This is a genomic window from Paucibacter sp. B51 (assembly GCF_027863535.1).
Taxonomy (GTDB): Bacteria; Pseudomonadota; Gammaproteobacteria; order Burkholderiales; family Burkholderiaceae_C; genus Paucibacter_A; species Paucibacter_A aquatilis.
The window spans coordinates 455,573-570,915 of sequence record NZ_JAPIVN010000002.1 but is presented as its reverse complement, the minus strand read 5'-3'; the positions used below and the strand labels follow the sequence as shown (position 1 = coordinate 570,915).

General features: G+C 63.8%; 93 protein-coding genes, 1 other RNA gene and 2 pseudogenes (2 of these 96 running past the window's edge). 54 read left to right on the top strand and 42 right to left on the bottom strand.

Translation table 11 applies throughout. The features are described from left to right. Nucleotides 1–31: the 5' end (the start) of an LPS translocon maturation chaperone LptM gene (gene lptM, locus OOB33_RS23365; protein ID WP_102766157.1), read on the bottom strand. 167 nt of this gene lie to the left of the window's left edge; only the first 31 of its 198 coding nucleotides appear in the window; it begins with the start codon at nucleotides 29–31; its stop codon lies beyond the left edge, outside the window. Between the two features lie 108 nt (nucleotides 32–139). Between lptM and cyaY the strand changes: the two genes are divergently transcribed. Continuing rightward, nucleotides 140–526 carry an iron donor protein CyaY gene (gene cyaY / locus OOB33_RS23360; RefSeq protein WP_271010399.1) on the top strand — a complete coding sequence of 129 codons (387 nt, stop codon included), beginning with the start codon at nucleotides 140–142 and terminating at the stop codon, nucleotides 524–526. A 49-nt stretch (nucleotides 527–575) separates the two neighbouring features. On the opposite strand, the gene OOB33_RS23355 is transcribed toward cyaY, so the two are convergent. Then, the gene (locus OOB33_RS23355) at nucleotides 576–2,969 is read right to left on the bottom strand and encodes a penicillin-binding protein 1A (RefSeq protein WP_442953062.1); all 2,394 of its coding nucleotides are present in this window, start codon (nucleotides 2,967–2,969) and stop codon (nucleotides 576–578) included. Nucleotides 2,970–3,351: 382 nt separating this feature from the next. Between OOB33_RS23355 and OOB33_RS23350 the strand changes: the two genes are divergently transcribed. The 12 genes from OOB33_RS23350 (at nucleotide 3,352) to OOB33_RS23295 (ending at nucleotide 21,425) form a co-directional block, all read left to right on the top strand. Next, the gene (locus OOB33_RS23350) at nucleotides 3,352–4,431 is read left to right on the top strand and encodes a pilus assembly protein PilM (protein ID WP_102766160.1); all 1,080 of its coding nucleotides are present in this window, start codon (nucleotides 3,352–3,354) and stop codon (nucleotides 4,429–4,431) included. Beyond that, entirely contained in the window at nucleotides 4,428–5,042 is a 615-nt protein-coding gene (locus tag OOB33_RS23345) for a PilN domain-containing protein (protein WP_102766161.1), read from the top strand. The genes OOB33_RS23350 and OOB33_RS23345 overlap by 4 nt, the downstream gene beginning before the upstream one ends. Nucleotides 5,043–5,053: 11 nt before the next feature. Next, nucleotides 5,054–5,755, top strand: a complete 702-nt coding sequence (locus tag OOB33_RS23340) for a type 4a pilus biogenesis protein PilO (protein ID WP_102766162.1) — start codon at nucleotides 5,054–5,056, stop codon at nucleotides 5,753–5,755. After that, nucleotides 5,752–6,303 (top strand): pilus assembly protein PilP, encoded by a 552-nt coding sequence (locus tag OOB33_RS23335; RefSeq protein ID WP_271010397.1) that lies wholly within the window; start codon nucleotides 5,752–5,754, stop codon nucleotides 6,301–6,303. The genes OOB33_RS23340 and OOB33_RS23335 overlap by 4 nt, the downstream gene beginning before the upstream one ends. Nucleotides 6,304–6,326: 23 nt before the next feature. Further along, on the top strand, nucleotides 6,327–8,516 hold the full coding sequence (gene pilQ / locus OOB33_RS23330; RefSeq protein ID WP_271010396.1) for a type IV pilus secretin PilQ: 2,190 nt from the start codon (nucleotides 6,327–6,329) through the stop codon (nucleotides 8,514–8,516). Between the two features lie 63 nt (nucleotides 8,517–8,579). Next, nucleotides 8,580–11,021, top strand: coding sequence for an Ig-like domain-containing protein (locus OOB33_RS23325; protein WP_271010395.1), 2,442 nt, complete (start codon nucleotides 8,580–8,582; stop codon nucleotides 11,019–11,021). 16 nt (nucleotides 11,022–11,037) lie between these two features. Beyond that, the gene (locus tag OOB33_RS23320; RefSeq protein ID WP_171827677.1) at nucleotides 11,038–11,619 is read left to right on the top strand and encodes a shikimate kinase; all 582 of its coding nucleotides are present in this window, start codon (nucleotides 11,038–11,040) and stop codon (nucleotides 11,617–11,619) included. Between the two features lie 77 nt (nucleotides 11,620–11,696). Further along, the gene (aroB, locus tag OOB33_RS23315; RefSeq protein ID WP_271010394.1) at nucleotides 11,697–12,839 is read left to right on the top strand and encodes a 3-dehydroquinate synthase; all 1,143 of its coding nucleotides are present in this window, start codon (nucleotides 11,697–11,699) and stop codon (nucleotides 12,837–12,839) included. A gap of 75 nt (nucleotides 12,840–12,914) precedes the next feature. After that, nucleotides 12,915–14,087, top strand: coding sequence for a deoxyguanosinetriphosphate triphosphohydrolase (locus tag OOB33_RS23310; protein WP_271010393.1), 1,173 nt, complete (start codon nucleotides 12,915–12,917; stop codon nucleotides 14,085–14,087). Between the two features lie 111 nt (nucleotides 14,088–14,198). Beyond that, complete coding sequence (locus OOB33_RS23305; RefSeq protein WP_271010392.1) at nucleotides 14,199–14,915, top strand: REP-associated tyrosine transposase; 717 nt, start codon at nucleotides 14,199–14,201, stop codon at nucleotides 14,913–14,915. A gap of 154 nt (nucleotides 14,916–15,069) precedes the next feature. Then, nucleotides 15,070–19,827, top strand: coding sequence for a glutamate synthase-related protein (locus OOB33_RS23300; protein WP_271010391.1), 4,758 nt, complete (start codon nucleotides 15,070–15,072; stop codon nucleotides 19,825–19,827). Between the two features lie 131 nt (nucleotides 19,828–19,958). Beyond that, nucleotides 19,959–21,425, top strand: coding sequence for a glutamate synthase subunit beta (locus OOB33_RS23295; RefSeq protein ID WP_271010390.1), 1,467 nt, complete (start codon nucleotides 19,959–19,961; stop codon nucleotides 21,423–21,425). On the opposite strand, the gene OOB33_RS23290 is transcribed toward OOB33_RS23295, so the two are convergent. From OOB33_RS23290 to OOB33_RS23260, 7 genes are all read right to left on the bottom strand, one after another. Next, nucleotides 21,414–21,794, bottom strand: coding sequence for a hypothetical protein (locus OOB33_RS23290; RefSeq protein ID WP_271010389.1), 381 nt, complete (start codon nucleotides 21,792–21,794; stop codon nucleotides 21,414–21,416). The two genes, OOB33_RS23295 and OOB33_RS23290, sit on opposite strands and share 12 nt — an antisense overlap. A gap of 433 nt (nucleotides 21,795–22,227) precedes the next feature. After that, on the bottom strand, nucleotides 22,228–26,517 hold the full coding sequence (locus tag OOB33_RS23285) for a pilus assembly protein (protein ID WP_271010388.1): 4,290 nt from the start codon (nucleotides 26,515–26,517) through the stop codon (nucleotides 22,228–22,230). Between the two features lie 53 nt (nucleotides 26,518–26,570). Next, nucleotides 26,571–27,215, bottom strand: coding sequence for a pilus assembly PilX family protein (locus OOB33_RS23280; RefSeq protein ID WP_271010387.1), 645 nt, complete (start codon nucleotides 27,213–27,215; stop codon nucleotides 26,571–26,573). After that, a complete protein-coding gene (locus OOB33_RS23275; RefSeq protein ID WP_271010386.1) occupies nucleotides 27,209–28,258 on the bottom strand; it encodes a PilW family protein in 1,050 nt (349 codons plus the stop codon). Before OOB33_RS23275 ends, OOB33_RS23280 begins: the two co-directional genes overlap by 7 nt. Nucleotides 28,259–28,269: 11 nt before the next feature. Beyond that, nucleotides 28,270–28,716 (bottom strand): type IV pilus modification PilV family protein, encoded by a 447-nt coding sequence (locus OOB33_RS23270; RefSeq protein WP_271010385.1) that lies wholly within the window; start codon nucleotides 28,714–28,716, stop codon nucleotides 28,270–28,272. 88 nt (nucleotides 28,717–28,804) lie between these two features. Beyond that, nucleotides 28,805–29,437, bottom strand: a complete 633-nt coding sequence (locus OOB33_RS23265; RefSeq protein ID WP_102766177.1) for a GspH/FimT family pseudopilin — start codon at nucleotides 29,435–29,437, stop codon at nucleotides 28,805–28,807. Continuing rightward, nucleotides 29,431–29,880: a type IV pilin protein gene (locus OOB33_RS23260; protein WP_271010384.1), complete on the bottom strand. Its 450-nt coding sequence runs from the start codon at nucleotides 29,878–29,880 to the stop codon at nucleotides 29,431–29,433. The genes OOB33_RS23265 and OOB33_RS23260 overlap by 7 nt, the downstream gene beginning before the upstream one ends. Before the next feature lie 207 nt (nucleotides 29,881–30,087). Between OOB33_RS23260 and OOB33_RS23255 the strand changes: the two genes are divergently transcribed. From OOB33_RS23255 to OOB33_RS23230, 6 genes are all read left to right on the top strand, one after another. Continuing rightward, the gene (locus OOB33_RS23255) at nucleotides 30,088–30,927 is read left to right on the top strand and encodes an ABC transporter ATP-binding protein (protein WP_271010383.1); all 840 of its coding nucleotides are present in this window, start codon (nucleotides 30,088–30,090) and stop codon (nucleotides 30,925–30,927) included. Beyond that, nucleotides 30,924–31,715 carry a lipid asymmetry maintenance ABC transporter permease subunit MlaE gene (gene mlaE, locus OOB33_RS23250; RefSeq protein WP_223696752.1) on the top strand — a complete coding sequence of 264 codons (792 nt, stop codon included), beginning with the start codon at nucleotides 30,924–30,926 and terminating at the stop codon, nucleotides 31,713–31,715. Before OOB33_RS23255 ends, mlaE begins: the two co-directional genes overlap by 4 nt. 16 nt (nucleotides 31,716–31,731) lie before the next feature. Next, entirely contained in the window at nucleotides 31,732–32,217 is a 486-nt protein-coding gene (mlaD, locus tag OOB33_RS23245; RefSeq protein ID WP_102766180.1) for an outer membrane lipid asymmetry maintenance protein MlaD, read from the top strand. A gap of 8 nt (nucleotides 32,218–32,225) precedes the next feature. After that, nucleotides 32,226–32,984 (top strand): MlaA family lipoprotein, encoded by a 759-nt coding sequence (locus OOB33_RS23240; protein ID WP_223696751.1) that lies wholly within the window; start codon nucleotides 32,226–32,228, stop codon nucleotides 32,982–32,984. A 114-nt stretch (nucleotides 32,985–33,098) separates the two neighbouring features. After that, nucleotides 33,099–33,749 (top strand): MlaC/ttg2D family ABC transporter substrate-binding protein, encoded by a 651-nt coding sequence (locus tag OOB33_RS23235; protein ID WP_271010382.1) that lies wholly within the window; start codon nucleotides 33,099–33,101, stop codon nucleotides 33,747–33,749. 20 nt (nucleotides 33,750–33,769) lie between these two features. Next, the gene (locus tag OOB33_RS23230; RefSeq protein WP_271010381.1) at nucleotides 33,770–34,090 is read left to right on the top strand and encodes an STAS domain-containing protein; all 321 of its coding nucleotides are present in this window, start codon (nucleotides 33,770–33,772) and stop codon (nucleotides 34,088–34,090) included. Nucleotides 34,091–34,135: 45 nt separating this feature from the next. Here the strand turns inward: OOB33_RS23230 and OOB33_RS23225 are convergent, their stop codons facing one another. Together OOB33_RS23225 and zwf are read right to left on the bottom strand one after the other, a co-directional pair. Beyond that, nucleotides 34,136–34,996, bottom strand: coding sequence for a MurR/RpiR family transcriptional regulator (locus OOB33_RS23225; RefSeq protein WP_102766586.1), 861 nt, complete (start codon nucleotides 34,994–34,996; stop codon nucleotides 34,136–34,138). Nucleotides 34,997–34,998: 2 nt separating this feature from the next. After that, a complete protein-coding gene (gene zwf / locus OOB33_RS23220) occupies nucleotides 34,999–36,444 on the bottom strand; it encodes a glucose-6-phosphate dehydrogenase (RefSeq protein WP_271010380.1) in 1,446 nt (481 codons plus the stop codon). Between the two features lie 228 nt (nucleotides 36,445–36,672). Here zwf and tal point away from each other — a divergent pair, with 228 nt between their 5' ends. Genes tal through OOB33_RS23205 form a run of 3 tightly spaced genes read left to right on the top strand, consistent with a single transcriptional unit; the run spans nucleotide 36,673 to nucleotide 39,903 of the window. After that, on the top strand, nucleotides 36,673–37,617 hold the full coding sequence (tal, locus tag OOB33_RS23215; protein ID WP_102766184.1) for a transaldolase: 945 nt from the start codon (nucleotides 36,673–36,675) through the stop codon (nucleotides 37,615–37,617). Nucleotides 37,618–37,619: 2 nt separating this feature from the next. Next, nucleotides 37,620–39,257 carry a glucose-6-phosphate isomerase gene (gene pgi, locus OOB33_RS23210; RefSeq protein WP_102766588.1) on the top strand — a complete coding sequence of 546 codons (1,638 nt, stop codon included), beginning with the start codon at nucleotides 37,620–37,622 and terminating at the stop codon, nucleotides 39,255–39,257. A 4-nt stretch (nucleotides 39,258–39,261) separates the two neighbouring features. Next, nucleotides 39,262–39,903: an HAD family hydrolase gene (locus OOB33_RS23205; protein WP_271010379.1), complete on the top strand. Its 642-nt coding sequence runs from the start codon at nucleotides 39,262–39,264 to the stop codon at nucleotides 39,901–39,903. On the opposite strand, the gene OOB33_RS23200 is transcribed toward OOB33_RS23205, so the two are convergent. From OOB33_RS23200 to OOB33_RS23160, 9 genes are all read right to left on the bottom strand, one after another. Then, nucleotides 39,889–40,080 (bottom strand): DNA gyrase inhibitor YacG, encoded by a 192-nt coding sequence (locus OOB33_RS23200; protein ID WP_102766186.1) that lies wholly within the window; start codon nucleotides 40,078–40,080, stop codon nucleotides 39,889–39,891. The two genes, OOB33_RS23205 and OOB33_RS23200, sit on opposite strands and share 15 nt — an antisense overlap. A gap of 40 nt (nucleotides 40,081–40,120) precedes the next feature. After that, nucleotides 40,121–40,876: a cell division protein ZapD gene (gene zapD, locus OOB33_RS23195; RefSeq protein ID WP_271010531.1), complete on the bottom strand. Its 756-nt coding sequence runs from the start codon at nucleotides 40,874–40,876 to the stop codon at nucleotides 40,121–40,123. Nucleotides 40,877–40,991: 115 nt separating this feature from the next. Continuing rightward, complete coding sequence (gene coaE, locus OOB33_RS23190) at nucleotides 40,992–41,606, bottom strand: dephospho-CoA kinase (protein ID WP_271010378.1); 615 nt, start codon at nucleotides 41,604–41,606, stop codon at nucleotides 40,992–40,994. Continuing rightward, nucleotides 41,603–42,535 carry a prepilin peptidase gene (locus tag OOB33_RS23185; protein ID WP_271010377.1) on the bottom strand — a complete coding sequence of 311 codons (933 nt, stop codon included), beginning with the start codon at nucleotides 42,533–42,535 and terminating at the stop codon, nucleotides 41,603–41,605. Before OOB33_RS23185 ends, coaE begins: the two co-directional genes overlap by 4 nt. 12 nt (nucleotides 42,536–42,547) lie before the next feature. Next, nucleotides 42,548–43,768 carry a type II secretion system F family protein gene (locus OOB33_RS23180; protein ID WP_271010376.1) on the bottom strand — a complete coding sequence of 407 codons (1,221 nt, stop codon included), beginning with the start codon at nucleotides 43,766–43,768 and terminating at the stop codon, nucleotides 42,548–42,550. A gap of 56 nt (nucleotides 43,769–43,824) precedes the next feature. Then, on the bottom strand, nucleotides 43,825–45,492 hold the full coding sequence (gene pilB / locus OOB33_RS23175) for a type IV-A pilus assembly ATPase PilB (protein ID WP_102766590.1): 1,668 nt from the start codon (nucleotides 45,490–45,492) through the stop codon (nucleotides 43,825–43,827). Nucleotides 45,493–45,914: 422 nt separating this feature from the next. Beyond that, the gene (locus tag OOB33_RS23170; protein ID WP_271010375.1) at nucleotides 45,915–48,140 is read right to left on the bottom strand and encodes a PAS domain-containing sensor histidine kinase; all 2,226 of its coding nucleotides are present in this window, start codon (nucleotides 48,138–48,140) and stop codon (nucleotides 45,915–45,917) included. Nucleotides 48,141–48,237: 97 nt separating this feature from the next. Beyond that, a complete protein-coding gene (locus OOB33_RS23165; protein ID WP_271010374.1) occupies nucleotides 48,238–49,107 on the bottom strand; it encodes a phosphate/phosphite/phosphonate ABC transporter substrate-binding protein in 870 nt (289 codons plus the stop codon). 34 nt (nucleotides 49,108–49,141) lie between these two features. Then, nucleotides 49,142–50,680 carry a methyl-accepting chemotaxis protein gene (locus tag OOB33_RS23160; RefSeq protein WP_271010373.1) on the bottom strand — a complete coding sequence of 513 codons (1,539 nt, stop codon included), beginning with the start codon at nucleotides 50,678–50,680 and terminating at the stop codon, nucleotides 49,142–49,144. Nucleotides 50,681–50,863: 183 nt separating this feature from the next. On the opposite strand from OOB33_RS23160, the gene OOB33_RS23155 reads away from it, so the two are divergent. After that, nucleotides 50,864–51,229: a response regulator transcription factor gene (locus OOB33_RS23155; protein WP_271010372.1), complete on the top strand. Its 366-nt coding sequence runs from the start codon at nucleotides 50,864–50,866 to the stop codon at nucleotides 51,227–51,229. 135 nt (nucleotides 51,230–51,364) lie between these two features. Here OOB33_RS23155 and OOB33_RS23150 read toward each other — a convergent pair whose 3' ends face one another. The 13 genes and pseudogenes from OOB33_RS23150 to OOB33_RS23085 form a co-directional block, all read right to left on the bottom strand. After that, nucleotides 51,365–52,513 carry a protein-glutamate methylesterase/protein-glutamine glutaminase gene (locus OOB33_RS23150; protein ID WP_263299989.1) on the bottom strand — a complete coding sequence of 383 codons (1,149 nt, stop codon included), beginning with the start codon at nucleotides 52,511–52,513 and terminating at the stop codon, nucleotides 51,365–51,367. 8 nt (nucleotides 52,514–52,521) lie between these two features. Next, entirely contained in the window at nucleotides 52,522–52,884 is a 363-nt protein-coding gene (locus OOB33_RS23145; protein WP_263299988.1) for a chemotaxis protein CheD, read from the bottom strand. 184 nt (nucleotides 52,885–53,068) lie between these two features. After that, a complete protein-coding gene (locus tag OOB33_RS23140) occupies nucleotides 53,069–53,881 on the bottom strand; it encodes a CheR family methyltransferase (RefSeq protein ID WP_102766196.1) in 813 nt (270 codons plus the stop codon). 28 nt (nucleotides 53,882–53,909) lie between these two features. Beyond that, nucleotides 53,910–54,455: a chemotaxis protein CheW gene (locus OOB33_RS23135; RefSeq protein ID WP_102766197.1), complete on the bottom strand. Its 546-nt coding sequence runs from the start codon at nucleotides 54,453–54,455 to the stop codon at nucleotides 53,910–53,912. 276 nt (nucleotides 54,456–54,731) lie between these two features. Continuing rightward, nucleotides 54,732–55,418: pseudogene (locus OOB33_RS23130) on the bottom strand (methyl-accepting chemotaxis protein); the annotation flags it as partial. A gap of 759 nt (nucleotides 55,419–56,177) precedes the next feature. Beyond that, nucleotides 56,178–57,110: pseudogene (locus OOB33_RS24470) on the bottom strand (PAS domain-containing protein); the annotation flags it as partial. Between the two features lie 116 nt (nucleotides 57,111–57,226). After that, nucleotides 57,227–59,692 (bottom strand): methyl-accepting chemotaxis protein, encoded by a 2,466-nt coding sequence (locus OOB33_RS24465; RefSeq protein WP_333780350.1) that lies wholly within the window; start codon nucleotides 59,690–59,692, stop codon nucleotides 57,227–57,229. Between the two features lie 54 nt (nucleotides 59,693–59,746). Further along, nucleotides 59,747–62,368: a methyl-accepting chemotaxis protein gene (locus OOB33_RS23110; protein ID WP_271010371.1), complete on the bottom strand. Its 2,622-nt coding sequence runs from the start codon at nucleotides 62,366–62,368 to the stop codon at nucleotides 59,747–59,749. Between the two features lie 296 nt (nucleotides 62,369–62,664). Further along, the gene (locus OOB33_RS23105; protein ID WP_102766200.1) at nucleotides 62,665–64,944 is read right to left on the bottom strand and encodes a chemotaxis protein CheA; all 2,280 of its coding nucleotides are present in this window, start codon (nucleotides 64,942–64,944) and stop codon (nucleotides 62,665–62,667) included. A 19-nt stretch (nucleotides 64,945–64,963) separates the two neighbouring features. Next, entirely contained in the window at nucleotides 64,964–65,332 is a 369-nt protein-coding gene (locus tag OOB33_RS23100) for an STAS domain-containing protein (protein ID WP_271010370.1), read from the bottom strand. 65 nt (nucleotides 65,333–65,397) lie between these two features. Then, on the bottom strand, nucleotides 65,398–65,763 hold the full coding sequence (locus OOB33_RS23095) for a response regulator (RefSeq protein WP_102766202.1): 366 nt from the start codon (nucleotides 65,761–65,763) through the stop codon (nucleotides 65,398–65,400). Between the two features lie 51 nt (nucleotides 65,764–65,814). After that, nucleotides 65,815–66,549: a hypothetical protein gene (locus OOB33_RS23090; RefSeq protein ID WP_271010369.1), complete on the bottom strand. Its 735-nt coding sequence runs from the start codon at nucleotides 66,547–66,549 to the stop codon at nucleotides 65,815–65,817. 320 nt (nucleotides 66,550–66,869) lie between these two features. After that, entirely contained in the window at nucleotides 66,870–67,352 is a 483-nt protein-coding gene (locus OOB33_RS23085) for a glycine zipper 2TM domain-containing protein (protein ID WP_271010368.1), read from the bottom strand. Between the two features lie 411 nt (nucleotides 67,353–67,763). Between OOB33_RS23085 and imuA the strand changes: the two genes are divergently transcribed. The 3 genes from imuA to OOB33_RS23070 are packed head-to-tail and all read left to right on the top strand — an operon-like array spanning nucleotide 67,764 to nucleotide 72,867. Beyond that, nucleotides 67,764–68,492, top strand: coding sequence for a translesion DNA synthesis-associated protein ImuA (imuA, locus tag OOB33_RS23080; RefSeq protein ID WP_171827646.1), 729 nt, complete (start codon nucleotides 67,764–67,766; stop codon nucleotides 68,490–68,492). Continuing rightward, nucleotides 68,467–69,741, top strand: a complete 1,275-nt coding sequence (locus OOB33_RS23075) for a Y-family DNA polymerase (protein WP_223696745.1) — start codon at nucleotides 68,467–68,469, stop codon at nucleotides 69,739–69,741. Before imuA ends, OOB33_RS23075 begins: the two co-directional genes overlap by 26 nt. A 9-nt stretch (nucleotides 69,742–69,750) precedes the next feature. Next, the gene (locus OOB33_RS23070; protein ID WP_271010367.1) at nucleotides 69,751–72,867 is read left to right on the top strand and encodes an error-prone DNA polymerase; all 3,117 of its coding nucleotides are present in this window, start codon (nucleotides 69,751–69,753) and stop codon (nucleotides 72,865–72,867) included. Nucleotides 72,868–72,965: 98 nt separating this feature from the next. Here OOB33_RS23070 and OOB33_RS23065 read toward each other — a convergent pair whose 3' ends face one another. Then, nucleotides 72,966–73,535, bottom strand: coding sequence for an HNH endonuclease (locus OOB33_RS23065; RefSeq protein ID WP_271010366.1), 570 nt, complete (start codon nucleotides 73,533–73,535; stop codon nucleotides 72,966–72,968). A gap of 386 nt (nucleotides 73,536–73,921) precedes the next feature. Between OOB33_RS23065 and OOB33_RS23060 the strand changes: the two genes are divergently transcribed. The 8 genes from OOB33_RS23060 to OOB33_RS23025 all read left to right on the top strand — a co-directional run bounded on the left by OOB33_RS23060 (nucleotide 73,922) and on the right by OOB33_RS23025 (nucleotide 82,788). Next, a complete protein-coding gene (locus OOB33_RS23060; protein WP_442953061.1) occupies nucleotides 73,922–74,671 on the top strand; it encodes a TetR/AcrR family transcriptional regulator in 750 nt (249 codons plus the stop codon). Between the two features lie 41 nt (nucleotides 74,672–74,712). Continuing rightward, nucleotides 74,713–76,503 (top strand): acyl-CoA dehydrogenase C-terminal domain-containing protein, encoded by a 1,791-nt coding sequence (locus tag OOB33_RS23055; protein WP_171827643.1) that lies wholly within the window; start codon nucleotides 74,713–74,715, stop codon nucleotides 76,501–76,503. Between the two features lie 73 nt (nucleotides 76,504–76,576). Then, a complete protein-coding gene (locus OOB33_RS23050) occupies nucleotides 76,577–77,011 on the top strand; it encodes a DUF2147 domain-containing protein (RefSeq protein ID WP_271010365.1) in 435 nt (144 codons plus the stop codon). Nucleotides 77,012–77,143: 132 nt separating this feature from the next. After that, nucleotides 77,144–79,540 carry a 3-hydroxyacyl-CoA dehydrogenase/enoyl-CoA hydratase family protein gene (locus tag OOB33_RS23045; RefSeq protein WP_271010364.1) on the top strand — a complete coding sequence of 799 codons (2,397 nt, stop codon included), beginning with the start codon at nucleotides 77,144–77,146 and terminating at the stop codon, nucleotides 79,538–79,540. Between the two features lie 144 nt (nucleotides 79,541–79,684). Continuing rightward, complete coding sequence (locus tag OOB33_RS23040) at nucleotides 79,685–80,185, top strand: DUF4442 domain-containing protein (protein ID WP_271010363.1); 501 nt, start codon at nucleotides 79,685–79,687, stop codon at nucleotides 80,183–80,185. 17 nt (nucleotides 80,186–80,202) lie between these two features. Continuing rightward, complete coding sequence (locus OOB33_RS23035) at nucleotides 80,203–81,417, top strand: acetyl-CoA C-acyltransferase (RefSeq protein WP_271010362.1); 1,215 nt, start codon at nucleotides 80,203–80,205, stop codon at nucleotides 81,415–81,417. Beyond that, the gene (locus tag OOB33_RS23030) at nucleotides 81,417–81,962 is read left to right on the top strand and encodes a DUF1569 domain-containing protein (protein WP_271010361.1); all 546 of its coding nucleotides are present in this window, start codon (nucleotides 81,417–81,419) and stop codon (nucleotides 81,960–81,962) included. The genes OOB33_RS23035 and OOB33_RS23030 overlap by 1 nt, the downstream gene beginning before the upstream one ends. 61 nt (nucleotides 81,963–82,023) lie before the next feature. Continuing rightward, nucleotides 82,024–82,788, top strand: a complete 765-nt coding sequence (locus tag OOB33_RS23025; RefSeq protein WP_102766211.1) for an enoyl-CoA hydratase — start codon at nucleotides 82,024–82,026, stop codon at nucleotides 82,786–82,788. Nucleotides 82,789–82,805: 17 nt separating this feature from the next. Here OOB33_RS23025 and OOB33_RS23020 read toward each other — a convergent pair whose 3' ends face one another. Next, nucleotides 82,806–83,948, bottom strand: coding sequence for an NAD(P)/FAD-dependent oxidoreductase (locus OOB33_RS23020; RefSeq protein WP_271010360.1), 1,143 nt, complete (start codon nucleotides 83,946–83,948; stop codon nucleotides 82,806–82,808). A gap of 25 nt (nucleotides 83,949–83,973) precedes the next feature. Next, nucleotides 83,974–84,414: an acyl-CoA thioesterase gene (locus OOB33_RS23015; RefSeq protein WP_442953060.1), complete on the bottom strand. Its 441-nt coding sequence runs from the start codon at nucleotides 84,412–84,414 to the stop codon at nucleotides 83,974–83,976. A gap of 210 nt (nucleotides 84,415–84,624) precedes the next feature. Here OOB33_RS23015 and OOB33_RS23010 point away from each other — a divergent pair, with 210 nt between their 5' ends. Next, entirely contained in the window at nucleotides 84,625–86,445 is a 1,821-nt protein-coding gene (locus OOB33_RS23010) for an ABCB family ABC transporter ATP-binding protein/permease (RefSeq protein WP_271010359.1), read from the top strand. Between the two features lie 109 nt (nucleotides 86,446–86,554). Here the strand turns inward: OOB33_RS23010 and OOB33_RS23005 are convergent, their stop codons facing one another. After that, nucleotides 86,555–87,274: a PEP-CTERM sorting domain-containing protein gene (locus OOB33_RS23005; protein WP_271010358.1), complete on the bottom strand. Its 720-nt coding sequence runs from the start codon at nucleotides 87,272–87,274 to the stop codon at nucleotides 86,555–86,557. A gap of 242 nt (nucleotides 87,275–87,516) precedes the next feature. On the opposite strand from OOB33_RS23005, the gene OOB33_RS23000 reads away from it, so the two are divergent. From OOB33_RS23000 to OOB33_RS22980, 5 genes are all read left to right on the top strand, one after another. Further along, nucleotides 87,517–88,443, top strand: coding sequence for a LysR family transcriptional regulator (locus OOB33_RS23000; protein WP_102766594.1), 927 nt, complete (start codon nucleotides 87,517–87,519; stop codon nucleotides 88,441–88,443). Nucleotides 88,444–88,689: 246 nt separating this feature from the next. Next, nucleotides 88,690–89,592 carry an amino acid ABC transporter substrate-binding protein gene (locus tag OOB33_RS22995; protein ID WP_271010357.1) on the top strand — a complete coding sequence of 301 codons (903 nt, stop codon included), beginning with the start codon at nucleotides 88,690–88,692 and terminating at the stop codon, nucleotides 89,590–89,592. 169 nt (nucleotides 89,593–89,761) lie between these two features. Continuing rightward, nucleotides 89,762–90,451, top strand: coding sequence for an amino acid ABC transporter permease (locus OOB33_RS22990; protein WP_271010529.1), 690 nt, complete (start codon nucleotides 89,762–89,764; stop codon nucleotides 90,449–90,451). After that, a complete protein-coding gene (locus OOB33_RS22985) occupies nucleotides 90,448–91,113 on the top strand; it encodes an amino acid ABC transporter permease (protein ID WP_271010356.1) in 666 nt (221 codons plus the stop codon). Before OOB33_RS22990 ends, OOB33_RS22985 begins: the two co-directional genes overlap by 4 nt. A 118-nt stretch (nucleotides 91,114–91,231) precedes the next feature. Continuing rightward, nucleotides 91,232–91,966, top strand: coding sequence for an amino acid ABC transporter ATP-binding protein (locus OOB33_RS22980; protein ID WP_271010355.1), 735 nt, complete (start codon nucleotides 91,232–91,234; stop codon nucleotides 91,964–91,966). A gap of 107 nt (nucleotides 91,967–92,073) precedes the next feature. Here the strand turns inward: OOB33_RS22980 and OOB33_RS22975 are convergent, their stop codons facing one another. Both OOB33_RS22975 and OOB33_RS22970 read right to left on the bottom strand, forming a co-directional pair. After that, nucleotides 92,074–92,976, bottom strand: coding sequence for a DUF4394 domain-containing protein (locus OOB33_RS22975; protein ID WP_271010354.1), 903 nt, complete (start codon nucleotides 92,974–92,976; stop codon nucleotides 92,074–92,076). A 140-nt stretch (nucleotides 92,977–93,116) separates the two neighbouring features. Beyond that, nucleotides 93,117–94,769, bottom strand: a complete 1,653-nt coding sequence (locus OOB33_RS22970; protein WP_271010353.1) for a GGDEF domain-containing protein — start codon at nucleotides 94,767–94,769, stop codon at nucleotides 93,117–93,119. A gap of 70 nt (nucleotides 94,770–94,839) precedes the next feature. Between OOB33_RS22970 and pyrC the strand changes: the two genes are divergently transcribed. The 4 genes from pyrC to OOB33_RS22950 are packed head-to-tail and all read left to right on the top strand — an operon-like array spanning nucleotide 94,840 to nucleotide 99,143. Beyond that, nucleotides 94,840–95,934: a dihydroorotase gene (gene pyrC, locus OOB33_RS22965; RefSeq protein ID WP_271010352.1), complete on the top strand. Its 1,095-nt coding sequence runs from the start codon at nucleotides 94,840–94,842 to the stop codon at nucleotides 95,932–95,934. Continuing rightward, nucleotides 95,919–96,704 carry a DUF3025 domain-containing protein gene (locus OOB33_RS22960; protein ID WP_442953065.1) on the top strand — a complete coding sequence of 262 codons (786 nt, stop codon included), beginning with the start codon at nucleotides 95,919–95,921 and terminating at the stop codon, nucleotides 96,702–96,704. The genes pyrC and OOB33_RS22960 overlap by 16 nt, the downstream gene beginning before the upstream one ends. Nucleotides 96,705–96,738: 34 nt before the next feature. Next, nucleotides 96,739–98,172 (top strand): S1 family peptidase, encoded by a 1,434-nt coding sequence (locus OOB33_RS22955; protein WP_271010350.1) that lies wholly within the window; start codon nucleotides 96,739–96,741, stop codon nucleotides 98,170–98,172. Next, complete coding sequence (locus OOB33_RS22950; protein ID WP_271010349.1) at nucleotides 98,109–99,143, top strand: FHA domain-containing protein; 1,035 nt, start codon at nucleotides 98,109–98,111, stop codon at nucleotides 99,141–99,143. Before OOB33_RS22955 ends, OOB33_RS22950 begins: the two co-directional genes overlap by 64 nt. Before the next feature lie 94 nt (nucleotides 99,144–99,237). Here the strand turns inward: OOB33_RS22950 and cysK are convergent, their stop codons facing one another. Beyond that, the gene (gene cysK, locus OOB33_RS22945) at nucleotides 99,238–100,155 is read right to left on the bottom strand and encodes a cysteine synthase A (RefSeq protein ID WP_271010348.1); all 918 of its coding nucleotides are present in this window, start codon (nucleotides 100,153–100,155) and stop codon (nucleotides 99,238–99,240) included. A gap of 113 nt (nucleotides 100,156–100,268) precedes the next feature. Between cysK and rnpB the strand changes: the two genes are divergently transcribed. Next, nucleotides 100,269–100,641, top strand: an RNA gene (gene rnpB / locus OOB33_RS22940) — RNase P RNA component class A. Between the two features lie 401 nt (nucleotides 100,642–101,042). Here the strand turns inward: rnpB and OOB33_RS22935 are convergent. Continuing rightward, a complete protein-coding gene (locus tag OOB33_RS22935) occupies nucleotides 101,043–102,041 on the bottom strand; it encodes a Gfo/Idh/MocA family protein (RefSeq protein WP_271010347.1) in 999 nt (332 codons plus the stop codon). A gap of 128 nt (nucleotides 102,042–102,169) precedes the next feature. Between OOB33_RS22935 and OOB33_RS22930 the strand changes: the two genes are divergently transcribed. Continuing rightward, nucleotides 102,170–103,378 carry a multidrug effflux MFS transporter gene (locus OOB33_RS22930; RefSeq protein WP_271010346.1) on the top strand — a complete coding sequence of 403 codons (1,209 nt, stop codon included), beginning with the start codon at nucleotides 102,170–102,172 and terminating at the stop codon, nucleotides 103,376–103,378. Between the two features lie 90 nt (nucleotides 103,379–103,468). After that, nucleotides 103,469–104,440, top strand: a complete 972-nt coding sequence (locus tag OOB33_RS22925; RefSeq protein ID WP_271010345.1) for a carbonic anhydrase — start codon at nucleotides 103,469–103,471, stop codon at nucleotides 104,438–104,440. Between the two features lie 80 nt (nucleotides 104,441–104,520). On the opposite strand, the gene OOB33_RS22920 is transcribed toward OOB33_RS22925, so the two are convergent. Continuing rightward, entirely contained in the window at nucleotides 104,521–106,863 is a 2,343-nt protein-coding gene (locus OOB33_RS22920) for an ATP-binding protein (RefSeq protein ID WP_102766227.1), read from the bottom strand. 364 nt (nucleotides 106,864–107,227) lie between these two features. Between OOB33_RS22920 and mraZ the strand changes: the two genes are divergently transcribed. The 7 genes in view from mraZ to OOB33_RS22885 are tightly spaced (at most 14 nt apart) and all read left to right on the top strand, a layout consistent with a single transcriptional unit that may run on beyond the window. Beyond that, nucleotides 107,228–107,656, top strand: a complete 429-nt coding sequence (gene mraZ / locus OOB33_RS22915; RefSeq protein WP_271010528.1) for a division/cell wall cluster transcriptional repressor MraZ — start codon at nucleotides 107,228–107,230, stop codon at nucleotides 107,654–107,656. Next, complete coding sequence (gene rsmH, locus OOB33_RS22910; protein ID WP_171827620.1) at nucleotides 107,656–108,660, top strand: 16S rRNA (cytosine(1402)-N(4))-methyltransferase RsmH; 1,005 nt, start codon at nucleotides 107,656–107,658, stop codon at nucleotides 108,658–108,660. Before mraZ ends, rsmH begins: the two co-directional genes overlap by 1 nt. 4 nt (nucleotides 108,661–108,664) lie before the next feature. After that, nucleotides 108,665–108,982: a cell division protein FtsL gene (gene ftsL / locus OOB33_RS22905; protein WP_102766229.1), complete on the top strand. Its 318-nt coding sequence runs from the start codon at nucleotides 108,665–108,667 to the stop codon at nucleotides 108,980–108,982. Continuing rightward, nucleotides 108,979–110,856 (top strand): peptidoglycan D,D-transpeptidase FtsI family protein, encoded by a 1,878-nt coding sequence (locus OOB33_RS22900; RefSeq protein WP_271010344.1) that lies wholly within the window; start codon nucleotides 108,979–108,981, stop codon nucleotides 110,854–110,856. Before ftsL ends, OOB33_RS22900 begins: the two co-directional genes overlap by 4 nt. A gap of 2 nt (nucleotides 110,857–110,858) precedes the next feature. Then, nucleotides 110,859–112,658: a peptidoglycan D,D-transpeptidase FtsI family protein gene (locus tag OOB33_RS22895; protein WP_271010343.1), complete on the top strand. Its 1,800-nt coding sequence runs from the start codon at nucleotides 110,859–110,861 to the stop codon at nucleotides 112,656–112,658. Nucleotides 112,659–112,662: 4 nt separating this feature from the next. Continuing rightward, nucleotides 112,663–114,162 (top strand): UDP-N-acetylmuramoyl-L-alanyl-D-glutamate--2,6-diaminopimelate ligase, encoded by a 1,500-nt coding sequence (locus OOB33_RS22890; protein WP_271010342.1) that lies wholly within the window; start codon nucleotides 112,663–112,665, stop codon nucleotides 114,160–114,162. Nucleotides 114,163–114,176: 14 nt separating this feature from the next. After that, nucleotides 114,177–115,343 carry the 5' portion of a UDP-N-acetylmuramoyl-tripeptide--D-alanyl-D-alanine ligase gene (locus tag OOB33_RS22885; protein ID WP_271010527.1) on the top strand. Its footprint extends 237 nt past the window's final position, so the window shows 1,167 of its 1,404 coding nt (coding positions 1–1,167); its start codon is at nucleotides 114,177–114,179; the stop codon falls past the right edge of the window.

Genomic DNA, 115,343 nt, shown 5'->3' with positions numbered 1-115,343 from the left:
TTGCACCCGCGCGGCGCAAAGACCCTGGCATCTGCGGGCCCGCGGCCCGCGGGCCTACACTGCGAAGCTGTTCGTTGTTTGCTTTCATGGCCGCAGTTTATCGCTGCCTGCCTGGAGCGCTTTCCCCTTCCGCATCACCATGTCCCAGCCTGCCGAATCCTCCAGCCCGTCTGCCGTTCCTGCCGCCACGCCGCTCAGCGATGTCGACTACCAGGCGCGCACCCGCGCCGTGTTGGACCGGATCGAGGCGACGGTGGACGCCTGGCTCGATGGTGATGTGATCGACATCGACAGCCACCGCAGTGGCGGGTTGCTGGAACTGAGCTTTCCCGGTGGCAGCAAGATCATCCTGAACACGCAGGCGCCGCTGCAAGAAATCTGGCTGGCGGCGCGTGCCGGCGGCTACCACTTCCGGTTTGTGGACGGCCACTGGCTGGACACGCGCAGCGGTGTCGAGTTGCACCAGCTGCTGTCCGAGCAGGCCAGTGCTCAGGGCGGCAAGGCCTTGCAGTTCACGCCGAACTGAGTGGTGCCTTGAAGCGCAGGCGCAAAAGGGCGTGTAGTGCGCCCGCGCTTCAGCGCTTGAACAGGTCGAGGATGCTCTTCTTCTCGTCCTCGCTGGCAGCGCCCGGCAGCTTGCCTTCGGACTGACTCAGCTCGCGCACGCCGGCAGTGCCGGTGTACTCGTCGTAGTACCACTCACCGTTGCGATTGACCACGCCCTCGGGCACCGCCATTTCACTGACCGGCACGCCCTTGAGGGCCTGGCTCATGTACTCGATCCAGATCGGTAGCGACAGCCCGCCGCCGGTTTCACGGTCGCCCAGCTTCTTGGGCTGGTCGTAACCCATCCAGACAACGGCCACCACCTCTTGCTGGTAGCCGGCGAACCAGGCGTCCATCGAGTCGTTGGTGGTGCCGGTCTTGCCGTAGATGTCAGGTCGCTTGAGCTGGGCTTGAGCTCGGGCGGCCGTGCCGCTGCGCGTCACCTCTTGCAAGAGGCTGGTCATCAGGAAGGCATTGCGCGCTTCGATCACACGGCTGTCTTCGCCCACTTCCAGCTGCGGAGCTTCGTACAGCAGGCGGCCCTTGTTGTCGGTCAGCTTGGCGATCAGCTGGGGCGTGACGCGGTGACCGCCGTTGGCGAAGACGGCATAGCCCTGTGCCATCTGCATGGGCGTCACCGAGCCGGCGCCGAGCGCCATGGTCAGGTAGGCCGGGTGCTTCTCGGCCTCGAAGCCAAAGCGGGTGATCCACTCCTGTGCGTAATGGACGCCGATGGAGTTGAGCACGCGGATGGACACCATGTTCTTGGACTTGGCCAGCGCCCTGCGCAAGGGCAGGGGGCCGTCGAAGGTGCCGTCGTAGTTCTTGGGCTCCCAGGGCTGGCTGCCGGTGGTGGAGGCGTCGAAGAACAGTGGCGCGTCGTTGACGATGGTGCTGGGGGTGAAGCCTTTTTCCAGCGCGGCCGAGTAGATGAAGGGCTTGAAGCTGGAGCCGGGCTGGCGCCAGGCCTGGGTCACATGGTTGAACTTGCTCTTGGCGTAGTCAAAGCCGCCCACCATGGCGCGCACACGGCCATTGCGCGGGTCGAGCGAGACGAACGCGCCTTCCACCACGGGCAGTTGCGTGATGGTCCACTCTTCCTGGCTGGGTTTGGCGGCCAGCGGCGCCTTCACCACGCGGATGATGGCGCCGCGGCGCACGCGGGTCTTGGGGTTGCCGTTTTCGGCCAAGCCCGAGGTGGCCGGCTTCAGGCCTTCGCCGGTGATGGTCACGGTTTCGCCGCTTTGCAGGGCCGCCACCACCTTTTTCGGGCTGGCTTCCAGCACCACGGCGGCCAGCAACTCGTCGTTGGCGGGATGGTCGTTCAGCGCCTCTGCGATGCGGCTGTCCAGGTCGGCCGGGTTGCCCGGCAGGTCGGCATAGGCTTCGGGGCCGCGGTAGACCTGGCGGCGCTCGAAGTTGAGGATGCCGCGGCGCAGGGCGCGGTAGGCCACGTTCTGTTCTTCGGCCTTGAGGGTCAGGTAGACATTCAGGCCTCGGGTGTAGGCCTCATCGCCGTACTGGTTGTAAATCAGCTGCCGTGCCGCTTCGGTTACGAACTCGGCGTGGCTGGGCGTTTCGTTCACCGGGCGCAGGCGCAGCTTTTGGGCCTTGGCCGCGTCGCGTTGTTCCTCGGTGATGTAGCCGTTTTCCAACATGCGCTCGATGATGTACTGCTGGCGGATGGTGGCCCGGCGCGGGTTGTTGATCGGGTTGTAAGCGGAGGGCGCCTTGGGCAGGCCGGCCAACATGGCCGCTTCGGCGATGGTGATTTCCTGGATGGGTTTGCCGAAATACACCTCGCAGGCGGCGGCAAAACCATAGGCGCGGTGGCCCAGGAAAATCTGGTTCATATAGATCTCGAGGATTTGCTCCTTGCTCAGCGCGTTTTCAATCTTCAGCGCGAGCAGGATCTCGTAGATCTTGCGGGTCAGGGTCTTCTCGGTCGAGAGGTAGAAGTTGCGCGCCACCTGCATGGTGATGGTGGAGGCGCCCTGGCTGCGGGACTCGCCCACATTCGCCAGGCCGGCGCGGATCACGCCCAGATAGTCCACGCCGCCATGCTGGTAGAAGCGGGCGTCTTCGATCGCCAGCACCGCGTCCTGCATGACCTTCGGAATTTCCCTGATCGGCAGAAAATTTCGTCTTTCATCGCCAAATTCAGCCAAAAGTTGGCCTTCGGCCGACAAGACCCGCAAAGGCAGCTTGGGGCGGTAGTCGGTCAAGCCGCTGATGTCCGGCAAGTTTGGGTAGGCCATGGCCAGCGCCAAGGCCACCAGCATGAGTATGGCAACGCCACCCGCCGCGGCCAGGCCCAACAGCCAAGCCAGCATTCGAACGAGGCCTTGCATGGCGCCGGAGGGGGGGGCGTTTCGGGACTCAGACGCTGCGGACTGAGAGGTGTTCTTTTTGGCGTCGCTCATGGGCCTCCGGATGGGTCGGCGCATTATAGGAATGGCTTCTTGGCCGTGAAGCCTGCTCCAAGACGGGCGCTGACGCGCGCCAGGAGAGAGGCGCACCGGGCTTCGCCGATGCCGGATGGTTTAACTCGCCTTGTTTCGGCTTTGCCCCGTTCCGTATTTCGGGAAAATTAGGTCTGGCTTTGAATCAAAGGCCTCAGCGATGATTTGAATGCGACGTCTTCTCGGTGTTTTTCGGGGCATCCGCGGCCTTCTTGCTCGTGTATGTTACGCAACGAGCTGTTACCAGCTGTGACCGCTTTTCCTTGGGCGGTCAAGGCCTTTGCTGCTAGCATTCAAGTAACTTATTAACAGTCCGGCGCAAAAACGTTGGGGGATTCGCGTCATGGGCATACTTGACGTTTTGTTGGGGCGCAAGCACCCGCCGATGATTGGGCTTGATATCAGTTCTTCGAGCGTCAAGCTGGTCGAGCTGGGTCAGACCGCCAGTGGTGAATTTGTGTTGGAGCGTTTTGCCACCGAGTCCTTCGAAAAGGGCTGGATCACCGACGGCCAAATCGAGAAATTCGACGAAGTGGCTGATGCCGTGCGCCGTGTGGTGGCGCGCAGCGGCAGCCGCACCCGCGACGCCGTGCTGGCCATGCCGCAATCGGCCGTCATCACCAAGAAGATCATGCTGCCCGCCGGCCTGCGCGAGGAAGAGTTGGAGATCCAGGTCGAAGCCGAGGCCAACCAGTACATTCCCTTCTCCCTCGACGAGGTGAGCCTCGATTTCTGCGTGATCGGTCCCAGTCCGACCTCGGTCGGCGATGTGGAAGTGCTGATTGCAGCTTCGCGCAAGGACCGCGTTCAAGACCGTCAAGGTCTGGCTGAAGCGGCCGGCTTGCGGCCAGTGGTGCTGGACATTGAATCGCATGCCTCGCGCATGGCCATGGGTCGCCTGATTGCCAACCTGCCCAATGCCGGCAAGGATGCGCTGGTCGCGCTGTTTGAGATCGGGGCCGACACCACCAGCCTCAAGGTGCTGCGCGACGACGAGATGCTTTACGACCGCGACCAGGCGTTTGGCGGTTCGCAACTGACCCAGTTGATTTCGCGCCAATACGGCTTCTCTTTCGAAGAGGCGGAGCAGAAGAAGCTCTCCAATGACCTGCCCGAAGATTTCGAAGTGGCGGTGCTGAACCCCTTTGTGGACAGCCTGTCCCAGGAGATCGGCCGCGCGCTGCAGTACTTCTTCACCAGCACACCCCACCACAAGGTGCACTACGTGATGCTGGCCGGGGGTACGGCCACCTTGCCGGGACTGAAGGAGCGCGTGACCGAGCTGACGGGCTTTGCCTGCATGGTGGTGAACCCCTTCGAGAACATGGAGCTGGGTTCGGCCGTGCGTGAGCAGAAGCTGCGCCGCGAAGCTCCGGCCTACCTGACCGCTTGCGGCCTGGCGATGCGGAGGTTCTACCAGTGATTTTGATCAATCTGCTTCCCCACCGGGAAGAGAAGCGCAAGCGCCGCAAGAACGCGTTCTTCGCCGGCCTGGGCTTGGCAGCCCTGATTGGGGTGGGCGCCGTCATGGCAGGCTACGCCTTGATCCAGCACATGACCAACGATCAGCGGACGCGCAACCAATTTTTGAGCGACCAGATCGCCAAGCTGGATGAGCAGATCAAGGACATTGCCAACCTCAAGGCTGAGATTGAGTCCTTGAAGTCGCGCCAGCGTGCGGTGGAAGACCTGCAAAGCGATCGCAACACGCCTGTGCAACTGCTCAACGAGCTGGCACGTCACACGCCAGAAGGGGTTTACCTGACCGCCATCCGTCAGGCCGACAAGGTGGTGACCATCAGCGGCATTGCACAGACCAACGAGCGGGTGTCGGAGTTCATCCGCAACACCTCGCGCAGCTCGGATTGGCTGGAGCGGCCCGATCTGGTGGAAATCAAGGTGGCCAATCTGACCACCAGCAGCCGTGACCAGAAGCGTTTGTTCGACTTCTCCATGCGGGTGTCGATCAAGGAGCCCGTGCGGGAAGCCGCACCCGGTGCACCGGCCAAGCCGGCCTCGGCACCCAAGTCTTGATGAAGGCAAGCATGGCCAGCACGTCTTTGAATCTGAAATTCGACCTCAACGCCTGGGGCGCCCAGGTGGCGGACCAGTTCCGAGGTCTCAATCCCAATGAGCCGGGTCAGTGGCCGGTGTTGCCCAAGCTGGCGGCCTCGCTGGCCGTCACGCTGATTGTGATGGTGTTGGGCTGGTTTTTACTTCTGTCCGACGAGCAGGCCTTGCTCGACGCCGAAGTGGCGCGCGAACCGAATCTGCGCCAGGACTACACCGCCAAGTTGGCGCAGGCGGTCAACCTGCCTGAACTGCGCAAGCAAAAGAGCCAGGTCGAGGAATACGTGACCCAGCTGGAAAAGCAGCTGCCGGGCAAGGCTGAGATGGACGCCCTGCTGTCCGACATCACCCAAGCCGGCGTGGGTCGCAGCCTGCAGTTCGAGCTGTTCCGCCCCGGCCAGGTGGTCGTCAAGGACTATTACGCCGAGTTGCCGATTTCATTGCGGGTGTCAGGGCGCTACCATGACATCGGCTCGTTTGCGGCGGATGTGTCCAACCTGTCCCGCATCGTGACATTGCACAACCTCAATGTGCTGGCATCGACTGGCAAAGACGCGGGCAGCGGCACGCTGAGCATGGAGGCCACCGCCCGCACGTACCGGTACCTGGATGCCATTGAAGTGGCCGAGCAGAAAAAGGCTGCGGCCAAGGCGGCTGCAGGAGCGAAGAAGCCATGAACGCGGCGATGAATCTGAACCCGTGGTTGCTGCGTGCTGCGGCACTGGCCGTCTGCGCTAGCTTGGCTGCCTGCTCAACCAATATGGACGAGCTGCAGCAATGGATGGAGCAGCAGCGCAAAGAAGCGCGTGCGACCATTGCGCCCCTGGTGCCACCCAAGAAATTCCAGCCCCAGCCCTATGAAGCGAGCCTGGGCGTCGAGCCTTTCAGCCCCCAGAAGTTGAGCGTGGCCGTCAAGCAGGAGGCGTCCTTGCCCAATTCCTTGCTGGCCAAGGAAATGAGCCGGCGCCGCGAGCCGCTGGAGGCCTACCCGCTGGACAGCATGACCATGGTCGGCAGCCTGACCCGGCAGAACCAGCGTTATGCCTTGCTGCGGGTGGACAACCTGCTCTATCAGGTCAAGAGCGGGGACTACCTCGGTTTGAACTTTGGACGGGTGATGAAAATCAGCGAAACCGAAATCGGATTGCGAGAAGTCGTCCAGGACGCTGCGGGCGAGTGGATTGAACGCACCAGTACCCTCCAGCTGCAGGAGAAGGGACGATGAAAAATTTCCAGGAGACATCGAGGATGACGAGCCATTGGCGCAAGTGGGCGACGGCCTCGGCCCTAGTTCTGGCCACGGTGGCCACGGCCGCGCCGGCCTGGGCGCAGACCGCCATCCGTTCCATCAACAGCACGCAGCAAGCGGGCGTGGAAGTGGTGCGCATCGAGTTGAGCCAGCCGCTGACGGAGATCCCGCGCGGCTTCACCGTGCAGACGCCGCCGCGCATCGCTATCGACCTGCCCGGCGTGGTGAACGGCATTGGCCGTTCGATGGTGGAGATCAACCAGGGCAATCTGCGCTCGGCCAATGTGGCCCAGGCGGGTGAACGTTCGCGCGTGGTGCTGAACCTGCGCACGCCCTCGGGTTACCGGGCCGAGCTGCAAGACAGCGCGCTGCTCTTGATTCTTGAGTCCACCTCCGCGCAGGCACCGGCGCCCAATGAACCGGTGCACTTTGCCCAGAGTCTCAACGCCGAGGCACAGTCCATTCGTGATATTGACTTCCGCCGCGGACAGGACAACTCCGGCCGCGTGATCGTCAACCTGCCGAGCAACCAGGTCGGCGTGGACATTCAGCAGCAGGGCCAGAACCTGGTGGTGGAGTTCCTGCGCTCGACCGTGCCCGAGGGCCTGCGTCGCAAGCTCGACGTGGCTGACTTTGGCAGCCCGGTGCAGTCGGTGGTGACCACACAGAACGGCGACCGCGTGCGCATGGTCATCGAGCCCAAGGGAGCGTGGGAGCACAGCGCCTACCAGAGCGACAACCAGTTTGTGCTGGAAGTGCGCCACCAGAAGCAGGATCCCAACAAGCTGACCACAGGCCCCGGCTATGCGGGCGACAAACTGTCGCTGAACTTCCAGAACATCGAAGTTCGTGCGTTGCTGCAGGTGATTGCGGATTTCACCAACTTCAATGTGGTGACCAGCGATACCGTGACCGGCAATGTGACCTTGCGCCTCAAGGATGTGCCTTGGGACCAAGCCCTGGACATCATCATGCAGGCCAAGGGCCTGGGCCTGAAGAAGTCCGGCAATGTGCTGTGGATCGCACCCAAGGATGAACTCTCGGCCAAGGAAAAGCTGGATCTGGAGTCCAAGGCACAAATTGCCAACCTCGAGCCCCTGCGCACACAGTCTTTTCAGCTCAATTACACCAAGGCCGAAGAAGTCTTCAAAGGCTTGACGGGGCAGAACAACTCCGGCGGCAGCGGTGGCTCAGGCGGTCAGAACGCTTCTCGCATCTTGACCCCGCGAGGCAGTGCGATCTCGGAGAGCCGTACCAACCAGCTCTTCGTCACCGACATTCCTTCCAAGCTGGAAGAAATTCAAGCGTTGATCGCCAAGATCGACGTTCCGGTGCGCCAGGTCCTGATCGAGGCCCGCATTGTGGAAGCGGACGACAAGTTCGGCCGCGCGCTCGGTGTGAAGCTGGGCAGTGCCGATTTGCGCGGCACCCGCGGTGGCATTCCGGGCTACTCGGTCGGTGGCAACAACTACCTGACCCTGGGCGGCAACCTCAACGGCATCGCAGGCCAGACCTTGCAGCCCGGCGGCAGTGTTGGCGCTGGTGGCACCGGCCCGGATGGCAAGCCCGTCTTCAATACGCAGTTCGTCAATCTGCCGGCCAATGTGTCTTCGGACAGTTTCGGTGGATCCAATGTGGCGAACTTCGCGCTGTCCTTGTTCAATGCCACGGCCAACCGATTCCTGAACCTGGAACTTTCGGCCCTGGAAGCCGATGGCAAGGGCAAGATTGTGTCCAGCCCGCGCGTCATCACGGCCGACCAGGTCAAGGCCTTGATCGAGCAAGGTGAAGAACTGCCTTACCAGGTCGCCACCTCCAGCGGCGCCACGTCCATCCAGTTCAAGAAGGCCGTTCTGAAGCTGGAAGTGACGCCGCAAATCACGCCCGAGGGCAATGTGATCCTGGACGTGGATGTCAACAAGGACAGCCGCGGCACGCTGACGCCCCAGGGCTACGCCATCAACAACAAGCATGTGAAAACCATGGTCTTGGTGGAGAACGGTGGCACCGTGGTGATCGGCGGCATCTTCACTCAGGATGAACGTGAAGACGAATCCAAGGTCCCGGTGCTGGGTGACATTCCCTACCTGGGCAATTTGTTCAAGAACAAGAGCCGCACCACGAGCAAGACCGAACTCTTGATCTTCCTGACCCCTAAAGTGGTCAGCGAGCGTGCGCCGGTCCGGTGATGGACATGTTGGTGGGAACTTAATCAATCGGGAGAAGGTAGTGTCCGCCGTGGCGGCGCTGCCATGCAGGAGTTTGCAGAGATGAGTACATCCATGGTGTGGGCGCGACCTTCCTGGCGCCAAGCGTGGCGAGCGGCGGGTGCGATGGTGCTGGGCGTGGCCTTGGCTGCCTGCGGCGGCGGCGGCGGTGGTGCCGGCACGTCGGTTTTCGATCCGGGCACGGGCACCAACCCGAATACACCCAGCACCTTGGCTGATCTGGCCGTGGTGGCGGACAAGACCTCGGTTCCCAACTCCGGTGCTGAAGTGGTCACTTTCACCATCACCGCCCTGACTTCGGGCAACGCCGCTTTGACGGGCGTGGAAACACCCGTCACCGTGGAAGTCGAAAGTGGTGCCATCGTCACGCCCTCGGCCAAGGTGACCAGCAAGGACACCGGCAAGATCACGGCGGTGGTGCAGATCACCGACAAGACCAGCCGCACCGTGAAGCTGAATGTCAGTTCGGGTTCAGTCAAGAAAACGGCCAGCTTCGAAGTGGTGGACAGTGTGAACGGCAGCAAGGTGGCTGATTTACGCCTGGTTGTGGACAAGGTCACCCTGCCCAATGACGGCACTCAAGTCGCCAAGTTGAGCGTGACTTCGGTGGATGCGTTCAACAGCGCCATCGGCGGTTCGCCGGTTTCCCTGGCTTTGATCGACCCGGTCGCCGGGGGATCCATCATCAACGCTTTTGGCAAAACGTCGACCGATGACACCTCAGGCGTGCTGGCGGCTGACATCAGCCTGGTGACCAGCAAGGGCAAGACCAATCGTTCCATCACGGTTCAGGCCACCAGCGGCACGGTGGTGCGAACCATCAGCTTTGACGTGGTCGAGGCGGTGTCCATCGTGCCCAAGGCCAGCGATCTGACCATGACCTTGAGCGCGAGCTCGGTAGGTAATTCTGGCAGCGAGTCAGTTGATGTCAGCTTGCGGGCAGTTGACGCGCTCAGAAATGCAGTTCCCGGCATCAAGGTGACCTTTGCCGTTGACAGCAGCGCTGTGTTGGTCCCTGGAAATTTGGTGACGGACTCTGAAGGTCTGGCAAAGGCCAAGGTCTTTGTGGGCTCTGATCGTTCCAATCGTACGGTCACGGTTACCGCGACAAGCGATTCGATTGTCTTGCGGAAGACTTTTAAGGTGACCGGCGCCAAGTTGCAGGCCCAATTGCTTCCGGCAACGTTGCGAAACGGAGATATCGGTGCGGTGGAGTACACGTTGACCGATGTGAACGTCAACCCGATGGACAAGGTTGCGGTTTCGGTTGGGGGGAGTCAAGGTGCTGCCGTCGCCTGCCCGGGGCAGGCCGCACCGAGCGAAGCCCTGACGGATAACAAAGGCAAGTACACGTATTGCTACCGCGCTTCGGGAAATGGGCCCAGTCAAATTGCAGCAACGGCTGGCGGCGCATCAGTGACAAGCACTGTGCAGATCGATGCAACAGTGTCTGATGTGCCTGCGGCTACCACGATTGGTTCTGCCACATTCACGGCTGCCCCGGCTGTCGTAGCGGTCAATTTGGTGGGTAGCAGCGAGAACCGTTCTGAGTTGCGCCTGCTGTTCCGCAGCGACAAGAATGAGCCCGTTCCAAATGTTCGCGCGCGAATTGGGTTTGGCGCAAACAACTCAGGCACGGACGGCGTGATCAGCTCCGGCAATGACAAGGTCATCATCTCGGATGCAACCGGTGTGGCGGTGACCAGTTTTGTGGCGGGACAGCGGCCGAGCCCGACGGACCAGGTCAAGGTGTATGCCTGCTTCTCCAAGACCGACACGGTGGAGACCATTGCTGCCTGCCCTGCAGACCGCCTGCGTGCGGTGTCTTTGACGGTCGTGGAACAACCTGTGTCGGTGTCGATCGGTACCAATGCCTTGATCGGCACGGGGACGAACAAGCTGACTTACTTCCTGGAGTTCACCGTTCTGGTGGTCGACTCCGCGGGTAATCCCAAATCGGATGTGCAAGTGGCTCCGTTGATCGATCTGCCGAGCTATCAGAAGGGCTTTTACCTCTATGACTCTGGACTGAAGAGGTGGATCCAGTACGTGACCCAAAAGTGTCTTTCTGAGGACAGCTCGGCTGGTAAGGGTTTCCGAAATGGAACCATTGAGACCGGTGAGGATCTGAACGGCAATGGGCAGTTGGATCCGCGGAAGTCGGATGTGTCCATCACCATGGTCGGCAGCACCCGGACCGACTCCAGTGGCTTGGCTGTGATGCGAATCGAGTATCCGCAGAGCTACGGCAGCTGGACGGAGTTTGCGATCCGCGTCAGCGCGTCAGGTGTGGTCAGCCCGCCGGCTTTCTTCGGTCGGATTGCGTCCGAGGGTGATACCTTGTTCACGCTCAAAGGTACCGAGCAGTACACCGGTGTGCCTGTCGAGGTGATCAAGGCGGAAGGAACCCCTCCGTTTGTCATCAGCCCCTACGGTCAGGCTGCAAGCTGCTCCAGCCCGAACTGATGCGCGACTTGTTGGCATGAGCGCAGCTCGCCTTGTGATCTCCCTCGTCGGCATGCCCGGCGGTGGCAAATCCACCGTCGGCCGTCAGCTGGCGCGGCAGCTGGGCGTGCGCTTTGTTGACAGCGACACGGAAATCGAAGCGCGAATCGGGGAGCCGATTCGCGCTTTTTTTGATCGCTCGGGTGAAGCGGCTTTTCGAGACATCGAGTCGCAGGTGCTGAACGAGTTGCTGGCACGTGAGGGAGAGTTCGTGCTGGCCACCGGCGGTGGCATCGTGCTGCGAGAGGCCAATCGCCAGCTTTTGCATCAAGCCAGCACCGTGCTCTACCTCCGCTCCACGCCGGAAGAGCTGTTCCGACGTTTGCGCCACGACACGCAGCGCCCACTGCTCCAGGTGCGAGATCCTCTGCAAAAGCTGCGCGAGCTGTATTTGCAGCGCAATCCGCTGTATCGAAGCGTGGCGCACTACGTGCTCGAGACGGGGCGGCCGTCCGTGCACGGCCTGGTCAATATGGCGCTGATGCAGCTGGAGCTGGCGGGCATCATCGATCCGGCCCGGGTTGCGGCCACCGTTGGTGCTGAGCCCGCCGCTTGTTGATCCGGTGCGGATCGTCTCGGCGGCTCAAGCCCTTGCGTGAGGCTGAGCCGGGCGCGAGCGGCCCTTACACTTGACGCATGACTTCCTCGACGGCCCCGACTTCCGCCTCCATCGCCTCGTCTGCCACTGCCGCACCGGCCTTGCATTGCGTGCCGATCGCCCTCGATCAGCGCAGCTACGACATCCACATCGGTCCCGGTCTGCTGGACTCGGCCCAGAGCTGGCAGGGCTTGCCCAAGGCTGCGTGCGCACTGATCGTCAGCAACGAAGTTGTGGCGCCGCTCCATCTCGAACGCCTGCGTTCGCAACTGGCCGCGCATTACCGACGGGTCGAGTTCGTTCAGCTTCCCGATGGCGAGAGCCACAAGGATTGGGCCAGTCTCAACCTCGTGTTTGATCACCTGCTGGCCCATGCGGCCGATCGCAAGACCGTGCTGTTCGCGCTGGGCGGCGGTGTCATTGGTGACATGACAGGTTTTGCAGCGGCGATCTATATGCGCGGTGTGCCCTTTGTCCAGGTGCCGACGACCTTGTTGGCCCAGGTCGACTCCTCCGTGGGTGGCAAGACGGCCATCAACCACCCTCTGGGCAAGAACATGATCGGCGCGTTCTACCAGCCCGAGCGGGTGGTTGCCGACCTCGACACGCTGGATACCTTGCCGCAGCGCGAGCTGGCGGCCGGTTTGGCCGAGGTCATCAAATACGGCCCGATCGCAGATGCTGAATTTCTCGCCTGGATCGAGGCCAATCTGGATGCCTTGCTTGCGCGCGACAAGCAGGCCTTGGCCCATGCCGTGAAGCGCTGCTGCGAGATCAAGGCCTGGGTGGTGGGCCAGGATGAACGTGAACAAGGCTTGCGAGCCATCTTGAATTTCGGCCACACCTTCGGACACGCCATCGAAACCGGCATGGGCTATGGCGCCTGGCTTCACGGCGAAGCGGTGGGCTGCGGCATGGTCTTGGCAGCCGATTTGTCGGTCCGCAAGGGTTTGATGCCGCCCGAGTTCTTGCCGCGCCTGCGCCGTCTGATTGAGCGTGCGGGCCTGCCCGTGCAAGCGCCGCGTTTGGGTGCCGAGCGCTATCTGGAATTGATGCGGGTGGACAAAAAGGCCGAGGCGGGCGAGATCCGCTTCGTGCTGATCGAAAGCCTGGGCCGCGCCGGCATGCACGGGGCCCCCGATGAATTGGTCGCCGCTGTGTTGAGCGATCACTGCGGCTGAGTCGCAATAACTCGGTCACGGTCTCCTCAGTGCAGCAGCCCCAGCTTTTCTTCTGAACCCGGACGGTGTCGCGATATGGCCGTTGAGTTTTTGGCAGGGCTGCACCCGGTGACCTCTTCGGAGCTGGCACCTTACGCTTGCCACCCGAATCAAACGCGGGGCCGGCGTTTCCCCGAGCCATCAGCGCCCACGCGAAGCGAGTACCAACGCGACCGCGACCGCATCATCCACAGCAGCGCCTTTCGCCGCCTGGTCTACAAGACCCAGGTCTTCATGAACCATGAGGGCGATCTTTTTCGAACCCGGCTGACGCACTCGCTGGAGGTGGCCCAGCTGGGCCGTTCCATCGGCCGCAGCCTCGGCTTGAACGAGGACTTGATCGAGGCCGTCGCACTGGCTCATGACCTCGGTCACACGCCTTTCGGTCACGCGGGGCAGGATGTGCTTGATGAATGCATGAAGTCCCATGGCGGCTTCGAGCACAACCTGCAGTCCTTGCGGGTGGTCGACAAGCTGGAGCTGCGTTACCCCGCGTTCGACGGCCTCAATCTGTGCTTCGAAACCCGTGAAGGCATCCTCAAGCACTGTGCGCGTCGCAATGCCGAGTTGCTGGAGGCTGCAGAGCCCGATGGCGTGGCTCGCCGCTTTCTTCATGGCGGTCAGCCCAGCCTGGAAGCGCAGCTCTGCAATCTGGCGGACGAGGTGGCCTACAACGCCCATGACATCGACGATGGCGTGCGCTCGGGGCTGCTCGCCCTGGAGCAGTTGGAAGAAGTGCCCCTGGTGCACCGCTATCTGCGAGAGGCGCTGAGCGAGTTTCCCCAGCTGGACAGCAAACGGCTTTTGTTCGAGACCATTCGGCGCATGCTTTCGGCCCAGGTCTACGACATCATCGACGCGACCCGCGCTGCCTTGCAGCAGGGGCAGGGCGTGCAGGACCTGGCTGCCGTGCGGGCGGCGCCGGCCCTGGTGCGTTTCAGCCCCGAGATGCGCGCCGCCAGCACCGAGCTCAAACGCTTTCTGTTCGCCAAACTCTACCGTCACCCGCAGGTCCAGCAGACACGTCAGCGCGCCGAACAGGTGCTGCGCGACCTGTTCCGGATCTACACCAGCGAGCCGGCTCAACTTCCGCCAGATTTCGCTGGTGCTGCCGATGCACCGCGTGCCTGCGCCGATTACATCGCCGGCATGACCGACCGATTTGCCCTGCGCGAGCATCAGCGACTGACAGGCTTCAGCTTGTTCTGAGAATCACGCGCGGCTCGGCAGGTCCGTGGGCGATCTGGCGCTCCCGGACTTGCCTCGCGCCTGAATCACTCTCAAACTAGGGTCAGTGTCATTTTGAGAGTGGATTCCTGTATGGCTCGCCTTCCTCGCTTGGTTCTGCCAGGCCAAGCCCACCACCTGATGTTGCGCGGCAACAACCGCCAACCCATCGTCCATGAGGATGCGGACCGTCGCCAGTTCTTGGATCTGCTGCGTGACTGCGCCCGCACCCACCGCGTTGCCGTGCATGCCTACGTCTTGATGGACAACCACCTCCATGTGCTGGCCACGCCCGAGGACGAGCCCGGCCTCGGCAAACTGGTGCAGTCCCTCGGGCGGCGCTACGTGGCCTGGTTCAATCACAAGTACGGCCGCAGCGGCACGCTCTGGGAAGGGCGCTATCGCGCGACCGTGATCGACAGCGAGCGCTACTTCCTTGCCTGCATGCGCTATATCGAGCTGAATCCGGTCCGTGCCGGGCTATGCAGCTCGCCCGAAGAGTTCCCTTGGTCCAGCTGCGCCAGTCACTTGGGCCGCCGAAGCGACAGCCTTCTCAGCGAACACCTGCTGTATTGGACCCTGGGCAACACGCCTTTCGAGCGCGAGGCGGCGTACCGCGAGTTGTTGGCGGAAGGTTGTGCAGATGCGGAGCGCCAACGCTTCACCGAAGCCACTTTGAAGGGCTGGCCTCTGGGTTCCGAGGGCTTTTTGCGGACCTTGGCAGACCAGACCCAGCGCAGACTGGTGCCATTGCCGCGAGGGCGTCCTCGCAGAAAACTGGAGGCGTCCGATCCTTCAGGCGATTCTTGATTTGGCAAGCGAAAACTCACTCTGACCCTATTTAAATCATATTGAAGCTACAGGTGTTTGATTAATAGGCTCTGACCCTATTTAGTTTTTCTTGAGCGTTTTGCTGCGCCGCAGTAACCTCCGTCTCCGTAACTGAATTACGTCGGAGAGCGCCATGAGCCACAACGCAGCAGAACATCAGGCCGAGATCCAGGATTTGGCCGCCCACGGGCTCTACCGTCCGCAAAACGAGAAGGACGCCTGCGGCCTGGGTTTTGTGGCGCACATCAAGGGTCAGAAGGCGCATTCCATCGTTCAGCAGGGTCTGAAGATCCTTGAGAACCTCGACCATCGCGGTGCCGTCGGTGCCGACAAGCTGATGGGCGACGGCGCCGGCATCCTGATCCAGATTCCCGACGAATACTTCCGGGCCGAGATGGCCAAGCAGGGCGTGGAACTGCCCCCGCCCGGCGAATACGGCGTGGGCATGATCTTCATGCCCAAGGAGCATGCTTCGCGTCTGGCTTGCGAGCAGGAACTGGCCCGTGCGATCAAGGCCGAGGGTCAGGTCTTGCTGGGTTGGCGCGATGTGCCGGTGGATTCGGAGATGCCCATGTCGCCCACGGTGCGCGACAAAGAGCCCATCATTCGCCAGATCTTCATCGGCCGCGGCCCGGACATCATCGTGCCCGATGCCCTGGAGCGAAAGCTCTACGTCATCCGCAAGACCGCGTCGAGCGCCATCCAGGCGCTCAAGCTGACTCACGGCCGCGAGTACTACGTGCCCAGCATGAGCTGCCGCACCATCATCTACAAAGGCCTGCTGCTGGCCGACCAAGTGGGCAGTTACTACAAGGATCTGGCCGATCCGCGTGTGGTGTCCGCCATCGCCCTGGTGCACCAGCGTTTCTCGACCAACACCTTCCCCGAGTGGCCGCTGGCCCACCCCTACCGCATGGTCGCCCACAACGGCGAGATCAACACGGTCAAGGGCAACTTCAACTGGATGCGCGCCCGCGAAGGCGTGATGAAGTCGCCGGTGCTGGGCGATGACCTGAACAAGCTCTATCCGATCAGCTTCGAGCACCAGTCCGACACGGCCACCTTCGATAACGCCATCGAACTGCTGACCATGGCCGGCTATCCCTTGGCGCACGCCGCCATGATGATGATCCCGGAAGCCTGGGAGCAGCACGAGCAGATGGACACGCGTCGCCGGGCGTTCTACGAGTACCACGCCGCCATGATGGAGCCCTGGGATGGCCCGGCCGCCATGGTCTTCACCGACGGCCGCCAGGTCTGTGCCGCGCTGGACCGCAACGGTCTGCGCCCGGCGCGCTACTGCGTCACCGACGACGACCTCGTCATCCTCGCCTCCGAGTCCGGCGTGCTGCCGGTGCCGGAAAACAAGATCGTCAAGAAGTGGCGCCTGCAGCCCGGCAAGATGTTCCTGATCGACCTGGAGCAGGGCCGCATCATCGATGACGAAGAGCTCAAGAACCAGTACGCCAACGCCCGCCCTTATCGCCAGTGGATCGAGAATGTGCGCGTCAAGCTCGACGACATCGAGGTGGCCGACACCCCGGCCGCCAGCTTCAGCGCCAGCCTGCTCGATCGCCAGCAAGCTTTTGGCTTCACGCAGGAAGACATCAAGTTCCTGATGTCGCCCATGGCCGCCACCGGCGAGGAGGCCCTGGGTTCCATGGGCAATGACTCGCCCCTGGCCGTGCTGTCCAGCAAGGACAAGCCGCTGTTCAACTATTTCAAGCAGCTGTTCGCCCAGGTGACCAACCCGCCGATCGACCCGATCCGCGAGGCCATCGTGATGTCGCTCAACAGCTTCATCGGCCCCAAGCCCAATCTGCTGGACATCAACGCGGTCAATCCGCCCATGCGCCTGGAAGTCTCGCAGCCGGTGCTGGACTTCAAGGACATGGCCCGTCTGCGCCAGATCGAGGCCCACACTCACGGCAAGTTCAAGCCCTACGAGCTGGACATCACCTATCCGCTGGCCTGGGGTCATGAAGGTGTGGAGGCGCAGCTGGCCTCGCTGTGCGCCGAATCGGTGGATGCGATCAAGAGCGGCCACAACATCCTCATCATCACCGACCGCGGCCTGAGCGACAGCCGCGTGGCCATCCCTGCCTTGCTGGCGCTGTCCGCCATCCACCACCATCTGGTGCGCGAGGGCCGCCGCACCACCGCCGGTCTGGTGGTGGAAACCGGCAGCGCCCGTGAGGTGCACCACTTCGCCGTGCTGGCCGGCTTTGGCGCCGAGGCGGTGCACCCCTATCTGGCCCTGGAAACCCTGACGGACATCGCAGCCGGCCTGCCAGGCCAGCTGTCTGCCGACAAGGCCATCTACAACTACATCAAGGGCATCGGCAAAGGCCTGTCCAAGATCATGTCCAAGATGGGCATCTCCACTTATATGTCCTACTGCGGCGCGCAGATCTTCGAGGCCATCGGCCTGAAGACGGACTTTGTGGAGAAGTACTTCCGCGGCACGCCCACGCAGGTCGGTGGCATCGGTGTCTTTGAGGTGGCCGAAGAGGCCATCCGCCTGCACCGCGCGGCCTTTGGCGACGATCCGGTGCTGCACACCATGCTGGATGCCGGCGGCGAGTACGCCTGGCGCGCCCGCGGTGAAGAGCATATGTGGACGCCGGACGCGATTGCCAAGCTGCAGCACAGCGCGCGCAGCGGCAAGTTCGACAGCTACAAGGAATACGCGCAAATCATCAACGACCAGAGCAAGCGCCACATGACGCTGCGTGGTCTGTTCGAGTTCAAGTTCGATCCCAGCAAGGCGATCCCGCTCGATGAGGTCGAGCCCGCGGCAGAGATCGTCAAGCGTTTCGCCACCGGCGCCATGTCGCTCGGCTCCATCTCGACCGAGGCCCATGCCACCCTGGCCGTGGCCATGAACCGCATCGGCGGCAAGAGCAACACCGGCGAAGGTGGCGAGGATCCCGCGCGTTATCGCAACGAGCTCAAGGGCATCAAGATCACGGCAGGCACCAAGGTGTCTGATGTGATTGGCAACAAGGTCATCGCCGTCGACTACGAGCTCAAGGAAGGCGACTCCCTGCGTTCTAAGATCAAGCAGGTGGCCTCGGGCCGCTTCGGCGTCACCACCGAGTACCTGGTCAGCGCCGATCAGATCCAGATCAAGATGGCCCAGGGCGCCAAGCCCGGTGAAGGCGGCCAGCTGCCCGGCGGCAAGGTCAGCGAGTACATCGGTTTCCTGCGTTACTCGGTGCCGGGTGTGGGCTTGATCTCGCCGCCGCCGCACCATGACATCTACTCCATCGAAGACCTGGCCCAGCTGATCCACGACCTCAAGAACGTGAATCCCAAGGCCGATGTGTCGGTCAAGCTGGTCTCGGAAGTCGGCGTGGGCACCATCGCTGCGGGCGTCACCAAGGCCAAGGCCGACCACCTGGTCATCGCCGGCCATGATGGTGGCACGGGCGCCTCACCCTGGAGCTCGATCAAGCATGCCGGCACACCCTGGGAGCTGGGCCTGGCCGAGGCGCAGCAGACCTTGGTGCTGAACCGCCTGCGCGGCCGCGTGCGCGTTCAGGCCGACGGCCAGATGAAGACCGGTCGCGATGTGGTCATCGGTGCGCTGCTGGGCGCGGATGAATTCGGCTTCGCCACGGCGCCCCTGGTGGCCGAGGGCTGCATCATGATGCGCAAGTGCCACCTCAACACCTGCCCGGTGGGCGTGGCCACGCAAGACCCGCTACTCCGCGCCAAGTTCACCGGCAAGCCCGAGCATGTGGTGAATTACTTCTTCTTCGTGGCCGAGGAGGCGCGCCAGATCATGGCCCAGCTGGGCATTCGCAAGTTCGAGGATCTGGTCGGCCGCAGCGATCTGCTGGACACCAAGAAAGGCATCACCCACTGGAAAGCCAAGGGCCTGGATTTCAGTCGTGTCTTCCACCGCCCGGCCTTGCCCGCCGAAGTGGCCCGCAACCATGTCGATGTGCAAGACCATGGCCTGGATCGCGCACTCGATGTGAAGCTGGTCGAGAAGTGCCTGCCCGCTTTTGAGAAGGGCGAGAAGGTGCAGTTCATGCAGGAAGTCAGCAATGTGCGCCGCACCGTGGGCGCCATGCTGTCCGGTGAGCTGATCCGCCGCCGCCCCGAGGGCTTGCCCGACCACACCATCTTCATCCAGATGGAGGGCACGGGCGGCCAGAGCTTCGGTGCCTTTCTGGCCCAGGGCATCACTTTCTACCTGATCGGAGACGCCAACGACTACACCGGCAAGGGCCTGTCCGGCGGCCGCGTGGTGGTGCGCCCCAGCATCGATTTCCGTGGCGACGCGACGCAGAACATCATCGTCGGCAACACCGTGCTTTACGGTGCCACGCGCGGCGAGGCCTTCTTCCGCGGCGTGGCCGGTGAGCGCTTTGCGGTGCGGCTCTCGGGCGCCTCGGCCGTGGTCGAGGGCACGGGTGACCATGGTTGCGAATACATGACCGGCGGCACCGTGGCCGTGCTGGGCAAGACCGGACGCAATTTCGCGGCCGGCATGAGCGGCGGCATCGCCTACGTCTACGACGAGGACGGTCAGTTCGCCAAGCGCTGCAACACAAGCATGGTTGCGCTGGACAAGCTGCTGCCCGTACACGAGCAGGAAGCCACCGTGGACCGCGCCATCTGGCACCACCTCGGTGACGCCGAGGCGCAGACCGACGAAGCCATCCTCAAGAAGATGCTGGAAGACCACCACCGCTGGACCGGCAGTGCCCGTGCCCGCCACATCCTGGACCATTGGGCCGACTCGCGCGCCAAGTTCGTCAAGGTCTTCCCGCACGAATACCGCCGCGCACTCGGCGAGATCCATGCGGCCAAGGAAGCGGCCTCGACCATCGAGCAGGCCAAGGCTCCCGCTGCGCCCAAAGCGGCGCTCAAGGCCTGAGCGGCACGAGCACGGAAACCGTGATCACCGGGTCAGAAGAATGAATTCGAATCTGACCCTATTAAATGAATTTCTTCGGGTTGAGTTTGCAAAATGACTCTGACCCCAATAAAGAGTTTTAGGAGCGAAGCATGGGCAAGGTAACGGGCTTCATGGAGTACCAGCGGCTGGAAGAGGGCTACGAGCCCGTGGGCACGCGGGTCAAGAATTACAAGGAATTCGTGATCGGTTTGAACGCCGAACAGTCCAAGCAGCAGGCCGCCCGCTGCATGGACTGCGGCACGCCGTTCTGCAACAACGGCTGCCCGGTCAACAACATCATTCCGGATTTCAACGATCTGGTGTACCGCGGGGATTGGGCCAATGCCATCACCATCCTGCACAGCACCAATAACTTCCCGGAATTCACCGGCCGCATCTGCCCCGCGCCTTGCGAGGCGGCCTGCACGCTGAACGTCAACGATGACGCCGTGGGCATCAAGTCCATCGAGCACGCCATCATCGACCGCGCCTGGTCCGAGGGCTGGGTCCAGCCGCAAGTCGCCAAGCGCAAGACCGACAAGACCGTGGCCGTCGTCGGCTCGGGCCCGGCCGGCTTGGCGGCTGCGCAGCAACTCGCCCGCGCGGGCCACAGCGTGACCGTGTTCGAAAAGAACGACCGTGTCGGCGGCCTGCTGCGTTACGGCATCCCCGACTTCAAGATGGAGAAGTCGCACATCGACCGCCGCGTGGCGCAGATGGAAGCCGAGGGCGTGGTCTTCCGCACGGGCGTGCTGGTCGCCTCCATGCCAGAAGGTTCCAAGGTCACCAACTGGGCCAAGGACAGCATCAGCCCGGACGAGCTCAAGGCACAGTTCGACGCCGTCTTGCTCAGCGGTGGCGCCGAATCCAGCCGTGACCTGCCGGTGCCGGGCCGTGATCTGGCCGGCATCCATTTCGCGATGGAATTCCTGCCGCAGCAGAACAAGGTCAACGCCGGGGACAAGCTCAAGGGCCAGATCCGTGCCGACGGCAAGCATGTGGTCGTCATCGGCGGCGGCGACACCGGCAGCGATTGCGTCGGTACCAGCAACCGCCACGGTGCCAAGAGCGTCACCCAATTCGAGCTCATGCCCCAGCCGCCCGAGGTGGAAGACCGCCCGCTGACCTGGCCTTACTGGCCGCTCAAGCTGCGCACCTCCAGCAGCCACGAGGAAGGCTGCGAGCGCGAGTTCGCCATCTCGACCAAGGAATTCCTCGGCGAAAAGGGCAAGCTGACAGGAGTGAAAACCGTGCGCGTGGAATGGCAGGGCGGCAAGATGGTCGAGGTGCCGGGTTCCGAGCAGATCATCAAGGCCGATCTGGTCTTCCTGGCCATGGGCTTTGTGGCGCCCGTCGCCACCGTGCTCGACGCCTTCGGTGTAGCCAAGGATGCGCGCGGCAACGCCAAGGCCAGCACCGATTTCAACGGTGGTTACAAGACCAATGTCGACAAGGTCTTTGCTGCCGGTGATATGCGCCGCGGCCAGTCGCTCGTCGTCTGGGCCATCCGTGAAGGCCGCCAGGCGGCGCGCGCGGTGGATGAATTCCTGATGGGCAGCAGCGACCTACCGCGCTGAAGCTGAGGGTGTGCAGCTGGCCAGGGCGTTCTCCGCAGTCACGACCCGGTCCGCCCAGCCGGCTGGGCTGGGGCGAAACTCCCAACGGGGCGGCTCGCCTTCCTGAAACTGAACCGTAAGGCACAGCCGTGCGGCCTGCTCCTGCCCGCCCATCCGTCCCGGCTGGAAGCTCTGGGCCTCAAACGCCTTCTGGATCGCCCGAACAAAACGGCGAGGCAGTTGCTCGGCCGAAACCAGCACGGCATCCACGTTTCCTTGTGCATTGATCAGCAAGGCTGCTGTCGCTTGGCCTTGCCCATCCGGCAGGCTGTCATCGGGGTGTTGGATGACGGCGCTGCTGGCGGTTCGGAAGCTGGGTGCTTCATCCAACGGTTCGTTCGGAGCGTAACGCCCAGGTCCGGTGAAATCGTGGGCCAGGCCCTCAGCCGGCGCGGCCTCCTTTGCAGCCGGCTTGGCGAGCTCCCGTGTTTCATGTGTTGCATCTGGCCTCACCACCTGCGGGTGATCTGGCTGCGAGCTCGGCCCGTTGAGCGGTCCCGACTCGGGCCATGCTTCCGTTTGTGAGGGCTGGGGCGGGCTTGCTGGCTCGAGAGGCCTCTGCGGCGCCACGACGACGCGAACCATCAAAGCTTGTCCCGGAGTTGGTGGCCCCGAGGGGCGATCAGGGCTGAAACGGTACATCAATCCCAATGCATGCAGGCCTAGCGCCGACACCAGACACAGGGTCAAGCGCCGGGCGTCGCGCGAGACGCGGCGAGGCCGGTCCGGACGTGGCCAGCGTGATACCGGCGTCGGCAGTGTTTCAGTCACTCAGCTCGCGCCAGGACAGGCGACGGGTGTTGGTGTTGCTTGTGCCTTGAGGACGTTCTTGGTTCGCCATGGAGCCGTCCGTCTTCTGGATCAGGTCGATCACCTTGTTGTTGGGCAATTGGATGGTTTCCGGGGTGGTGGCCAAGGCATTGCCGAGCGAGATGCTGACAATGTTCTGTGCGCTATTGACCGGGCCGCCCGTGCGGTAGTCGAAATAGTTGATCCAGCTCGAGCCACCGACGGAGCAAATGCCAGAGGAATTGATGACGTTGGAAGTCACACCCAGCACGCCGCCTACCAGCACGGCGCCGGTGGTGACCCGTTCGCGTGTGCCCGGCAGATCAACATACCAGCCGTTCTTGTCGTTGAGGTCAACCGCCACAGGGTTGCCATTCGTTCGAATGGGTGTGCCGGGCGTGCAAATGGTGGATCCATCTGGGCAGGTGCCATTGCTCAAGGTCTGTTGCACGAAGTTGTTGGTTTGCAGGCGAGGATTGCCAAAGTCTGCATCCGACAGCCGGTCCTTGATCGCATAGATGGTTTGCTGAGTCGCGTCGCTGAGATCGCTGACGCCCAGATAGCGACCGGTGCCCAGGTACACCATCACATGACTGCCGACCTGACCCAATTCGGGGCGCGAGGTGATGGGCTGGGCCACGCCGAGCGAGGTCTTGAGCGTGGCCAGGCGCTGCGCTTCATAGCCTGCGGTGCCGACATTGTTGTTGATGTCAAAGCGCCAGAGGTTGCCCAGGTTGTCGCCACCGTAGATGCGCAAGGCGGTGTTGTCCTTGTCGGAGTTGTCGGTCCAGGCGCTGATGTGGCCAAGGCCGCTTGGCGTGCTGCTGCTGCCCACGGCCAGGCCACTGACCAGGGTCGGAATGCCGTTGGGCAGAGTGGACACGGGCTGGCCCGTGGCGATGTCCAATACGAAGAGGCGGCCGTTGCCATCGCCGGGCGAGATGTTGTTGTAGCCCGAGGGCAGGATGGCCACCCAAGTGCCGTCGGCCAGCTTGCTGATCTCGGCCTTGCCAAAGGTATAGCCCAAGTTGTCGTGCGTGAATTCCCACAGCGGCTTCGGATCTGTGGGCGAGGTGATGTCGATGGCGAAGTAAGCCCGGCCACCTGCGCCCAGTCCGCTGACCAGCACGGTGCGCCACTCGCTGCCGATCTTGACTTCCTGAACAACGGGGCTGCCGTCGACGTAGTACTCGTGCTTGTTGCCGTAGCTCTTGTCGGCCAGTTTGTGAAGGCGCGGGATCACGGCAGTCGGTACATAGGCCCAGACTTCAGCGCCACTGCTGGCGTTGAACGCGTGCAGCATGCCGTCGTTCGCGCCGACGTAGACCATGCCGACCCGTGTGGCCGTCGTGGCCTTGTGGTCGTTGAAGCCTGCATCGTTGTAGTTGGCGAGCGGTTTCTTCACGTAGACCGCTTCAGAGTTGACGATATCGCCCAGCAAGAGCGTACGTTGCCGGAAGAACTTGCTCGGATCGGACAAGGGTCCCTCGTCGCTTCGTACGCCTCGCAGATAGTCAACCAGGCGTTGGCCCGCTGCAGTGCTTTGATCGCTGGCGCTGAGGCAATAGTCACCCGAGGTGCAGAACTGAATCAGGTTGTTGCCAGAGGCGGTCAGTGTCGCCAGGTTGAAGTAGGCCTTCTGGCTGGCGCTGAGGTTGCTCCAGTTGAACTCGGCGCGGCGATTGTCATTGCTTGCGCTGTACATGTAGATACTGCGGCTGCTGTTGCTGTCGAGCAGGGTGCCGGCAGACCAGTCGGTGCTGGACAGGGAGCCGCCGCTCAAGTCGATGCGCTTGGATTTGAGCTGTCCCGTCCATTCCCCGGACATGAAGTTGGAAACAAACACCTGGTTGTCACCGGAGGTGACATTGGGGTTGCTGGCGGTTGCGGCGGCCGAAGCGCCTTCTTGGGCCGCAATATTGTTGAGTGCTGATTGCAAGCCGCTGTATAGGCTTTGCGGGTTGCTGGCGCTGAAGTAGGTACCGCCTCCATTGACTGCGGCGTGCCAGAGGTCATCGATGGTGGTCAGGGTGTTGCTGACCGGAGTCGGCCATGTGCATTCACCACTGGACTGCCAGGTGCACACGCCACCGGCGGCATTGGGGCTGCTGCCTTGGGCCACCGAGAAATAGTCGCCACTGGTGGCGCGCAGATAGTCGGGCTGGTACTGCATATAGCCCGAAGCACCTAGGCCGAGGGTGAATGTCACCATGCGTTGCAGTGCGCTGACGGTGCCATTGCCACAGACATCGGCGTTCGTGCCCGAGCCGCTGGTGCACTCGCTCGAGCCGTCGGTTCCTGTGCGAAGGTCGGTCTTGTAATAATAGGACGCGACATCGGCCAAGGTGTTGGAGACGGCGTTGCCATCTTTTTGTGGGCGCGACAGGCTGCCGTCCTGGTCGCCCAGCGCTGTACCGTCCAACTGTGTCAGGCTGACAGACTCGTTCCAGAAGCCATCGGTGGACAGCACTGTGTAGTTGCGTTGGCAGGAGTACTGAATGGGGTCCACCACCGTGGTGCCGTTCAAGCTGCCCGTTTGCTTGCCGGCATAGAGGCGCCCGACCGTGTTCAGGGCTCGACGTAGCGGTGTGGAGTGGTAGGGGTAGGCATTGAACAGGCGTGAGTACCAGTCGGACTTGGCTGTGCCGCTGAACGTGGCTTGGTTCAGATAGGCATTGCCCTGGCTGTTGTTGATGCTCAGATAGCCAACGCGGAAATTGCTTGACACAGCAGAGAAGGCTTGGCTGGTCGAGGACTTCATCATTTGCATGCGGGTGCGGTAGTAGGTCCACCAGTTGGCGAAGTTGGTCATCTCTTCGGCATAGCTGCAGCTCGTGGCACCCGCGCAGTCGCTGCGACTGTTGGACAGCTTGGGGTAGCTGGTACGCCCTGACACGATGTCTACGCGCTCGAAGCTCCCGGGGTAGCCGCCAGGCACGCCGGCAGTGCCATCTACTGCAGCCTGATAGCCCGAGAAAGTAGGTGTGCTCGGGTTGATGATCAGATTGCAGGTGCTCGGTGTCTTGCTCCAGCTGAGGGCTCCGGGGGCAGCGACACCGGCCGGTGCTGTGATGGTGACCGTGCGATTGGTTTGGCTGGCATAGAAGCCGGAGCTGCCCGCGTTGATGCGCGCAGTCAGAGACGCCGCAAGGTTGCCTCGGTTGGATTCAGAACTGGTGGCTGCAGACAAGAGCTGGGTTGTTCCCGAGCGCAAGGAAGTGATCGACACAAAACAACCGTAGCCTCGGTTGTCCGAGATGGAGCTGATGGTCAGGCTGGTGCTTGCGCGCACTTCAGGCGTGGCTGGAATGCCGTTGGTACCTGCGGTGAAGTATTTGGTCGGGTATCGAGCTTCAGAGTAGATGTTGCTGCGTACAGCTTGGCAGGAGCCGCTATCGGGCGTCGCCGCGCGCGCGTTGGCATCGCTGTTGCACCAGCGAACCGGAGCTGGGTACTTGAACACGGCACTCGCCGTGCTTTGGCAGTTGCGCAAATTGATGTTGTCGCAATATTCCGCGGCGTTGATCAAATAGTAGTGCGGCCCCCAGGTCTGTGCTGTCGTGCCGGCATTGTCCGGCGCGCCGGTGGCTTTGTAGCCGTTTCCTGAGGCTGTGGTGGCGTTGAAAACGGTATAGCTCTTGTTGTTGACAGTGCCCGGCAGCACGTAGTTGCCATTGCGCAAGCAGTCGGAATAGCTGGTGTCTGTGCACCACTCGGTGTCGGGGAACTGCGTGAGCAGATTGATGTTGTAGCTGTTCTGGATGCCAAAACCATCGTTGGCCACTGATGTCCAACCTGATGTGTTGGCCGAGGTCATGCTGGCCCAGCTGACGCCATTGGCGCCCATGGGCGGCGTGTAGCGTATCGCCGGGTTGTAGGCCATGCTGTTGAAGCTGGCGCTCAGAAAGGGAGGATGCCCGCGGCGAGATCCAAAAGGCGGGGCATCCCGCCAGCAGGCTTCACCGCTGTCGCCATTGTGGCAACAGGTGTTGGTGAATTCGCCGCTGTTGGCGGGCAGGGCGCCGCTGGAACGACACAGTTGCGGATTTGAGCTGCCATCGCCGTTGACGTGGTCGGGCATGAAGTCAAAGCCCATGGAGCCCGAATCATCAAGCACAAACATGAGATTGGGCTGCACCGCGTTGGGCGAAGCCACGACCAAGGGCGTGCTGGAAATGTCGGTCACTCCAGCCTGGGCGGCGGAAGACAGCTGCAGTGCGGCCATGCCGAGGCAAAGGGCGAGAAGGCGTTGCTTGCTGTTCATGGGGAACTCCAGATCTGATCTCAGGTGAGGTGCCGGCGCGGGCCGGATCAGCCTCAAAGGGCCACAACGGCCTGGACGAAGCCAATGGTGTTGCGAGGGCCGACAACGCGGGCTGTGATGCGGTAATAACGTTGATTTGGGATGCCGATGGGCGTGCCGCTGTTGGCGCGTTTGCTGCTGTCAGCCCCGGGGTTGGTGGTCGGCGGAGCTTCGCAACCAATGCCCGATGTTGGTGAGCCCTGGCCGTTGCACAGTCGCTGGATCACAAAGGACACGGTGTTGCCGGCGGCGTCCGGCGCCAAGGTGGTGACCGTATTGCTCGGGACGAGCACGGCATTCCAGAAGATCTCCCAGCTCTGGTTGGCGGCCGGGTCCTGGCGCAGAGCCAGATAGCCGACGGGGCGGCCCGCAGCGATGGTGATGTTGTTGTGCAGATTGGTGCCGAAGTTGTTTTGCTCCAACCAGGCCACGGCGCTTTCGATGCCGATGTCTGCCGATTGGATGGCTGACTGTTGAAAAGCCAGGTTGCCGGCGACCTTGTTGCTGCTCAGCATGGAGCGCATCAAACCGACCGCAGCCAGGGACATGATGACCAGGACCACGATGGCCAGCATCAGGACAATGCCTTGCTGGTGCCTGCCGCGCCCTGGCGCGTAGCGCGGGGCAGGGGCAGCAAAGAGGCGGCGAGGCTTCAACATGTTGCGACCGCTCCTTGCCAGGCCAGATTGCGCAGCGGCACGATGGCCTCGAACACCTTGTAGCGGTAGTACTGCCACAGGTTCTCGGCGGAAAGGTCGATGGGCGCCTCTTCAGTTCCCGCCCAGCGGGGGGAGTTGCCACTGTCGGTCACGATGGTCTTTTCACGTTGACCGCTGACTGTGGTGATGGCCAGGCGGACCGCTGACATCCGGGCCCATTGGCAAGCCGTGGCTGGCGTGGTTTGATCGAAAAGATCCACGATCCCGTCCATGGGCGCCGCGGAAGTGTCGCGACCATACTGGGCGCGCAGATTGACCACGTTGTCGATGATCTCCACCCAGACTTGGGCGGCCTCGCTGCTGCAGTCGTTGACCATGTAGTCGCACTGGGTCAGCCGACCGTTGCGCACGGCATAGGCCAATACCTTGGGCGCCAAGCCCCAGTTGAACAAGGTGTCTTGCAAGCCGACTGCGCCTGCGGCGACGCTGACGTTGGCGCCAACCGGCGCAACATTGACCCGGTCGAGCAGCAGATTGCAAGGAGCGGGGCGAACCTGGTTCGCCGCGATGACATAGTCGTTGGTGTTGAAGGCCGTGGCTGTGGTCATGGTGTAGGTCACGGCACTGGGCTCTGCGATGATGCGGTCGCCTTCAGGTGCCCCGTTGCCATTGCTGAAGACCACGAGCAGGGTGTCACTGCCACTGTCGCCCGCAGGGATGCTGGCGTGGTTGATGGTGACCGGGCCCAGTCCAGAGAGCACCCGTCCGCCTGGCAAGGTCAGGCTGCATCCGGCCAGCAACAGATTGGCGGCGCCGTGCCCGCTCTGGCGAATATTGCGTTGAAGCTCGGTGGCCGCGATGGCGCCATTGGTCTGCGCTTCGTCGCCGCTGGTGGCGCTGCGCTGGCCCCGCTCCGACAGGGAGAACACCTGCATCACCACAATCACGGCGATCATGCCCAGCACCACGCCCACCAAGAGCTCGATGAGGCTGAAGCCGTTCTGCGGATGGCCCACCGGGCGTTGAAGGTTTGTCGATTTCATGAGGGTTCCGATCACTTCAGCTGGCTGATCATGACCAGGTTGTGGGGGGTGCTGCCCAGGTTCTCGCCGGGCGCCGCCCACTTGACGGTGATGGTGACCCGCAGGCTGGGTGTCAGGACCGGGCCACCGGCCGGCCGGCCGGCCAAGGCCGGCAGAGGATTGACTTGCGTGAAGGTGACGGTCGGCGGGTGGTCAGCCACACCGGGCAGGGTGGCGCTGACCTTTTCCAGCCAGAGCTTGTAGCCGGCGCCTTCGTCGGCGCTACTGAACTCGGCCTGCAGCTCGGCCAAATTGCGATTGCCCACCCACATGCTGCCGATCAGCTGATTGGCCAGCAGGGCAGCATCCGAGCGGTACTTGGCCTGCCCGGCCTGTTTGACCGCCGTGGCTTGCAGGCCGACCAAGCCCAGGACTCCGAGCGCGAACACGAGCAAGGCTACCAGCACCTCCAGCATCATGAAGCCTCGGAGCCCATGAGGGCGGCCCGGACTGCGTGCTCTGGACTTTGGGCTCGGGGTCTGGAAGACAGTCATGGGGGACTCCCGTTCAGCAGGCCTGAACATCGCCGCTGGGAAGGCTGGGGTTGCACATGCGTACCTGTCCCGAAGGCGTGATCACGATGCGCAGGCAAACGGCGTCACCGTCTGTGCCGCAGGAGCCCGCAGCGCTGTTGCTGACGTCCAGAACGATGGCAGCGTTGGGCGTGGGGGTGGGCTTGCCCAGGCTGTTGAAGGTGACCGAACTCGCGTTGGCGGCAATCTGAACGGTGCCATTGCCATCGTTGCTCGGCTTGGTGTGCAGGATGCGGGGCTGGACCGTGTCCGAAGGCGCTGAAGCGCAGCGGTTGGCCACCGAGTCGGCCGCCGTGTTGGCGCCGATCACGTTGATCACCCAGTTGGTGCCGCTGGTGCTCAGGGCGCAGGTATTGGTCAAGCTGGTGGTGAGCTGGAAGCGCACCGCCGTGTTGCGTGCCACCGCTTCGGCTTTGGCCAGTTGAATGCCTGTGCTCAAGGAGGTGGCGGTGTTGCGAATCCGACTGTTCTGCAGCCAGGTGGAGAAGCTCGGCGCTGCCATGGCCAGAAAGATACCGACCAAGACCAAGCTCACGATCAGTTCGATCAGCGTCACGCCGGCCTGCAGCGAGGCTCGGTCCCCGAGCGCCGAAGGCTTTGTCAGCATGATCCGTCCTTCTTGGTCGCCCAGCAGGTGTTGGGGCTGGGTGTGGTCCAGCCTGTGGGCAGGGCCGCACTGGTCTTCACTCCGGCTTCGTTGATGGTGTAGGTGAAGCCGGCCATGCTGTCTTTGCCCACGGCGCGCAGAGTGAAGGCCGTGGCACTGGACGCAGAGCAAGAGAAGGTGAAGTACTTGCTGCTGGTGGCGTCGGAGTTGCAATCCGGTGCGCCCACATAGCTGCGGCGGTCCAGAAAGAACTGCTCCAGACGCACCTGCCGCGTGGCCAGGCCGGCGGTGGCTTCGGGGATCTTGCCGCGCACCACATAGGCCTGGTAGGACGGCAGGGCCACGGCCGCAAGGATGCCGATGATGGCCACGGTCACCATCACTTCAATCAGGGTGAAGCCCTGAGCTGGACGTGATTGGGAAGGGGTGACGCGTGCTGGCATGGTGGGGTGCTCCTGGTTGGAATGAATTCTCGGCCGCTGGTTTTCGCTTGTGTAGCCGCCTATCAGACTGTCCCTCGCGCTGGTCGGGCTCAGGCCCGGAAATGTGAAGTATTTGGGGCTCTTCTCGGCGGCTCGGTGCGCGATCGGTGTTTCCCCTATGATGTGATCTTTGTCAAAAACGGGCCCTGGCCCGCCCTGCCAAGGCTCATGGCCCCATATTCATCCACTTCCATTACCGCGTCCGAAACGCCTCTGATTGAATTGCGCGATGTCAGCTGCGGTTATGGCGACCGGGTGATCCTGGAGCGCGTGAATCTGCGCATCCCGCGCGGCAAGGTGCTGGCCCTGATCGGCACCAGCGGCGGTGGCAAGACCACGGTCTTGCGCTTGCTGGGCCGGCAGATCAAGCCGATTTCGGGCCAGGTGCTGTTTGACGGCGTTGATCTCGCCGGCCTGGATCTCGATGGGCTCTACGCCGTGCGGCGTCGCATGGGCATGCTCTTCCAGTTCGGCGCCTTGTTCACCGATCTGAGTGTGTTCGAGAACGTGGCCTTCCCGCTGCGCGAGCACACCAAGCTGCCCGAAGCCATGATCCGCGATCTGGTGCTGATGAAGCTCAACGCGGTGGGCCTGCGTGGCGCACGCGACCTGCTGCCCTCCGAGATCTCTGGCGGCATGGCGCGCCGGGTGGCCCTGGCGCGCGCCATCGCGCTGGACCCGGACCTGGTGTTGTACGACGAGCCCTTTGCCGGCCTGGACCCCATTTCGCTCGGTGTGGCGGCGCGCTTGATCCGCGACCTGAACGATGCGCTCGGATTGAGCAGCATCATCGTGTCCCATGATCTGCATGAAACCTTTGCCATCGCCGACGAGGTGGCCATGATTGCCAATGGCCGCGTGGTCGCCCAGGGCACGCCGGACGACTTGCGCCACAGCAGCGACCCGCTGGTGCAGCAGTTCGTCGGTGCCCATGCTGATGGTCCCGTGCGTTTCCATCAGCCTGCCTGCCCGGTGAACCAGGATTTCGGTCTGGGGGTGTCGGCATGATGGCGACCCTGACGCAGTTCTCCGCCCGACTGGGCCGCACATTGCGACAGCAGTTGGTGGATTTGGGTTCCAGCACCCGGCTGTTTTTCCAGCTTCTGGCCCGCACGCCGGCCGCCCTGCTGCGTTTCTCGCTGGTGCGCGAGCAAATCTATTTCCTGGGCAATCGATCCTTGTCGCTGATCGGCGTCTCGGGCCTATTCGTTGGCTTTGTGCTGGCGCTCCAGGGCTATTACACCTTGCAACGCTATGGTTCGGCCGAGGCCGTGGGCTTGCTGGTGGCGCTGAGCCTGGTGCGCGAGTTGGGTCCGGTGGTTTCCGCCCTCTTGTTTGCGGGCCGTGCCGGTACCTCTTTGACGGCAGAGATCGGCCTGATGAAGGCCGGCGAGCAACTGACCGCGATGGAAATGATGGCGGTCGATCCGCTGACCCGGGTGCTGGCGCCGCGTTTCTGGGGAGGCTTCATCGCCATGCCGCTGCTGGCGGCGCTGTTCTCGGCCATTGGCATCATTGGCGGCTGGCTGGTGGCCGTGCCCCTGATCGGCATTGATGCGGGCGCTTTCTGGTCGCAGATGCAGGGCGGCGTGGACGTCTGGGCCGATGTCGGCAATGGCGTCATCAAGAGTTTGGTCTTTGGTATCACCGTGACCTTTGTGGCTTTGCTGCAAGGCTATGCCTGTAAGCCCACGCCCGATGGCGTGGCGCAGGCGACCACGCGCACGGTGGTGATGTCGTCGTTGGCGGTGCTGGCACTGGACTTTGTGCTGACCGCGATGATGTTCTCGATTTGATTTGTAGGGGTAGAGGATGCAAGCCTCAAGGCATGACGCATGGGTGGGTTTCTTTGTGCTGCTGGGTGGCGCCGCGCTGCTGTTCCTGGCCCTCAAAGCCGGCAACCTGCTGAGCCTGAACTTTGACGAGACCTACCAGGTCACGGCCAAGTTCGACAATATCGGCGGCCTCAAGGCCCGCGCCGCGGTCAAGAGTGCGGGCGTGGTGATCGGCCGGGTGGAATCCATCACCTTCGATGACAAGAGCTTCCAGGCCAAGGTGGTGATGAAGCTCTACAAGAACGTGGCCTTCCCCAAGGACAGCTCCGCCAAGATTCTGACCGCCGGCCTGCTGGGTGAGCAGTACATCGGTCTTGAGGCCGGTGCGGACGAGAAGAACCTGGCTGCAGGCGACAACATCAGCCAGACGCAATCGGCCGTGGTGCTGGAAAACCTGATTGGTCAGTTCCTCTACAACAAGGCCGCCGATTCCGGCACGCCGGCCGGCGGGGCCAAACCATGAGTGCCCGAATGGACTGCTCCTGGCGGCGTGTCGCGCTGGTGCTGAGCATCCTCGTGCTGAGCGGATGCGCCAGCCTGCGTGGCCCGGGTGCACCGGGCCAGAAACTCGACCCCTGGGAAAACTGGAACCGCAAGGTCTTCAACTTCAACGAGTCCTTGGACACCCATGTGCTCAAGCCCGTGGCCACCGTGTACAGCGACATCGTGCCCGCACCGGTGCGCCTGGCCGCGGACAATTTTTTTAGCAATGTGGCGGACGCCTGGTCGGCGGTGAATCTCTTGCTGCAGGGCCGCTTCAAGGCCAGCGTGGAGCAGGGCATGCGCTTTGCGGTGAACTCCACCCTGGGTTTCGGTGGCTTGATCGACATCTCCACCGAAGTGGGCCTGGAGCGCAAGAGCGAAGACCTGGGCAAGACCTTTGGTGTCTGGGGCACGGGTACGGGCGCCTACATCGTTTGGCCCCTGTTTGGCCCATCGTCCGTGCGTGACACCTTGGCGCTGCCCTTCGACCGCATCGCCACATCGCCTTCGCTCGTTGTCAAGGATGGCTACAGCAAGACGGCGCTGTCGGCCTTGCAACTGGTCAACGCTCGAGCCAACTTCTTGCGTGCAGGGGAGATGCTGGATGGCATTGCACTGGACAAGTACACCTTCATCCGTGATGCCTATCTGCAGCGCCGCGGCAGCTTTGGCAGCGATGACGAGTACGAAGTGCTGACGCCCGAAGCGCCTGCCGTTCCCGCGTCCAGCCCGCAAGCCGGGCCCTGAACGGGCTTGCGCTTGCTCGCCCCGAACGTTGACGCGCCTTGGGGTGGTGAACCGAATTTCGGCTCGCGCGTTGTGTATGACTGAGCCCCTCCGAGATTGAAAGGAACCGCAAGAATGATCGCCACCAAACGCCTGGTTCTGCGCAGCCTGCTGGCTGCCGTTTGTGCTTTTTCCGCCGCCCTGCCGCTGCAAACCGCCTGGGCGGCCGATGCCAGCGCGCCGGACACCTTGATCCGCCAGCTCTCGCTGGAGACTCTGGAGACGGTCAAGAGCGACAAGGCCATCCAGGCCGGCGATCTGCAGAAGATCATCAATCTGGTCGACGGCAAGGTCATGCCGCATGTCAATTTCCAGCGCATGACCTCGTCGGCCGTGGGTCGCTTCTGGCGCCAGGCCACGCCCGAGCAGCAGCAGCGCCTGCAGGATGAATTCAAGACTTTGCTGGTGCGCACCTACGCCGGCGCGCTGACCCAGGTCAAGGACCAGACCATCGCCCTGCGTCCGCTGCGCGCTTCGCCCAGCGACACCGAGGTGGTGGTCAAGACCGAGATCCGCGGCAAGGGCGATCCGATCCAGCTCGACTACCGCCTGGAAAAATCCGGCGCCGTCTGGAAGATCTACGACGTCAACGTGCTCGGCATCTGGCTGGCCGATCAATACCGCAACAGCTTCTCGCAAGAGATTGGCGCCAACGGCATCGACGGCCTGATCAAGGCCTTGACCGAGCGCAACCAGAAGGCTGCGGCCGCTGGCGGCAAGGCCTGAGGCGCGGAACGGTGAGCTCCATGCCCTCCATGCTCAAGCTGTCCGCTTCGGTGGGTTTGAGCGAAGCGGGTTCGCTGTGGCCCGGCCTGCAGCAGAGCCTGCGCGCCGAGTGCGCGCAGCTGCGCAGCGCGGCGGCCCGCGAGCTGAACCTCAGCCTCGCCGACTTGCAACATTTCGATTCGGCCGTGCTGACTCTGCTGATCAGCGCCGCACGCCTGTGCCAGGCTGAAGGCCTGAAGTTGCGCCTGCATGAGGTGCCGGCCAAGCTGCAGGAGCTGGCCCGGGTCTACGGCGTGGCCGAGCTGCTCTGGCCTGAGTTGGTGCCCGCCACCGCCGCTTGACGATGCCCAATGGCGCGCCGGGCTCCCTTCCGGCGTCTCTCTCGTTCAGCTGATGTAGCGTTTGCCGCGCAGATTGCGCTTGATCTCCTGCAGCATGGGCCGCAGGTCGGCGCCCAGGCGCAGGGCCACGCCGGTGGTCAGGATGTCCACCGCCGTCAGGTGCAGCAGGCGCGACACCATGGGGCTGTAACGGTCATAGTCCTCGGGGTGGTCCACCGCCAGCAAGACCTGGCCCGGGCTCAGGCCCAGCTGCGCCAGGGGCGAGCCACTGGCGGTGATGATGATGGTGGTCGCGCCTTTTTTGCGCGCGATCTCGGCCGCGTCCAGCAGGTCACGGCTGCGGCCGGAGTTGCTGATGATCACGGCGCAATCGCCCGGCTGCAGCATGGTGGCACTCATCAGCTGCACATGGCCGTCGCTGCAGGCAGCGGTGTTGATGCCCAGGCGGAAGAACTTGTGCTGGGCATCCTGGGCCACGATGCCGGAGTTGCCCACGCCGTAGAACTCGATGCGGCGTTGGTTGCGCGCCGCTTCGGCCAAGGCATTGATGGCGCATTCAAACGCATGGCTGGCCGCGTCATTGCGGTAGTGCAGCAAGGCAGCGACCGCGTTGTCCACCACCTTGACGATCAGGTCACCGGGCTTCTCGTCCTCGTCCACCGCGCGGTGCACAAAGGGCACGCCTTCGTTGACGCTGCCGGCCAGCTTGCGCTTGAAATCGGTCAGGCCGTCATAGCCCACGCTGCGGCAAAAGCGCACCACGGTGGGCTTTGACACATGGGCCCGGTCCGCCAGCTCGCTGACGGGCAGATTGGCAAAAGCCCGCGCATCGCCGAGCAAGAGCTTGGCCACCCGCTGCTCGGCCGGCGGCAGGGCCGGCAGCGCAGCCTTGACGCGTTCAAGAATGCTCATGTTTCTTCTGACCAGGCAAAGCCGTCGCGCGCCACCAGGGCACTGGCGGCGGCCGGGCCCCAGGAGCCCGCGGTGTAGGGGCGGGGGCCGTTGCTGTCGTGCTTCCAGGCGTCGAGGATGGGCTCGACCCAGCGCCAGGCTTGCTCTTGCTCATCGCTGCGCACGAACAGGTTCAGGCGGCCGGCGATGGCGTCCAGCAGCAGGCGCTCGTAGGCGCCGACCCGGTTGGTGGCGAAGGCCTTGTCGAAATCCAGGTCCAGGGACACCGGCGACAGCGCCTCGCCATGCGCGCCGCCCTTGGCGGCCAGCAGTTGCAGCTCCAGGCCGTCTTCCGGTTGCAGCTTGATCACCAGACGGTTGGCCTGGTTGGTGCCCGGGAAGATGGGGTGTGGCACGGGGCGGAAGTTGATGACGATTTGCGCGTCACGGGCCGCCAGGCGCTTGCCGGTGCGCAGGTAGAAGGGCACGCCGGCCCAGCGCCAGTTCTGCACCTCGGTGCGCAGGGCGACAAAGGTTTCGCAGTGGCTGTCGGCCGGCACCTTGGCTTCGTCCAGATAACCGGGTACGGCCACGCCGCCCACCGTGCCGGCGCGGTACTGGCCGCGCACCACATCGCGGGCCACGCTCTCCGGCGTGAAGGGCTTGAGCGAGCGCAGCACCTTGAGCTTTTCGTCGCGGATGGCGTCGGCATCGTTGGTCGAGGGCGGCTCCATGGCAATCATGGTCAGCAGCTGCAGGGCATGGTTCTGAATCATGTCGCGCAGCGCGCCGGTGCCGTCGTAGAAGGCGCCCCGCGTACCCACGCCCAGCTCTTCGGCCAGTGTGATCTGGATGTTGGCGATGCTCTCGCGGCGCCACAGCGGCTCGAACAGCGCGTTGCCGAAGCGCAGGGCCGAGAGGTTCTGCACCGAGGGCTTGCCCAGGTAATGGTCAATGCGGAAGGCCTGGCTTTCCTTGAAGACCGAGCGCACCACGGCGTTGATCTCTTGGGCGCTGGCCAGGTCGTGGCCCAGGGGTTTTTCGAGCACCACGCGCACGCGCTCGTGGTTCAGGCCGGCTTCGCCGAGCTGCTGGCAGATCTGGGTGAAGAGATGCGGGCTGGTGGCCAGGTAAAGCATCACGGTGTCGGCGCTGCGCTCGTCCAGCCAGTCCTTGAGGCGCTGGTAGTGCTCGGGCTGGGACAGGTCCATGCGGCGGTAGTGCAGCAGGGCAGCGAAGCGTTCGAACTCTTCCTCGTTCGGGCGCTTGGAGCCGTCCACCTCGCGGAAGCGCTCCTTCAGCCATTCGCGGTAACGCTCGTCGCTCATCTCGTCACGGGCCACGGCCAGAATGCGGCCGCCGGCCGGCAGTTTGCCGTGGCGGAAGGCCTGGAACAGGGCGGGCATGAGCTTGCGCCAAGTCAGGTCGCCAGTGCCGCCGAAGAAAACGAGATCGAAAGACATGAAGTGGGCCCTGTTGCGGTTCATCGAAAAAATGAACCCTTGATGTAACAAAGTTTCTGGAATTATGATGCATGAGTTTCGTAATTCGGTCAATGCGGCCGGCCTTTTTTACGGCGCTCATGGGGGTTTGCTCTCAAGTGCGGCTGTAACCGAGGCTCAGGCTTGCGGCGACAGGGACTGCGCAAGAGCGGTTCTAATGGAGGTTTGAACCGCTTTTTGGAGTGCCCCGTGAACCAGCTCGATCAACTCAAGTCCCTGACCACCGTCGTCGCCGACACCGGCAACTTTCTGCAGCTGGCCCAGTTCGCGCCGCGCGATGCGACCACCAACCCCTCGCTGATCCTGAAAGCGGTGCAGTCGGCCGATTACGCGCCCCTGCTCAAGGACACCGTGGCCGCCCATCAAGGCAAGCCGCTGGACGAGATCGTCGACCAGGTGCTGGTGCGTTTCGGTCTGGAGATCCTCAAGGTCGTGCCGGGCCGTGTGTCGACCGAAGTCGATGCCCGCCTGAGCTTTGACCGCGCCGCCACCGTGGCCCGCGCGCGCCGCATCATGGCCTTGTACGAAGCCGCCGGCATCGGCCGTGAGCGCGTGCTGATCAAGATCGCCGCCACCTGGGAAGGCATCCAGGCCGCCGCTGAACTTGAGCGCGAAGGCATCCACTGCAATCTGACCCTGCTGTTCTCCTTCTGCCAGGCCGTGGCCTGCGGCGCCGCTGGCATCCAGCTGATCTCGCCCTTCGTCGGCCGCATTTACGACTGGTACAAGAAGAGCGCCGGTGCCGCCTGGGACGAAGCCGCCCAGGCCGGTGCCAACGATCCGGGCGTCAAGTCGGTCGCTCAGATCTACAACTACTTCAAGAAGCACGGCATCCAGACCGAGGTCATGGGTGCGAGCTTCCGCAATGTGGGCCAGATCCAGGCCCTGGCCGGCTGCGATCTGCTGACCATCAGCCCCGATCTGTTGAGCCAGCTGCAGGCCCTGGACGCGCCGCTGCCGCGCGCCTTGGATGCCGAGGCCGCGCGCGCCGCCGACATTGCTGCTGTTTCCTACGACGAAGCGGGTTTCCGCTTTGCCCTCAACCAGGATGCCATGGCCACCGAGAAGCTGGCCGAAGGCATCCGCCTGTTTGCCATTGACTCGGCCAAACTGGATCAGATGATCGCGAGTTGAAGATGTCCCCAGCACCGCATCTGCGTTGTGACCAAAGCCCGGCCTGGGCCGCTCTGACTGAGCGTTATCAGGCGAGCGGCCAGCATTTCGATCTGCGCCAGGCCTTTGCGGCCGAGCCGGCGCGTTTCGAGACCTGGTCGCTGCAAGCACCCGAGGTGTTTGCCGATCTGTCCAAGAACCGCATCGACACGCCGACTTTGCAGCTGCTGCTGCAGCTGGCGCGCGATTGCGGTCTGGAGGCTCAACGCGATGCGCTGCTGGCCGGCGCTCCGGTCAATCTGACCGAAGGCCGCGCGGTGCTGCACACGGCCCTGCGTGCGCCTGCGGGCCAGGGCTTGCACAGCGAGGACGTGCAGTCCTCGCTGAACCGCATGCTGGCTTTTGCCGAAGGCGTGCGTGACACGGCCACCAGCGGCATCCGCGATGTGGTGCACATCGGCATCGGCGGCAGCGACCTCGGCCCGGCCATGGTGGTGGGCGCCTTGCAGGCCTACACCCAGCCGGGGCTGAAGCTGCATTTTGTCTCCAATGTCGACGGCCATGATCTCGCGCCGCTGCTGCCCCAGCTGAACCCGGCGACCACGCTGTTCGTGATCGCCTCCAAGACCTTCACCACCCAAGAGACTCTGGCCAATGCCCTGGCGGCGCGGACCTGGTTCCTGGCCGCCGGTGGCACGGACGTGGCGCGCCACTTCGTTGCCACCAGCAGCAACACCGCGGCCGCTGCGGCTTTCGGCATCACCACGGCCTTCGGCTTCTGGGATTGGGTCGGCGGCCGCTATTCGCTGTGGTCGGTGATCGGCCTGCCGATCGCCATCGCCATCGGCGCGGAGAACTTCCGCGCCCTGCTGGCTGGTGCCCATGCCATGGACCGCCACTTCGCCGAGGCGCCGCTGGAGCGCAATCTGCCAGTGCTGCTCGGTGTGCTGGATCTTTGGTACCGCAATTTCCACGGCTTCAGCAGCCGCAGCGTGGCGCCCTATCACCAGGGCCTGCGCCGCCTGCCGGCGTACCTGCAGCAGCTGGAGATGGAGAGCAATGGCAAGGGCGTGGACCTGCAGGGTCAGGCCTTGCCCTACGGCACCAGCCCGGTGGTCTGGGGCGAGGCGGGCACCAATGGCCAGCACGCCTACTTCCAGATGCTGCACCAGGGCACGGATGTGATTCCGGTCGAGTTCATTGCGGTGAAGCACCCGAACTTCGGCGCCCATGTGGCGGGTGATCTGGAGGCCTGCCTGCAAGACCAGCACCGCAAGCTGCTGGCCAACTGCCTGGCCCAGTCCCAGGCCCTGATGCAGGGCAAGCGCTTTGAGGAAGCCCTGGGCGAGAAGGCGCCCACCGCCTCGGCCGAGCTCGACCCCGGCACCGTGGCCCGCCACCGCAGCTTCCCCGGCAACCGTCCCAGCACCACCCTGGTATTGGATCGCCTGACGCCGTCATCGCTGGGCGCCTTGATCGCCCTCTACGAGCACCGCGTCTTCGTCAGCGGTGCGCTCTGGGGCATCAACAGCTTCGATCAGTGGGGCGTGGAACTGGGCAAGGCTCTGTGCAACAGCCTGCTGCCGCGCCTGAGCAGCGGCGACGCGGCCGGGCTGGATGGCTCGACCGCCGGCCTGCTGAACCATCTCTTGTCCGAGTGAACGCGTGAATATTGTTTTTGACTTCGGCGGTGTCCTGTTCCGCTGGCACCCGCCGAGCCTGCTGGCCCGCGTCTGGCCCCACCGCGTGGCCGACGCGGCCCAAGGCGAGGCCCTGGCGGCCGAGTTTTTTGAGAACTACGCTGGCGCCTGGGGCGCCTTCGACCAAGGCCTGATCGACGCGGCGACCGTGATCGAACGCATTTCGGCGCGCACCGGCTGGCCGCTTGAAGAGGTGGCCCAGGTCGTGGCCGCCGTGCCCGATGAGTTGCAGCTTCAGCCCGGTACCGTGGCCTTGATCGAGGGCTTGAAGCAGGCGGGCCACCGCCTGTTCTTTCTCTCGAACATGCCCGCACCACTGGCCGATCATCTGGAGCGCTGCCACCCTCTGCATCAATGGTTCGAGCAGGGCGTGTTTTCGGGCCGGGTCCAGGTGGTCAAGCCTGGGGTGGAGATTTTTGAGCTGGCCTGCCGTCAGTTTGGCGTCGAGCCCGAGAGCTGCCTGTTCCTCGATGACCATCCGGTCAATATCGCCGCGGCCCAGGCCCTGGGTTGGCAAACCTTGTTGTTCCGTTCGGCCGAACAGGCCAGTCAGGAATTGCGGGCGCGAGGCCTGCTGAGCGCGGCGCCTCAGTCAGTGAGGCAGTGAGTCGTCCTCGACGGGCGGGCTGGCTTCGACCCGGAAGTCTTCATTGGCCCAGGCCCCCAGATCGATCTGTCGGCAACGCTGGCTGCAAAACGGCCGCCAGCTGTTGCTGGGGGCGAAGATCGAATCGCCGCCACAAGTAGGGCAGGGCACGATGCGGGGCTGAGCGGGGGAGTCCATGGCGGATCAATCAGAAAACAAGTGGGGTGTCGCGGCCTGATCAGGCGCAGAGCGTCAGCTCGAAGCTGGCGTCCTGGTGGGCGGGCTTGAGCCGGCCTTCCTCGTCCTGACGCATCAGGCGGATGGACACCATCAGGCGGTGGCCGGTGATCTCGGGCACCAGGCCCAGGCTGGGGTCCAGGCGCATGCGCAGCAGCTGGTAGCTGCGGCCGGCGCCCAGGCTTTGTTGGAACTGGCCGGCCACGGCCGCCACCTTGTGCGGCGAGCCGCTGTCGCGCAGCAGGCCCAGCAGCACCTGCAGGGCCTCGGCCAGGGGCATCAGGCTTTGCGTCCACTGCATCAGGTCGTTACGGCGCCGGGCGGGCAGGAACTGCTGCCAGGTGTAGTAGGCGGGCAGGTCGAATTCGCAGGTGCCGCCCGGGATGCTGATGCGGCTGCGGATGCTCATCAGCCATTCATTGCTGGTCAGCACATGGCCAGCCTTGCCGGAGAGCTTGTTGAGGCCGTCGAAGGCATGGTCGATGCGCGCAATGACTTCATCGAGCACGCTCTCGGCAATCGCCGGATTGCCGCGGTAGCTGTTGAGCTGCACCTTGTGGCGCTCCAGCTCCTTGAGCAGGTCGGATTTGAGATCGGCCCGAGAGGCCACGTCCATGATCTCGAAAATGGTGACCAGGGCGAAATGGTGATCGAGCGGGGTGTCGCGCGCCATCAGCTGTCCGAGCCGGTCGAACAGATGCTCCAGGCGCAGCATCGTGCGGATGCTCTCGTTGAATGGGTACTCGTAAAGGACCAAGGCGGCCATCCCTGTCGGTCAGCGTTGCTCGCAAGCGGGGCGCGGCTGCGCACCCGAGGCCGTGATTGTTTCACAGCCCATTGCTGCTCGCCGCTTCATCGCGCCTGCAAGCGTCCTATTTTGTGCGGCGCCACCGGGCCGCGAGGGTCAGGACTTGCGCCCGCAGCTCGCTCAAGCCGAGATCCTGGTTGTGGATCACGGCATCGGCACAGGCGCGGCGCTGGGACCTGCTGGCCTGGGCGTTCAGCACGGCCCGCACGGCTTCGCGGCTCAAGCCCGAGCGCTGCATGACACGTTCGATTTGCAGAGCCTCGGCGCAATCCACCACCAGCACCCGGTCGACGCGTTGACGCCAGCGGCCCGACTCCACGAGCAGGGGCACATCAAAGACGATCAGATCACTGGCGGCCGCAGCAGCGGCACGCGCGGTCTCAGCGCTGATCATGGGATGAAGAATGGCTTCCAGGCGCTGGCGCGCGGCCGGGTCGGCGAACACCCGCTCGCGCATGACGCTGCGCACCAGGCCTTCATCGGCATTCACCACATGCGGGCCAAAGGCGGCGGCAATGGCGGGCAGGGCCGCACCACCGGGCGCGGTCAAGGCGCGCGAGATGGCGTCGGTGTCGATCAGTGCGGCACCGGCCTCGACCCAGAAGCCGGCCACCGTGCTCTTGCCGCTGCCAATGCCACCGGTCAGGCCGATGCGCACAGGCGGCTGCGGCGCGTTCACGCCCAGCCCAGCCAGCCCAGCACGCGCTCCTGGCCCGCAAACAGCACGACCAGGCCGCCGCCGGCCAGGAAGGGGCCGAAGGGCACGTAGCGGCCCTCACGCAACTGGGCATTGAGCTTCATGGCAATGCCGACGATGGCACCGATCAGCGAGGCGCCCAGCACGATGGGCAGAATCATCTGCCAACCCAGCCAGGCACCGAGGGCGGCCAGCAGCTTGAAGTCGCCATAGCCCATGCCCTCCTTGCCGGTGGCCAGCTTGAACAGCCAGTAGATGGACCAGAGCGAGAGGTAGCCCACCAAGGCGCCGGTCAAGGCCGAGCTCAAGGGCAGGGCGGTCAAGCCCAGCAGGGAGGCCGCCAGGCCGGCCCAGAGCAGGGGCTGGTTCAGCGAATCGGGCAGCAGGGTGGTGTCCCAGTCGATGGCCGCCAGGGCCAGCAAGGTGGCACCGAAACCGCACCAGAGCAGGGTCTCGGGCCGGGCGCCGAAGCGCCAGGACAGGGCGGCGAACAGCAGGCCGGTGGCCAGCTCGATCAGCGGGTAGCGCTTGGAGATGGCCGCCTTGCAGGCCGCGCATTTGCCGCCCAGACGCAGCCAGCCGATCAGCGGCAGGTTTTCATGCCAGGCCAGCTGATGGCCGCAATGCGGGCAGCGCGAGCGCGGCGTGGCGATGCCCAGGTGAGGCAGCTTGTCGAGCTGCTGACTCAGGGCCTGAGCGGAGCGGGCCAGCGTGTCGGCCTCGACGGACTTCCAGGCGGCGGCCTTCTTCAGCTCGGCGGCATCACTGAGCTGGGCGGCCGAATCCATCAGCCATTGGCGCTCCATCATCAGGGGCAGGCGGTGGATCGCCACGTTCAAAAAGCTGCCGATGCACAGGCCCAGCAGGCCCAGCATGGCCGGGCTCAACAACCATTCGTAATCAGGAGTCATGTCGTAGGCTGGTCAGACCACTTGGCCGAGCTTGAAGATGGGCAGGTACATGGACACGACGATGCCGCCGATGATGCCGCCCAGGATGACGATGATGAAGGGTTCCATCAGGCTGGACAGGGCAGCCACCGCCTCGTCGACCTCGTCCTCGAAGAACTCGGCGGCCTTGCCCAGCATATGGTCCAGTGAGCCGGACTCTTCGCCAATGGCGGCCATCTGGATCACCATGGTCGGGAAGATGCCGGTGGTCTGCATCGAGGTGGTCAGTGCCGTGCCGGTGGAGACATCGCGCTGGATTTTCTCGGTCGCCTCGGCAAAGACCGCATTGCCGGCCGCGCCACCGACCGAATCCAGCGCTTCCACCAAGGGCACGCCAGCGGCAAACATGGTGGACAGGGTGCGTGTCCAGCGGGCCACGGCCGATTTGTAAAGCAGATCGCCAAAGACCGGAATCTTCAGCAGCAGTCGGTCCATGGTGTGCTGCATCTTGACCGAGCGTTTCCAGCTCTGGAAGAAGAAGTACAGCCCGCCACCAATGCTGCCAAAGATCAGCCACCAGTAGGATACAAAAAACTCGGACATCGCGATCACGGCCAGCGTCGGTGCGGGCAGGTCAGCGCCGAAGCTCTGGAACACGTCCTTGAAGGCCGGTACGACGAAGATCATGATCACGGCCACCACGACAAAGGCGACCACAAACACGGCGATCGGGTAGGTCAGGGCGGACTTGATCTTGTTCTTGATGGCGACCGTTTTTTCCTGGTAGATGGCCAGGCGGTCGAGCAGGGATTCCAGGATACCGGCGGCTTCGCCGGCTTCAACCAGATTGCAGTAGAGCGCGTCGAAGTAAAGCGGCTGCTTGCGCAGGGCATTGGACAGGCTGGTACCCGTCTCAACGTCCTGCTTGATGTCGTTGAGCAAGCGGGTCAGGCGCGGGTTGGTGCTGCCGCGGCCGACGATCTCGAAGGACTGCAGCAGGGGCACGCCGGCACGCATCATGGTGGCCAGCTGGCGGGTGAAGATGGCGATGTCTTTTTGCTTGATGGCCTTGCCGCCGCTCATGCGGCGCTTCTTGACCTTGCTGACCAGGATGCCCTGGCGGCGCAGGGTGGCGCTGACCATGGCCTCGCCCCCGGCACGCAACTCACCTCGCACGATCTTGCCGTTGCGGTCCTTGCCTTCCCACTCGAACACGAACTCCGCCGTGTTCTTGGCTGCCGCACTAGTCGCCATACCACCTCCTGGCCTCAGGCCCTTGTCCTTGTTCCTGCCCTGCGGCAAACGGTTCTTTATTCATTGGTCGCCGCCAGCACTTCTTCGAGCGTGGTCACGCCCGAGCGGACCTTGACCAGGCCGAACTGGCGCAGATCGCGCACCCCCTCGGCCTGGGCCTGGGCGGCGATGTCCATGGCCGTGCCTTCGGCCAGGATGATGCGCTGGATGGCCTCGGTGATGGGCATCACCTGGTACAGGCCCACCCGGCCGCGGTAGCCGCTGTTGCAGCTGTTGCACCCCACGGCGCGGTACTGTTTCCAGCTGCCGTCCAGTTCTTCTTCCTTGAAGCCGGCGCGCAGCAGAGCTTCGCGCGGGTACTCGGCCGGTGCCTTGCAGTTTTCGCACAGGCGCCGCACCAGGCGCTGGGCCGTGATGAGCAGCACGCTGGACGCGATGTTGAACGGGGCCACGCCCATGTTCAAGAGCCGGGTCAGGGTCTTGGGCGCGTCATTGGTGTGCAGGGTGGACATCACCATATGGCCGGTCTGGGCGGCCTTGATGGCGATGTCGGCGGTTTCCAGGTCGCGGATTTCGCCGACCATGATGATGTCGGGATCCTGGCGCAGGAAAGACTTCAGCGCGGCCGAGAAGCTCAGGCCCGCCTTGTCATTGACATTGACCTGGTTGATGCCGGGCAGGTTGATTTCGGCCGGGTCTTCCACGGTCGAGATGTTGACGCCCGGCTGGTTCAGGATGTTCAGGCAGGTGTAGAGCGACACGGTCTTGCCCGAGCCGGTCGGGCCGGTCACCAGCACCATGCCGTAGGGGCGCGAGATGGCAGCCAGCAGGCGCTCTTTCTCGATCTTCTCGTAGCCCAGGGCGTCGATGCCCAGCTTGGCCGAGGACGGGTCCAGAATACGGATCACGATCTTCTCGCCGAACAGGGTCGGCAAGGTGCTGATCCGGAAGTCGATGGCCTTGGCGCCGAACTTCAGCTTCATGCGGCCGTCTTGTGGCACGCGACGTTCGGCAATGTCCAGGCGCGACAGCACCTTGATGCGCGAAGCCAGCTTGTCCTTGATCGCGATCGGCGGCTGGGTGATTTCGCGCAGCTCGCCGTCCACGCGAAAGCGCACGCGGTAATGGAACTCGTAGGGCTCGAAATGCAGGTCGGACGCGCGCAGATTGATGGCGTCGACCAGCATCTTCTGGAGAAAACGCACCACGGGTGCGTCTTCCACATCGGCCAGTTCGGCGGCAGTCTCCTGCGGCGCGCTTTCTTCTTCGGCAATGTCGAAATCGAAATCACCGCCAGTGATGGTTTCCAGGGCCTCGCTGGCACTGGAGCTGGCGCCCGCCAGCAGCTTGGTCAGCTTGTCATGCTCGACGATCACCCATTCAGGCGTCAGCTGGGTGGCAAACTTGATGCGCTCGACCACGTCCTGGTCGGTCGGGTCGGCGCCGCCGATGAAGAGCCGGCTGCCGCGCCGCCCCAGCACCACCACCTGGTACTGCTGGGCCAGCTTGTTGTCGATGATGTTCTGCGGCATGCGCTGAACATCCATGGCGTTCAGGTCCAGCAGCGGCACGGCCAGGGCTGTGGACAGGGTGTGGGCCAGATCCACCGGACTCACCAGCCCCGCCGCGATCACCGAATTGACGAAGCTGGTCTTCTTCTCGCGCGCCTGGCGCATCAGGTCTTCGGCCGCTTTGGGCTGCAGCTTGCCGGCATGCACCAGCATGCGCGCCACGCCCGAAAGGGCGGACTGAGGCGGCTCGGCCAGGGTGGGTTCCACGGTGTAGATCAGGCTCGCAGGTCGATGAGTGGGGCGTCCATCCCACAGAGGCAGGATGGACAAGGCGTATCAATCAGGACTGTAAACCGAGCGAGGCCGCAGAGCGCGCGGGCCGATGTGCCGGAGCACACGATTTCACCCCGGGGAAGCCCTTGGTGAAGCCCTGAAAAGCCGGGCGAAGCCCTGGCCGCCGTGGGCTTGTGAGGATGCGTGCGGTCGACGCGGAGCCCCTTGGCTATCGAAGCCAGCGTCTTTCAAACCGAGACCGGCGTCAGACGCCGGGCAGGCCAGGCCCGGACCCTGGCCTGCAGTCAACGGGTTTGGTGAGGATTTGTAAAAGTTCGCAAGCAAAACCTACCGGGCTGGGTTCACAGGGATTCGGCGGGTTCCGCTGCGAGCAAGGGCAGGCGCACCGTGGCCGTGGTTCCGACCCCCGGGGCGCTGGCCAGCAGCAGCTGGCCGCCGTGCAGTTCGACAATTTCCTTGACGATGCTCATGCCCAGGCCGGTGCCGAGGATGGCGCCCGACTTGTCGGCTCGATAGAAGCGCTCGGTGACGTGCGAGAGCTGCTCCTCGGTCATGCCGATGCCGTGGTCCTGCACCGCCAGCACGGCCATGGCCGATCCATCGCTGCTGGCGCCGGCCATGCTCAGGCTCAGCTCGACCGGGCCACCGGCCGGCGAGTATTTGTAGGCGTTGGACAGCAGATTGCGCAGCACCTGCTGCAGCTTCTGCCGATCGGCATGGATGCGGCAGCCTTGGCTGGGCAGGCTCAGTGCGGGCAGGGCGCGTGCGTCAGGCGGGTTGAAGTCGTCGACCACTTCCTGAACCAAGGCCTGGAGGTCCAGCACTTCGAGCTCGAAGTCCTGGCCGCGTCGGGCTTCGATGCGAGCCAGGTCCAGCAGCTGGTTGAGGATGGCGATCATGGACTGGCATTGCCGGTGGATGCGGCCCAGCATCTCCTTCTGTCGCTCGGGGGGCTGTTCACGCATCAGCAGCAGCTCGGTGAAACCGTAGATGCTGGCCATGGGGGTGCGCAGCTCGTGGGCGGCGGTGCTCAGGAACTCGCTCTTCATCTGCTCCACCTCGACCTGGTGGGTCACATCGCTGAGGTGCAGCAGCTGTGCGGCAGCGGCGCCGTCGCTGCTCACGCCTTCGTGCAAGGCCAGCTCCAGCACACGGCGTGTCGGTCGCTCCAGCTCGATGCGCAGCTTGCCGCTGCGCAGCTCCTGGAAGTTGATGGCGCGCGCGTCGGCGGCACGCAGGCTCAGCACGGCCTCCAGCAGCTCGTCCTCATGCCGGCCCAGTGCCCGCTCGGGCGGCAAGGCGGCCAGCCGTGCAAAGGCCGGGCTGACATAACGGCAGATGTGCTGGGCGTCGAAGGACACAAAGCCGTCCGGGCTGAGGGCGAAGATGGCGGCCAGTTGTTCGCCCCGTTCGCGCAGCCTTTGGATCAGCTCCTGCACCAGCTGCAAGAGGGCGGCGCTTTCCTCGCTGCTGCCACTGCCGACCAGGGCACGGCTGGCGCCGGTCTGGTCTTGCGCCGGTGTCGCCGCAAAGTCCTGCAGCATGCGGCGCATGGTCTGCATGGCCTGGGCGCGGGCCTGCAGCTCTTCCTGCAAGCGGTCGTCCAGGGCCTGTTGCTGGCTGATGTCGCGGAAGGCGTAGACCCAGCCGCCGCCTGCAATGGGCGAGCGGCTCAGGTCCAACACCACGGCGTCGCAGCCTTCAGGGTTCAGCCGCAGCCGCGCCTTCCAATGGCCTTCGCGCGCTGCATCGAGGGCCGGGTCGAGGTCGCGGCTCAGATCGGGCAGCAGCTCCTGGATGCGCTCGCCCAGCAGGCGCTCGGGCGCCCGTTCCAGCAATTGGCCAAGCACCGGATTGGCCAGCAGGATGCGGCCCTCGGCGTCGGTGCTGGCAATGCCATCACCAATGGCCGACAAGGTCACGGCGGCACGCTCACGCTCGAGCTGCAGCGAACTGGCGGCCTGGTTCAAGACCTCGAAGGTCTGGCGAAATTCCAGCGGCGCGTCTTCCGTTTGCATGGGGCTGAGCGCCCCGCCCGAAACCTGCAGTTGCTCGCCGAAGGCGCGGATCTGGCCCAGATTGCCCAACCAACGGTTGAGCGGCCACCAGACCAGACCCAGGCCGGCCAGCAAGCTCAGCAGCCCCAGACCTACCGCCACCAGGCTTTGCTGCCAGAAGCTGTTGGCAATGTGGGCGGTGTTGAAGCGCAGGCGCAGGACGCCGTAGTCCTTGCCGCCGGCTGTCACGGCCATATTGAGTTCGGGCAGTTGCTCGGCGATCGCCTTGCTGAGCCAACTGGGCGCACGCAGTTCCGGGTCCTGGTGAGCATGACGCTCAATGCGACCTCCTTTGAGATCGATGAACAGAGCGGCACTGATATCGCTGTGCTTGGAGGCGCGGGCCAGGGCGCGTTCGATGGTGTCGTAGTCGCCGATCACGGCCGATTCACTGACCACTGGGCCCAGCAGGCTGATCAAGGTGTCTGCCGAATCTTGTGCACCGTTGATGCTGTCGACATAGCTGCGCGATGCGAACCAACCGATCGCACCGCTCAAAGCCAGGAGCAAGGATGTCAGATAGAGGAGAAACACTCGCCCTATCAGGCTGGAGGGCAAAAAGCGCGAGGCGGTCATGGCAAGCATTGGGCCGCCTTAGCTTGCCAGTTCAACGCAATTGAGCCGGGGCGCTTTGATAAAAGCGTCGGTAGGGCTCGTACTCGCTTCCATCCGAGAGAATGAAATAGGCCTCCTCGGAGAGCCCGATATGCTTGGAGACCTCGGACAGAATGGCTCGACCCTTGGGATCTTTGTGCATGCCGGCGAAAGCCTTGGCCACAGCCTGTACGTCCTTGGCTGGAACTTTGGCTGAGGCCATCAGAGCAAGATCGTGCATGGGCTCCGAGCTCCAAAGCACTCGGAATTTCTTGCTTTCACGCCGACCATAGTTCTCTGCCAACTGCGAATTCACACCGGCGGCGCTGGCCTTTCCGCTGAAAAGCTGGGCCAAGGCGCCATCAGCATTGCCGGCGAACACCACCTTGGTGTCGATTTTCTTGCTCAACAAGAAGGCATACGGCAGTTTGTAGGACACCAGTGCCTCCGGGCCCGGATAGACCACATCCTTGCCGGCCAGTTGACTCAGATCGGTGACTGTGGAGTCGGCAGGAACAATGATCTGCCCGTGGATGGGGGGCGTGAGTCGTCGGCCAATGACTTTCCATCCGAGCTTCTCGCGCTCCGGGCTGAACAAATGGTTGCTGAAGACGAACTCGACCTCCTGGGCCAGAACATAACTTGTCGTGTCGGCGGATGTTCGGCCGATTTTCAGGGTCAGCTTCACACCGCTGCGTTCCGAGACGTAGGCCATGATCGGGTTCCAATAGTCCGCGGTCAACGCGATATTGGCCTGGTTGACCGGTGAGAAGCGGTACAGCGGCTCCTCCGCCTGCGCTCTGGCCGCCTGCAGACCCAGGGCCATCGTGAGAGCGATGAGGACCTGAAGGCCCTGCCTGATGAGGGCGATTGTTCGGCACATGGTGAAGGCTCCTATCTTTCTGAAAACGCGGCCATCAGAAAAAGTCAATATTGGAGTTGCCGTCGGGGTTGTTGCTTGCTTGGCTCTGAACTTGGCTGCGGCGTTGAATCAGCGAGGCTTGGGCTTGGCTGGAGAGCAAGGCAGATTGCTGAGCTGTTTTCAAGAGCTCCGCCACGGCCTTGTCATCGCCGAGCCGGAACGTACTCAGCACTTCGGCCAAGCTCACTGCCTGCTGCAGCAGTTCGTCGGCAATCTGCCCAGATCGTTCGGCCACATGGACGTTCTGTCGGGTGATGGCATCAAGCTCCTTGACCGAAGCCGCCACGACCTCAATGCCCTGGGCATGTTCAGCGTTGTCGGCGGTCAGGCTGTCGAACACCGTGCTGACGCTTTTGACCGAACTGACCAAGTCCATCATCGTGCTGCTGGCGAGGCTGGCTTGTTGCGTGCCGCGCGCCACGGTTTCGGTGGAGGCTGTGATCAGCTGCTTGATCTCCTTGGCCGCTTCGGCGGAGCGGCCCGCCAGCATGCGCACCTCGCTGGCGACGACGGCAAAGCCACGCCCTTGCTCGCCTGCCCGTGCTGCCTCCACGGCCGCATTGAGTGCCAAGATATTGGTCTGGAAAGCGATGGCATCAATCACAGCAATGATGTCGGTGATGCGGCGTGAGGACTGATCGATTTCCTGCATGGTGCTGACCATCTGCTGCACCACTTCACCGCCTTTGCTTGCCATGGCCGACGAGGCTTGCGAATGTGCCAAAGCCTCCTTCGAGGCGCGGGCACTTTCTTTCACGATCACCGTGATCTGCTCCAAGGACATGGCTGCGTCGTTCAGGCCTGTTGCAGTGCGATTGGTGCGTTCCATCAGCTCGGAGCTGCTCTCGCCGACTTCGTGTGCCGCGGCATGAACCTTGAAAATGGCGTCGCGCACCAGTCGAAGTGCCGCGGCCATGCGTTGCTGGACATGCTTGAGGCGGGAGCCGACGTTGGAGTCGGTACGCACCGCGTCCAGATTCAATCGGATCGGCCCGTCCTGTCCCATGGCCTTGACCAGGAACTCCATTTCAAAGCGCTCGTTGGCTTGTTGGCGCATCTGTCGCGCCGAGAAAATCAAGAAGGCGCTGAGGACCAGCAGGAAGCCCCAGTCTGCAACCAGTGACCACGGTCCGGTGGTCTCGTGCACATACAGCGGCATGCTGCTCGAGTTGAAGAAATGGAAGGCCAGGCTATGGACGCAGAACAAGCCGGTCATGTAGGCGATAACAATCCAGTCGCCATAGGGCAGTAGCAAACACAGGGAGATGTAAACATTGGCGTGGATGCTGTTGGCCCCCTGAGTCAGTTGCAACTGCACGGCCACGAGAATCATCAGCAGGGTGGCGAAACCCAGCCGGCCCAATTCGGTTCCGCCTCGGAAGCGGTAGATCAAGCCCGCCAGCACCAGGCAGGGCAGCGTCCATTGCAGCGCCATGCCCGAGGATTCACGGCCGAAGCCCAGGGCCACGGCAAGCAAGGCGTTGCTGGCGATGATGGCCAGCATGGTTCGATCATGGCTTGAATTCGGGTTCATGCAGTCTCCAACGCCGGCGCAGGCTCAAGTCGTGCTTTCGGCCACGTGCAGCGTAATCTTGAGGGGCCAAGCAACGCCACTGTGGGGCCGTGAAGTAGTGCCAGCAATTCCCGGGTTCTTGCACGATGGCTGCGGGTTTGAGGCATCATTCCGGAACACTTGTCATCGACCCGGAGCCGGTTCATGAAGAAGATACTGATTGTTGAAGATCAGGAAGAGATCCGTGAGTTGATTCGTGTCACGCTGGAGTTTGACGACTACGAGATCGACGAAGCCGCTGATGGCCATGAAGGACTGAGCAAGCTCAGTAGTTTCAAGCCCGATTTGATACTGCTGGACGTGATGATGCCCGGCGGAATGAGCGGTTTGGAGGTTTGCCGCCGCGTCAAAGCGGATCCTGTTTTGAAGCGCATCCGAGTGATTCTCTTGACTGCGCGAGGGCAGGAAGCCGACAAGCAAGAAGGGTTGCGGGTCGGGGCGGACGAGTATCTGATCAAGCCCTTCAGCCCGATGGAGTTGATGAAAGTCATCGACAAGGTCTTGCGCTGAGAGTCCCGGCCATGGGGCGCGTCTGCAAGCTGTCAATGAGGCGCTTCTGAGGAAGTGGCGTGGGCGTGCGTTGCTGCGACCCGCAGCCGGGCAGCGCCTTTGGGGCCGCCTGGGATCGTGTGGTCGCCATGTGGATCAGTCGGCTTGGCGATTCAGTCCGGCAACAACACCATTGAGCCGCAGCAGGGTGGGTGCAATGTCCGAGAGCGGCAGGACTTGCTGTGCCGCACCCAACTCAGCAGCCGCCTTCGGCATGCCGTACACGACACAGCTGGCTTCGTCCTGGGCCAGGGTGGCCGCGCCAGACTTGCGCATTTCCAGCAGGCCGCGCGCACCGTCGTCGCCCATGCCCGTGAAGATGACGCCAATCGCATTGCGTCCCGCGCAATGTGCAACCGACTTGAACAAGACGTCGACCGATGGTTTGTGATGATTGACCAAGGGGCCATCACGCACCTCGACCACGTACTGGGCCCCACTGCGTTTGAGCTGCATATGGCGCCCGCCCGGTGCCACCAGGACACGTCCATTGATGACCCGGTCGCCGTCCTTGGCCTCCAATACTTCCAGTTCCGTGATGCTGTTGAGGCGGGACGCAAAGGGATGGGTGAATCGTTCGGGCATGTGCTGAACCAGGACGATGCCGGGCGTGGTGCGCGGCAGCTGTTTGAGCACGGTTTCAATGGTTTGAACGCCCCCGGTGGAACTGCCGAAGGCGATCACCCGGTCGGTGGTCTCGGACATGGCGGAGGTGCTCGCGAGTGCCCCGGGCGCGAGCCGATCGCGCGGTGCAGAAGCACCCAGGGGAACTGCTGAATTGACCCGAGTCATGGGCTGGCTTGCGCCGGAACTCAAATTGGACTGCGCCGCGATCTGGCTGGGAAGCGCGTGGACGTTTGCCCGCGCAGCTGCGCGTACCGCGCCCACCAGGCCGTTGCCTGGCCCCTCCAGAAAATCACGCAAGCCGAGCTTGGGTTTGGTCACGAAACCGATGGCTCCGGCAGCCAGCGCTTGCATGGTGGTCTCGCAGCCGGCTTCGGTCAGGGTTGAGCACATCACCACCGGTGTCGGGTGTTCGGCCATCAAACGCTTGAGGAAGCTGATGCCGTCCATGCGTGGCATTTCTACATCGAGCACGATGACGTCAGGCCAGTTGGCTTCCAGCTTGGGCCAGGCAAACAGAGGATCGCTGGCGGTGATCGTGACTTGAATGCCTGCCGCCTCAAGCACTTGGCTGAGGTGCTTGCGCACGATGGCCGAGTCATCAATGATGGCCACACGCAAACGCGCATTCACTTCTTGGCTCCGATCAAGGCATGTCCGGTGCTGCGTTTGACCTCGACTCGGCCGCTGGGCAAATCGAGTGAGACCGTTCGTGGAACGCTGTCGCCGACATCGACGTCCTGCATCTGAAAGCCATACTTGTCGATCAAGCTCCACCCCATTTCGATATTGCGCTCGCCGACGTTGAACTTGATGTTGACGCCGTCGGGCATGGTGTCGGCGCCGCCATAGAGATGCGCCAGGTACTCCGAAGGCGCGGTGCCACTGCGTTTGATCGCTTGCAGCAACAGTTCCACGGCTTCATCCCCATAGCGCCCATCCAAGGGGGCTGTGCCTCGTGTGGTTCTGCTGGGCAGTAGAAAGTGACACATGCCGCCGATTTTCTTGACGGGGTGCCACAAGGTGATGGCCACGCAGGACCCCAGAAGCGTTCTCAACAACGCCCCCTGGCCAAAATGCCACTGACCAGGCATCAAGGTGATGGTGCTTGGGCTGCCCGGCGCGACTGGCTTGCTGGCCGGACTGCGCGGGGGCGGGATTCGGCTGGGATCTTGCTTATGCATGTTGGTAGATCGCCGGAGCAATCGCCTTGAGAGGAAGACCCAAAGAAGCCAGGGACTCGGCATGTCCAGGGTACAACACGCCGCCGGGCTTCAGGCGTTCCATCACGCGGCTGACGATCGCGGTTTTCGCCGGGCCATCGAAGTAAATCAAGACATTGCGAAGGAAGATCACATCAAACATCGGCAGCGGTGGTAGCGGCTGCATCAAATTGGCGCACTGGAACTGCACGCGCGAGCGGAGCTCACGATTGATCAGCAATTGACCCTCGTAGGGGCCGAAGCCTTGCAGGCAAAAACGTCTCAGATAGTCTGCCGGCACATTGCGCGCGCGGTCCATGGGGTACAAGCCTTGGCGGGCGCTCTCCACCACTGCCGTGGAGAGATCGGTGCCACGAATGGACCACGGGCGGCTCGAAGGATTCATGCCCAGCTTGTCGGCCAGAACCATGGCGATGCTGTAGGCCTCTTCCCCGGAGGACGAGGCACCACTCCAGACCAGGAACTCGCCGCCATCTCCTTGCCCCTGCGCACGTCGAACCAAGTCTTCGAAATGCTGCGGTTCACGGAAGAAGTAGGTTTCATTGGTGGTGAGTTTGTCCACCACGCTGACCAAGAGCTCCTCTGGCATCTGGCCGCGCACCATCTTTTGAACAAAGATGTTGATGTCTGTCTCGCCCGCTTCAAGGCTGAGCTTCTGCAAACGGCTTTGCACCAGCGCATGCTTGCTCTCCACCAACTTGATGCCGGAGATGCGATGAAACAATTCGGTGATGGCCTTGAAGGAGTCTGTGGTCAGTTGGCTCATGGGGCGGTGCGATCGAGGATGGAGCCACTCAATGGTGCTGTGCCGCAGCGATCAACTGAGACAAGGCCACCGGAGAAAGCACTTGGTCCAGATTCAGCAGGGCGGCATAGCCGTCGCGCACATTGACCATGCCTGCCAAGAACTCAGCGGCAATGGCGACACCCAAGGTCGGGACCGGCTCGATGCGATGGGTGTCCACGTCCAGCACTTCGTAGACCGCATCGACCAGAACCCCGGCGATCAGGCGTTCGAAATCGTCGTCGCCTTTGGCTTCCACCACAATGACGGCGGTACGTCGGCCGATGTGCGTGGGGCCAAAGCCAAAACGTGCACTCAGGTCAATCACCGGCACCACTGCACCGCGAAGATTCATCACGCCGTGGACAAAGTCGGGGGTTTGCGGCAGCGGCGTCATGCGACCCACTTCCAAGATCTCACGCACCACTTCGATAGGCACGAGCAGCGTTTCTCGAGCAACGGCCAAACGTAGAAGTTGGCGTATCGGACCCGCACCAGCCATCTCGGAGATCGCACCTCGGAGCAGATCGGCCGGAGCGTCTTTGGCTTTGTTCATCAGGGATCCTCAAAAGCGTTTGAAATAGGACTCGTCCACTTCGCCTCCACGCGAGGGCTTGACGGCACGGCCGTCTCGTGCAGACCCTGGCGCTGCCGAAGCTTCGCCGCCATATGAGGCTGTGTGGGCATTGGCGGAGGCGCTGGAAGGCGGTTCAGCCGAAACGCTGCGCATTTCATTGAGCCTGGCGCTTTGTTTGAATTGCTGCTGCCTTTGCATGGATGGACGGGGCCGCGTCGCTTTCCCGTGTTCTGGGCTGGGTGAAACGGCGTCGTCTGCCAGTTTGAAGAAGGCCATCTGCTCCTGCAACTGCGCAGCCTGCGCCGAGAGCTCCTCGGCCGTGGCTGACAACTGCTCTGAGGCCGAGGCAGTCTGTTGCGTGGTGTTGGAGAGGTGGTTCATGGCCTTGGTGATCTGCCCCACACCCGCAGACTGTTCACCAGAAGCCGCAGAAATCTCCTGAACCAACTCGGAGGTCTTCTGAATCGAAGGCACCATATCGCTGAGCAAAGAGCCTGCCTTCTCGGCCAGGCTGACGCTGGTGCTGGCCAGACTGCCGATCTCTTGGGCCGCCACCTGACTGCGCTCGGCCAACTTGCGCACTTCGGCCGCGACCACGGCGAAGCCTTTGCCGTGCTCCCCGGCGCGAGCCGCTTCGATGGCTGCGTTCAGTGCAAGCAGATTGGTCTGGTACGCAATGTCATCAATGATCGAAATCTTCTTTGCGATCTGCTTCATCGCGTCGACCGTCATGCTGACGGCTTGTCCGCCATCCATGGCCTCGCTGGCAGCTTTTGTCGCCATGCCGTCGGTGAGATTGGCGCTGTCGGCGTTCTGCTGCACCGAGGCGGCCATTTGATGCAGCGATGCAGTGGTTTGCTCCACGCTGGCGGCTTGCTCAGAGGCGGAGTGAGACAAGGACTGCGAGGTTTGCGAAACCTGTTCCGAGGCGCTGGAGAGCTGGTCGGCGGCGCTGCGCACTTCGCGGATCGTGCCGCTGACGGTTTCGACCAGCGAATTGAACTTGTCGCCGAGCATGCGGAAGAAGGGTTCCTTGCCTTCGAGGGGAACACGCTGTGTGAAGTCGCCCTGGGTCGCTCCGTCCACCATGCCGCCGATTTCGTTCTCAACACCGACTTCAAGCGTGCGATCCTTCCACTCCACCACGGTACCCAGGCGAACGCCCTTGGCATCGGTAATCGGGTTGGCAGTCAGCGCAAACCTCAAGCCACTGACGGTAATTTCGGTCTTGTACTCGCCCTTCAAGCCACCGAGCAGATTGCGTTGATGGCCGGGGTTGCGATGGAACTGGTCGAAATTGGAGCCCACGATGGTGCGGGCATTGAAGGTCGGCAAAACCTTGCGAAGCTCCGCCTCATTGCGAAGCATCATCTGCGCCACCGATTGGTTGTTGTAGATGATCTTGCCTTCCGTGTCGGCAATCATCACATTGGTCGAGCAGATGTCGAGCGCTTGCTTGACGCGTGCGTTCTCCGCTGCCAACTCGGCCTCGCGTTCCGCAGCCGCCAGCTCCGCGGTCATGTCCTTCCATTCCACCACGGTGCCGAGGCGCTTGCCGGCAGCGATGACCGGATTGACGATCAAATCAAAGCGCCTGCCTCCGATATGAAGTCGGGTTTTGTGGGGGCTGTTCAGGCGGTCCAGCATGCCGCGCTGGTGTGCCGGGTTCTTGTGAAAAACGTCGATGTTGGTGCCAACCACCGTGGCTGCGCTGAAGCGAGGAAGGTCTTTGCGTATGTCCGATTCGGCCGCGGCCAACATGGCTCGTAACGATGCATTGCCATACACAATGTTGTAGCCCGGGTCAGCCACCATCATGTTGGTGGCCGCAACATCGAGTGCCTGACGAATGCGTTCCGCGTCCTCAGCGCGTTTTCGGGTGTCGGCAAATTCGAAGCCCAGCCGGGTTTGAACGCGTTTGAGCGCCAGCATCATGGAGGCAAGCTCGTCGCTTCCCTGCACTTGAACGACGCCATCAAAACGACCTTGGCCAAACTGCTCAAATTGAGCGCCTGCCTGCCGCAGGGTCCGGCTCAGGCGCCGAGCGATGGCCCACAGGGTCCACAAGCCCAGGAAGGTCGGAAGCAGTGCCAGGCTGGCGGGCAGCCACCGGGTGGACAGCAGTGCGTGACCGAGTCCCACACCACCTGCCAGCAGCAGGACAGCGCTTGTCAGAAGCTTGGTGGGTAGACCCAGGACATTCATTCCTTGGAGGGCTCGATCCTTCAGGCCGGTGCGCACACCGCGGCCGTCGCGTATCACCCATCCTTTAGCGCTCCCTTCCCTGAACTTGCGATACAGGGCATCGGCCGCCTCGATCTGTTCCCGGCTGGGTCGCGTGCGAACTGACATATAGCCGACCACGCTCTCGCCTTCCTTGACAGGCGTGGCATTGGCAACCACCCAGTAGAAGTCACCGTTCTTGCAGCGATTCTTGACCAAGCCGGTCCACGGGCGACCGGATTTCAAGCTGTTCCACATGTCTTGGAATGCTTCTTCCGGCATGTCGGGATGGCGCACCAAGTTATGCGGCTGGCCAATCAGCTCGGTCTCGGCAAAGCCGCTCGCTTCGACGAAGTCGTCATTGATGTAGGTGATGCGCCCCTTGAGGTCGGTGCGCGACACGATGGTCATGCCGTCGCGCAAGCGGTACTCAGTCTGTGTCACCGGGAGGTTGCTTCGCATCGTGGGCCTTTCGATTGCGGCTTGTGTTGTGATCGTGTTTCCAGCGCAGCGTGGATGCTGCGTGCTCAGCGCTGCTGTCTGGCTTGACCCCGGGAGCTTTTCTCTTCGGCGAGGCGGAAGAAGGCCATTTGTTCCTGGAGCTGATTGGCCTGGGCAGACAACTCCTCGGCCGTCGCGGAAAGCTCTTCTGAAGCCGAGGCCGTTTGTTGCGTGGTGTTCGACAGGTGGTTCATCGCACCCGTGATCTGGGTCACGCCTTGAGACTGCTCACCGGATGCTGCTGAAATCTCCTGCACCAGTTCACTGGTCTTTTGAATCGAAGGCACCATATTGCTGAGCAGACTGCCGGCTCGTTCGGCCAGTTGGACGCTGTTGCTGGCCAGGTTGCCGATCTCTTGCGCTGCCACTTGGCTGCGTTCGGCCAATTTGCGGACCTCGGCGGCAACCACAGCGAAGCCCTTGCCGTGTTCGCCGGCCCGAGCGGCTTCGATGGCGGCGTTCAAGGCCAGGAGATTGGTTTGATAGGCGATGTCATCGATGATGGAAATCTTGGTGGCGATTTGCTTCATGGCGTCCACCGTCATTCCCACGGCTTGACCGCCCTCCATGGCTTCTCGAGCAGCCTTGGTGGCCATGCCGTCGGTGACGTTGGCACTCTCGGCGTTCTGTTTCACCGACGCCGCCATTTCTTGCAAAGAGGCGGTGGTCTCTTCGACGCTGGCGGCCTGCTGCGAAGCGGAATGTGACAGGCTCTGCGAGGTTTGTGAGACTTGGTCGGAAGCGCCGCTGAGTTGGTCGGCAGCGACCCGGACCTCACGGATGGTGTCGCTGATGGTGTCGATCAGGCCATTGAATTTTTCGCCGATCTGGCGAAAGAATCCCTGCTTGCCGTCCAGGCCAATGCGCTGACTGAGATCTCCGCTGGTGGCTGCGCTGGTCAGCGAATCAAATTCGCGCTCGGCGGCCAGTTGCTCGGTGCGATCCAGCCATTGGCCGACAGTTCCGATGTTCTTTCCGTTCGGGTCGCGAATCGGAGTGGTTGTGACGTCGTAAGTGCGGCCGCCCAGCACCATGGTGGAGTGGGCGGTGTCGCTCAAGTTCTTCAGGCGTTCGACGGCTGCGGCCGCGTCGCGATAGAACATGCCGATGGAGCCGCCCAGCACTTTGCTGGGATCAAAGCCTGGCAGTTCGCTGCGGAAGGCCGCCTCATCACGGCGCAAGACCGTCATCAAAGCCTCGTTGACGTAAACGATGGTGCCGTCCGCCGCTGAGATTCGAACCGGCATGGCCGCCACATCCAAGGCTTGCTTGATGCGGGCATTGGCGGCGGCCAGGGTTTGTTCGCGCTCGCGAGCGATCAGCTCCTGAGTCATGTCACGCCACTCCACCACAGTGCCAAGGCGTTGGCCGGTCGCATCGGTGATGGGGTTGGCGATCAGAGAAAAGTGCAGCTCCGCCACCTGGATCTGGGTCTTGTATTCGCTCCTCAAGTTGCCCAGCAGATTGCGTTGGTGCGCGGGGTTGCGGTGGAAGCTGTCGAAGTTGCTGCCGACGACTTGCTTGGCGTCGAAGTTGGGCAGTGACTGTCGCAGCGCTGCTTCGTTGCCCTGCAGCATGGCAGTCACGGAGCGGTTTGCGTAGACGATCTGCCCTTCAGGGTCGGCGATCATCACATTGGTCGAGCAACTGTCCAGCGCTTGCTTGACACGGGCGTTCTCGGAGGCAATTCGTCCGTCGCGCTCATTGCGTTCGCGCAAGTTGGATTGCATTTGCACCAAGCTCTTCAGTAGCTGGCTGGTTTCATCGGTGCCTTGAACTTGCACTTCATTGTCCAGTCGGCCATCGCCGATCTCTCTGGACAGTGCCACGGCCTTGGCCAAGGGCAGGGTGACACTTCGCGTCAGCATCCAAGCCATGGCGATCACCAGCAGGACGGCGAAACCGGTCACGCCGATCAACCAGAGGCGAGCAGAGACGTAGTTTGATGAGGCCTCAGTCACATCCTGTTCTGCGTCCTGGAGCTGCATGGCCACCGCTTTGTCTATCGTGGTTTGCAGCGCTTTGGCTGCAGGGCTGGCCGAGCTCAGAAGCAGTTTGGTGGCTTCTTCGTCTTTGTTGAGGTTCGCAAGTTCCATGACCTGATCATTCAGGGCGCGGGATTTTTTCGCTTGTTCTCGGGCTTGCTCGAGATCTCGCTGATCTTCCTCACGCGCCGTGTTCTTGCTGATGGACGCGAAGGACTTGTCAAACGCCTCTCGAGCCTCTGCGATCTTGCGGCGTTCACCTTCGATGGCGTCGTTGGTGTTGATCAGAATCAGGCTTCGTATGACCCGTTGTTCAACGTGTGTCTGCTCCGACAGCTCGTTCAAGTCGACCATGCGACTGAAGTTCTCATGCACCACATGTTCAAGCGCATGGTTGACGTTGGCTAGATCCTTGAGTGCCAGTACGACCACAGCGATCAACATGGTCAGAAGCAGGGCAAAGCCCAAACCCAAACGCTGCCCAACTTTCATATTCGCGAGTGTCATGGAGAAGCCTCGTCTTTCTTCGATGGAAGGTGCGGGATCGGCCCCCTGCGGCTATTAACGTCTTCGAGAACCTTTGTGATGCGATGAGGTCGTTTGCTTGTCTTCGGCCAGCTTGAAGAAGGCCATCTGGTCCTGCAGTTGCGAGGCTTGCGCCGACAGCTGTTCGGCCGTTGCTGAAAGCTCTTCCGACGCCGAGGCCGTCTGTTGGGTCGCCGTGGACAAGTGATTCATGGCACCGGTGATCTGGGCCACGCCCTGGGACTGTTCTCCCGAGGCCGCGGCAATCTCCTGCACCAGCTCGCTGGTCTTCTGGATGGAAGGCACCATATTGCCCAGCAGGCTTCCGGCCTTTTCAGCCAGCTGAACGCTGTTGCTTGCCAAATTGCCGATTTCTTGTGCGGCGACCTGGCTTCTTTCGGCCAGCTTCCGCACCTCGGCAGCGACCACTGCAAAGCCCTTGCCGTGTTCGCCGGCGCGAGCGGCTTCGATGGCAGCGTTCAAGGCCAGGAGATTGGTTTGATAGGCGATGTCATCGATGATGGAAATCTTGGTGGCGATTTGCTTCATGGCGTCCACGGTCATGCCCACGGCTTGTCCACCTTCCATGGCTTCGCGCGCGGCCTTGGTGGCCATGCCGTCAGTGAGATTGGCGCTGTCTGCGTTTTGCTTGACCGAGGACGCCATTTCTTGCAGGGACGCGGTGGTTTCTTCCACGCTGGCGGCTTGCTGGCTCGCCGAGTGCGAGAGCGACTGTGAGGTTTGCGACACCTGTTCCGAGGCGCCGCTCAATTGATCTGCAGCCAAGCGCACTTCACGAATGGTGCCGCTGACCGTTTCAACCAGTGAATTGAATTTCTCGCCCAACATGCGGAAGAAGGGCTCTTTGCCCTCCAGACCAATGCGATTGGCAAAGTCGCCTTGATTGGCCGCTTCCACCATGCCGCTGACCTCAAGCTCCGCGGCCACTTCCGCAGTACGGTCCTTCCACTCGACCACCGTGCCCAGGCGGTGTCCATTGGCCGTGTGGATGGGGTTGGCGGTCAGCGCGAAAGTCAGCGGGCCCACCTTGATTTCCGTCTTGTACTCGCTCTTCAAACCGCCCAGCAGATTGCGCTGATGGCTTGGATTGCGATGGAACTGATCAAAATTGCTGCCGACGATCCGTCGGGCATCGAACTGAGGCAAGACCTTGCGCAACTCGTTTTCGTTGCGCTGCATCATCTGCGAGACCGACTGGTTGTTGTAAATGATCAGACCGTCGCTGTCGGCGATCATCACATTGGTCGAGCAGATGTCCAGCGCTTGCTTGACGCGGGCGTTTTCCGCGGCCAGTTTGAGCTCACGCTCGCGGGCGGCCAGCTCCTGGGTGATGTCCTTCCACTCCACCACGGTGCCCTGGCGTTGGCCTGCGGCGTCGAAGATGGGGTTGGCGATCAGGGAGAAATTCAGCGCAGCCACCTGGATTTGCGTCTTGTACTCGCCCTGCAACTGTCCCAATAGATTGCGCTGATGGGCCGGGTTCTTGTGAAAGCTGTCGAAGTTGCTGCCCACCACGCGCTTGGCTTCAAAATTGGGCAGAACCTTGCGCAGCTCGGCTTCATTGCCCTGCAGCATCGCCTGGACAGATTGGTTGGTGTAGATGATCTGTCCATCGACGTCGGCAATCATCACATTGGTGGAGCATTGGTCGAGCGCTGCCTTGACCCGGCCCGTCTCCTCGGCCAGGCGCGTGTCGCGATCACGACGCTCGCGCAGATTGCTCTGCATCGTTCCCAGCGTGGTGAGCAAGGTGCCGGCCTCGTCCTTGTGCTTGTCCTGGGTGTCGAAGTCCAGGTCCCCTTTGGCCACCGCATCGGCCGCGGCCACCGCCCTTTGCAAAGGTTGCGTGATGGTGCGAACAATGGCGACACCTGTCAGCAAAGCCAGGAGCGCGAGCCCACCGAGCGCACTGGCGCCGATGTTTCTCTGCAGGCTGAGCTTGTGAATGCGCTCATCGAGAAGCCGCTCCAGGTTGTCGGTGGCAGCATTGAACAAGCCATATTGAGCTTCGGTCGCCAAAGTGCCTTGGCTGAACATGTCCGCAGCACTCAGGCTGGGCTTGCCGTTGAACAGCTGTTGATCGACCAGCTTGAGAAAGCTGTCCGCGCTCTTTTGCGCCTCCTGCGCACTGAGATTCAGTGCTTGGGCGAGCTGGGTGTCGCTTTGGAGTGCTTTGTTCAACTGGCGTTGGCCGCGCTGCCGCCAGAACTCCGACTTTTCCCGCATGTCGTGCAAAGTGGCCAGGTCCGCCGCACTCAGGTCTTTGCCATTGCCTGCCTGCTTGACCATGGCTGAGCTTTTGCCGCGTACCAGTGCAATGGATTCCGTGAGCTGCGGAACATACTCCGCCACCGCGGTCACCAGGTAGTAGGTCGATTCTTCCGGGTCGAGTGAAAGACCGGACGCATCCGCAATGTTCTCGACCAGCAGCAAGGCTTCGCTCACCAATTCGCTGTGGGCGGTAAAGCTCTTCGAGGCGTCTATCGTCTTGCCACTGACCTGGTCTTGAAGCTTCAGTACCGCAGCACTCATGGCGTTGGCTCGTGTCAGGGCATCTCGGTATCGAGGGTTGTCCTTGGGCAGGATTTGCAACAGCTTCTTGAGCTGCAGGGCGATCTCGGCTTCGCTCTCGGCCAATTTGGATTGAACCTGTGTGTCGCCATTGAGAGCAAGACTGGACAAGCCACGATGGACTTGCAGCGCTCGCATGATTTGGATGGTCGGCCTCAATGGGGCGATGCCGTCCTTTTCGGATATGGCGGCGTCCACTTGTTGACCCATATTCCGCAAGACCAGGGTCAGAGGGATGGCGCACGCCAAAGTTGAAATCAGTGCCAGCAATACAAATCTTTGCCAGAGCTGCAGTCTGCGTAGAAGCTGTTGCATTTTTTTCTCCCTTGGAACTCATTCAGGAACTCATGACAGGGTGAGATTCAGGCTGATGACTTGCCTTGAACGGACGAGGTGAGGTGGGCGGATTGATGTGTGGCTTGGGAGCCCGGCCGTGCGATGAGCCGGGCGCGCTGGCCGCCTTCGATGGCAGCGGCAAACAGGCCCGAGACATCCAGCAACAGGGCCACTTCGCCCGAGCCCAAGATGGTGGATCCCGCCAAGGCTTTGAGGTGCTGAAAGATGCTGGAGAGCGGTTTGATCACGGTTTGATGCTCGCCCATCAAACGATCCACGATCAGGCCAACACGTGTCGGGCCGTCGCGTACCACCACCACGCTGCGGCGTCGACTGAGGTCTGGCTTGACGCCATAGAAGCGTGCCAGATCCAGCCAGGGCAGCACCTCGCCGCGCAGGTTGAATGTGCCGCTGACGCGGGCTTCGTCTTGGCTGCTGCATTCGCCCGGAACATCGATGCACTCGGCCACCGCTGCGAGGGGCAGAACATAGTTGACGCCGCCCACCATGGTGAGAAATCCGTCAATCATGGCCAGCGTGAGCGGCAGGCGAATCTGGGTCAGCGTGCCCTGTCCGACTTGACTGCTCAGACTGATGGTGCCGCGCAGCGATTCGATGCTGCGCTTGACCACGTCCATCCCGACACCTCGACCCGACAGATCGGTGATCTGCTCGGCGGTTGAAAATCCCGGCTGAAAGATCAACTGCCAGACCTCGTGGTCTGACAGGATCTGGCCCTCGGCCACCAGTTCACGCTCCACGGCCTTGCGAAGGATTCGCTCGCGTGCCAAGCCTCGACCATCGTCACTGACTTCGATCACGACCGCACCAGCTTCGTGGAATGCGTTCAGAGCCAGTCGACCGCTCGGCGACTTTCCGGTCGCAAGGCGCTCCTCGCAGGTCTCAAGACCGTGGTCCATGCTGTTGCGAACCAAGTGCATCAGCGGGTCGGCGATGGCGTCGACCATGGATTTGTCCAACTCTGTGTCGCCGCCGGTGACGATCAACTCAACTTCCTTGCCCAGTTGCTTGGACACGTCGCGCACCACTCGCTGGAACCGGGCAAAGGTTTCACCGATGGGCACCATGCGGAGCGCCAGGGTGCCGTCGCGTGTTTCTTGCACCAGGTCCATCACACGCTGGGTCGCTTCTAGCAGCACTTCAGCGCCCTCTTGATGGGCAATCATCTGTGCGCCGGAGCCGGCAATCACCAACTCACCGATCAGGTCGATCAACTTGTCCAGCTTGTCGGCTCGCACCCGGACAAACCGGGTTTCGTCGCCAGCGCGGCGATCACGCCCGCCTTCGCGGCGCTCGCCGACTCCGCTGCGGCGGTCCCCGCCGCGTTTGACCTCGCCCTCTGCAGCAGGCGCGCGGCGCTCAATATGGGGAATCACGGGCGGGGCTTCGTCAGCCTTGTTCGCTTCGGGCGTTCTGAGCGGCTCCAAGCGCACCTCAAACTGAATGCCCATGGCGCGCCAACAGTCGAAAAGCGCGGTTCGGGCTTCCGCATCGCTGCCGCAACGCTGGGTTGCGAGGTCTTCAAATGCAGCGGGCGGGGACCCGGGCGGCAGGATCACGATGTCGCTGTCGTCAGCCGCAAACTCGAAGACCTGCTCAATCTCGGCGTGACTGGCCGCGCTCTCGAAGCGAATTTCAAAGCCGAGATAGCAGGCTTCTGCGTCCAGGGCATCCAAGGCCGGTACGGCGGCGGTCTGGGTGCGAATCGCGGTGACTTTTCCCAAAGTACGCAGGTAGCGAATGAAGGACAAGGGGTCCAGGCCGTTGCGCAGCGCATCGGCCAGGAAGCGCAGGGACAGATGCCAGCCGTGATCGGCCGCCGTTTCGGCCTTCGTCTCGATGGCGGCCTGCGTTGCCGGGGGCGGCTCGGCCAGGGCGGGTTTACCCAAGAGCGCGCGGAGCCGGCCGGCCAGAGCGGCGCTGCTGGCTGCGACCTGCGGGTCGCTTTCGCCGCTGCGCACTTCGCCAAGCAGCATCTCGATCTGGTCGCGGCTTTCCAGCAAGGCGCCCATCACATCGTCGTCGAGCTGGCGTTGATTGGCGCGCAAAGCTTCCAGCAGGGTTTCAGCTTCGTGGGTGAAGCTGACCACAGCATCACAGCCAAACATGCCAGCCGTGCCTTTGATGGTGTGTGCCGCCCGGAACGCCGAGTTTAGGCTTTCTGAATCTGCAGGGTCACTTTCCAGCACCAGCAGCCCTTGCTCGAACTGGCGCAGCATTTCCTGGGCTTCGTCGAGAAATCCGGCCCGTGCAACGGCCAGGATTTCGGCGTCGTCATCGCTCATAGACATAGGCTTCTTCCTGTCAGCGGGTGGCGGCAACTTGCGCAAGGGGCGTGGGCCCCGCGGCACCGAGCGTGGGCTCCAGTCCGTAGCAGCGCAGAGCCTCCAGAACGACGTCGCTGGCTTGGACAATCAGCACTTCCGCGTTCATCTCCTGGACACTGCGCTGGGTGGACAGCAGCAGCTGCACGCCCGCGCTGTCAAAGTCGCTGACGCCGCTCAAGTCCAGGCGAAGCGGGCCAGCCTCCATGCTTTGAACAGCGTCCAACAACCTTTGCCGTTGGGCTGCGGCTTGAGCGATCGTGAACTCGGGCCCCAACGTCAAGGTCGGGGGCTCAAGGGTTGAAGCGCTGCTCGCCAGTGTGGCTGGGGCATCTTCGGCATCCGGCATGGCTCACTCCCAGGGGTTGGCGGACCCCAGTCAATCGGGTTTTGTTCTGTGCAGCGGCAGCGCGCTCAAACACACAGTCGGTTGACGGCGTCCACCAGTTGCGAGGGTTGGAAGGGCTTGGTGATCCATGCCTTGGCGCCGGCGGCGCGGCCCTCTGCCTTCTTTTCTTCTTGTGACTCGGTGGTCAGCATGATGACCGGAGTGAACTTGTATGCCGCCAAGGTTTTGACATGCTTGAGAAAACTCAGGCCATCCATGTTCGGCATGTTGACGTCGCATACGATCAGATTGATCTTGGCCCCATCGAGCTTGCCGATGGCATCTTTCCCATCGACTGCTTCGATAACGCTGTAGCCCGCTTTTTGCAGCGCCAGCTTGACCACAGTGCGGAAGCTGCCCGAATCATCGACGACCAGAATTGTTTTGCTCATGTGTACCTCTTTGTGGAAGGTTTGGACCGGTTGAAGAAAGGGAGATGGACCCTAAAAGAAGTCGACCTTGCTTGGCTGTGGCGTGTGCGCTTGGTCGTGATGGATGAAACGTTGCTCATCGGTGGTGTAGCGGGCTTCTAGTGCGGCCAGCCAAGCATTGGCATCGGCTGGCGCAGCCTGTGCCATGTGGGGCAGCTGACGGGCAAATCGTTCCGTGTCTTGGCGCAGCACATCCACCATTTGCGACACACGGTCGCCAAACTGCAGTCGCTCCAGAACCTTGTCGTATTCGATCCGGGTCTGGGCGCTGATGAGTGAGAGCTGGTCTAGATGCTGACGGGTGTGGGCGTTATGGTCGTTCTGCGCGGACAGGGCTTGCAGTTGACTCGCCCATTGGTCTTGCAGCTCGAGCATGCTGGAAAAGCTACTCAGCAGTTCGGACGTCGCAGACTGCACGCTGCTTTGGATGATCGTCAGCTGGCGGCTCCATACCGGCAACACGGTTGCGGCCATCAAAGACGTCCCTTCTGCGAGCGGGGGAGCAGCGGGCGTGGATGGATTCGCCTCGTCAGCGTTGAGTGGGGCGGTCGTAGAAGGGATGGGCCACCAAAGCACGCAGGCGCCGAGCGCGCAGGCCACCAGGCCTAGCCATTGCTGCTGCACGACCAAAGCGGCGGCAAGGCCGCAAAACACCAGCAAAAGAAGCAGCTTCGAAGGCTGCTCTGCCGGCCTCAGGCGTTTCGTTCTAGGACGATTGCCCAAGTCACCCCCCGTTCGACGACTCATTCACAGCCTTTCTGAGTTCTGCCGTATGGGCGTGAACTTCAAGATGCGACTTCAGCGATGCGTGAGTGCTAGTTTTCGCATGCCTTGCGCATGGGAAAACAGAGATAAGCGGCTAATTTAGCAAGTTAGCGCGGGGAATGGTGGAGCTTTATGGCGCTTTGTGAGGTCGATCGGGGATGGTCGGCCTTGTGTTCGCCGAATTCGATCATGGGCTGTGGCGCTGAGGCGCCAAGCCGCCTAGGGAGGGGCAGGTAGTAGGGCGTGAGCAATTTCAAGGCGCACCGCGTGCCATCCGCGGCAGACGATGCGCCGATTCAGGGTCAATTCGTGGTGTCGACGCGCACGGCAGGGGCGCGGGTCACGCGGGTCTTGCCACCGGTGGTGGTCAGGATCACGGCTTCGCCCGGGTTCAGGTTCTCATTGCCCTTGGCCTGAACGATGGAGCGACGCTCGCCGTTGCGCAGCTGCACCAGCACTTCGATCGCTTCCTCGCGGGAGGCGCTGCGCTCAATGGCATTGCCGATCACCGCGCCGGCCACGGCGCCCAGCACGCCAACGATCTGGCCTTCGCGGCGGCCGCCCACCGAAGAGCCGGCCACGGCACCGACCACGCCGCCGGTGACGGCGCCGGCACCGCTTTGCGAGCCGTCCACGGTGACGCTGCGCACGCTCAGCACGGTGGCGTCCTGCACCACGGCCATGCGCTGTGCTTCATTGCGCTGAATCACATCGGGGCTGGTGGTGGAGCAGGCGCTCAGGGTGGCAAGGGCCACGAGGCTGGCGGTGATGAGGGTCTTGTTCATGGGGTGTTTCTCCTAGACACAGCACAAGGCGTGCTGCTGCAACGAGATCCATTGTGCAGCCGTTGACTGCGCCCCATGTTGCTGGATTGTGCGGCCGTGCGGGTATCGGGCCGTGCACCTTGCGGTGCAGCTTGGCTGTGGGCGAATCAAGCATGACGGCCCTTGTTGTGGATGAGGGGGGCTTTCGGGCACCGCAATGGGGGCGTGAATCTAGGCACGGGCGACTCTGGTTTGTGCCATGAGTTTTTCAAAAATTGAGTGTGATGGGTGAGATGATCAATATACTGTATAAAAATACAGTGCCAAAAAGGTTCTCACACCATCATGCGTTCTCTACCATCCGTCGAGGCAGGGCCACCCACCCCTTCCTTCGCATTCGATCGCCGGCCGCCACTCCCGGCTTTCCGCGCCTTGCCGTCGAAGGTGGAAGCGGCGGTTTGGCGTGGCGATCAGCTGGGCCAAACTGCGGAGCTCACCCTGTCTACAGGGTTCGCGGCCCTGGATGCCGAGCTTCCAGGGCATGGTTGGCCCTGCCGCGGCTTGACTGAGGTCTTGATCAATCGGGCTGCCTTGCTGGAGTGGCGTCTGGCATCTGCTGCGCTGCGCGCTGTGAGTGAAAGAGGGCGTGATATTGCCGTCATCGGCCCTCCGTACCGTCCGCACCCTCCTGGCTTGTGTTGCGATGGCATCGATTCGAATCGGTTGCTTTGGGTGGATGTTGAAAAGCCTCATGAACGCCTGTGGGCAACGGAGCAAGCTATCAAAAGCAATGCTTGCGGAGCGGTCTTGACTTGGCTGCCGCAGGTGCGTGCCGAGCAAGTTCGGCGCTTGCAGGTGTTGGCCTCGGGGTGTGATGCACCTGTTTTCGTGTTTCGCCCGGCCCTTGTGGCGGGCGAGTCTTCAGCGGCGCCGCTTCGTTTGCAGGTTCGTGTGTCGGAGGACTGGGAACTCTGTGTACGAATTTTCAAACGTCGCGGTCCGAGTTTCGATGCCGAACTGCGCTTGATGTCTGTTCCTGGCGGTCTCATGGACATCATGACCCAGCGCTTGCGTTATCCAAGCCGTCTTACCTTGCGAGTGCCTGATGTTGTGGTGCGTACTTCGACGACCGGATTTGAGCGCGACGTCGTCCCCCATTGACGCATCTCTTCAAGCGCTGGCCTTTTGGGCTTTGCAGTTCACGCCCAGAGTCAGCTTGGTCGAGGAGGCTGTGGCAATGGAGGTGGAGGCCAGTACGAGGCTGTTCAAAGGGCGGCGCGCCTTGCGTGACCGCGTTCTTGCGGAGTGTGCAGGGTTTGGTGTGAAGGCTTTGGCATGGGGGCCCAACAGTCTGGCCGCATTGGCCTTTGCTCGCGCTGGCGTTGAGAACGGATTGAAGCGTGATCTTGAAGCCATGTTGGATCCATTGCCGATGCATGTTCTGAGCGCCGTGCGACCGCATTTGCCTGTGCTGATGCGCATTGGGGCTCGCTCTCTGGGGGATGTGCGCCGCTTGCCTCGAGCAGGCATCAGTCGACGCTTTGACAAGGAGTTGCTTGGGGCGCTGGATCAGATCTACGGTCGGCAGCCCGAGGCTCACGCCTGGGTTCAATTGCCGGAGCGTTTTCAAACCAAGTTGGAGCTGCCGTTTCGGGTCGAGCATGCGTCAGCGCTTTTGGTCGGCGCTCGTCAACTCTTGCTTCAGCTCGGGGGGTGGTTGAGCGCGCGTCACGCGGGCGTGCTTGCTTTCACATTGAAGTGGGGGCACGACAGCATGCGCGCCAAAGACGCGGGCGCAGGGGGGAGTCTGGTCGTTCGCACCGCGGTGGCGACGCGAGACATCGAGCATTTGTTTCGCTTGCTTGCAGAGAACCTGGCCCAAGTGAAATTGCTGGCTCCCGTTGGTGACTTGGAATTGCAAGCCACCGAAGTTGAGCCCTTATTGGAGCGCAGTGCGTCCTTGTTGCCCGATGTGGTTTTGGCGCGAGAAAGTGTGTCGATGTTGCAAGAACGACTGGCTGCAAGGTTGGGGGCCGAACGTGTTTGTCGCCCGGTGCTTGGTGACGACAATCGTTTGGAATGGTCCTGCACTTGGCAGCCTGCGGCTGAGCCTTTGCCGCGCAGGAAAGCTCAGCCGTCACGCTACCCTGCGCCCTCTTTCATTTTGGAGCAACCGCTGAAATTGGCGGTTCGAAATGGGCGGCCGGAGTATCAGGGCGCGCTCAAGCTGCTTGCGGGCCCCCATGCTGTCGAAGATGGGTGGTGGCATCGTGACGAGGTTGCACAGCACATGTGCAATGTGGTGCGCGACTATTGGCTCGCTTGGAGTGAGCAGGCTGGCTTGTTGTGGATTTTTCAGACGCGCCTTTCTGATGATGCCGCTTGGTGGCTTCATGGTTTTTTTTCATGAGGCCGTGCAATGGACGAAGGCTTGCAGATTGCGTATGCCGAACTGCGTTGCATCAGCAATTTTTCTTTCCTGACCGGGGCAAGTCGACCCTGTGAGCTGGTTGAGCGTGCTGCTGCTCTGGGTTACACGGCAATTGCGCTGACGGACTATTGCAGTTTGGCAGGGGTGGTTCGCGCTCATGTGGCCGCGAAAGAGGCGGGTATCAAACTTCTCATTGGCAGTCAGTTTCAAGTCGAAGGTGCGACGCCGTTCGTGTTGGTGGTGCTGGCTTGCAATCTGCAAGGCTACGGAAACCTTTGCGAATTCATCACCGGGCTTCGTTGCGAAGCGACCAAGGGCAGCTATCGCTTGCTGCAAGAAGCCATCATTCCGTCACAGCTTGAGGACTGCGTGCTTATCGCTGTCCCAGCGCGCCACAGTTCTCAAACCCATTGCAACGAAATTGCCCGCTGGTTGCTGAAGAACTTCATGGGGCGTGTCTGGTTGGGTGTCGAGCAACTGAAGCTCCTGGATGACGAGATCGTGATGGAGCGACTGTCGCAAGCCAGCGAGTTGACGGCGATCCCCCTCGTGGCCACGGGTGATGTGCAGATGCATGTGCGCTCACGCAAACCGCTCTTGGATGTCATGACAGCCATTCGTTTGCGAAAGCCCTTGACAGATTGCGGGACGGAGTTGGCAGGGAATGCGGAGCGCCGTTTGCGCTCTCGCTTGAGCTTGGCCAATCGCTACGCAGGACAACCGGGTTTGCTGCGCGAATCGCTCAAGATCGCTGCGCGTTGCAATTTTTCACTCGATGAGCTCCGCTACGAATATCCCGCCGAACTGGTTCCGGAGGGGGAATCAGCGAGCTGCTATTTGCGCCGTCTGGCCTACGAGGGGGCCATTCGACGATGGCCCAGCGGTACTCCGGCGAAGGTGCGAGCTCAGATCGAGCACGAATTGAATCTTATTGGCGAGCTTGGCTATGAGCATTACTTCCTCACCGTGTACGACATCGTGGCCTTTGCGCGCAGTCGACGCATTCTCTGCCAAGGACGTGGGAGTGCCGCGAACAGCGCCGTTTGCTATTGCTTAGGAATCACCGAGGTCGATCCCGCGCGTGCCGTGGTTCTGGTCGAACGATTCATCAGTCGTGAACGCAAAGAGCCTCCTGACATTGATGTCGATTTCGAGCATGAGCGGCGAGAAGAGGTGATTCAGTATCTCTATCGAAAGTATGGGCGTACACGAGCTGCATTGACGGCGGCGGTGGCGACCTATCGCACGCGTGGTGCCATACAAGATGTAGGTAAAGCGCTGGGCTTTTCGCTCGAACAGGTCAGGGTGATGGCGCGTACTTGTCAATGGTTCGACGGGCAAGGGTTGGATGCCCAGCGCTTGGCAGAGGTGGGAGTGGATGCCAATTCCCTGGCGATACAGCAACTGATCAAACTGAGTGCTCAGCTCATAGGCATGCCTCGCCACTTAAGCCAGCACACGGGCGGTTTTGTGCTGACGCGAGGTCCGCTCAGCCGCATTGTTCCCATCGAGAACGCGTCGATGAAGAATCGCACCGTCATCGAGTGGGACAAGGATGACATCGATGCCTTGGGCTTGCTCAAGGTCGATGTGCTGGCCCTGGGCATGCTCACGGCCATTCGAAAGACGCTGGATCTGATTGGCGCGCGACAGGGTCTTGCGATGGAGATGCAGGATATTCCGGCGGAAGATCCCGCCACGTACGACATGATTTGCAAGGCTGATACGGTGGGGGTCTTCCAGATTGAATCACGTGCCCAGCGTCAGATGCTCCCTCGCTTGCAGCCGCGTTGCTTCTATGACCTCGTCGTCGAGGTGGCCTTGGTACGCCCCGGCCCTATTCAAGGGGGTGCTGTTCATCCCTATCTCAATCGTCGCCAAGGCAAAGCGCCAATCACCTACCCCAGTGAAGCCTTGAGGGAGGCCTTGGGACGCACTTTGGGCGTCCCTGTCTTTCAGGAGCAGTGCATGCAAATCGCGGTGCTGGCGGCTGGCTTCAGCCCTGATGAAGCCGATGGCTTGCGGCGAGCGATGGCGGCCTGGAAGCGCAAAGGGGGGCTGGGAAAGTATGAGGGGCGGCTCATTGGTGGGCTGCTCGCAAATGGCTACACCCTCGAGTTCGCGCAAGGGATCATTGAGCAAGTGAAGGGCTTCAGTTCCTACGGATTTCCGGAGTCGCATGCTGCATCGTTTGCTCTGTTGGTTTATGCCAGTTGCTGGTTGAAGTGCCGACATCCAGCCGAGTTTCTCTGCGCCATGCTGAACTCGCAGCCTTTGGGGTTCTATACCCCGCGCCAATTGGTTCGTGACGCAGTCGCGCATGGTGTCCAAGTCAGGCCCGTGGATGTGCTGGTGAGCTTTGGCGACTGCTCCCTGGAGGAGATTGAGGGGGCTGATCGGCCTGCGGTGCGGCTCGGCTTGCGGTTCGTGGCAGGGCTGCCCGGGGACGCTATCGAACGAATTGTTGCGGCGCGAGCTCTCGCGCCTTTCGTCAACACCGAAGACTTGGCTCGACGAGCAGGGCTGGCTCCGCATCACATGGGCCAGCTTGCGGCTGCTGACGCGTTGATGGCTTTGTCTGGCCATCGTCGCCAACAGGTCTGGGATGCAGCGGGCTGGACCGGCGCGCCGGAGCTTTTGCAGCAGGCGTGCATTGATGAGGCCACCCTCGAACTTGAGGCAGCACCTGAAGAAGAGGAGGTGCTTTGGGATCATGCAGCGCTGGGATTGTCCCTGCGTCGCCATCCGCTGGCCTTTGTGCGTCGACGGTTGTCCGAAATGCGATTCAGCACGGCAGCGGAGCTTCACGACCTGTCTGATGGCCGGCCGGTTCGTTACGCGGGCCTTGTGACGGTGAGGCAGCAGCCGGAAACAGCCAGCGGTGTGACGTTCATGTCCCTTGAAGATGAGACCGGTGATGTGCAGCTGGTGGTTTGGCGTGATGTGCTGAAGCAGCAGCGTCAAGCCATCCTGAATGCAAAGCTGCTGGGGGTGAAAGGGCGATGGCAACGCGAGGGAGAGGTGCGAAACATCATCGTGGGTCAGGTAACAGATCTGACTTCTTTGCTGGGCAGCCTGAGTCTGTCGAGCCGTGACTTTCACTAGCGGGCTATCGAGAATTACCGCAAGCGGATCGCCAGCTGGTGCTTTGGCCGCTCATCCCGGCGCTGATGTGGCGCTCGCACACCACACCGCCCGTGAGGCTAGTGGTGGTGTTCTCGCCAGAGGCGAGAGGTCTTGGGCAGACACTGACACAGAAAATCCATCTGATCGGCCAGGATGCGGCGGCCGCGCAGGATCATGTCTTCGTGCAGATTGGGCACATAGGGCAGGTAGAGCAGGCTCATATGGGCCTCCTCGGGCAGGCGGCTGCCTTTGCGGCCGTTGCAGCTGCGGCAGGCGGTGATGCAATTCATCCAGCTGTCCGGGCCGCCGCGCGAGCTGGGCTGGATGTGCTCGCGTGTCAGGTCGTCGGGATGAAAGCGATGGCCGCAGTAGGCGCAGGTGTAGCGGTCGCGCACGAACAGCTTGTTGTTCGTCAGGGCAGGGGCCTGGCGCCAGGCGCGACTGGGCACGGCGCCGCGCACGGCGATGATGGGGTGGACCTCGATGCGCGACTGCAGGCCGGTACGCCGCTGCAGACCGCCGCGCAGCACCTGGCAGGGCTGGCCCAGAGTCCAGGCAATGCCGTCGCTGGCGTAGATGACTGCGGCATCGCGCGTGGTGATCCAGGCCTGCGGCCGACCAGAGACATCCAGTTGAAGCACATCCACGGGGCTGACCTCCTGCTTGAAGCGTACTGCAAGAACGGTGCCGGACTCAAGCATGCCATGGGGGCTGACGCCTTGCTTGGGCGGCAGTCAAGGTGGGCTGTGGGCGCGGTGCGACCCGTTCATGTGTTTGTCATGGTGGTGCGCGTCCAATGCAAAGTTTGGCCTCCGGCGCGAGCAGGTGTGCCGTGTGCTCTGCCTTGCGCCGTCTCCCTCCGTCAGGCGCCGGCAGCAGGGGTTTGCTAGATGCCTGCCTCTAAAAATCCGTGACAAATCCTTGCCTGGAAGGCCGTGCTTTCTGCAAAATAGAACGATCGTTCGTTTTATTATGTCCGGCATGGTCCAGGTCGTATGACGGGGCCGTCCACCGAACCCGCAGGATTTCACCCGTGTCACTCAACCCCAGCACCCGCTCCAGCACTGGCCCGGCCGCCGAGCCCGCGGCCAAGCCTGCGCGGGTGGCGCGCTCGCTGCAAAAAGGCCAGCACACCCGGGCGGTGATTCTGGAGGCCGCCCTGGGTCTGGCCTCGCACATGGGCCTGGAAGGCCTGTCGATCGGTGCGCTGGCCGATGTGACCAAGATGAGCAAGTCGGGCGTGTTTGCCCATTTCGGTTCGCGCGAAGAGTTGCAGATCGCCGTGGTTATGGAGTACCACGCCAAGTTCGAGGAAGAGGTCTTCTACACCGCAATCCGCGAGCCGCGCGGCTTGCCGCGCCTGCGCGCCCTGTTCGAGCGCTGGGTGCGCCGGGTGTCGGTGGAGATCGACTCGGGCTGCATCTACATCAGCGGCGCGGTGGAGTTTGACGACCGGCCCGGCCCGGTGCGCGATGCCCTCGTGGCCATGGTCAAGGCCTGGCATGCCGCCCTGCACAAAGCCATTGTGCTGGCGCAGCAGGAAGGGCATCTGCATGCCGATGCCGATGTCGAGCAGATCCTGTTCGAGCTGCACGGCCTGATTTTGTCTCTGCACCACGATGCCCGTTTCATGCGCAAGCCTGGTGCGCTCGACCGCGCCGGCTTGGGCTTTGAGCGAACCATCCAGTTCTACGCCACCGAGGCCGGCCTGCAGGCCGAGGCGGCGTTGAACGCCCCGAAATCCACACCTCCCAAGTCGGCGGCCAAGAGCCGCCGAAGCTGAGTCGATTCATTTCCCTTTCCGTTCGAAACCAGGAGCACACCATGCCCCAGTACAACCCGCCGCTGCGCGACATGCAGTTTGTGATGCACGAAGTGCTGAACATCGTCGACGAGCTCAAGCAGTGCCCCAAGCACGCTGACATCGATGCCGACACCATCAATGCCGTGCTGGAAGAAGGCGGCAAGTTTGCGGCCGAGGTGCTGGCGCCTCTGAACCTGAGCGGCGATGCCGAAGGTTGCGCCCTGGACAAGACCACGCACGAGGTCACGCCGCCCAAGGGCTTCAAGGAAGCCTATGCCAAGTATGTGGAAGGCGGCTGGCCGGCCCTGGGCTGCGACCCCGAGTACGGCGGTCAAGGCCTGCCTCTGGTGGTCAACCAGAGCTTCTACGAGATGATGAATTCGGCCAACCAGGCCTGGACCATGTACCCGGGCCTGAGCCATGGCGCCTACGAGTGCCTGCATGCCCATGGCACGCCCGAGCAGCAAGCCACCTACCTGCCCAAGCTGACCAGCGGCGAGTGGACCGGCACCATGTGCCTGACCGAACCGCATTGCGGCACCGATCTGGGCATGCTGCGCACCAAGGCCGTGCCGCAAGCCGATGGCACTTACAAGATCACCGGCGCCAAGATCTTCATCTCGGCCGGTGAACACAATATGGTGGAGAACATCATCCACCTGGTGCTGGCCCGCCTGCCGGACGCACCCGAAGGCTCCAAGGGCATCTCGCTCTTCGTGGTTCCCAAGTTCCTGGTCAATGCCGATGGCAGCCTGGGTGCGCGTAACGGCATCTTCTGCGCCGGCCTCGAGCACAAGATGGGCATCCATGCCAACTCAACCTGCCAGATGGTGCTGGAAGACGCGGTCGGCACGCTGGTCGGCCAGCCGAACAAGGGCCTGGCCGCCATGTTCGTGATGATGAACGCAGCCCGCCTGGGCGTGGGCAACCAGTCTCTGGGCCTGACCGAAGTGGCCTACCAGAACGCCGCCGCCTACGCCAAGGACCGCATCCAGATGCGCGCACTGAGCGGCCCCAAGGCACCCGAGAAGGCGGCCGACCCCATCATCGTCCACCCCGATGTTCGCAAGATGCTGCTGACCGCGCGCGCCTACGCCGAAGGCGGTCGTGCCCTGTCGACCTATGTGGCCATGACCCTGGACAAGGCCCTGAGCTCGGACGACGAGGACGAGCGCAAGGCCGCCGACGACGAAGTCGCGCTGCTGACGCCCATCATCAAGGCCTTCATCACCGACAACGGCTGGATCGCTACCTCGCACTGCATGCAGGTCTTCGGCGGCCATGGCTTCATCCACGAATGGGGCATGGAGCAGTTCGTGCGTGACGCGCGCATCAACATGATCTATGAAGGCACCAACACCATCCAGTCGCTGGACCTGCTGGGCCGCAAGATCCTCGGCGACAACGGCGCCAAGCTGAAGAAGTTCGGCAAGAAGATCGCTGCCTTCGTCGAGGAAGAGGGCACCAACGAGGCCATGCAGGAGTTCATCAACCCGCTGGCCGACCTGGGCGACAAGGTCACCAAGCTGACCACCGAGATCGGCATGAAGGCCTTCCAGAACCCCGATGAAGTGGGCGCGGCGGCGGTCGACTACCTGCGTGTGGTGGGTCACCTGACCTTCGCCTACTTCTGGGCCCGCATGGCCAAGGTGGCGCTGGAGAAGCAAGCCAGCGGCGACAAGTTCTACACCGCCAAGCTCTCGACAGCCCGCTTCTATTTTGCGAAGCTGCTGCCGGAGACGGCCACCCTGATCCGCACCGCCCGTGCCGGTCTGCAGCCGCTGATGGAAATGGACGAGGCGCTGTTCTAAGCACCCGCCGTTCAAGCTTCGCCCCAGCCCGGCCGCCAGAGCCGGGCTTTTCATACCGAAACCAGGAGACGCCATGAAGAACTTGTTCGCCGCTGCCGTACTCAGCCTTGTTGCCGCAATGGCCTCGGCCCAGACCACCCCGGTGGGCCTGTGGAAGACCATCGACGACGATGGCAAGACCGAGAAGTCTTTGGTCCGCATCACCGAGAGCGGTGGTGTGCTGACCGGCACCATCGAAAAAGTCTTCGATCCGGCCAAGCAAGACGCCAAGTGCGAGAAATGCGCCGACGAACGCAAGGACAAGCCGGTGCTCGGCCTGACCATCCTGCGCAACGTCAAGCAAGACGCCAGCGACAAAGAGCACTGGACCGGTGGCGAAATCCTGGACCCCAACAGCGGCAAGACCTACAAGGCGCGCCTGACACCGATTGAAGGTGGCAAGAAGATGGAGATGCGTGGTTACATCGCTTTCTTCTACCGCACCCAGGTCTGGCAACGCGTGGAATGAACTGAAGCTGTGCCGTGGCCGGCCTGGCTGCGCCGCGGGCACTGAATCCGTGCCCAGCGCCCACGATCGGCGCTGCGCCACGAGAACAGAAAACAAACAAACAAGTCAACAAGCTCTTCCAAGGAGAAGTACGTGAGTCGATTCCAAGTTCGCAAAGTCGCCGTGCTCGGCGCTGGCGTGATGGGCGCGCAGATCGCTGCGCATCTGGTCAACGTCAAGGTGCCGGTGGTGCTGTTCGACCTGCCGGCCAAGGAAGGCCCGAAGAACGGCATCGTGTCCAAGGCCATTGACGGCCTGAAGAAGCTCAAGCCCGCGCCCCTGGGTGATGTGGCCGACGCCGTGCTGATCCAGCAGGCCAACTACGAAGAGCACCTCGAGCTGCTCAAGGACTGCGACCTCATCATCGAGGCGATTGCCGAGCGCATGGACTGGAAGCTCGATCTGTACACCAAGATCGCGCCCTTTATCGCCCCGCACGCCATCGTCGCCTCCAACACCTCGGGCCTGAGCATCACCAAGCTCAGCGAAGTGCTGCCGGAAGAAATCAAGCCGCGTTTCTGCGGCATCCATTTCTTCAACCCGCCGCGTTATATGTACCTGGTGGAGCTGATCAACACCCCGACCACCCGTCCGGAAGTGATCGATCAGCTGGAAGGCTTCGTCACCACCGCCGTCGGCAAGGGTGTGGTGCGCGCCAATGACACGCCTAACTTCGTGGCCAACCGGGTCGGTATCGCCGGCATGATGGCCACTATGATCGAGGCCGAAAAGTTCGGCCTGTCCGTGGATCTGGTCGACGACCTGACCGGCAAGAAGCTGGGCCGCGCCTCCAGCGGCACCTTCCGCACCGCGGACGTGGTCGGCCTGGACACCATGGCCCATGTGGTCAAGACCATGCAGGACAACCTGAAGGACGATCCCTTCTTTAGCACCTACGCCACGCCCAAGGTGCTGGCCGGTCTGATCGAGAAGGGCGCCCTGGGCCAGAAGGCCGGCGCGGGCTTCTACAAAAAGGTCGGCAAGGACATCCAGCGCCTGGACTTCGCCACCGGTGAATACGTCGCCGGCGGCAAGAAGGCCGACGAGATCGTCGCCCGCATGCTTAAGAAGCCGGCCGCCGATCGCATCAAGCTGCTGCGTGAATCGAGCAACCCGCAGGCCCAGTTCCTCTGGTCCATCCTGCGTGACAGCTTCCACTACGTGGCTGTGCATCTGGCGACCGTGGCCGACACCGCTCGAGAAATCGACTTCGCCATGCGTTGGGGCTTCGGCTCGCAACAAGGTCCCTTCGAGCTGTGGCAAGCCGCCGGCTGGAAGCAAGTGGCCGAGTGGATCCAGGAAGACATCGCCGCCGGCAAGACCCTGGCCAGCGCGCCGCTGCCCGCTTGGGTGTTCGAAGGCCCGGTGGCCGAGAACGGTGGCGTGCACAGCGTCAACGGTTCCTGGAGCGCCGCGGAAGGTAAGTTCAAGGCCCGTGCCGAGCTGCCGGTCTATGCCCGCCAGGCTTTCCCGGAACGCCTGGTCGGCGAAGGCGCCGTCGAGCCGCTGAAGGCCGGCACCGAGCTGTTCAAGAACGAGGAAGTGCGCGTCTGGACGCTGGACAACGAGGTGGTCATCGCCTCCATCACCGCCAAGTTGCACCTGATCAGCCCGACCGTGACCGAAGGCCTGCTCAAGGCTGTCGAGATCGCTGAAGCCGGCTACAAGGGCCTGGTGATCTGGAGCCCGGACGACGTGTTCTCGGCTGGCGCCAATCTGGAAGCGCTGATGCCGGTCTTCATGAAGTCGGGTGCCAAGGGCATCGCGCCGGAAGAGAAGAAGCTGCAGGACATGATGCTGCGCATCCGCTATGCCCAGGTGCCGGTGGTGGCCGCCATGCGTGGCCTGGCCCTGGGTGGCGGCGCTGAGCTGGCCGTGCATTGCGCGCGCCGTGTCGCGCACATGGAAAGTTATGTCGGCCTGGTGGAAGTGGGCGTGGGCCTGATCCCCGGTGGTGGCGGCCTGACCTATATCGCTCGCCGTGCGGCCGAAATGGCGGCGGCCGGCAATTCCGGCGTTGACTTGTTTGCCTTCCTGAAGGATGGTTTCACCACCGCGGCCACCGCCAAGGTGGCGACCTCGGCCCTGGAGGCCAAGAAGAACGGCTTCCTGCTCGACAGCGATGTGATCGTGCCCAACAAGGACGAGTTGCTGCACGTCGCCAGCGCCCAGGTCAAGGGCTTGTTCGAGTCGGGCTACCGCCCGCCGCTCAAGGCCAAGTTCCCGGTCGCCGGTCGTTCGGGCATCGCCACCATCAAGGGCCAGCTGGCCAATATGCGTGACGGTGGCTTCATCAGCCAGCACGATTTCCATCTGGCCGCCCTGATCGCCGATGTGGTCTGTGGTGGTGCGGTGGAAGCCGGTTCTCTGGTCGACGAGGAGTACCTGATGTCGCTGGAGCGCAAGCACTTCTGCAGCTTGCTGGAACACCCCAAGACTCAGGAACGGATCATGGGCATGCTCCAAACCGGAAAGCCTGTACGTAACTGAGGACTACTGCGCGAACGTCATGCGTCGTTGGGCGGTGCTCGGAATCCTCACGAACCTCAAGGTTGTTCCGGTTCCTGCGCTCCGTCCGCCTCGCCTGACGCTCGCTCGCTACGCCCGGCAACACTGCTTAGATTCCTCGATCCGATGAACACCGCTCCCAACCGCCTCGCCCGTACCTTGGCCAAGCTTGATGCCTGGCCGTCGGTTGTGCAGCCGTTGGCGCGCAATCTGGCGCTGCGCCGAGCCGTGCCTTTTACGGGCACGGCGAAGCTGGACTTTGTGCGCCTGGATACGGAGGTGGCGGAGATCGCCATCGCCAACCGGCGGGCGGTGCAAAACCATATTGGCGGCGTTCATGCCGCGGCGATGGGCTTGCTGGCTGAGACGGCGACGGGCATGGTGGTCGGCATGAATGTGCGCGACGACTGCCTGCCGCTGTGCAAATCCATGCATGTGGATTTCAAGAAGCGCGCCAGCGGTGCGATGCGGGCACGCGCCACGCTGAGCGCTGCCCAGCGAGCGCTGATGGTGGCGGAGCCCAAGGGTGAAGTCACCGTGTCGGTGGTGGTGACGGATGAGGCCGGTGTGAACCCGGTTGAATGTGAATTTGTCTGGGCTTGGATACCCAAGACCCCCAAGAACTGAAAGGTTGGTTGAACATCATGGCAAAGCAAGTGCAAGAAGCGTTTATCTGCGCCGCCACCCGTTTGCCCATCGGCAAGTCGGGCCGTGGTTACTACAAGAACACCCGCCCCGACGAGATGCTGGTGCGCGCCATCCAGGCCGCGTTGGCTCAAGCCCCGGGCCTGGACCCGGCGGCGATTGAAGACGCCATCGTCGGCTGCTCCTTCCCCGAAGGCGAGCAGGGCATGAACATCGCCCGCGTCGGCGCCGTGCTGGCCGGTCTGCCCAACAGCGTGGGCGGCGTCACCGTCAACCGCTACTGCGCCTCGGGCATCACCGCCCTGCAAATGGCGGCTGACCGGATCCGCGTCGGCGAAGCCGAAGTGATGATCGCCGCCGGTGTCGAATCCATGAGCATGGTGCCCATGGGCGGCAACAAGCCCTCGCTGTCGCCGCTGATTTTTGAGCGTGACGAGAACATCGGCATCGCCTACGGCATGGGCCTGACCGCCGAGAAGGTGGCGGCGCAATGGAAGATCAGCCGCGAAGACCAGGACGCCTTCGCCCTGGAATCGCACCGCCGCGCTCTGGCCGCCATCGAGGCCGGCCACTTCGCAGCCGAGACCACGCCGTTCGAAATCATCGAGCGTCTGCCCAATCTGGCCGATGGCTCGATCAGCGAGCGCCGCCGTACCGTCAGCGTCGACGAAGGCCCGCGCAAGGACACCTCGATCGAAGGCCTGGCCAAGCTCAAGCCGGTGTTCGCGGCCAAGGGCAGCGTCACCGCCGGCAACAGCTCGCAGACCTCGGACGGCGCCGGCGCCCTGATCGTGGCCTCGGAAGCCGCCGTCAAGCGCTTTGGCCTGACCCCGTTGGCCCGCTTCGTCAGCTTCGCCGTGCGCGGCGTGCCGCCGGAAATCATGGGCATCGGCCCGATCGAGGCCATCCCTGCGGCGCTCAAGCTGGCCGGTATCACGGCTGCCGATCTGGACTGGGTTGAACTGAACGAAGCCTTCGCCGCGCAGTCGCTGGCCGTGTTGAACGACCTGGACAGCAAGGGCATCGTGCTGGATCGCAGCAAGGTGAACCCGAACGGTGGCGCCATTGCCCTGGGCCACCCGCTGGGCGCCACCGGTGCCATCCGCGCCGCCAGCGTGATCCACGGACTGCGCCGCACCGGTGGCAAGTACGGCATGGTGACCATGTGCGTGGGCGCAGGTCAGGGCGCCGCAGGCATCCTCGAGCGCCTCTGATGTCGAGGCCGCACGGCGCCGCGAGGCGCCGTTTTCTGCGCGCCAGTGCGCTGCTGCTGGCGCCTACCGCTTTGGCGGGCTGCAGCGGCGAGTTGCAGTCCTTCAAGACCTGGCGTTATGCCCGGGAGGCGGTGCTGGAGTTGCTGTTCGGCGATCCGCGTCTGCACGGCAATGCGCAGTGGAATCTGGTGCAGATGCTGCAGCACACGGCGCAGAGCATCGAGTTTTCGGTGCGCGGCTTTCCCGAGCTCAAGCCCGCCTGGTTCCGCGCCACGGCGGGCGCCGTTGCATGGAGCTGGTTCAATGCGCGCGGCGCCATGTCGCACAGCCTGGATGAGCCGATTCCCGGCGCGGCTGCGCTGGACCCGGCGCTGGCCTTGAAGACGGCGGTGCAGCGCCTGCTCGACGCGATGGAGGCCTTCAGCGGCCACCAAGGCGCTTATGCCCCGCATTTCGCCTACGGCGAGCTGACGCGCGCCCAGTACGAGCGCGCCCACCTGATGCACCTGGCCAACCATTGGCAGCAGCTCAAGCCGCCGGCCTGAGTGCAGCCGCCCGCATGAGACCTCAGCCTGCACAATGGCGGGCTTGCAAGGAGAGTTTGAGATGAGCATCAAGACGGCAGTGGTCAATGGCGTAGCGACGATCGAGATCGCCCGCCCCGAAAGAAAGAATGCGCTGACCGGCGCCATGTACGAAGCCATGGCCGAGGCCCTGATCGCCGTCAACAGCGACAAGACCGTGCGTGCCGTGCTGATCCAGGGTCAGCCCAATATCTTCACCTCGGGCAATGACATTGACGACTTCATGAGCCGCCCGCCGCGTGACGAAGACGCGCCGGTGTTCCAGTTCATGCGTGCTCTGCTGGGCTGCGAGAAGCCGGTGATTGCCGCCGTCAACGGCGCCGCCATCGGCATCGGCACCACCTTGCTGCTGCACTGCGATTTCGTCTTCGTGGCCGATGACGCCCGCCTGGCCATGCCTTTTGTGGGCCTGGGTCTGGTGCCCGAGTTTGGCTCCAGCCTGGTCGTTCCGCGCCTGATGGGCCATGTCAAGGCGGCCGAGAAGCTGCTGCTGGGCGACCCCTTCACCGGCCCCGATGCGGTGGAGTGCGGCATTGCCAACGCGGTGCTGCCGGGCAGCGAGGTGGTGGCCCATGCCCGCCGCGTGGCCGAGCGCTTCAACACTTTGGCGCCCGGCGCCGTGCGCGAGAGCAAGCGCCTGATGCGCCGCCACAGCCAGGAGCAACTGAACGAGGTGATCAAGGTCGAGGCCGAGATCTTTGCCGCCAAGCTGCGCTCGCCTGAGGCGATGGAGGCCTTCCAGGCTTTCTTCCAAAAGCGCGCCCCGGATTTTTCAAAGTTTGATTGAGCACCGGTTCCGCGGGCTCAGATCACATTGAGCTCGCGGTAAGGCTGATTCGCCGCCAGCCGAGCGGGGCTCAAGGGGCTGAGGTCCAGGGTCTCGAAGCGGCCGCTGCGAATCCATTCGGCCAGGCCTCGGCCCACGCCCGGCGCATGCTGCAGGCCATGGCCCGAGAAGCCGCAGGCCAGCAGCAGATTGGCGCAGTCGGGCAGGGCACCGACCAGGCCGTTGTGGTCGAAATCGTTCATCTCGTAGTAGCCGGCCCAGGCCCGTTCCAGGCGCAGGCTCTCGAAGCCCGGCACGCGCTGGGCCATGGCGGGCCAGAGCGACTCTTCAAAGAGATCGGCCTCCGGGTCCAGCGGCAGGCCGGACGCATCGTTCAGCGGCGTGCCGCCGCAGATGAACTGGTTGGGCCCTTCCGGCCGCAGCCACAGGCCGCTCGGGTCGATCAGCAGCGGGCAGCCCGGCGCAGGCTCGGGGCTGCGAAAGACGTAAACGCTGCGCCGCCTGGCGCTGATGGGCAGGTCCAGGCCCGCTGTGGCCGCCAGCGTGCCCGACCAGGCGCCGGCGGCCAGCACATAGAGGTCCGCTTGCAAGACCTGACCCTGTCGGGTGCGCACACCGCTGAGCGCGCCGTGGCTGTCTCGCTGCAGCGCCACTGCCTCATCGGCCAGGTAGCGCACGCCCTGGTTCAAGGCTTGCGCACGCAAGGTTTGCAGCAAGGCCCAGCCGTCGAACCAGCCTTCTCCGCTGCGGCCCCAGCTGCCCAGGTGAAGGTCCTCGCAGGCCAGCCAGGGCCAGCGCTGCCTCAGTTCGGCGGGCGGCATCAGCGCGATGTCGGCGCCGGCCGCGGTTTGGATGGCATGAAGGGCCCGCAGTCCATCGGCGCGCTCGGCCGTGTCGGCCAAGTAGAGGTAACCCTGCTCACTGAGGCCGCATTCCGGATGGGCGCGCAGCCATTGCAGGCCGAACTGCGATAGGGCGATGTTCAGCGGCGTGGAGAACTGCTGGCGGATCGAGGCGGCCGACAGGGCCGATGAGGCCTGGGCATAGCTCGGGTCGCGTTCCAGCACACGGATCTCTCCGTGCAATCCGCCCGCGGACAGATACGCCGCCACGGCGCTGCCGATGGCACCGCCGCCGAGGATCAGAACCGATGAAGCCATGGTCGGCCGGATGCGGTCCTGGTGCTCAGGCTTGTTCAGCGAAGGGGCGGGGCTTGCCTTGGTCGTCGATGGCCACATAGGTCAGATTGGCCTCGGTGACTTTGACCACCTCTGGATTCATGGGGTTGCGCTCAGCCACTACTTCGACTCGCACAGTGATGGAGGTGCGGCCGATGCGGGTGATCTGCGAGTAGAACGAGAGCAAATCACCGACCGAGACGCGCTGCTTGAAGATGAACTCGTTGACGGCCACCGTGGTGACCCGGCCGCGCGACAAACGCGCCGGCTGCACGGAGCCGGCCAGGTCCACCTGGGCCATGATCCAGCCACCGAAAATGTCGCCGTTGGCATTGGCATCGGCCGGCATGGGCATGACGCGCAGCACCAGTTCGCGGGGCAGGGCGGGGGCGCCGGTGCTGGCGGGTGCGGCGGGGCTGCTGTTGGTGGGCGTACTGCTACTGCTCATGGCGTTTCCTGGTTCGAGAAGGCATGAATTGTCCGCCAATCGAATCGGCCTCGGAGGGACGAGCCTGTGGCTGCGCTGGACGGCCGTGCCTATTTGGCGACGGCTCGGCCTCTGGCGAGCAAAGCACCGAGAATCCAGCCCTGATGACACCCGATGCTGCAGAGCCGTCTCCCCTGGGGCGAGGCCTGCGCTTTTGAGCGACGACAAGCCATGCGCGATCGAACTGCTGCTTTGACAGCCCCCCCGGCTTCCGCACCCGCGGCGGCCCCCGCACGATCGGATTGGGCCACCATCCGCAAGCTGCTGCCCTATCTGTGGCGCTACCGCTGGCGTGTGGGCCTGGCCCTGGGCTTCATGCTGGCGGCCAAGTTCAGCAATGTGGGCGTGCCGCTCTTGCTCAAGTCCCTGGTCGACAGCCTGGCGATCAAGCCGGGTTCGACCGAGAGCATGCTGGTGCTGCCCCTGGGCCTCTTGCTCGCCTACGGCGGCTTGCGCCTGTCGACCTCGCTGTTCACCGAGCTGCGCGAGTTGATCTTCGCCAAGGCCACCGAGGGCACGGCACGCAGCATCTCGCTGCAGGTCTTCCGCCATCTGCACGACCTCAGCCTGCGTTTCCATCTCGAGCGCCAGACCGGCGGCATGACCCGGGACATCGAGCGTGGCACGCGCGCCGTGCATTCGCTGATCTCGTACTCGCTCTACAGCATCGTGCCCACGCTGATCGAAGTGGCCTTGGTGCTGGGCCTGCTGGCCTTCAAGTTCGACGCATCCTTTGCTTGGATCACGCTGGGCGCTCTGGTGCTCTACATCGGCTTCACCATCACGGTGACCGAGTGGCGCACCAAGTTCCGCAAGCAGCTCAATGAGCTCGATTCGGTGGCGCACAGCAAGGCCATCGACTCGCTGCTGAACTACGAGACGGTCAAGTACTTCAACAACGAGGACTTTGAGGCGCGCCGTTATGACGAAAGCCTGGAGAAGCTGCGCCGCGCCCAGCTGAAGTCGCAGTCCACCTTGTCACTGCTGAATACTGGCCAGCAGCTGATCATCGCCAGCGCCCTGGTGCTGATGCTCTGGCGCGCCACGGCCGGCGTGGTGGCGGGCACCATGAGCCTGGGCGACCTGGTCATGGTCAATGCCTTCATGATCCAGCTCTACATCCCGCTGAATTTTCTCGGCGTGATCTACCGCGAGATAAAGCAAAGCCTGACCGACCTGGACAAGATGTTCGGCCTGCTGGAGCGTGAGCGCGAGGTGGCGGACCGGCCGGGTGCCCGTGAGCTGGTGGTGCAGGGCGCCGCGGTGCGCTTCGAGGATGTGCACTTTGCCTACGAGCCGAGCCGGCCGATCTTGCAAGGCCTGAGCTTTGAGATCCCGGCGGGCAAGAAAGTGGCCGTAGTCGGCCCCAGCGGGGCGGGCAAGAGCACGCTGGCTCGGCTGCTCTATCGCTTTTACGACGTCGATTCCGGCCGCATCACCATCGATGGACAGGCGCTGTCCGCGGTGACGCAGTCGAGCCTGCGGCGTGCCATCGGCATCGTGCCGCAGGACACGGTGCTGTTCAACGACACCGTGGCTTACAACATCGCCTACGGCCGCCCCGGCGCCAGCCGCGAGCAGATCGAAGAGGCCGCGCGTGCCGCCCACATCCATGACTTCATCAGCGCCACGCCCAGGGGCTATGAAACCCTGGTGGGCGAGCGTGGGCTCAAGCTCAGCGGCGGTGAAAAACAGCGGGTGGCGATCGCCCGCACCCTGCTCAAGAATCCGCCGCTGCTGATTTTTGACGAGGCCACCTCGGCGCTGGACTCGCGCAACGAGCGCGCCATCCAGGCCGAGCTGGAGGCTGCAGCGCAGAACAAGACCGTGCTGGTCATTGCCCACCGCCTGTCCACCGTGGTCGATGCGCACGAGATCCTGGTGATGGAAGGGGGTCGCATCGCCGAACGTGGCTCGCACGCGGTCTTGATGGAGCAGGACGGCCTCTACGCCCGCATGTGGCGTCTCCAGCAGAGCGGTGCTGAGACCTGATCACCACAGGAAGACAAGACCTGCAGGGCCAGACAAACAAAAAGTCCGCACAGGGCGGACTTTTCGTGAGAACGGCAGCTCAAAGCTGCCGCAGCCGTTGGCGTGCCAATCAGGCCTGTGGCTTGCGCTTGCGCGACAAAGCCAGGGCACCCAGAGCCGCCAGGCTCAAAGCGATGGAGGCCGGTTCGGGAACGTTGCTGCCCGAGGTGCGAGTCAAAGCAATGTCATCAAAATAGTAGGACGCGTTGGCGCCTGTGATCTTGATGGAATGTGCCGAGCCTGTGAAACCCAGCTGAAGCTTCGTCCAGTTGCACAAGACGCCAGAAGGGCCCGGCGTGCCATCTTCCAAAGTGCAGACGCCGGACATCGGGCCGAGCACGCCGCTCACCAATTCCTGGCCTTCGCCGTTGGCGCCGCTGAAAATTTGAACCGTGCCGCTCACGTTCGCGAGGGAGGTATACAACATCGAGAACGCGGTATCAAAACCGTCGGCGACGTTGATGTAGATCGATGGCAGACCAGAAATCGGGTCGTTCGGGGCGCGTAGCATGGCCAGCGCGCCCTTGGTGATCGAGCCGTAAACAGACGCCTCGCGGAAGAAGTTGCCCGTGGCACCACTGGCTTCGCCGTACTCGACCACGCTACCCAGGCTGAAAGCACCGTCAGAGAAGGTGATGTTCTGAGCTTGATACGGATTGACCTCGGTCTTCAGATTGTTCCGTGTCACCGGCACGGTTTCAAAGTCCAGGGTCTGCTTCACGACGCCTGCCATCGATGGAGCAGCCACAGCGATCAAGGTCGATGCCACCAGAGTCTTCAGAGCTTTCATGAGCCGGTCCCGTTGTTTCGGTCGAAAAATGGATTGCAGTTGCTAACAAACGCATTGATGGGTTGGAACGGTGGCTCTTGTCGTCGCGACCGTGGCTTCCCTTCTCCCTGGGGTGGACTGTAAACACAGTCTCCGTCCTTGGGCATGACCTGGCCCCCTCCACTTGAGGGGGCCGCGTGCCCGAAAGTTCAAGCGGCACAGGGTTTCCCAGGGGTGGCTGTGTGCCGGGCTACACTGAAAGCGTGGAAACCAAGTGGTTTGAAGATTTCGTGAGCCTGGCCGAGACGCGCAGCTTTTCGCGCTCGGCCCAGCTTCGGCATGTCACCCAGCCGGCCTTTTCGCGCCGGATCCAGGCGCTGGAAGCCTGGGCGGGGGTGGACCTGGTCGATCGCTCGTCCTACCCGACCCGGCTGACTGGCGCGGGTGAAACCCTGCTGGCGCAAGCGGTCGAAATCCTGGGGCAGCTGCAGGCCACGCGCAATATGCTGCGCAGCCATCAGTCGGCTGGCCAGGACATGATCGAGTTCGCCGTGCCGCACTCGCTGGCCTTCAGCTTCTTCCCGCATTGGCTGATGGACCTGCGCCAGCGCTTTGGCGCCCTCAAGTGCCGGCTCAATGCGCTCAATGTGCACGATGCCATGCTGCAGCTCAGCGAAGGCAATTGCGATCTGCTGATCGTCTATCACCATGCCAGCCAGCCCTTGCAGCTGGATCCGGAGCGTTACCAGATGGCCTCACTCGGCCATGAAACCCTGGCCGCCTACGCCCGCGCCGATGCCCAAGGCGAGCCCATGTTCCGTCTGCCCGGTCATCCGGGGCAGAAAATTCCGTTCTTGAGCTACGCCTCGGGGGCTTATCTCGGCCGACTGGTCGAGCTGATCGTCAAGGCCAGCACCCTGCCCTTGAATCTCGATGCGATCTATGAAACCGACATGGCCGAGGGCCTGAAGGCCATGGCGCTGGAGGGTCATGGCTTGACCTTTCTGCCCGCGAGCTCGGTCAAGAAGGAACTGCAAGCGCAGCGTCTGGTGCAGGCGGCGCCGCCGGGGCAGTTCGAGCTGACCATGGAGTTGCGCATCTATCGTGAGCGGCCCGAGCTGTGCCGTCGCAGCAAGCCGGGTGCCCAGGCCCTCTGGGATTTCCTGACGCAGCACAAGAGCCTGGCCTGAGCGCCAGGCTTGAGAGCCGGTTCCTCGCCGACCGTCCTGCGTAAAAACACGTATTTGGCGCGCGGCCTGGCCGTGGTCTGCTCTGCATATGCTGCGCCGGGCCGCACCGAGCCGCGTTTTAGGAAATTTAATACGGCCCACCAGGACCCTTGCTTAGACTGTGCGGCTTTGTGTCGCTGACCCGGTCGGTCATTTGTGCCATCCCTTTCGCCTTCCATCCCGCCTTTGAATCTGGAGTGCATGTTCATGAACAAGAAATCTCTGCTCGCCCTCGCTTTGCTGGCCGCCGCCGGCTTGTCTCAGGCGCAAGCCCAGGACACCTTGAAGAAGATCAAGGACAGCGGCAGCGTGACCATGGGTGTGCGTGAGTCCTCGGGCGCGCTGTCCTACACCCTGGGCGACGGCAAGTACGTGGGTTACCACGTCGAGATCTGCCAGAAGGTCCTGGCCGATGTGCAAAAGACGCTGGGTCTGGCCAAGCTGGACGTGAAGTACCAACCGGTCACCTCGCAGAACCGCATCCCTCTGGTTCAGAACGGCACCGTGGACATCGAGTGCGGCTCCACCACCAACAACGCGGCGCGTCAAAAAGACGTGGCCTTTGCGGTCACCACTTTCGTGGAGGAAGTGCGCATTGCCGTGAAGGGCAGCTCCGGCATCACCAGCATCGCCCAGCTCAACGGCAAGAATGTGGCCACCACCACCGGCACCACCTCGGTGCAGCTGCTGCGCAAGCATGAGCGCGCCACCGGCGTGGACTTCAAGGAAGTGTTCGGCAAGGACCACGCCGACAGCTTCCTGCTGCTGGAATCGGGCCGTGCCGATGCCTTCGTGATGGACGGTGCCATCCTGGCCGGCAATATCGCCAAGGCCAAGACCCCGGCCGATTTCAAGATCGTCGGGGAAGTGCTGTCGGTCGAGCCGATCGCCATCATGATCCGCAAGGACGACCCGGCCTTTAAGAAGGTCGTGGACGACAGCATCATCGCCCAGATGAAGTCCGGCGATATCGCCAAGACCTGGAGCAAGTGGTTCGAACAGCCCATCCCGCCGACCAACACCAAGGTGGGCATGCCCGCCAACGAGAACACAAAGAACGCCTGGGCCCACCCGAACGACAAGCCGGCCGAGGACTACACCAAGAAGTGAGCCTGAGCAAGACAGGCTGAAATTTCCAGACGGTTTCGCACTGTCTGCATGAACGAGGCCGCCGGGAATCCTCGCCCGGTGGCCTCGCTGTTTTTCTGATCGGAGAGCTGTTGTGGCGACGACATGGGATTGGCAGGTGTTCTGCAAGAACACCATTGACCAGGAGGTGATGCCGCGTTGCATGGGCAACGCAGGCGAGATCACCTATCTGGATTGGATGATGTCGGCCTGGGGCTGGACGCTGTCGGTGTCTGGCCTGGCCTTGCTGGTGGCGCTGTTCTTCGGCCTGCTGGTGGGCATCTTGCGCACCACGCCGAGCCGGGCCCTGGTGCTGGTCGGCGATGCCTGGACCGAGCTGTTCCGCAACATTCCCGTGCTGGTCCAGGTCTTCCTTTGGTACTTCGTGGCGCCCGAGTTGGTGCCCGCGCTCAAGGCCGTGCCCAGCTTCCTGCTCGTGGTGCTGGGTTTGGGTTTCTTCACCTCGGCGCGGATTTCCGAGCAGGTCAAGGCCGGCATTCAGAGTCTGCCGCGTGGTCAGCGCAGTGCCGGCCTGGCCATGGGCCTGACCCTGCCGCAGACCTACCGCTATGTGCTGCTGCCGGTGGCCTTGCGCATCATCATCCCGCCCCTGACCAGCGAGGCGATGGGCATCGTCAAGAACTCGGCCGTGGCCTTTGCCGTCTCCGTGCCCGAGCTCATCATGTTCGCCCGCCAGGCCCAGGAAGAAACCTCCCGCGGCATCGAGGTCTATCTGGCCGTCACTGGCCTCTACTTCGTGTCCTCGATCGCCATCTTTGCCCTGGCCCGTGTCATTGAACTGCGTGCCCGCGTGCCCGGCATGGTGGGGAGCGCCCAATGAATCTTGATTTCAGCTTTCTCAACTGGTCCGTCATCGGCAGCTATGTGCTGCAGGGCTTTTACTTCTCGGTGCAGCTGACCTTGGTTGCCATGGTGGGCGGCATCGCCCTGGGCACGGTGCTGGCCCTGATGCGCCTGTCCGGCAAGCCCTGGTTGGCGCTGCCGGCCGCTGGCTACATCAACACCATGCGCAGCATTCCGCTGGTGATGGTGATTCTGTGGTTCTTCCTGCTGATCCCCTTTGTGATCGGCCGCCCGCTGGGCGCGGAGATCTCGGCGGTGCTGACCTTCACCTTGTTCGAGGCGGCCTATTACGCCGAGATCATGCGTGCCGGCATCCAGAGTGTGCCCAAGGGGCAGACCCATGCCGGCTACGCCATGGGCATGAGCTACGGCCAGACCATGCAGCTGGTGGTTTTGCCCCAGGCCTTCCGCAACATGCTGCCGGTGCTGCTGACCCAGACCATCATCCTGTTCCAGGACACCTCCCTGGTCTATGCCATTGGCGCCTACGACCTGCTCAAGGGCTTTGAAACGGCAGGGCGCAATTTCAACCGTCCGGTGGAAACTTATCTGGTAGCGACCTTGGTCTATTTCGCCATCTGCTTCGGCATGTCCATGCTGGTGCGCCGCCTGCAAAAGAAGATCGCCATCATCCGCTAGTCATGCAGCCCCCGGCGGTGCGTACACCGCCGCCCCCCGAGGGGGGGCTCAAACGGTTTGGGACGGCCCGGCACCGTTTGAGCTCTGCGCGCTCAAACAATCAATCAGGAGTTCATCCATGATCGACATCAAAAACGTCTCCAAGTGGTACGGCAGCTTCCAGGTGCTGACCGACTGTTCCACCAGCATCCAGAAGGGTGAGGTGGTGGTGGTCTGCGGCCCTTCGGGCTCCGGCAAATCCACGCTGATCAAGACCGTCAATGCACTGGAGCCTTTCCAGAAGGGCGACATCGTTGTCGACGGCATCTCCTTGGCCGACCCCAAGACCAACCTGCCCAAGCTGCGTTCGCGCGTGGGCATGGTGTTCCAACACTTCGAGCTGTTTCCGCACCTCAGCGTGACCGATAACCTGACCCTGGCCCAGATCAAGGTGCTGGGCCGCACGCCCGACGATGCCAAGACCCGCGGCCTCAAGATGCTGGACCGTGTGGGCTTGTCGGCGCACAAGGACAAATTCCCCGGTCAGCTCTCCGGCGGCCAACAGCAGCGCGTGGCCATCGCCCGTGCGCTCAGCATGGACCCCATCGTCATGCTCTTCGACGAGCCCACCTCGGCCCTGGACCCGGAAATGGTCGGTGAGGTGCTCGACGTGATGGTCAAGCTGGCCCAGGAAGGCATGACCATGATGTGCGTGACCCACGAGATGGGCTTCGCCAAAAAGGTCAGCAGCCGCGTCATCTTCATGGACGCCGGCAAGATCATCGAGGACTGCAAGCGCGAAGACTTCTTCGGCAAGCCCGAGGAGCGCTCCCCGCGCGCCAAGGACTTCCTGGCCAAGATCCTGCAGCACTGAGCCGGGACCGAGGTGGGTCCCTGCGGACCCGCCGACGCACGGCGAAGGCCAGGCCGCGTCTCGCGCGGCATGGCTGATTGAAGGATCGATTCAGTCGCGCCCAGCCCTCACGGCTCGATCGCCGCCCCCACCACCGCCGCGCCACCGCCAATCGTGCCGATGCGTGTGGCCCTGCCAGTCTCCAGATCGATGCGATACCAGGTCGAGCTGTTGCCGCGGCTGATGGCAGAGTAGGCGGCGTTGGACAGGTCCGACACATCGAGCGTGGCGCGTTCGAAGGTGCCCAGGCCCAGCGAGCCGATGGTGAACAGCCGGCCGCTGTTGGGCGAGATCATGGGCGGCACGCCCTCCTTGCTGCCCTGGTGCACCAGCAGGCCTTGCCGGCCTTCTAACGCGTAGTTGGTGGTGATCTTTTCGTCGCGCTTGTTGTAGCTGTAGCCGGCGGCGACCAGGGCCACCGGCTTGCCGGCGTTCACATCACCGGCGTCAAAAGCCAAGCGGCCATCGAACTGCAGGCCGGGCTGTTCGGCATTGCCGTCCACCACGGCGCCGGTGTCTGGATGCAGGCGCAGATTGAACCCGGCGTCGTTGACCACGCGGATGCGATCCACGGTCGGGTTGAAATCAAAGCCCCATTCCTGGGCACCTTCGCTCGGCAAGGCCGATGGTGTGCCCACGGTGCTGACGCTGCCGTCCTGCGTGTTGATGCGGTAGAGCTGACCGCTGGCGCCCAGGCCGTAGAGCTGGCCCTTGGCCACGCGGTAGTCGATGCCCAGCAGGCGATCCTGCGGCGCCAGGCCGCGCAGCGGTTTGCTGCTCAGCAGCCGCTGGGGTTGGCCGGCATTGAACTGGATCAACTGCTGGGCCGTGGTCACGGCGTAGATCATCTCCTTGGCCGGCGGCCCCGGCACTTCCTCCGGCACGCTGCTGCAGCCTCCCAGGACCAGGGCCGCGCAGGCGATCGACGCAGCGGCCAGGAGCGACGTGGGAAGGGCGGATGTTTGGGGCATGGCGGGCGGTCCTCGCAGGAGTTCAACAATTCAGCTTGCGATGCTGCCACGCGGGCGGCCGGCGTGCGCGCACGTGCCGGCCAAGACCGTGCAGCTGTTCCGGGTCTGGCCCGGCCCGCAGCCCGCCCCAGCCTCCAGACTCAGGAGGTCTCGCTGCCCGGGCTGCTGCGTACGCAGTTGCGCCCGGCGGTTTTGGCGGCATACATCAGCTGGTCGGCGCGGCGCAGCAGGGTCTCCAGGTCGTCGCCCGGCTGACGTTGGCTCAGGCCGATGCTGATGCTGACCGGCAGGTGGCTGCCGCACTGCTGCCAGTTGCCCTCGGCCACACGCTGGCGCACGCGCTCGCAGATGCGCTGGGCCTCGTCCAGCGTGCGGTCGGGCAGCACGAGCACAAACTCTTCGCCGCCCATGCGCGCCAGCACGTCGCTGGCGCGGATGTCCTGTTGCAGCAGCTGGCCCAGCTGCTTGAGCACGGCATCGCCGGTGGCGTGGCCGCAGTCGTCGTTGATGCGCTTGAAATGGTCGGCGTCGATGACGGCCAGGCTCAGCGGGCTGTCGCTCTGGCCCGGGCCCCAGAGCGTGCGGGCCTGGGCCTCCAGGCCACGGCGGTTGAGCAGGCCGGTCAGGCCGTCGCACATGGCGTCCTGCTGCAGCTGGGCGGCGCGGGCCAGCAGCTCGCTCTGGCTGCGGATCAGCTCGGCCTCGCGCTCGATGGCGGCGCGTGCCGCCAGCCGCGCTTGCTCCGCCTCGGCCCAGACCTCGGCGCTGCGCGCCACCATGCGCAGGCGGCGTTTGAAATGCTCCATCATCAGGTGGTGGCGTTCCTCAAAGCGCTGCAGCGCCGCGTGCAGATGGCCGTAGCTGCGCTCGAGATGGCTGAGCTCGAACAAGACCTGGTGCACCAGATCGGGTTCGTGGCATTCCTGGGCGATGTGCAGCGCATGTTCCAGCGCGTGGCGGGCGTCTTGCTCGCGGCCGCTTTCGGCGGCGGCCATGCCCTGGGTCAGGCTGATCTCGGCGCGCAGCACCGGGTTGTCGCTGGACAGGCCGGCCGCTCGCTGCAGCAGACCGGGCACGCCGGTCATCTGGCTTTGCAGCACCTGGGCGCGGGCCAGTTTCGCGTAGGCCTCGCCGAGGATGTTGTCCAGGCCATGGATGATGCAGGACTCGATGGCTCGCTCGTACCAATGGCCGGCATCCTGGGCGTGGCGCGCAGCGCCGGCGTCGTCGTGGCGCTCGCGGCAGCGCAGGGCCTGGCTCAGGTGGATCTCCGCCAGGTTGGACAGGCCGGCCGTGGCCGAGGGCCCGTAGCCATGGCCTTGCGCTTCCTCGATGCCGGCTCGCAGGCTCAGCTCGGCGCGCTGCCAGTCGCCCATCTGGTTGAACAGCACGGCCCGGTTCAGCTGCGCGCGCACCAACTCGCGCGAGGACTGTTGCTGCTCGGCCAGGGCCAGGGCCTTGCTGGCCCACTCCAGGCCGCGCTCCGGGTCGCCCAGCACGCCGAGCGAAAAGCCCAGCACGCTGTAAGCGCGGCACAGCTCCTTGCGGGCCTCGGTCGCCTCCAGCACCGGCACATGGGGCAGCAGCAGCTGCATGGCCTCTTCGTGGCGCGAGTCGTAGGCGGCAATCAGGCCCAGCGCAATGCTGGCGCGGCTGCTGGCGAGCTCGTCGCCAGCCTCGCGGGCCTGTTCCAGGCATTGCTGGGCCAGGCGGCGGGCTTCGCCCAGCTGGCCCTGGTCCAGCAGGGTGTAGCTGCGCTGCAGTTCAGGGTCAGGTGTGCGGAGCTGAGACATGGGGCAGGGCCTTCAAGATGCCGCGGCGGCATGCTCGGCACGCCGGACAGGATTTGGGACAATCACGGGCATGGCGCACACAACTTCCTCCTCCACTCCTTCAGCTTCCTCTTCGTCTGCCCCCGTCTCGGCGGCGGCTCAGACCCTGAGTATCACCCGGCCCGATGACTGGCATCTGCATGTTCGCGACGAGCCGGCCTTGCAAAGCGTGCTGCCCTACACAGCCCGTCAGTTCGCCCGGGCCATCATCATGCCCAATCTGCGCCCGCCGGTGACCACGGCCGCGCAAGCGATCGCCTACCGCGAGCGCATCTTGGCCGCCGTGCCGGAGGGTCTGGACTTCCAGCCCTTGATGACCATGTACCTGACCGACCTGACCCCGGTCGAGGAGATCGAGCGCGCCAAGGACGCCGGCGTCGTCGCCCTGAAGCTGTATCCGGCCGGTGCCACCACCAACAGCGATGCCGGCGTGACCGACATCCGCAAGACCTACAAGACCCTGGAGGCCATGCAGCGCGCCGGCCTGCTGCTGCTGGTGCACGGCGAGGTGACCGATCCCGAGATTGATGTCTTCGACCGCGAGGCGGTTTTCATTGACCGTGTGATGCAGCCGTTGCGCCGCGACATGCCCGAGCTCAAGGTGGTGTTCGAACACATCACCACCAAGGAGGCGGCTGACTACGTGGCCAGCGCGGACGACTTCACGGCCGCCACGCTGACGCCCCAGCACCTGCTCTACAACCGCAACGCCATCTTCACCGGCGGCCTGCGCCCGCACTACTACTGCCTGCCCGTGCTCAAGCGCGAGCTGCACCGCCGCGCCTTGATCGAGGCCGCCACCTCGGGAAGCAAGAAGTTCTTCCTCGGCACCGACAGCGCGCCGCATGCCTCGCAGATGAAGGAAAACTCGGTCTGCGGCGCCGGCTGCTTCACCGCCCTTTCGGCTCTGGAGCTGTACGCCGAGGCTTTTGAAGCCATGGGCGCGCTGGACAAGCTGGAGGCCTTCGCCAGCTTCAATGGCCCCGACTTCTACAAGCTGCCGCGCAACAGCGGTCAGGTCACCCTGGTCAAGCAGGACTGGACTCTGCCCAGCGCCGTGCCTTTTGGTGCGGCCGAACTCAAGCCCCTGCGCGGCGGCGAAACCCTGGGCTGGAAACTGCTCTGAGTTCGGCGCTCGATTTCGGCATCGATTGGTCCGCGCCCTGGCTGGCGCCCTACCGCGCACGTGGGCTGGCGCTGGCGGCTGACCTCGCCGCCGGCGCCCGCGTGGCCGAGGCGCTCAATGCCCAGCTGCGCGCGGGGCCCCCGGTCTTGCTCGAGGCCGGCCCGCTGCGCTTTGTGGCCCAGGATGAGCTGCCCGAGGGCGAGGCCTACGAGGCATTCATCCACCGCAGCGCCTGCGTGCCCACGCGCGACAACGCCCATGATTTGTTCAACGGCCTGGTCTGGCTGCACTGGCCAGGGCTCAAGACCCGGCTTAACGCCCTCCATCTGCAAGCCTTGACCGAGAGCGGTGGCGTGCAGGCGCAGCGTGGCCCGCTGCGGGATGCCCTGACCCTGCTGGACGAGAACGCCGCCTTTTTGCAGGGGCCCGAGCCGCTGTTGGTGGCCTTGCGCGATCGTGACTGGACCGCACTGTTCGGCCGCTTGCGCCCGCTCTGGGTCCAGGCGCGGCTGCAACTGGTGGGCCATGCCTTGATGGAAAAGCTGCTGCAGCCGCGCAAGCCCATCTGCGCCCATGTGCTGATCCTGCCCGAGGCGGCCGATGCGCAAGACGCGAGTGGCCCCTGGCTGGCGCCGGAGTTCCTGCGGCACAAGCCTTTCCTGCCCCTGCCGGTGCTGGGCGTGCCCGGCTGGTGGCCGGCCAATGAAAACGCGGATTTCTATGCCGACCCCGGGGTGTTCCGCCCTGGTGTGCGGGTACAAACCGGCTAGCATCGCCGCTTCTCTGAACCTTGGGAGGTTCCACTTGTTCCGATTTCTCCTTCAGCCCTCGGCGCGCCTGCTTCGGCCGCTCGTGGGGCTCATGGGCAGCCTCATGTTTGGGGGGCTGCTCGGTGTCGCCTCAGCGGCCCCGTCGCCGGCTGTGACGCCGCCGCCGGCAGCTGCTGCTCCTGCTGCTTCGGCCCCGGCCGCTGTGTCGGCCACGGCGCGCCGCGTCTACGAAGGCACGCGCGCCCAGCTGCTGCAGATCCGCACCTTGCTCAAGACCCAGGACAGCCAGGCCTCGGTGGGCTCGGGTTTTCTGGTCAGCGAAGACGGCCATGTGCTGACCAACTACCACGTGATCAGCCAGTTCGCCCTGGAGCCTGAGCGTTACCGCCTGCGCTACGCCACGACCGAGGGGCAGGAGGGACAGCTGGAGCTGCTGGACTTCGATGTGCGCCGCGATCTGGCGCTGCTGCGCGCGCCCGCCGGTGCCTTGAAAGGGCGGGGCGCTTTGAGCTTCCGCCCGGCCGACCGTCCGCTGGCCAAAGGCGACCGTATCTACTCGATGGGCAATCCGCACGATGTGGCCTTTGCCGTGGTCGAGGGCAATTTCAACGGCCTGGTCGAGCGCAGCTTCGATCCGCTGATTTATTACTCGGGCAGCATCAACTCGGGCATGAGCGGCGGCCCGGTGGTGGACGAAGACGGGCGCGTGGTCGGCGTCAATGTCTCGGCCATGTTCTTTGCCCAGCAGATGAGCTTTCTGGTGCCCGGTGAGTTTGCCCGTCAGCTGTTCGAGCGCAGCCGCACGGCCAAGCCCCTGAGTGCGCCGGCCTGGCCGCGCCTGCGCGAGCAGCTGCTGCGTTACCAGGACGAGCTGGTGACGCGTTTCGTGGCCCAGCCCTGGGCTTCGGCCGGCCACAGCCGCTATCAGCTGCCGGTGCCGCAGGAGCAGTTCATGCGCTGCTGGGGCCGCGGCACGCCGGCTGACACCAAGGGCCTGGAGTTCCAGCGCTCGCAGTGCCGCATGGAGCACGCCGTCTTTGTCAGCGATGCCATGCAGACCGGCTATCTGGACATGTCGCACGAGGCCTACGACGGCGCCAAGCTGGGCGCCATCCGCTTTGCCAAGCAGTATTCGGGCAGCTTCCGCAACGAGCGCCTGGGCCGCGATGACAAGGACCGCACCGCGCCGTTTTGCAAGGAAGAGTTTGTCGACCGCGCCGGCCTGCCGCTGCGCGCCGTGGTGTGCCTGCGTGCCTACCGCAAGCTCAGCGGTCTGCATGACCTGAGCGTGCTGGTCACCACGGTGGACGCCAGCACCGAAGGCGCGCTGGGCCGCTTCGACGCCCGCGGCGTCAGCTTCGACAATGCGCTGAAGTTGAGCGCCCATTACCTGGAAGGTTTTGCATGGACCGCCAAGAAGAACAACGACAAGAACAGCAGCAGCAACAGCCCCAGCGCACCGCGGTGATCGAGGTGCTGGGCCGCGACGGCGAAGTCCGTTCGGTCCAGCGGGTGCAGCAGTGGCCGGCCCTGATCGGCCGCTCGGTGCTCTGCGATGTGGTGCTGGAAGACGGCCATGTGGCGGCCGAACATGCCCAACTGCTCTGGGACGATCAAGGCCCGCGCCTGCGCCTGCTGCCCAGCCTCAACGGCGGCTGGTTGGGTGAGCGCCGCCTGCGCGAGGGCGAAGTGGCCGATCTGCAGCCCGCCGCGGCCTTCCAGCTGGGCGCCACGCACCTGCGCTGGCGCAGCAGCGAGGAGCGCCTGGCCGCCGAGCAGCCCATGCAGGCCCACCAGCAACGTGCCGCCAAGGTGGCGGCCGGCTGGGTGCCGGGCCTGCTGGCACTCTGGCTGGGGCTGCTGTGGTTTGACCAATGGTCGGCGCTCAATCCGGGTTCACCGTGGGTCGATTACAGCGGCGCCGTTCTCGGCCCACTGGCGGTGATCCTGGGCTGGGCGGCGCTGTGGTCCCTGGTGACGCAGCTGTTCCAGCATCGCTTTCCTTTCGCCACCCATCTGCGCCGGGCGCTGGTGGGCGTGACGGGCCTGCATCTGCTGAGCTTTGGCCTGCCGCTGCTGGCCTATGCCCTGAGCTGGCCGCGCTTGCTGGTGGTCGATGCGCTGGTCTTTCCGGCGGGCGTGGCGGCGCTGTTGTGGTGGCATGCCATCCTGGTGTGGCCGCGCGGGCGGCGTTGGCTGGCCTTGGCCATCACAGCCGGCCTGGCCACGGTGATGGTGCTGACCGTGGCGCGCCGCCTGGAGCAGCAGCATTGGTTCGGCCCCAACTACCTGAGCGCCTTGCCGCCGCCGTCCTTCCGCCTGGTCGAGCCCAAGCCGCCCGAAGCCTTGATTGACGCCCTGCGGCCGCTGGAGGCGCAACTGGCCCGCCAGGCCAGCAAGGACAACGACACGCCCAGCAGCGAGGGCGAGCAGGATTGAGCGCACAGAATTTCGCTTCTTCCAATGACAAGGCCCGGGCCCGCGTGTTGCGAGCCCGGGCCTTGTGTTTGTTGCGCGACTCAGGCGCCCACCATCAAGCCGGCAGGAAGCCCTCGATCGAGAGATACCGTTCGCCGGTGTCGTAGTTGAAGCCCAGCACGCGAGCGCCGGCGCCCAGTTCGGGCAGCTTCTGAGCGATGGCGGCCAGGGTGGCGCCGCTGGAGATGCCCACCAGCAGGCCTTCCTGCGCAGCGCTGCGGCGCGCGTACTCGCGGGCGGCTTCGGCCTCGACCTGGATCACGCCGTCCAGCAATCCGGTCTTCAGATTGACCGGGATGAAGCCCGCGCCGATGCCCTGGATCGGGTGCGGGCTCGGGGCGCCGCCGCTGATCACGGGCGAGGCCGAGGGCTCGACGGCAAAGACCTTGAGCTGCGGCCAGTGTTCCTTCAGCACCTTGGCGCAGCCGCTGATGTGGCCGCCGGTGCCCACGCCGGTGATGAGTGCATCCAGGCCTTCGGGGAAGTCGCGCAGGATTTCCTGGGCGGTGGTCCGCACATGGACATCGATATTGGCCGGGTTCTCGAACTGCTGGGGCATCCAGGCGTTCTCATGCTGGCTCAGCAGTTCCTGGGCGCGGGCGATGGCGCCCTTCATGCCTTTTTCGCGCGGGGTCAGGTCGAAGCTGGCGCCGTAGGCCAGCATCAGGCGGCGGCGTTCCACCGACATGCTGTCGGGCATCACCAGGATCAGCTTGTAGCCCTTGACCGCGGCGACCATGGCCAGGCCGACGCCGGTGTTGCCCGAGGTCGGCTCGATGATGGTGCCGCCGGGCTGCAGCAGGCCGCGCGCTTCAGCGTCTTCCACCATGGCCAGGGCGATGCGGTCCTTGATGGAGCCGCCCGGGTTGCTGCGTTCGGACTTGATCCAGACCTGGGCGTCAGCGCCGAACAGGCGCTGGACGCGGATGTGGGGCGTGTTGCCGATGGTGGCGAGGATGTTGTTGACTTTCATGGCGCGGGGCTCCTTCCGGGGGAAGCGCAAATGCTAGCCTGAGCTGGCGCCCAGCCTTCACTGTTTTCGTGATGAGCTTATGCCGTGTGCGCCATCAGGGATAATGCGTCCGTGAAGCAAGTCAGACCGCCGCTGGTGCGAGCATGGAAACATGGCACTGGAGGAAGGTCCGGACTGCATAGAGCGGCGTAGCAGCTAACGGCTGTCCGGCGTGAGCCGAGGATCAGAGCAACAGAGACGAGTCGATCAAACGTGCCGGGCGCAAGCCTGGCGGGACCGGAAGCGCAGCCTCCGGGATCGGGTGAAACGGGCAATCTCTACGCGCAGCAACACCAAGTAGGCCCGTATTGATGCGGCTCGCAGAGCGGGCGGGTAGGTGGCACCGAGCCGGGCAGCGATGTCCGGCCCAGAGGAATGGCGGTCACAGGACTGGACCCGCAAGGGTCAGGTCTTGCACAGAATCCGGCCTATCGACTTGCTTCACTCTTTCTTCCTTCTTTCCACCTCGCGTCGCCGCGTCACCAAGTCTGAGCGTGGGGCGGCTGGCGGCACGAAGCAGCCCTTGGGTTGCTTGTTGATCGGGCCGACTGGGCGCTCTGCTCCGTTCATGTCCCCCGACCCCAGCCTGCGGCTGGGGTCTCCTCCTTTACTTCACTTCGCAGAGCACCCAGCCGACCCGATCCCGCGCCTCCCTGCCCCCTCGAAGAAAACACCAATGGCGGATCTGCCAAGGGGTGTCGGGTGAGTGCTGAAGCGAAGTAAAGGGGGAGGCCTGTGCGCAGAACAGGCCGGAGGACATGAGCGGAAGCACTCGCCCGATGCCCCTTGGCACAAGCCCGACCTTTAACGGCTGCAATGTGCCGCAAGCCGCCTTTCGAACCCTGTCCTCAGGCCGGCACCTGCAGCAGCGCCTCAATGGTTTCCTGAACGGCCAGGCTTTCGGCGAAGCCGGGCAGGCCGTGGCGGCGGCCTTCGATCAGGGCCACCCATTGATCGAGCTGGTCGAGGCGGCTGCGTTCGCGTTGCAGCTCTGGGGCCAAAGCCTCGGCGGAGGTGCTCGTGTCCTGAATGCGGGTGAACCATTCGCCCAGTTCCAGCGTGCCGTGCTCGCCATGCCAGACCATGCGATTGAGGTCGGCTTGTTCGCCGCCGACACGGCCGTGGATGCGCAGGGGCACACCGCCGATCTCGAGTTCAGCGGTCAGCTGGGTTTCGGCGCCTCGGCCCTCAGAGGGGAAAAGCACTTCGCTGCGCAGCCGCCGGGCCGGGCCCAGCACGCGCTGGGCAGCAAAGATGAAGTGCGACAGCACCTCGCGGCTGAAGCCGCCTTCCTCACGCTCGGCCAGCCAGGCGCCCGCGGCGGCCTGCCAGGGGCGCGGCCAGGCGGCAAAGGCCAGCTCCAGTTCGATGTGTTGCAAGCGGCCCAGGCTGGGCGCGCTGGCCGCAGCGCCGAAGCGCTGTTGCAACAAGGCCAGGCCTGGCGAAGAGGCAAGGGCGAAGTTGACCGCCGCGCGCTGGCCCTCGGCCGCGATGCGGGCGATGCAGCGGCGCGCGCAGGGGAAGTCCACCGTCAGCGGCTTTTCGCAGAAGACGGCCAGGCCGGCGTCGAAACCCAGTTCGCTCAAGCGCAGATGGGCCGCCGGCGGCGTGGCGATGTAGAGGCTGTGCAAGCCCGGGCTCTGGATCAAGGCCTCGGCGCTGTCGGCAACGCGCAGATGGGGGTAGCGTGCCAGGGTCTGGGCCAGGGCCGCCGGGTTGGCGTCCCAGACCCAGCTGGCGCGCAGGCGGGCGTGGCCTTGCAGCCGCTCCAGCATGCGTTGGCCCATCACGCCCAGGCCGATCACGCCCAGATTCAAAAAGTCTGCCTTGGTGCCGTCCGTGCTCATGGTGTGTGTTCGCTGTGCAAAGCCTTGGAGGCGCGCAGTGTAGGGGCGGCCGCTACACTGGCGGCGCTCCGTTTCACCAGGCATCGTCGCCGCGCGTGTGAACCTCGTCTGAGCCCGCAGCCCCTTCCATGAATCCCGAAGCCAGCCGTTTGTGGCGCGCACCCCGTTGGGCCTTGGCCGTCTTGTTGGCTGGCCTGGGCATGGTGGGCCCGTTTTCCATCGACACCTATCTGCCGGCCTTTGCGGGCATTGCCGCAGCCTTGCAGGCCACGCCGGTGGAGATGCAGCAGACCCTGTCCAGCTACCTGCTGGGCTTTGCGGTGATGAATCTGTTCCACGGCGCCTTGTCCGACAGCTTCGGCCGGCGGCCAGTGGTGCTGGTGGGCATGGCGGTGTTCACGCTGGCCTCGGTCGGTTGCGCCTTGGCCGGCAGCATCGGCCAGTTGGTGTTTTGGCGCACGGTCCAGGGCATGTCGGCAGGGGCCGGCATCGTGGTGTCGCGCGCCATCATCCGCGATATGTTCCCGCCGTCCGAGGCGCAGCGGGTGATGTCGCAGGTGACCATCTTCTTCGGCGTGGCGCCGGCGATTGCGCCCATGGTGGGCGGCTTTCTGTTCGTGCATGCCGACTGGCATTCCATCTTCTGGTTCCTGGTGCTGGTGGGCGTGGCCTTGTTGGTGGCCAACTGGCGCCTGCTGCCCGAAACCCTGCATGAGAAAGACCGCCATCGTTTCCATGTCGGCGAGCTGATGCGTGGCTACCGGCAGCTGGTCATCAACCGCCGCTTCGTGCTGCTGGCCCTGGCCAGCGGCATCCCGTTCAACGGCATGTTTCTTTACGTGCTGGCGGCGCCGGTGTTCGTGGGCGAGCATCTGCAGCTGGCGCCGACGCAGTTCTTCTGGTTCTTCTGTTTTTCCATCGGCGGCATCATGGGCGGCGCGGCGCTGAGCGGCCGCCTGGCCGGGCGCATCCAGCCCAAGCGCCAGATCCGCATCGGCTTCACCATCATGGTGCTGGTGTCGCTGCTCAATGTGACGCTCAACCTGCTGCTGCCTCCCAGCCCCTTCTGGGCCCTGCCGGTGATCTCGAGCTTCTCCTTCGGCTGGGCGCTGATGGTGCCGGTGGTGACGCTGATGGTGCTCGATGTCGTGCCCGAGCGGCGCGGCATGGCGTCCTCGCTGCAGGCTTGTATCGGCAGCGCGGCCAACGGCCTGGTGGCCGGCGTGGTCGTGCCCCTGGTCATGCACTCCACGCTCGCGCTGGCCCTGGCCTCGATGGGGCTGATGAGCATCGGCCTGCTGTCCTGGCTGTGGATCAAGGGCGACGTGCCGTCCTGAACCTAGCGCAGCGTCTGCCGGATCTCAAGCCGGCGCGGTTTTGTCCGAAGACATGACGAGCAGGCCCGGTTCTCGGGCCGGGAGTTGCGCATGTCTGAATCCAAGTCTGAACTCATCACCCGGCGGCCACGGCTTCGCCCTCTCATCCTCAGTCTGTCCTTGTTGAGCCTGATGTCGCTGGCGCCAGCGCGGGCGGCCGACGAGTCGCTCGATGTGTTGCGCCAGCGTCTGGCGGAGCGACTGAGCGACAAATCCGAGTCGCCCAAGGGCATGAAAGTCACCAGCAAGGGCGGCGGCGAGGAGGGCGGCAAGAGCACCAAGGCCAAGGGCGGCAAGGCCAACAAGGCCGAGGCCGGGCATGAGACCAAGCATGGCGCCGCGGGGGGCCATGTGCACTGGGGCTATGCCGGCGAGGGTGCACCCGACAAATGGGCCGAGCTGAGCCCCGAGTTCCGCCAATGCGCGGTGGGCACGCGCCAGAGCCCGATCGACATCCGCGAGGGCATTCGTGTCGATCTGGAGAAGATCCAGTTCGAGTACCGCCCCAGCAGCTTCGCCGTGCTGGACAACGGCCACACCATCCAGGTCAATGTGGCGCCGGGCAATGCGCTGCAGGTCATGGGCCGGCGTTTCGAGCTGCTGCAGTTCCACTTCCACCGCCCCAGCGAAGAGCGCATCAACGGCCGCCAGTACGACATGGTGGCCCATCTGGTGCACAAAGATGCCGAAGGCCGCCTGGCCGTGGTGGCCGTGCTGCTGGAGCGCGGTCAGGACCAGGCCTTGGTGCAAACCATCTGGAACAACCTGCCGCTGGAAAAAGGCGAGGCCTTGCCCGCGCCGGGCTTGCTGGACTTGAACCAGCTGCTGCCCGAGAACCGGGCCTACTACACCTATATGGGCTCGCTGACCACGCCGCCCTGTTCGGAGGGCGTGCTCTGGATGGTGATGCGCACGCCGGTGCAGGTTTCGCCCAACCAGATCGCCATCTTCTCGCGCCTCTACCCGATGAATGCCCGGCCCATCCAGGCCGGTTCAGGGCGCCTGATCAAGGAAAGCAATTGAGGGGCCGCGCCCATTTTTCTGGCTGGGAATGAAGAACGGGGCCGCAAGGCCCCGTTTCTTTGGGTGGCGCAGGCGCTGCGTCAGAGCTCGGTCGGCAGCTGCAACTGCTGCTGGGCCTGCAGGCGGCGCTGCTCGGCGCGGCGGCTCAGCCAGCTGGCCAGGGTGGCGAAGAGCTGCTCGGCCACCACCGGCTTGGCCACATGGTCGTTCATGCCGGCGTCCAGGCAGCGCTGGCGCTCCTCGGCAAAGGCATTGGCCGTCATGGCCAGAATCGGCACGTCGCGCCCCAGGGGCAGGCCGCGGATGGCGCGGGTGGCGTCCAGGCCGTCCATCAGCGGCATCTGCACATCCATGAGGATGAGGGCGTAGTCGAACTCGCCGGCCATGCGCAAGGCCTCCTGGCCATCGCCGGCCACATCGACCTGCAGGCCGGCGCTGCCCAGCAGGGCCACGGCCACCTCCTGGTTCACCGCGTTGTCTTCAGCCAGCAGGATGCGGGTGCCGCTGAACTGCTTAAGCTGCTCGCGCGCCGCGGTGCCGCGCGGCGGGCCGGGCAGCACCGGCAGCTCGGCCTCGCTCTTGTCCACCTGCAGCGAGAACCAGAAGCGGCTGCCCTGGCCCGGCGCGCTGTGCACCCCCACCTCGCCCTGCATCAGCTCGGCCAGGCGCCGGCAGATTGCCAGGCCCAGGCCGGTGCCGCCGTAGCGGCGGGTGGTGGAGCTGTCGGCCTGCTCGAAATCCTGGAACAGGCGGGCCTGGGCTTCCTCGGCGATGCCGATGCCGCTGTCCTGCACCTCGAAACGCAGGCGCAGGGCCGAGCCCAGATCCTCCTGCACCCGTGCGCTCAGGCGCACGAAGCCGGCCTCGGTGAACTTGACGGCATTGCCGGCAAAGTTCAGCAGCACCTCGGTGATGCGCTGGGCGTCGCCCAGCAGCACCTGGGTGGACAGCAGGTCGTCCAGATCCAGCTGGACGCGCAGCTGCTTTTCGTGGGCGCGCTGGGCCAGCATGCTGGAGATGTTGTCCAGCACCTGGATGACGGTGAACTCGGTGTGCTCCAGCTGCAGCTTGCCGGCCTCGATCTTGGAGAAGTCGAGCACATTGTTGATGACGCTGAGCAGGTGCTCGGCGGCGTCGGCCACCTTCTGCAAGCGCTCTTGCTGCTCGGGCTCGGTGGTGTCGCTTTGCACCAGATAGGTCAGGCCGATGATGGCGTTCATCGGCGTGCGGATCTCGTGGCTCATATTGGCCAGGAAGGCGCTCTTGGCCAGGCTGGCCGCCTGCGCCGCGTGGGTGGCCTCGGCCAGCTCGGCGGTGCGGGCCTCGACCAGCTCTTCGAGATGGTGGCGGTAGCGCAGCAGCTCCAGCGCGTCGCGGCGCTGGCGCGAGATGTCGGTCAGAAAGCCGTGCCAGAGCACGCTGCCGCCTTCTTCCAGCTGGGCAATCGCGTTGCCGAAGATCCAGCGCTCGCTGCCGTCGCCGAAATGGGTGCGGAACTCCTGCTGCCAGGGCGCCAGATGGCGGGCCGAGGCCAGCAGCGATTCGCGCACGCTGGCGCGGTCGGCCGGGTCGATCTGGGCGAACCAGGGCTCGGCGTCCTGGCTCAGGGCCGCTGCACTCAGGTGGAAATAGTCCTTCACCGCCTCGCTGACGTAGGCAAAGCTGAAGCGCCCGTCGGTGCCCAGGCGCAGCTGGTAGACCACACCGGGCACGGTCTCGGCCATGCCGCGCAGGCGTTCGATCAGGGCCCGCTGGGCCTCGAACTGCTGCTGCAGCGCATCGCGCATATGGCCCAGATGACCGCCCAGCAGGCCGATCTCATCGGGCCGGCCGGGTTTGAGCTCGGCGCTGAAGCGGCCTTCGGCCAGGTCGTTGGCGAAGTCGCCCAGCTCGCGCAGCGGCCGCATCAGGCGCGAGTTGACCAGGGCCAGGATCAGGGCCAGCGAGACCAGCAGCTGGCCGCCCACGGTGGCGCCGTAGAGCCAGCGTTGGCGGGTGAGGGCGGCGGTGCTGAGGTGGTTGTCGATCTCGATCTGGATGTGGCCGATGCGGGTCAGGCCGCGGAAGATCTCGCGCTCGCCCTTGATGCTCTGCCCCTTTTTGCGCTCGGGAAAGCTCATCTCGATGAAGGGCTGGCCTTGCGAGGCGTCGCTGACGTTGACGCGCACCACATCGGGCGAAGTCATGATGGCCGAGACCACCTCGCGCGCGGCCACCGTGTCCAGGTTCCAGAGCAACTCGGGCAGGCTGCTGACCAGCACATCGAGTTTGGCGTCCAGTTCACGCTGCTGCGCCGCCTCGGCCACCTGGGGTTCACGCAGGCCGATCAGAAAGCCGCCCACGGCCATGGCCGGCAGCAGCAGGCCGATGCTGGCGCCGAGCGCAATCGCGAAAAACAGCGAGCTGGAAGCTTTTCTGCTCAATATGACCTCGTCATGCACTCAGGCGGAGCCGGCGGCCTGTCGGGCGCCTCGAACACTTTCACACGCTTGACTTTGATTTTCGACAAGCGCTCGGGAAGCTGAAGCGCATTTTGGCGGCGGAACGGCTGCGCGCAGCGCCTCGATGTGACTTGCAACAGTTTTTCTTGTTGCCAAGTTCATCTTCCACTTGCAGACAGCTTTGCAAGTCCTTCATTTTGAACGAGTTTTGGATGCGCAAAGTGTCGAGAAGTTGTTTCTAAGTGCTTGATTTCATTGGAATTTTTTGCGATTTGCCTTGACTGGCCGGGGTTCGGTTAGTAAAGTGGGGAAAAGTGCATTTTGGTGGGTCGCCGTGGCGAATTTTGTGTTTCAGGGGGCTTCAGCCTTGGCAATGGATGCCAAGGGGCGTTTCGCCGTCCCGACACGCCACCGCGAAGTGCTGCAGGCCCTGTGCGCCGGGCAGCTGACCGTCACCAAGCATCCGGAAGGTTGCCTGATGGTCTTCCCCCGTCCGGCCTGGGAGGCCTTCCGCGACCGTATCGCCGCCCTGCCCATGTCGGCGGCCGGCTGGAAGCGGGTGTTCCTCGGCAATGCCATGGATGTGGAGATCGACAGCGCCGCCCGCGTGCTGATCTCGCCCGAGCTGCGTGCAGCAGCCGGTTTGCAAAAAGACGTGATGCTGCTCGGCATGGGCAGCCACTTCGAACTCTGGGATGCCGCCACCTACGCCGCGCATGAGGCCAAGGTGATGGAATCCGAACTGCCGGACGCCCTCAAGGACTTCAGCTTCTGATGGACGCCCCACAAGACACCGCAACGCCCCAGTTCTCCCACACCACCGTGCTGCTGCACGAAACGGTGGAGGGCGTGCTCAACGACCCCAACGGCTGCTATGTCGATGGCACCTTCGGCCGCGGCGGCCACTCGCGCCTGCTGCTGTCCAAGCTCGGCGAGCAAGGGCGCCTGATCGGCATCGACCGCGATCTGGAGGCGATTGCCGCCGCCAGCAGCGGCGCCACCGCCATCACCGATGCGCGCTTTCGCATCCTGCATTCGCCGTTTGCCGACATGCGCTCGCAGCTGGCCGGTCTGGGCATCGAGCAGGTGCAGGGCGTGCTGCTGGATCTGGGTGTCTCGAGCCCGCAGATCGACAACCCCGAGCGCGGCTTCAGCTTCCGTTTCAACGGCCCGCTGGACATGCGCATGGACACCACCCGTGGCGAGAGCGCCGCGGATTTCCTGGCCCGCGCCGATGAGCGCCAGATCGCGGAAGTGATACGGAACTATGGGGAAGAACGGTTTGCTGTTCAGATTGCAAAGGCGCTTGTTGCTCGTCGGGAGAGCGGGAGTCCTGTGCGAAGCACCGATGAACTTTCCGAAGTCGTGGCTCGTGCAGTCAAAACCCGCGAAGCGGGCCAGAACCCTGCAACGCGCACATTTCAAGCTCTTCGGATTCACGTCAACGGCGAGCTTGAGGAGCTCGAGCAGGGGCTGAATGCCGCCCTGCGCCTGCTCGCCCCGGGCGGCCGCCTGGCCGTGATCAGCTTCCACTCGCTGGAAGACCGCATCGTCAAGACCTTCATCGGCGCGCACAGCAAGGACATCGTCGACCGCCGCGCCCTGTTCGCCGAACCCAAGGCGCTGCCTCTGCGCGCCATTGCCCGCATCAAGCCCAGCGAGGCCGAGGTGGCTGCCAATCCGCGCGCCCGCTCCGCCGTGCTGCGCGTGGCCGAGCGCACCGACGCGCCGCTGCCGGTCGAACACCAGAAGCGGCGCCACCAACGTACGGGCGGCTGATTCCGTGGGGCGGCTGAACTTCATCCTGCTGATCGCTGTGCTGGCCAGCGGCCTGATGCTGGTGCGCAGTGCCTACGAGGCGCGCCGCCTCTTCACGGCCGTTGATCGTGAGCAGGCCGAGGGCCGCCGTCTGGAAGCGGATAGCCAGCGCCTGCAGGCCGAACGCCATGCCCAGGCCACCAACATCCGTGTCGAAAAGGTGGCGCGCGAGCGCCTGCAAATGCGCGGCATCACCCCGGCCGTGAGCCAGCAGGTGGACGATCAGCAAGGGGCTCGCGCCACTGTGGCCGCTGCAGCGGCCAGCACTGGAGCCCGGCCATGAGGAAGTGGTTCGGTGGCGGCGACCGCAGCCAGAGATCGGCGCCTGGTGCCACCCAGCGCCCGCACAAGGCCGCATCGGCCAAGTCGGCCAGCCTGCGCCCGCAGAGCGCGCGCGCCGTCAGCTATTCCACCAGCCCCTTGCTGGCCTCCAAGACCCCGCCCTGGCGTTCGCGCTTTCTGGTCGGCCTGGTCGGCCTGGCCTTTGCTGGCTTGCTCGGTCGCGCGCTGTATGTGCAGGTGATCGGCACCGAGTTCTATCAAAAGCAGGGCGAGGCCCGCTTTGTGCACACGGTCGAGCTGCCCGCCAGCCGCGGCCGCATCAACGACCGCAGTGGCCAGGTCCTGGCCGCAAGCGTGGCCGTGCCCTCGATCTGGGCCATCCCCAAGGAAGTCGACGAAGACCCGGCCAAGCGCCGCGCCCTGGCCAAGATCCTCGGCATCAGCCCCGCCGAACTCGAGCGCAAGCTGGACCCCAGCACCCGCTTCGTCTGGCTGCGTCGTCAGGCCGAGGATCAGGTGGCCGCCGACATCAAGACCCTGGGCCTCAAAGGTGTGTTCCAGGACCGCGAGTACAAGCGCAAGTATCCCGAGGGCGAGGCTGCGGCCCATGTGGTCGGCTTCACCAATATCGAAGAGCGTGGCCAGGAAGGCATCGAGCTGGCCTTCCAGAAGGCGCTGCAGGGCAAGGACGGCTCGCGCTCGGTCGTGCGCGACCGCCTGGGCCGGGTCGTGGATGAAGATGTGGGCGAGCGTGTGCCCGCCGCCAACGGCCGCGACATCGATCTGTCCATCGATTCCAAAGTCCAGTTCTTTGCCTACCAGCGCATCCGTGATGCGGTGGCCGAGCACAAGGCCAAGGCCGGCTCCGTGGTGGTTCTGGACGTGCTGACCGGCGAAGTGCTGGCCCTGGCCAACTATCCCAGCTACAACCCCAGCGAGCGCAAGAACCTCAGTGGCGCCCAGCTGCGCAACCGCGCGCTGACCGACATCTTCGAACCCGGCTCCACCATGAAGCCCTTCATCGCCGCGCTGGCGCTGGAGACCGGCCGGGTGACGCCGGAGACCACCATCCAGACCGCACCGGGCAGCATCGTCATCACCGGCTCCCGGATCACCGATGCCCACCCGCATGGCGAGCTTTCGGTGGCCGGGGTGATCCAGAAGTCCAGCAACGTCGGCACGGTCAAGATGGCCATGACCATGCAGCCGCGTGAGATGCATGAGATGTTCACGGCCATCGGCCTGGGCCAGCGTCCGCAGATCGATTTCCCCGGTGCCATCACCGGCAAGCTGCGCCCCTACAAGAGCTGGCGCCCGGTCGAGCAGGCCACCATGAGCTATGGCTATGGTCTCTCGGCCTCGCTGCTGCAGCTGGCGCGTGCCTACACCGTGTTCGCGCGTGATGGCGAGGTCATCCCCGTCACCATGCTGCATCAGCCCGGCGGTGAGCCGGTGCGCGGCCTCAAGGTCTTCTCGCCCAAGACCGCCTACGACGTGCGCCAGATGTTGCAGGCCGCCGCCGCCCCGGGCGGCACCGCGCCGCTGGCCATGGCCAGCGGCTACAGCGTGGGCGGCAAGTCCGGCACGGCGCACAAGCAAGAAGGCAAGGGCTATGCCGGCAACAAGTACCGCAGCTGGTTTGTCGGCCTCGCGCCGATCAGCAAGCCCCGCATCATCGTCGCGGTGATGGTGGATGAGCCCAGCAACGGCGTGTACTACGGAGGCGCCGTGGCCGGCCCGGTGTTCAGCCAGGTGGTGTCGCAAAGCCTGCGCCTGCTGGGCGTGCCCACCGATCTGGAAGTCAAGCCGATGATCGTGGCCAGCCAGAGCGCCGGCAAGCCGGCGGCTGCCCAGGCCGTCGAAGAGAGCTTCTGACCATGTGGAAGCGACTGCTCTCGCGCCGCCATCCCCACCGCCCGGCGCCGTCGCAGCGGCGCGGCCTCAGCCATGGCCACAGCCCGGTGCTGAGCACGCGCACGCCGGTCTGGCGCTCGCAGTTCCTGCTGGCCCTGGTTGGCGCCGGTCTGGCCGCCTTGCTGGGCCGGGCGCTTTATGTCCAGGTGATCGGCACCGAGTTCTTCCAGAAGCAGGGTGATTCGCGCCTGGTGCGCACCCTGGAGCTGCCGGCCAGCCGTGGCCGCATCCAGGATCGCAGCGGTCAGGTGCTGGCCAGCAGCGTGGCCGTGCCCTCCTTCTGGGCCATCCCGGCCGAGGTCGATGCCAGCCCAGCCCAGCGTCGTGCCCTGGCTCAGGCCCTGAGCCTGAGCGAGGCGGAGCTGAGCGCCAAGCTCAATCCCAGCGCGCGCTTCGTCTGGCTGCGCCGCCAGGTGGATGGCGAGACGGCCTCCCGCGTGCAGGCGCTCAAGCTCAAGGGCGTATTTCAGGACCGCGAGTTCCAGCGCCACTATCCCGAGGGCGAAGCTGCTGCGCATGTCGTGGGCTTCACCAATCTGGAAGAGCAGGGTCAGGAGGGCATTGAACTGGCCTTCCAGAAGGATTTGCAAGGCCGCGATGGCCAGCGCTCGGTCATGCGCGACCGCTTCGGCCGCGTGGTTGAAGCGGCGGGCGAAACCGTGCCGGCCCACAACGGCCGCGATGTGGCCCTGTCCATCGATGCCAAGACCCAGTACTTCGCCTACCAGGCCATCCGCAGCGCGGTGGCCGAGAACCAGGCCAAGGCCGGCTCGGTGGTGGTGCTCGATGCGCGCAGCGGCGAGGTTCTGGCCCTGGCCAATTTCCCCAGCTACAACCCCGCCCAGCGCAAGCATCTGAGCGGCGAGCAGCTGCGCAACCGCGCGCTGACCGATGTCTTCGAGCCGGGCTCGGTGATGAAGCCTTTCATCGCTGCCCAGGCCATGGACAGCGGCCGCGTGCGCGCCGACACCGTGATCGCCACCGACGGCGGCCGCATGACCATCACCGGCGCCACCATCCACGATTCCCACCCCAGCGATTCGCTGACCGTGGCCGAGATCATCCAGCGCTCCAGCAATGTCGGGACGGTCAAGATGGCCCTGCAGATGCCGGCCCAGGAGATGCATGGCCTCTACACCAGCCTGGGGCTGGGTCGCCGGCCGCAGATCGACTTCCCCGGTGCCGTCGCCGGCACCTTGCGTCCGGCCCACAAATGGCGGCCGATCGAGCAGGCGACCATGAGCTATGGCTATGGCTTGTCCACCTCGTTGCTGCAGCTGGCACGCGCCTACACCGTGTTCGCGAACGACGGCGAGATCATCCCGCTGCGCATGACCAAGCTCTCGGATGGCGAGGCCGTGCAGGGCCAGCGCATCTTCAGCGCCGGCACCACCCGCCAGGTGCGCGCCATGCTGCAGACCGTGACCGAGCAGGGCGGCACCTCGCTCAAGGCGCGCAGCGAGGGCTACAGCGTCGGCGGCAAATCGGGCACGGCCTACAAGCAAGAAGGCCGTGGCTACAACAAGAACAAGTTCCGCGCCTGGTTCGTTGGCCTGGCGCCGATCGAGCAGCCGCGTTTGATCGTCGCGGTCATGGTGGATGAGCCCACCGGCCGCTTCCACGATGGCGGCAAGGTGGCCGGCCCCGTGTTCAGCCAGGTGGTGGGCAAGAGTCTGCAACTGCTGGGCGTGCCGCCGGATCTGACCGTCAGCTCCCAAATTCTGGCCACGCGCCCCGCGCCGGCCCTGGACGAGATTCTCTGAAACCATGTTGACACGACTCAAGTCTCCCGAAGCGGCCGCCCGCTGGTTGCAGGAATGGACCACCGGCGCCCTGCGCACCGACAGCCGCCAGGTGCAGGCCGGCGATGCCTTCATCGCCTGGCCCGGCTATGCCCGTGACGGCCGCGGCTTTGTGGCCGGCGCACTGGCGGCCGGTGCCGCCACCTGCCTGGTCGAGGACGAGGGCGTGGAGGCCCATGGCTTTGTCGACGCCCGCGTGGCCTCGCTGCCCGGGCTCAAGGCCCGCACTGGCTTGATCGCGGCGGCCTATTACGGCGAGCCTTCCAAGCAGCTGGCCGTGATCGCCAGCACCGGCACCAATGGCAAGACCAGCACCGCCTGGTGGACCGCCCAGGCCCTGAGCCTGCTGGGCCAGCGCTGCGGCGTGGTCGGCACCCTGGGCGTGGGCGAACCGCCCATCCCGGGCCGCGAGCTTCCCAGCCAGATCGACTACACCGGCCTGACCACGCCCGACCCGGTGCTGCTGCAGGCCGCCTTCCGGCGCATGCAGGATGAGGGTTATGGCGCTTGCGCCATCGAGGCCTCCAGCATCGGCCTGAAAGAACACCGCCTGGACGGCACGCAGATCCGCGCCGCCCTGTTCACCAATTTCACGCAGGACCACCTCGACTACCACGGCAGCATGGAGGCCTACTGGGCCGCCAAGCGCGAGCTCTTCGATCGACCGGGTCTGCAGGCTGCGGTGGTGAATCTCGACGATGCCAAGGGTGCCGAGCTGGCTGCGGCCTTGCAGGGCCGCCTTGATGTCTGGACCTATGGTCTGAACCGCGAGGCACGCCTCAGCGCCATCGATCTGCATTACCGTGCCGGCGGCCTGGCCTTCACGCTCAAGGAAGCGGAGCAGGCGGTGCTGGTGGAAACCGGCCTGATCGGCGAATACAACGTCTCCAATCTGCTGGCCGTGATCGGTGGCCTGCGTGCCCTGGGCCATGGCCTGGCCGCGGTGGCCGCCGTGGCCGGCCGCGTCACCCCCGTGCCGGGCCGCATGCAACGGGTTGGCAACGGCCTGGAGCTGCCCCAGCTGGTGGTCGACTACGCCCACACACCCGATGCCCTGGACAAGGCACTCGGCGCCCTGGCCCCGCTGGCCCAGGCGCGCGGCGGCAGGCTGGTCTGCGTCTTCGGCTGCGGCGGTGACCGCGATCGCAGCAAGCGCCCGGCCATGGGTGCCATCGCGGCCCGCCTGGCCGACCGCGTCATCGTCACCAGCGACAACCCGCGCAGCGAAGCGCCGCAGCAGATCCTGGCCGATATCGAAGCCGGCTTGCCGGCCGGTGCCGGCCATCTCAGTGTGGTGGATCGCCGCGAGGCCATCGCCCAAGCCGTGCTGCAAGCGGGCACGCGCGACGTCATCCTGGTGGCCGGCAAGGGTCATGAGGACTACCAGGAAATTGAGGGTCAGCGCCAGCCCTTCTCCGATGTGGACGAAGCGCGTGCCGCCCTGATCCGGAGGGCCGGTCTGTGAGCGCCCAAGCCTTGATGACCCTGGGCCAGGCCCATGCTTTGTTGCTGCCGTTGCTGCCCACGGCGCGCTTGATCGGCTCGCCCGACACCGTCATCCAGCGCGTGCACAGCGACACGCGCAGCCTGGCGGCCGGTGATCTGTTTGTCGCCCTGCGCGGCGAGCGCTTCGATGCGCATGACTTCCTGCCCCAGGCCGCTGCAGCCGGCGCGGTGGCGGCCCTGGCCGAGCGCGGCCTGGCTGGTTCCGGCCTGGCCGGCATCGAGGTGCCGGATAGCAAGCAGGCGCTCGGCCTGCTGGCCCAGGCCTGGCGTGCCCAGGTGCAGCTGCCGCTGATTGCCGTCACCGGCAGCAATGGCAAGACCACGGTCACCCAGATGATCGCCAGCATCCTGCGCGCCTGGCATGGCAGCAATTGCCTGGCGACCGAAGGCAATTACAACAACGACATCGGCGTGCCCCTGACCCTGCTGCGCCTGCGCCAGGACGAGGTGCAGTGGCAGCGCGCGGCCGTGGTCGAGCTGGGCATGAACCACCCCGGCGAGATCGCCCCGCTGGCCTCCTTCGCCCGCCCCACCGTCGCTCTGGTCAACAACGCCCAGCGCGAGCACCAGGAGTTCATGCAGACAGTGGAGGCCGCGGCGCGCGAGAACGGCGCCGTGATCGAGGCCCTGGGCCCGACCGGCGTGGCCGTGTTCCCGGCCGAGGATGCCTGCGCACCGATCTGGCTGGAACTGGCCGGCAACCGCCCGCACCTGAGCTTTGCCCTGCAGGGCGAGGCCGATGTCACCGGCAGCGCGAGCTGGGTGGACAGCGGCCACTGGGCCCTGGAGCTGCACACGCCGGCCGGCGTGGCGCCGGTGGCCCTGGCCGTGGCCGGTTTGCATAACGTGCGAAATGCACTGGGCGCGGCGGCTTGTGCCCTGGCGGCCGGCGCGCCGCTGGCGGTGATCGCCCGCGGCCTGGAGGATTTCCGCCCGGTCAAGGGCCGCTCGCAGCTCAAGAGCTTCGAGCGTGCCGGTCAGCGCATCACCCTGATCGATGACAGCTACAACGCCAACCCCGACAGCGTGCGCGCGGCCATCGATGTGCTGGCCGAGCTGCCCGGTGACTCCTGGCTGGTCCTGGGCGATATGGGCGAGGTCGGCGACCAGGGCCCGGCCTTCCACCGCGAGGTGGGGGCT

Excerpts from the sequence above, each read along its gene's own strand:
- OOB33_RS23260 (WP_271010384.1), bottom strand. The coding sequence starts at position 29,880 with ATGCCAGCACGCGTCACCCCTTCCCAATCACGTCCAGCTCAGGGCTTC.
- OOB33_RS22980 (WP_271010355.1), top strand. The coding sequence starts at position 91,232 with ATGATCGACATCAAAAACGTCTCCAAGTGGTACGGCAGCTTCCAGGTG.
- OOB33_RS23325 (WP_271010395.1), top strand. The coding sequence starts at position 8,580 with ATGCAGGAGTTTGCAGAGATGAGTACATCCATGGTGTGGGCGCGACCT.
- OOB33_RS23185 (WP_271010377.1), bottom strand. The coding sequence starts at position 42,535 with ATGACTCCTGATTACGAATGGTTGTTGAGCCCGGCCATGCTGGGCCTG.
- OOB33_RS22995 (WP_271010357.1), top strand. The coding sequence starts at position 88,690 with ATGAACAAGAAATCTCTGCTCGCCCTCGCTTTGCTGGCCGCCGCCGGC.
- OOB33_RS23010 (WP_271010359.1), top strand. The coding sequence starts at position 84,625 with ATGCGCGATCGAACTGCTGCTTTGACAGCCCCCCCGGCTTCCGCACCC.
- OOB33_RS23295 (WP_271010390.1), top strand. The coding sequence starts at position 19,959 with ATGGGCAAGGTAACGGGCTTCATGGAGTACCAGCGGCTGGAAGAGGGC.
- OOB33_RS23160 (WP_271010373.1), bottom strand. The coding sequence starts at position 50,680 with ATGAACCCGAATTCAAGCCATGATCGAACCATGCTGGCCATCATCGCC.
- OOB33_RS23015 (WP_442953060.1), bottom strand. The coding sequence starts at position 84,414 with ATGAGCAGTAGCAGTACGCCCACCAACAGCAGCCCCGCCGCACCCGCC.
- OOB33_RS22890 (WP_271010342.1), top strand. The coding sequence starts at position 112,663 with ATGTTGACACGACTCAAGTCTCCCGAAGCGGCCGCCCGCTGGTTGCAG.
- OOB33_RS23240 (WP_223696751.1), top strand. The coding sequence starts at position 32,226 with ATGGACTGCTCCTGGCGGCGTGTCGCGCTGGTGCTGAGCATCCTCGTG.
- OOB33_RS23085 (WP_271010368.1), bottom strand. The coding sequence starts at position 67,352 with ATGAACAAGACCCTCATCACCGCCAGCCTCGTGGCCCTTGCCACCCTG.
- pgi (WP_102766588.1), top strand. The coding sequence starts at position 37,620 with ATGTCCCCAGCACCGCATCTGCGTTGTGACCAAAGCCCGGCCTGGGCC.
- OOB33_RS23155 (WP_271010372.1), top strand. The coding sequence starts at position 50,864 with ATGAAGAAGATACTGATTGTTGAAGATCAGGAAGAGATCCGTGAGTTG.
- rsmH (WP_171827620.1), top strand. The coding sequence starts at position 107,656 with ATGGACGCCCCACAAGACACCGCAACGCCCCAGTTCTCCCACACCACC.
- OOB33_RS23355 (WP_442953062.1), bottom strand. The coding sequence starts at position 2,969 with ATGAGCGACGCCAAAAAGAACACCTCTCAGTCCGCAGCGTCTGAGTCC.
- OOB33_RS22930 (WP_271010346.1), top strand. The coding sequence starts at position 102,170 with ATGAATCCCGAAGCCAGCCGTTTGTGGCGCGCACCCCGTTGGGCCTTG.
- OOB33_RS23030 (WP_271010361.1), top strand. The coding sequence starts at position 81,417 with ATGTCGAGGCCGCACGGCGCCGCGAGGCGCCGTTTTCTGCGCGCCAGT.
- cyaY (WP_271010399.1), top strand. The coding sequence starts at position 140 with ATGTCCCAGCCTGCCGAATCCTCCAGCCCGTCTGCCGTTCCTGCCGCC.
- OOB33_RS22975 (WP_271010354.1), bottom strand. The coding sequence starts at position 92,976 with ATGCCCCAAACATCCGCCCTTCCCACGTCGCTCCTGGCCGCTGCGTCG.
- OOB33_RS23320 (WP_171827677.1), top strand. The coding sequence starts at position 11,038 with ATGAGCGCAGCTCGCCTTGTGATCTCCCTCGTCGGCATGCCCGGCGGT.
- OOB33_RS23200 (WP_102766186.1), bottom strand. The coding sequence starts at position 40,080 with ATGGACTCCCCCGCTCAGCCCCGCATCGTGCCCTGCCCTACTTGTGGC.
- OOB33_RS23055 (WP_171827643.1), top strand. The coding sequence starts at position 74,713 with ATGCCCCAGTACAACCCGCCGCTGCGCGACATGCAGTTTGTGATGCAC.
- OOB33_RS23105 (WP_102766200.1), bottom strand. The coding sequence starts at position 64,944 with ATGAGCGATGACGACGCCGAAATCCTGGCCGTTGCACGGGCCGGATTT.
- OOB33_RS23285 (WP_271010388.1), bottom strand. The coding sequence starts at position 26,517 with ATGAACAGCAAGCAACGCCTTCTCGCCCTTTGCCTCGGCATGGCCGCA.
- pyrC (WP_271010352.1), top strand. The coding sequence starts at position 94,840 with ATGGCGCACACAACTTCCTCCTCCACTCCTTCAGCTTCCTCTTCGTCT.
- OOB33_RS23340 (WP_102766162.1), top strand. The coding sequence starts at position 5,054 with ATGGCCAGCACGTCTTTGAATCTGAAATTCGACCTCAACGCCTGGGGC.
- aroB (WP_271010394.1), top strand. The coding sequence starts at position 11,697 with ATGACTTCCTCGACGGCCCCGACTTCCGCCTCCATCGCCTCGTCTGCC.
- OOB33_RS23335 (WP_271010397.1), top strand. The coding sequence starts at position 5,752 with ATGAACGCGGCGATGAATCTGAACCCGTGGTTGCTGCGTGCTGCGGCA.
- OOB33_RS23300 (WP_271010391.1), top strand. The coding sequence starts at position 15,070 with ATGAGCCACAACGCAGCAGAACATCAGGCCGAGATCCAGGATTTGGCC.
- mlaD (WP_102766180.1), top strand. The coding sequence starts at position 31,732 with ATGCAAGCCTCAAGGCATGACGCATGGGTGGGTTTCTTTGTGCTGCTG.
- OOB33_RS23100 (WP_271010370.1), bottom strand. The coding sequence starts at position 65,332 with ATGCCGGATGCCGAAGATGCCCCAGCCACACTGGCGAGCAGCGCTTCA.
- OOB33_RS23310 (WP_271010393.1), top strand. The coding sequence starts at position 12,915 with ATGGCCGTTGAGTTTTTGGCAGGGCTGCACCCGGTGACCTCTTCGGAG.
- pilQ (WP_271010396.1), top strand. The coding sequence starts at position 6,327 with ATGACGAGCCATTGGCGCAAGTGGGCGACGGCCTCGGCCCTAGTTCTG.
- OOB33_RS23140 (WP_102766196.1), bottom strand. The coding sequence starts at position 53,881 with ATGAGCCAACTGACCACAGACTCCTTCAAGGCCATCACCGAATTGTTT.
- OOB33_RS23255 (WP_271010383.1), top strand. The coding sequence starts at position 30,088 with ATGGCCCCATATTCATCCACTTCCATTACCGCGTCCGAAACGCCTCTG.
- zwf (WP_271010380.1), bottom strand. The coding sequence starts at position 36,444 with ATGTCTTTCGATCTCGTTTTCTTCGGCGGCACTGGCGACCTGACTTGG.
- mlaE (WP_223696752.1), top strand. The coding sequence starts at position 30,924 with ATGATGGCGACCCTGACGCAGTTCTCCGCCCGACTGGGCCGCACATTG.
- OOB33_RS23050 (WP_271010365.1), top strand. The coding sequence starts at position 76,577 with ATGAAGAACTTGTTCGCCGCTGCCGTACTCAGCCTTGTTGCCGCAATG.
- OOB33_RS22950 (WP_271010349.1), top strand. The coding sequence starts at position 98,109 with ATGGACCGCCAAGAAGAACAACGACAAGAACAGCAGCAGCAACAGCCC.
- OOB33_RS23035 (WP_271010362.1), top strand. The coding sequence starts at position 80,203 with ATGGCAAAGCAAGTGCAAGAAGCGTTTATCTGCGCCGCCACCCGTTTG.
- OOB33_RS22985 (WP_271010356.1), top strand. The coding sequence starts at position 90,448 with ATGAATCTTGATTTCAGCTTTCTCAACTGGTCCGTCATCGGCAGCTAT.
- OOB33_RS22895 (WP_271010343.1), top strand. The coding sequence starts at position 110,859 with ATGTGGAAGCGACTGCTCTCGCGCCGCCATCCCCACCGCCCGGCGCCG.
- OOB33_RS23275 (WP_271010386.1), bottom strand. The coding sequence starts at position 28,258 with ATGAAATCGACAAACCTTCAACGCCCGGTGGGCCATCCGCAGAACGGC.
- OOB33_RS22990 (WP_271010529.1), top strand. The coding sequence starts at position 89,762 with ATGCCGCGTTGCATGGGCAACGCAGGCGAGATCACCTATCTGGATTGG.
- OOB33_RS23180 (WP_271010376.1), bottom strand. The coding sequence starts at position 43,768 with ATGGCGACTAGTGCGGCAGCCAAGAACACGGCGGAGTTCGTGTTCGAG.
- OOB33_RS24465 (WP_333780350.1), bottom strand. The coding sequence starts at position 59,692 with ATGACACTCGCGAATATGAAAGTTGGGCAGCGTTTGGGTTTGGGCTTT.
- OOB33_RS23305 (WP_271010392.1), top strand. The coding sequence starts at position 14,199 with ATGGCTCGCCTTCCTCGCTTGGTTCTGCCAGGCCAAGCCCACCACCTG.
- OOB33_RS22970 (WP_271010353.1), bottom strand. The coding sequence starts at position 94,769 with ATGTCTCAGCTCCGCACACCTGACCCTGAACTGCAGCGCAGCTACACC.
- OOB33_RS22935 (WP_271010347.1), bottom strand. The coding sequence starts at position 102,041 with ATGAGCACGGACGGCACCAAGGCAGACTTTTTGAATCTGGGCGTGATC.
- OOB33_RS23095 (WP_102766202.1), bottom strand. The coding sequence starts at position 65,763 with ATGAGCAAAACAATTCTGGTCGTCGATGATTCGGGCAGCTTCCGCACT.
- OOB33_RS23005 (WP_271010358.1), bottom strand. The coding sequence starts at position 87,274 with ATGAAAGCTCTGAAGACTCTGGTGGCATCGACCTTGATCGCTGTGGCT.
- cysK (WP_271010348.1), bottom strand. The coding sequence starts at position 100,155 with ATGAAAGTCAACAACATCCTCGCCACCATCGGCAACACGCCCCACATC.
- OOB33_RS22925 (WP_271010345.1), top strand. The coding sequence starts at position 103,469 with ATGTCTGAATCCAAGTCTGAACTCATCACCCGGCGGCCACGGCTTCGC.
- OOB33_RS23230 (WP_271010381.1), top strand. The coding sequence starts at position 33,770 with ATGCCCTCCATGCTCAAGCTGTCCGCTTCGGTGGGTTTGAGCGAAGCG.
- OOB33_RS23090 (WP_271010369.1), bottom strand. The coding sequence starts at position 66,549 with ATGAGTCGTCGAACGGGGGGTGACTTGGGCAATCGTCCTAGAACGAAA.
- OOB33_RS23020 (WP_271010360.1), bottom strand. The coding sequence starts at position 83,948 with ATGGCTTCATCGGTTCTGATCCTCGGCGGCGGTGCCATCGGCAGCGCC.
- OOB33_RS23270 (WP_271010385.1), bottom strand. The coding sequence starts at position 28,716 with ATGATGCTGGAGGTGCTGGTAGCCTTGCTCGTGTTCGCGCTCGGAGTC.
- OOB33_RS23070 (WP_271010367.1), top strand. The coding sequence starts at position 69,751 with ATGGACGAAGGCTTGCAGATTGCGTATGCCGAACTGCGTTGCATCAGC.
- OOB33_RS23165 (WP_271010374.1), bottom strand. The coding sequence starts at position 49,107 with ATGTGCCGAACAATCGCCCTCATCAGGCAGGGCCTTCAGGTCCTCATC.
- pilB (WP_102766590.1), bottom strand. The coding sequence starts at position 45,492 with ATGCTGGTGCATGCCGGCAAGCTGCAGCCCAAAGCGGCCGAAGACCTG.
- OOB33_RS23265 (WP_102766177.1), bottom strand. The coding sequence starts at position 29,437 with ATGCTGACAAAGCCTTCGGCGCTCGGGGACCGAGCCTCGCTGCAGGCC.
- OOB33_RS23280 (WP_271010387.1), bottom strand. The coding sequence starts at position 27,215 with ATGTTGAAGCCTCGCCGCCTCTTTGCTGCCCCTGCCCCGCGCTACGCG.
- OOB33_RS23350 (WP_102766160.1), top strand. The coding sequence starts at position 3,352 with ATGGGCATACTTGACGTTTTGTTGGGGCGCAAGCACCCGCCGATGATT.
- OOB33_RS23235 (WP_271010382.1), top strand. The coding sequence starts at position 33,099 with ATGATCGCCACCAAACGCCTGGTTCTGCGCAGCCTGCTGGCTGCCGTT.
- OOB33_RS22900 (WP_271010344.1), top strand. The coding sequence starts at position 108,979 with ATGAGGAAGTGGTTCGGTGGCGGCGACCGCAGCCAGAGATCGGCGCCT.
- OOB33_RS23145 (WP_263299988.1), bottom strand. The coding sequence starts at position 52,884 with ATGTGTCACTTTCTACTGCCCAGCAGAACCACACGAGGCACAGCCCCC.
- OOB33_RS23040 (WP_271010363.1), top strand. The coding sequence starts at position 79,685 with ATGAACACCGCTCCCAACCGCCTCGCCCGTACCTTGGCCAAGCTTGAT.
- OOB33_RS23025 (WP_102766211.1), top strand. The coding sequence starts at position 82,024 with ATGAGCATCAAGACGGCAGTGGTCAATGGCGTAGCGACGATCGAGATC.
- OOB33_RS23135 (WP_102766197.1), bottom strand. The coding sequence starts at position 54,455 with ATGAACAAAGCCAAAGACGCTCCGGCCGATCTGCTCCGAGGTGCGATC.